General features: G+C 38.2%; 89 protein-coding genes, 8 pseudogenes and 1 riboswitch (2 of these 98 running past the window's edge). Of the genes and pseudogenes, 25 read left to right on the top strand and 72 right to left on the bottom strand.

From position 1 onward, the window contains the following. The 8 genes and pseudogenes from pxpB to JCM9152_RS00975 all read right to left on the bottom strand — a co-directional run. Window positions 1–469 carry the 5' portion of a 5-oxoprolinase subunit PxpB gene (gene pxpB / locus JCM9152_RS01010; protein WP_035339876.1) on the bottom strand. 245 nt of this gene lie to the left of the window's left edge, so the window shows 469 of its 714 coding nt (coding positions 1–469); the start codon lies at window positions 467–469; its stop codon lies off the left edge, out of view. Between the two features lie 274 nt (window positions 470–743). Further along, window positions 744–1,555, bottom strand: a pseudogene (locus tag JCM9152_RS01005) (uroporphyrinogen-III synthase). Window positions 1,556–1,805: 250 nt separating this feature from the next. Continuing rightward, a complete protein-coding gene (gene nirD, locus JCM9152_RS01000) occupies window positions 1,806–2,129 on the bottom strand; it encodes a nitrite reductase small subunit NirD (protein ID WP_035339874.1) in 324 nt (107 codons plus the stop codon). A 14-nt stretch (window positions 2,130–2,143) separates the two neighbouring features. Beyond that, window positions 2,144–4,570, bottom strand: a complete 2,427-nt coding sequence (gene nirB / locus JCM9152_RS00995) for a nitrite reductase large subunit NirB (protein ID WP_035339872.1) — start codon at window positions 4,568–4,570, stop codon at window positions 2,144–2,146. Window positions 4,571–4,597: 27 nt separating this feature from the next. Then, a complete protein-coding gene (gene cobA, locus JCM9152_RS00990; RefSeq protein WP_052015436.1) occupies window positions 4,598–6,082 on the bottom strand; it encodes a uroporphyrinogen-III C-methyltransferase in 1,485 nt (494 codons plus the stop codon). A 208-nt stretch (window positions 6,083–6,290) separates the two neighbouring features. After that, window positions 6,291–8,424, bottom strand: a pseudogene (gene nasC / locus JCM9152_RS00985) (assimilatory nitrate reductase catalytic subunit NasC). 34 nt (window positions 8,425–8,458) lie between these two features. Beyond that, on the bottom strand, window positions 8,459–10,777 hold the full coding sequence (gene nirB / locus JCM9152_RS00980; RefSeq protein WP_035339870.1) for a nitrite reductase large subunit NirB: 2,319 nt from the start codon (window positions 10,775–10,777) through the stop codon (window positions 8,459–8,461). 93 nt (window positions 10,778–10,870) lie between these two features. Beyond that, entirely contained in the window at window positions 10,871–12,046 is a 1,176-nt protein-coding gene (locus JCM9152_RS00975) for an MFS transporter (RefSeq protein ID WP_035339868.1), read from the bottom strand. A 241-nt stretch (window positions 12,047–12,287) separates the two neighbouring features. On the opposite strand from JCM9152_RS00975, the gene JCM9152_RS00970 reads away from it, so the two are divergent. The 4 genes from JCM9152_RS00970 to JCM9152_RS00960 are packed head-to-tail and all read left to right on the top strand — an operon-like array spanning window position 12,288 to window position 14,150. Next, window positions 12,288–12,923 carry a hypothetical protein gene (locus JCM9152_RS00970; protein WP_035339866.1) on the top strand — a complete coding sequence of 212 codons (636 nt, stop codon included), beginning with the start codon at window positions 12,288–12,290 and terminating at the stop codon, window positions 12,921–12,923. Beyond that, the gene (locus JCM9152_RS22240; protein ID WP_148296409.1) at window positions 12,893–13,081 is read left to right on the top strand and encodes a hypothetical protein; all 189 of its coding nucleotides are present in this window, start codon (window positions 12,893–12,895) and stop codon (window positions 13,079–13,081) included. Before JCM9152_RS00970 ends, JCM9152_RS22240 begins: the two co-directional genes overlap by 31 nt. A 3-nt stretch (window positions 13,082–13,084) precedes the next feature. Next, window positions 13,085–13,471 (top strand): GntR family transcriptional regulator, encoded by a 387-nt coding sequence (locus JCM9152_RS00965; RefSeq protein ID WP_035339864.1) that lies wholly within the window; start codon window positions 13,085–13,087, stop codon window positions 13,469–13,471. Further along, window positions 13,464–14,150 carry an ATP-binding cassette domain-containing protein gene (locus JCM9152_RS00960; protein WP_035339862.1) on the top strand — a complete coding sequence of 229 codons (687 nt, stop codon included), beginning with the start codon at window positions 13,464–13,466 and terminating at the stop codon, window positions 14,148–14,150. Before JCM9152_RS00965 ends, JCM9152_RS00960 begins: the two co-directional genes overlap by 8 nt. Before the next feature lie 95 nt (window positions 14,151–14,245). Here the strand turns inward: JCM9152_RS00960 and JCM9152_RS00955 are convergent, their stop codons facing one another. The 3 genes from JCM9152_RS00955 to JCM9152_RS00950 form a co-directional block, all read right to left on the bottom strand. Further along, complete coding sequence (locus JCM9152_RS00955) at window positions 14,246–14,815, bottom strand: nitroreductase family protein (RefSeq protein WP_035339861.1); 570 nt, start codon at window positions 14,813–14,815, stop codon at window positions 14,246–14,248. Window positions 14,816–14,888: 73 nt separating this feature from the next. Continuing rightward, a complete protein-coding gene (locus JCM9152_RS23890; protein WP_369384505.1) occupies window positions 14,889–15,035 on the bottom strand; it encodes a hypothetical protein in 147 nt (48 codons plus the stop codon). 320 nt (window positions 15,036–15,355) lie between these two features. Further along, window positions 15,356–17,143 (bottom strand): methyl-accepting chemotaxis protein, encoded by a 1,788-nt coding sequence (locus JCM9152_RS00950; RefSeq protein WP_035339859.1) that lies wholly within the window; start codon window positions 17,141–17,143, stop codon window positions 15,356–15,358. A gap of 184 nt (window positions 17,144–17,327) precedes the next feature. Between JCM9152_RS00950 and JCM9152_RS00945 the strand changes: the two genes are divergently transcribed. Further along, on the top strand, window positions 17,328–18,470 hold the full coding sequence (locus tag JCM9152_RS00945) for a sensor histidine kinase (RefSeq protein WP_035339857.1): 1,143 nt from the start codon (window positions 17,328–17,330) through the stop codon (window positions 18,468–18,470). Window positions 18,471–19,108: 638 nt separating this feature from the next. Here the strand turns inward: JCM9152_RS00945 and mgtE are convergent. Then, on the bottom strand, window positions 19,109–20,470 hold the full coding sequence (mgtE, locus tag JCM9152_RS00935; protein WP_035339853.1) for a magnesium transporter: 1,362 nt from the start codon (window positions 20,468–20,470) through the stop codon (window positions 19,109–19,111). Window positions 20,471–20,739: 269 nt separating this feature from the next. Beyond that, window positions 20,740–20,909: riboswitch (M-box (ykoK) riboswitch) on the bottom strand. A 634-nt stretch (window positions 20,910–21,543) separates the two neighbouring features. Between mgtE and JCM9152_RS00930 the strand changes: the two genes are divergently transcribed. Further along, entirely contained in the window at window positions 21,544–23,103 is a 1,560-nt protein-coding gene (locus JCM9152_RS00930; RefSeq protein WP_035339851.1) for a Vga family ABC-F type ribosomal protection protein, read from the top strand. A gap of 831 nt (window positions 23,104–23,934) precedes the next feature. On the opposite strand, the gene JCM9152_RS00920 is transcribed toward JCM9152_RS00930, so the two are convergent. From JCM9152_RS00920 to JCM9152_RS00900, 5 genes are all read right to left on the bottom strand, one after another. Further along, window positions 23,935–24,393, bottom strand: a complete 459-nt coding sequence (locus JCM9152_RS00920; RefSeq protein WP_035339847.1) for a low molecular weight protein-tyrosine-phosphatase — start codon at window positions 24,391–24,393, stop codon at window positions 23,935–23,937. Between the two features lie 23 nt (window positions 24,394–24,416). Then, entirely contained in the window at window positions 24,417–25,331 is a 915-nt protein-coding gene (gene htpX, locus JCM9152_RS00915; RefSeq protein ID WP_035339845.1) for a protease HtpX, read from the bottom strand. A gap of 62 nt (window positions 25,332–25,393) precedes the next feature. Continuing rightward, the gene (locus JCM9152_RS00910) at window positions 25,394–26,053 is read right to left on the bottom strand and encodes a YdeI/OmpD-associated family protein (protein ID WP_035339974.1); all 660 of its coding nucleotides are present in this window, start codon (window positions 26,051–26,053) and stop codon (window positions 25,394–25,396) included. A 73-nt stretch (window positions 26,054–26,126) separates the two neighbouring features. Further along, window positions 26,127–26,843, bottom strand: a complete 717-nt coding sequence (locus JCM9152_RS00905) for a polysaccharide deacetylase family protein (protein WP_035339972.1) — start codon at window positions 26,841–26,843, stop codon at window positions 26,127–26,129. Continuing rightward, entirely contained in the window at window positions 26,843–27,556 is a 714-nt protein-coding gene (locus JCM9152_RS00900) for a MerR family transcriptional regulator (protein WP_035339843.1), read from the bottom strand. The genes JCM9152_RS00905 and JCM9152_RS00900 overlap by 1 nt, the downstream gene beginning before the upstream one ends. Before the next feature lie 140 nt (window positions 27,557–27,696). On the opposite strand from JCM9152_RS00900, the gene uvrA reads away from it, so the two are divergent. Together uvrA and JCM9152_RS00890 are read left to right on the top strand one after the other, a co-directional pair. After that, window positions 27,697–30,159 (top strand): excinuclease ABC subunit UvrA, encoded by a 2,463-nt coding sequence (gene uvrA / locus JCM9152_RS00895; protein ID WP_035339841.1) that lies wholly within the window; start codon window positions 27,697–27,699, stop codon window positions 30,157–30,159. A gap of 54 nt (window positions 30,160–30,213) precedes the next feature. Next, a pseudogene (locus JCM9152_RS00890) lies at window positions 30,214–31,952 on the top strand (ABC transporter ATP-binding protein). 334 nt (window positions 31,953–32,286) lie between these two features. Here JCM9152_RS00890 and JCM9152_RS00885 read toward each other — a convergent pair. The 7 genes and pseudogenes from JCM9152_RS00885 to JCM9152_RS00855 form a co-directional block, all read right to left on the bottom strand. Next, the gene (locus JCM9152_RS00885; RefSeq protein WP_035339839.1) at window positions 32,287–33,855 is read right to left on the bottom strand and encodes a bifunctional metallophosphatase/5'-nucleotidase; all 1,569 of its coding nucleotides are present in this window, start codon (window positions 33,853–33,855) and stop codon (window positions 32,287–32,289) included. A gap of 298 nt (window positions 33,856–34,153) precedes the next feature. After that, window positions 34,154–34,306 (bottom strand): annotated as a pseudogene (locus JCM9152_RS00880) (PhnE/PtxC family ABC transporter permease); the annotation flags it as partial. 181 nt (window positions 34,307–34,487) lie between these two features. Next, complete coding sequence (gene pelA, locus JCM9152_RS21170; RefSeq protein ID WP_052015435.1) at window positions 34,488–36,896, bottom strand: pectate lyase; 2,409 nt, start codon at window positions 36,894–36,896, stop codon at window positions 34,488–34,490. Between the two features lie 101 nt (window positions 36,897–36,997). Further along, entirely contained in the window at window positions 36,998–37,852 is an 855-nt protein-coding gene (locus JCM9152_RS00870; protein ID WP_035339835.1) for an AraC family transcriptional regulator, read from the bottom strand. 184 nt (window positions 37,853–38,036) lie between these two features. Next, window positions 38,037–38,507, bottom strand: a complete 471-nt coding sequence (locus tag JCM9152_RS00865) for a DUF4188 domain-containing protein (protein ID WP_035339833.1) — start codon at window positions 38,505–38,507, stop codon at window positions 38,037–38,039. 16 nt (window positions 38,508–38,523) lie between these two features. Further along, on the bottom strand, window positions 38,524–39,075 hold the full coding sequence (locus JCM9152_RS00860; protein ID WP_035339831.1) for a PadR family transcriptional regulator: 552 nt from the start codon (window positions 39,073–39,075) through the stop codon (window positions 38,524–38,526). Window positions 39,076–39,419: 344 nt separating this feature from the next. Continuing rightward, window positions 39,420–41,078, bottom strand: a complete 1,659-nt coding sequence (locus JCM9152_RS00855; protein WP_369384502.1) for an SLC13 family permease — start codon at window positions 41,076–41,078, stop codon at window positions 39,420–39,422. Window positions 41,079–41,528: 450 nt separating this feature from the next. Here JCM9152_RS00855 and JCM9152_RS21680 point away from each other — a divergent pair, with 450 nt between their 5' ends. The 5 genes from JCM9152_RS21680 to JCM9152_RS00835 all read left to right on the top strand — a co-directional run bounded on the left by JCM9152_RS21680 (window position 41,529) and on the right by JCM9152_RS00835 (window position 45,766). Next, on the top strand, window positions 41,529–41,696 hold the full coding sequence (locus JCM9152_RS21680; RefSeq protein ID WP_081727845.1) for a YezD family protein: 168 nt from the start codon (window positions 41,529–41,531) through the stop codon (window positions 41,694–41,696). A 113-nt stretch (window positions 41,697–41,809) separates the two neighbouring features. Then, window positions 41,810–42,880 carry a sulfate ABC transporter substrate-binding protein gene (locus JCM9152_RS00850; RefSeq protein WP_035339829.1) on the top strand — a complete coding sequence of 357 codons (1,071 nt, stop codon included), beginning with the start codon at window positions 41,810–41,812 and terminating at the stop codon, window positions 42,878–42,880. Window positions 42,881–42,974: 94 nt separating this feature from the next. Continuing rightward, a complete protein-coding gene (gene cysT / locus JCM9152_RS00845) occupies window positions 42,975–43,814 on the top strand; it encodes a sulfate ABC transporter permease subunit CysT (protein WP_035339827.1) in 840 nt (279 codons plus the stop codon). 15 nt (window positions 43,815–43,829) lie between these two features. Beyond that, window positions 43,830–44,693, top strand: a complete 864-nt coding sequence (gene cysW, locus JCM9152_RS00840; protein ID WP_035339825.1) for a sulfate ABC transporter permease subunit CysW — start codon at window positions 43,830–43,832, stop codon at window positions 44,691–44,693. After that, window positions 44,693–45,766 carry a sulfate/molybdate ABC transporter ATP-binding protein gene (locus JCM9152_RS00835; RefSeq protein ID WP_035339823.1) on the top strand — a complete coding sequence of 358 codons (1,074 nt, stop codon included), beginning with the start codon at window positions 44,693–44,695 and terminating at the stop codon, window positions 45,764–45,766. The genes cysW and JCM9152_RS00835 overlap by 1 nt, the downstream gene beginning before the upstream one ends. A 121-nt stretch (window positions 45,767–45,887) precedes the next feature. Here JCM9152_RS00835 and JCM9152_RS00830 read toward each other — a convergent pair whose 3' ends face one another. From JCM9152_RS00830 to JCM9152_RS00785, 9 genes and pseudogenes are all read right to left on the bottom strand, one after another. Next, entirely contained in the window at window positions 45,888–47,222 is a 1,335-nt protein-coding gene (locus tag JCM9152_RS00830) for a glycoside hydrolase family 30 protein (protein WP_035339821.1), read from the bottom strand. Continuing rightward, window positions 47,219–49,189 (bottom strand): beta-galactosidase, encoded by a 1,971-nt coding sequence (locus tag JCM9152_RS00825; protein ID WP_052015450.1) that lies wholly within the window; start codon window positions 49,187–49,189, stop codon window positions 47,219–47,221. Before JCM9152_RS00825 ends, JCM9152_RS00830 begins: the two co-directional genes overlap by 4 nt. 65 nt (window positions 49,190–49,254) lie before the next feature. Beyond that, the gene (locus tag JCM9152_RS00820) at window positions 49,255–50,082 is read right to left on the bottom strand and encodes a carbohydrate ABC transporter permease (protein ID WP_035339817.1); all 828 of its coding nucleotides are present in this window, start codon (window positions 50,080–50,082) and stop codon (window positions 49,255–49,257) included. After that, window positions 50,079–50,969, bottom strand: coding sequence for a carbohydrate ABC transporter permease (locus JCM9152_RS00815; protein ID WP_035339966.1), 891 nt, complete (start codon window positions 50,967–50,969; stop codon window positions 50,079–50,081). Before JCM9152_RS00815 ends, JCM9152_RS00820 begins: the two co-directional genes overlap by 4 nt. Window positions 50,970–51,106: 137 nt before the next feature. Then, the gene (locus JCM9152_RS00810) at window positions 51,107–52,405 is read right to left on the bottom strand and encodes an ABC transporter substrate-binding protein (protein ID WP_035339815.1); all 1,299 of its coding nucleotides are present in this window, start codon (window positions 52,403–52,405) and stop codon (window positions 51,107–51,109) included. Between the two features lie 945 nt (window positions 52,406–53,350). Continuing rightward, entirely contained in the window at window positions 53,351–54,412 is a 1,062-nt protein-coding gene (locus JCM9152_RS00800) for a response regulator transcription factor (protein ID WP_035339811.1), read from the bottom strand. Window positions 54,413–54,430: 18 nt separating this feature from the next. Continuing rightward, window positions 54,431–55,282: a sensor histidine kinase gene (locus JCM9152_RS00795; RefSeq protein ID WP_035339810.1), complete on the bottom strand. Its 852-nt coding sequence runs from the start codon at window positions 55,280–55,282 to the stop codon at window positions 54,431–54,433. Next, window positions 55,279–56,181 carry a cache domain-containing protein gene (locus tag JCM9152_RS00790; RefSeq protein ID WP_148296408.1) on the bottom strand — a complete coding sequence of 301 codons (903 nt, stop codon included), beginning with the start codon at window positions 56,179–56,181 and terminating at the stop codon, window positions 55,279–55,281. Before JCM9152_RS00790 ends, JCM9152_RS00795 begins: the two co-directional genes overlap by 4 nt. Before the next feature lie 311 nt (window positions 56,182–56,492). Further along, window positions 56,493–58,785, bottom strand: a pseudogene (locus JCM9152_RS00785) (glycoside hydrolase family 3 C-terminal domain-containing protein). A gap of 134 nt (window positions 58,786–58,919) precedes the next feature. On the opposite strand from JCM9152_RS00785, the gene JCM9152_RS00780 reads away from it, so the two are divergent. Next, entirely contained in the window at window positions 58,920–60,137 is a 1,218-nt protein-coding gene (locus JCM9152_RS00780) for a helix-turn-helix domain-containing protein (protein WP_052015434.1), read from the top strand. Between the two features lie 74 nt (window positions 60,138–60,211). Here the strand turns inward: JCM9152_RS00780 and JCM9152_RS23605 are convergent, their stop codons facing one another. The 9 genes from JCM9152_RS23605 to JCM9152_RS00735 form a co-directional block, all read right to left on the bottom strand. Next, window positions 60,212–60,574 carry an ROK family protein gene (locus tag JCM9152_RS23605; RefSeq protein ID WP_268870703.1) on the bottom strand — a complete coding sequence of 121 codons (363 nt, stop codon included), beginning with the start codon at window positions 60,572–60,574 and terminating at the stop codon, window positions 60,212–60,214. A gap of 23 nt (window positions 60,575–60,597) precedes the next feature. Beyond that, the gene (locus JCM9152_RS23600) at window positions 60,598–61,386 is read right to left on the bottom strand and encodes an ROK family transcriptional regulator (protein ID WP_035339803.1); all 789 of its coding nucleotides are present in this window, start codon (window positions 61,384–61,386) and stop codon (window positions 60,598–60,600) included. A gap of 142 nt (window positions 61,387–61,528) precedes the next feature. Then, window positions 61,529–63,238 (bottom strand): SulP family inorganic anion transporter, encoded by a 1,710-nt coding sequence (locus JCM9152_RS00765; RefSeq protein WP_035339801.1) that lies wholly within the window; start codon window positions 63,236–63,238, stop codon window positions 61,529–61,531. Window positions 63,239–63,632: 394 nt separating this feature from the next. Continuing rightward, complete coding sequence (locus tag JCM9152_RS00760; RefSeq protein WP_035339799.1) at window positions 63,633–65,213, bottom strand: response regulator transcription factor; 1,581 nt, start codon at window positions 65,211–65,213, stop codon at window positions 63,633–63,635. Beyond that, a complete protein-coding gene (locus tag JCM9152_RS00755) occupies window positions 65,210–66,988 on the bottom strand; it encodes a cache domain-containing sensor histidine kinase (protein WP_035339797.1) in 1,779 nt (592 codons plus the stop codon). Before JCM9152_RS00755 ends, JCM9152_RS00760 begins: the two co-directional genes overlap by 4 nt. Then, a complete protein-coding gene (locus JCM9152_RS00750) occupies window positions 66,978–68,024 on the bottom strand; it encodes an autoinducer 2 ABC transporter substrate-binding protein (protein WP_035339795.1) in 1,047 nt (348 codons plus the stop codon). Before JCM9152_RS00750 ends, JCM9152_RS00755 begins: the two co-directional genes overlap by 11 nt. Window positions 68,025–68,330: 306 nt before the next feature. Continuing rightward, a complete protein-coding gene (locus JCM9152_RS00745; protein ID WP_081727841.1) occupies window positions 68,331–69,323 on the bottom strand; it encodes an ABC transporter permease in 993 nt (330 codons plus the stop codon). After that, window positions 69,320–70,825, bottom strand: coding sequence for a sugar ABC transporter ATP-binding protein (locus JCM9152_RS00740; RefSeq protein WP_035339793.1), 1,506 nt, complete (start codon window positions 70,823–70,825; stop codon window positions 69,320–69,322). Before JCM9152_RS00740 ends, JCM9152_RS00745 begins: the two co-directional genes overlap by 4 nt. Window positions 70,826–70,895: 70 nt before the next feature. Then, entirely contained in the window at window positions 70,896–71,897 is a 1,002-nt protein-coding gene (locus tag JCM9152_RS00735) for a sugar ABC transporter substrate-binding protein (protein WP_035339791.1), read from the bottom strand. A gap of 491 nt (window positions 71,898–72,388) precedes the next feature. Between JCM9152_RS00735 and JCM9152_RS00730 the strand changes: the two genes are divergently transcribed. The 8 genes from JCM9152_RS00730 to JCM9152_RS00700 all read left to right on the top strand — a co-directional run bounded on the left by JCM9152_RS00730 (window position 72,389) and on the right by JCM9152_RS00700 (window position 81,596). Then, entirely contained in the window at window positions 72,389–73,495 is a 1,107-nt protein-coding gene (locus JCM9152_RS00730; protein WP_035339789.1) for a HAMP domain-containing protein, read from the top strand. After that, on the top strand, window positions 73,489–74,184 hold the full coding sequence (locus JCM9152_RS00725) for a sensor histidine kinase (protein ID WP_052015433.1): 696 nt from the start codon (window positions 73,489–73,491) through the stop codon (window positions 74,182–74,184). Before JCM9152_RS00730 ends, JCM9152_RS00725 begins: the two co-directional genes overlap by 7 nt. Continuing rightward, window positions 74,181–75,656 carry a response regulator transcription factor gene (locus tag JCM9152_RS00720; RefSeq protein WP_035339787.1) on the top strand — a complete coding sequence of 492 codons (1,476 nt, stop codon included), beginning with the start codon at window positions 74,181–74,183 and terminating at the stop codon, window positions 75,654–75,656. The genes JCM9152_RS00725 and JCM9152_RS00720 overlap by 4 nt, the downstream gene beginning before the upstream one ends. A 124-nt stretch (window positions 75,657–75,780) precedes the next feature. Continuing rightward, on the top strand, window positions 75,781–77,112 hold the full coding sequence (locus tag JCM9152_RS00715; protein WP_035339785.1) for an ABC transporter substrate-binding protein: 1,332 nt from the start codon (window positions 75,781–75,783) through the stop codon (window positions 77,110–77,112). An 85-nt stretch (window positions 77,113–77,197) separates the two neighbouring features. After that, entirely contained in the window at window positions 77,198–78,058 is an 861-nt protein-coding gene (locus JCM9152_RS00710; RefSeq protein WP_035339783.1) for a carbohydrate ABC transporter permease, read from the top strand. Continuing rightward, window positions 78,058–78,918 carry a carbohydrate ABC transporter permease gene (locus tag JCM9152_RS00705; RefSeq protein WP_052015448.1) on the top strand — a complete coding sequence of 287 codons (861 nt, stop codon included), beginning with the start codon at window positions 78,058–78,060 and terminating at the stop codon, window positions 78,916–78,918. Before JCM9152_RS00710 ends, JCM9152_RS00705 begins: the two co-directional genes overlap by 1 nt. Before the next feature lie 27 nt (window positions 78,919–78,945). Further along, window positions 78,946–79,404 (top strand): glycoside hydrolase family 78 protein, encoded by a 459-nt coding sequence (locus JCM9152_RS23040; RefSeq protein WP_235715584.1) that lies wholly within the window; start codon window positions 78,946–78,948, stop codon window positions 79,402–79,404. Continuing rightward, complete coding sequence (locus JCM9152_RS00700) at window positions 79,296–81,596, top strand: alpha-L-rhamnosidase (protein ID WP_235715587.1); 2,301 nt, start codon at window positions 79,296–79,298, stop codon at window positions 81,594–81,596. The genes JCM9152_RS23040 and JCM9152_RS00700 overlap by 109 nt, the downstream gene beginning before the upstream one ends. A 140-nt stretch (window positions 81,597–81,736) precedes the next feature. Here the strand turns inward: JCM9152_RS00700 and JCM9152_RS00695 are convergent, their stop codons facing one another. The 3 genes and pseudogenes from JCM9152_RS00695 to JCM9152_RS00685 all read right to left on the bottom strand — a co-directional run bounded on the left by JCM9152_RS00695 (window position 81,737) and on the right by JCM9152_RS00685 (window position 87,583). Continuing rightward, window positions 81,737–85,123 carry an alpha-L-rhamnosidase gene (locus JCM9152_RS00695; protein WP_148296407.1) on the bottom strand — a complete coding sequence of 1,129 codons (3,387 nt, stop codon included), beginning with the start codon at window positions 85,121–85,123 and terminating at the stop codon, window positions 81,737–81,739. Between the two features lie 388 nt (window positions 85,124–85,511). Continuing rightward, window positions 85,512–86,530, bottom strand: a pseudogene (locus JCM9152_RS00690) (FecCD family ABC transporter permease). Next, a pseudogene (locus JCM9152_RS00685) lies at window positions 86,530–87,583 on the bottom strand (FecCD family ABC transporter permease). The pseudogenes JCM9152_RS00690 and JCM9152_RS00685 overlap by 1 nt, the downstream one beginning before the upstream one ends. A 157-nt stretch (window positions 87,584–87,740) precedes the next feature. On the opposite strand from JCM9152_RS00685, the gene JCM9152_RS00680 reads away from it, so the two are divergent. Next, window positions 87,741–88,724 carry an ABC transporter substrate-binding protein gene (locus JCM9152_RS00680; RefSeq protein WP_035339782.1) on the top strand — a complete coding sequence of 328 codons (984 nt, stop codon included), beginning with the start codon at window positions 87,741–87,743 and terminating at the stop codon, window positions 88,722–88,724. A gap of 51 nt (window positions 88,725–88,775) precedes the next feature. On the opposite strand, the gene JCM9152_RS00675 is transcribed toward JCM9152_RS00680, so the two are convergent. From JCM9152_RS00675 to JCM9152_RS00615, 13 genes are all read right to left on the bottom strand, one after another. Beyond that, the gene (locus tag JCM9152_RS00675; RefSeq protein ID WP_035339780.1) at window positions 88,776–89,273 is read right to left on the bottom strand and encodes a hypothetical protein; all 498 of its coding nucleotides are present in this window, start codon (window positions 89,271–89,273) and stop codon (window positions 88,776–88,778) included. A 515-nt stretch (window positions 89,274–89,788) separates the two neighbouring features. Next, complete coding sequence (locus tag JCM9152_RS00670) at window positions 89,789–90,343, bottom strand: ATP-binding cassette domain-containing protein (protein ID WP_035339778.1); 555 nt, start codon at window positions 90,341–90,343, stop codon at window positions 89,789–89,791. After that, window positions 90,316–90,654, bottom strand: a complete 339-nt coding sequence (locus JCM9152_RS00665) for an ATP-binding cassette domain-containing protein (protein ID WP_158318420.1) — start codon at window positions 90,652–90,654, stop codon at window positions 90,316–90,318. The genes JCM9152_RS00670 and JCM9152_RS00665 overlap by 28 nt, the downstream gene beginning before the upstream one ends. Window positions 90,655–90,666: 12 nt before the next feature. Further along, window positions 90,667–91,050, bottom strand: coding sequence for a GntR family transcriptional regulator (locus tag JCM9152_RS00660; RefSeq protein ID WP_035339774.1), 384 nt, complete (start codon window positions 91,048–91,050; stop codon window positions 90,667–90,669). Between the two features lie 12 nt (window positions 91,051–91,062). Further along, complete coding sequence (locus JCM9152_RS00655) at window positions 91,063–91,803, bottom strand: hypothetical protein (protein ID WP_035339772.1); 741 nt, start codon at window positions 91,801–91,803, stop codon at window positions 91,063–91,065. A gap of 11 nt (window positions 91,804–91,814) precedes the next feature. Then, a complete protein-coding gene (locus JCM9152_RS00650) occupies window positions 91,815–92,291 on the bottom strand; it encodes a small multi-drug export protein (protein ID WP_235715583.1) in 477 nt (158 codons plus the stop codon). Between the two features lie 166 nt (window positions 92,292–92,457). Then, window positions 92,458–92,862: a hypothetical protein gene (locus tag JCM9152_RS00645; RefSeq protein WP_035339770.1), complete on the bottom strand. Its 405-nt coding sequence runs from the start codon at window positions 92,860–92,862 to the stop codon at window positions 92,458–92,460. A gap of 870 nt (window positions 92,863–93,732) precedes the next feature. Beyond that, complete coding sequence (locus JCM9152_RS00640; RefSeq protein WP_035339768.1) at window positions 93,733–94,089, bottom strand: MmcQ/YjbR family DNA-binding protein; 357 nt, start codon at window positions 94,087–94,089, stop codon at window positions 93,733–93,735. 139 nt (window positions 94,090–94,228) lie between these two features. Continuing rightward, the gene (locus JCM9152_RS23885) at window positions 94,229–94,360 is read right to left on the bottom strand and encodes an AraC family transcriptional regulator (protein ID WP_081727837.1); all 132 of its coding nucleotides are present in this window, start codon (window positions 94,358–94,360) and stop codon (window positions 94,229–94,231) included. Between the two features lie 35 nt (window positions 94,361–94,395). Then, complete coding sequence (locus JCM9152_RS00635) at window positions 94,396–95,019, bottom strand: DUF6597 domain-containing transcriptional factor (RefSeq protein ID WP_035339766.1); 624 nt, start codon at window positions 95,017–95,019, stop codon at window positions 94,396–94,398. A 71-nt stretch (window positions 95,020–95,090) separates the two neighbouring features. Further along, window positions 95,091–95,840 carry a DUF418 domain-containing protein gene (locus tag JCM9152_RS00630; RefSeq protein WP_035339764.1) on the bottom strand — a complete coding sequence of 250 codons (750 nt, stop codon included), beginning with the start codon at window positions 95,838–95,840 and terminating at the stop codon, window positions 95,091–95,093. Between the two features lie 17 nt (window positions 95,841–95,857). After that, the gene (locus tag JCM9152_RS00620; RefSeq protein ID WP_052015432.1) at window positions 95,858–97,342 is read right to left on the bottom strand and encodes a saccharopine dehydrogenase NADP-binding domain-containing protein; all 1,485 of its coding nucleotides are present in this window, start codon (window positions 97,340–97,342) and stop codon (window positions 95,858–95,860) included. A gap of 2 nt (window positions 97,343–97,344) precedes the next feature. Beyond that, window positions 97,345–98,037: a class I SAM-dependent methyltransferase gene (locus JCM9152_RS00615; RefSeq protein ID WP_035339760.1), complete on the bottom strand. Its 693-nt coding sequence runs from the start codon at window positions 98,035–98,037 to the stop codon at window positions 97,345–97,347. 266 nt (window positions 98,038–98,303) lie between these two features. Between JCM9152_RS00615 and JCM9152_RS00610 the strand changes: the two genes are divergently transcribed. Then, complete coding sequence (locus JCM9152_RS00610) at window positions 98,304–99,380, top strand: helix-turn-helix transcriptional regulator (RefSeq protein ID WP_052015431.1); 1,077 nt, start codon at window positions 98,304–98,306, stop codon at window positions 99,378–99,380. Window positions 99,381–99,508: 128 nt separating this feature from the next. On the opposite strand, the gene JCM9152_RS00605 is transcribed toward JCM9152_RS00610, so the two are convergent. The 12 genes and pseudogenes from JCM9152_RS00605 to JCM9152_RS00555 form a co-directional block, all read right to left on the bottom strand. Beyond that, window positions 99,509–100,012, bottom strand: coding sequence for a CBO0543 family protein (locus JCM9152_RS00605; protein WP_035339757.1), 504 nt, complete (start codon window positions 100,010–100,012; stop codon window positions 99,509–99,511). 170 nt (window positions 100,013–100,182) lie between these two features. Further along, entirely contained in the window at window positions 100,183–102,444 is a 2,262-nt protein-coding gene (locus JCM9152_RS00600; protein WP_052015430.1) for a GH32 C-terminal domain-containing protein, read from the bottom strand. A gap of 101 nt (window positions 102,445–102,545) precedes the next feature. Then, window positions 102,546–103,127, bottom strand: a complete 582-nt coding sequence (locus JCM9152_RS23035; RefSeq protein ID WP_235715582.1) for a type 2 periplasmic-binding domain-containing protein — start codon at window positions 103,125–103,127, stop codon at window positions 102,546–102,548. Then, complete coding sequence (locus JCM9152_RS23030; RefSeq protein ID WP_235715581.1) at window positions 103,121–104,149, bottom strand: extracellular solute-binding protein; 1,029 nt, start codon at window positions 104,147–104,149, stop codon at window positions 103,121–103,123. The genes JCM9152_RS23035 and JCM9152_RS23030 overlap by 7 nt, the downstream gene beginning before the upstream one ends. A gap of 122 nt (window positions 104,150–104,271) precedes the next feature. After that, window positions 104,272–104,874 carry a YesL family protein gene (locus JCM9152_RS00590; RefSeq protein WP_035339754.1) on the bottom strand — a complete coding sequence of 201 codons (603 nt, stop codon included), beginning with the start codon at window positions 104,872–104,874 and terminating at the stop codon, window positions 104,272–104,274. 32 nt (window positions 104,875–104,906) lie between these two features. Beyond that, window positions 104,907–105,803: a carbohydrate ABC transporter permease gene (locus JCM9152_RS00585; RefSeq protein WP_035339948.1), complete on the bottom strand. Its 897-nt coding sequence runs from the start codon at window positions 105,801–105,803 to the stop codon at window positions 104,907–104,909. A gap of 15 nt (window positions 105,804–105,818) precedes the next feature. Then, a pseudogene (locus JCM9152_RS00580) lies at window positions 105,819–106,777 on the bottom strand (ABC transporter permease). A 41-nt stretch (window positions 106,778–106,818) separates the two neighbouring features. Continuing rightward, window positions 106,819–108,342, bottom strand: coding sequence for a glycoside hydrolase family 32 protein (locus tag JCM9152_RS00575; protein ID WP_052015429.1), 1,524 nt, complete (start codon window positions 108,340–108,342; stop codon window positions 106,819–106,821). A gap of 1 nt (window position 108,343) precedes the next feature. Continuing rightward, window positions 108,344–109,333 (bottom strand): PfkB family carbohydrate kinase, encoded by a 990-nt coding sequence (locus JCM9152_RS00570; protein WP_035339751.1) that lies wholly within the window; start codon window positions 109,331–109,333, stop codon window positions 108,344–108,346. A 75-nt stretch (window positions 109,334–109,408) separates the two neighbouring features. Further along, window positions 109,409–110,410, bottom strand: coding sequence for a LacI family DNA-binding transcriptional regulator (locus tag JCM9152_RS00565; RefSeq protein ID WP_035339749.1), 1,002 nt, complete (start codon window positions 110,408–110,410; stop codon window positions 109,409–109,411). Window positions 110,411–110,592: 182 nt separating this feature from the next. Further along, window positions 110,593–111,498: a DMT family transporter gene (locus JCM9152_RS00560; protein ID WP_052015427.1), complete on the bottom strand. Its 906-nt coding sequence runs from the start codon at window positions 111,496–111,498 to the stop codon at window positions 110,593–110,595. Between the two features lie 10 nt (window positions 111,499–111,508). Then, entirely contained in the window at window positions 111,509–112,471 is a 963-nt protein-coding gene (locus tag JCM9152_RS00555) for a proline dehydrogenase family protein (RefSeq protein ID WP_035339746.1), read from the bottom strand. 120 nt (window positions 112,472–112,591) lie between these two features. Between JCM9152_RS00555 and pdxR the strand changes: the two genes are divergently transcribed. Next, entirely contained in the window at window positions 112,592–114,004 is a 1,413-nt protein-coding gene (gene pdxR / locus JCM9152_RS00550; protein ID WP_035339744.1) for a MocR-like pyridoxine biosynthesis transcription factor PdxR, read from the top strand. 59 nt (window positions 114,005–114,063) lie between these two features. On the opposite strand, the gene JCM9152_RS00545 is transcribed toward pdxR, so the two are convergent. Beyond that, the gene (locus JCM9152_RS00545) at window positions 114,064–114,678 is read right to left on the bottom strand and encodes a response regulator transcription factor (RefSeq protein ID WP_035339742.1); all 615 of its coding nucleotides are present in this window, start codon (window positions 114,676–114,678) and stop codon (window positions 114,064–114,066) included. After that, window positions 114,659–115,343 carry the 3' portion of a sensor histidine kinase gene (locus JCM9152_RS00540; RefSeq protein ID WP_035339739.1) on the bottom strand. Its footprint extends 431 nt past the window's final position, so the window shows 685 of its 1,116 coding nt (coding positions 432–1,116); the start codon falls outside the window, past its right edge; the stop codon is at window positions 114,659–114,661. Before JCM9152_RS00540 ends, JCM9152_RS00545 begins: the two co-directional genes overlap by 20 nt.

The following is a 115,343-nucleotide window of genomic DNA, read 5'->3' as shown; positions in this document are numbered from 1 at the left end:
TGACAAGCCTTTGATCTAGCTCTCCTAAATATGGAAAACCCGGTGTGAAGCCGATCATATAAACCGTATATATTCGATCTGAATGAAGCGAGATCACTTCAGCAGGTGTCAGCTTATGATACTCCGCTAATGTAATTAAATCTGGTCCAGATTCTCCACCATAAACGACTGGGATTTTGACTAACCCCCCCTTTGCTTGTTGACTTAATTTCCCCTGTAAACATCGCTTTATTTCTTGAATTATAAAGTCCAATGGGCTTTCTAATACGACCATCAAAGGATTTACATAAACCATAACACATGTATACGACGGTACAACTTCGATAAGCCACTCAAAGTGACTGGCTTCTAATAACGATGTTACCGCTTTCGCTTTTGCGTGAGTCTCTTGATTTAATGTCGATCCTAACTTAATTAAAACGGCTGACTCATGTACTTTTGTAATTGATGTGTATAACGAGGCTTTCATTCCCTTCCCCTTCCCATTATTACAAATAAAGAAAAACTGCACAGCAGTCTTTTTTTATAGCGGCGCGTGGAGCCGTTACAGCGGTTTTCAGTTTTTCTGAAAGTGGGGTTCTTTCAGAAAAACGTGTAACGAGCGAGGACAACGACTCCTTCGAATCCGCCTACTTCCTCCGATGAAACGTTTGAAAATAATCTTAGAAGCTCTTACATCTCCTAAAACACTAGAAAAGACAAGGGTACCGGAAAAATTTTCTTTAAAACTTTTCCGGTGTCCTTTAACCCATTTTTTCCACATATCGAGATACTTCTAAAATCATTGCACCCATTCTTTCCAATTCTGGATATACAATACGGGTTACGCCTTCCTCTTCCAAAGCTTCAGCCGTCACTTTTCCGACCGCAACTGCGATGACCTTATCATTTAATGTCTCTACAAGCCATTTTGCGTACTGATTTTCAGACAAATAATGAAAGAAAGAGCGAACTTGGATCGCAGATGTAAAACAAATTGCATCTACCTCCCTTGCTTAAGTTCTGCTATCAATTGATCCATTGTCTTCTTTTCGGGTGGAACATGTTGATAAGGTAGTACTTCAATAACAGTAGCACCTCCTTTTTGCAGGAACGCAATTAAACTTGGAACATTTTCTCCATGTAGTTGGACAAGCACTCGCTTACCAGCAAACGAGATTCCTTTTAATTGCTCAATGAGTCCAGCAACCGTTCCGTCTTCATCTTTCACATCAGGCTTCAACCCTAGTTTCGATAAAACAGCAAACGTTTTGTAGCCTCTTGCTGCCACATTTGCCTTATTAAGCTGAGTTAAAAAGTCTTCCTTTAATGACAGTTCTTCTGCAATATTTATTAATGCTTGTGTACCTATACCCGTTGTGAAAATTGCCCAATCAAACCCATTTTGAATGGTTTCTTTTAAGATAGGCTTCACTTCACCGTCAGCCTGAAAAACCGTTCCCTGTAATGAACGTACAAGAGGGATTCCACCTTGCTTTTCTACTAGTACACTCATTTCTTCTGTTTTCCGCGAAGCAGCCAATACGATCTTCTTGCCTGATAAGCCCTTTTTCAATGAAATCACCCTCTCCAATTGCTATTGATCCTATTATAACCTAAAGCATATAGCAACTTTAACGAATTTAATTAAACGTTTATTTAATTGCAATTATTTTAGCGGAAGTGCTCCGCTCCCCTCCAAGTAGTCACTTTAAAATCCGAAATATACCTTTTCATAGCTCCTCCATCCTTAATACACTCAATTACGTTTTTTTAATAGAAAAAGCACTCAAAAAGGCAAATAACCTCTTTGAGCACTTATAAACTTACACATTTATAAAAACAGCATCATCTTTAATTTCAACATCATAGCGTTTCACACAGCCTTCATCAGGTGCTTGAACGCGTCCATCCTTCATATTGATCTTCCAATCATGCAATGGACAGAATACATGTTCACCACTTACAATCCCTTCTGACAATGGCCCTCCCTTATGTGGACAGCTGTTTTGAATGGCATAAACATCTCCATTTTTTTGCTTAAATAATGCGATTTCTTCATCCGCTACCTTTACTCGTTTCCCTACTCCGATCGATAGATCAGAAACATAAGCAACCTGTACTTTTTTTGCGCTTTTTGTTTGACTCATTTTAGGTTCCTCCATTATTGAACAATTTCAACATTACTCGTTTTAAACTCTGACTGCTTCTCCTCTTGCTCAACGATTTCCTTCCAAGGGTCAGACAATTGAGAAAGGGCAACTTCCATACGCTCAATTAATACTTGACGACCTTCATCATCCTCTAAGATAACCTTCTTCATATGATCCAAACCAACACGCTCAACAAAGTGTGAAGTACGTTCTAGGTAACGTGCATTTTCACGGTAATATTGCATGAAAGCACTAATAATATCGATGATTTCTTCCTTCGTTTTCACTTTACAGAATAAGTCTCCTGCACGAAGGTCAACCCCTCCATTACCAGCTACATACAGTTCCCATCCACCATCTACACCAACTATACCAAAATCTTTAATTCCTGACTCTGCGCAGTTACGCGGACAAGCAGATACGGCCATTTTAACTTTATGAGGAGTATTAATGTACTCAAACTTCTTTTCTAACTCTTGGCCGAGCCCAATTGAATCTTGTGTACCAAATCGGCAGAATTGAGACCCGACACACGTTTTTACTGTTCGTAGTGCTTTGGCATAGGCCGAGCCGGACTTCATTCCAAGATCTTTCCACACTTTTGGTAAGTTATCTTTTTCAACACCGACTAAATCAATACGCTGACCACCTGTTACTTTAAGCAACGGCACTTCATATTTATCAGCAACATCAGCAATTTTCCTTAATTGCTCAGCGTTTGTGACTCCACCATACATTCTCGGGACAACTGTAAATGTACCATTATGATTAATGTTGGCATGGGCACGCTCATTAATAAATCTTGAGGTTGGGTCATCGGCATTATTAATCGGATCAACCATCTTCAAATAATAGTTAATAGCAGGACGACATTTCGAACATCCCTCATCTGACTTCCAGCCAAGAACATTCATTACTTCACGTGGATGCGACAAGCCTAACTCACGAATTTGTGCAACCACTTCCTCATGAGTATGATCCGTACATCCACACATCGGTTCCTTCGTATCACCTACTTCTTCACCCGTCGTTAAGGAAATAAGGTCAGCAACAAGCGGCTTACACCCACCACATGAACGACCAGCATTCGTACATTGCTTCACCTCTTCAACAGTTGACAAGCCTTGTTCTTTAATAGCTGAACAAATGTCTCCTTTAGAAACACCATTACATCCACAAATGGTCTCACTATCTGCCATAGCAACTACTGGACTTTCCGTGGAGCCTCCGCCATTTTCAGAAGGCAAAATGGCCACTTTACTCATACCCGAAATATCTTGCTCTGTTCGAATCATATCGAGAATTCTTGGAGAATCTGAAGTATCGCCAAATAAGACAGCACCAATGACCTTGTTATCCTGTACAACTACTTTCTTGTAAATCCCTTCAAATTCATCGTGTACACGGATTGCTTTTGTATTCTCACCATCTTGAAAATTCCCCGCTGAAAATACATTTACACCTGATACCTTTAACTGTGTGTATACGATAGAACCTTGATAGCCTGGTTTATTTTTCACTTCATTTGTACATAAGTGTTCTGCTAACACTTTGCCTTGTTCGTACAAAGGAGCTACTAAACCATATGCAATTCCTCTATGCTGCGCACATTCACCAACAGCGTATACATTCTCGATATTGGTTTCCATATAATCATTAACCATGATCGCTCGCTCTGTTTTCAAACCGCTTTTTTGTGCTAATTCTATGTTTGGCTTAATTCCAACAGCCATCACAACTAAATCAGCCTGAATGCTCGTACCATCTTTGAACTTTAACCCTGTCACGCGGTCTTTCCCAAGAATTTTTTCCGTTTGCGCTTTAAGTAAAAAGTTCATCCCCTGACTCTCAAGCTCTTCTTGAAGCATTTTTCCAGCTTGATTATCTAGCTGACGCTCCATTAATGTATCAGCAATATGAATAACATCAACTTCCATATTTAAATTCAATAAGCCACGCGCTGCCTCTAAACCGAGGAGACCTCCACCAATAACCGCTGCCTTCTTATAATTTTTAGACGTTTCAATCATCGTTTCACAGTCTTTAATATTACGGAACGCAATAACTCCTTCTTTATCTGCACCTGGAAGAGGTAACATAAAAGGATTCGAGCCAGTCGCAAAAATAAGCTTATCATAAGGGGTTTCAACGCCTTTTTCGCTATAAACAACTTGCTTTTTCGTATCTACCTTTACAATCGGGTCTCCGGTGTGTAAAGTGACATCATTTTCCTTGTACCAATCATAATCATTTAAAACAATATCATTTACATCCGCATCTCCCTGCAAAACCGATGAAAGCAAAATACGATTATAGTTAGGATGTGGCTCTTCACCAAACACCGTCATATCATAGCGATTAGAATCCTTCTTAATGATTTCCTCTAGTGTTCGTATCCCCGCCATACCATTTCCGATCAATACGAGTTTCTCTCTCACAAAAAATCGCTCCTATCTTGAATTAAATTAGCTTTCTATTGCTACTACAGGAAGTGAGACTTTTGACCGCGCAAAAAGCAATTCTTCGCTTCCTATTTTCTCTTTATACATATAAGCTGGCACTATTCCCATTGATTGAAGTGTCTCTCCCACTTGCTCCTCACAAATAATGGTACAATTTGCCGCTAGTAATGATGGTCTCATTTGTATTTCTTTCAAAAGATTCAAAAAGTTTGTCGCATGACTTTTATTTGTTAAAATAATCGTATTTACATGCTGTTCCTCCATCATTCTTTGCATCATTTGCTTCTCACGAACTGTTACCATTTCATCGATTTGAATAAACTGTCCGCTCCCTCTAAATCCGCCTAAAGAAGTTAATTCACTCTCACTCCCAACCACAATTGGCGAATACAACTCGGATAAGCGCTGAACCTTTTTTGCTATGAAGCCTGCTTTTTTTAACTCCTCTTTTGTTTGATCATCCATACAATAGAATTCAGCTAATATTCGTCGCATATCAATCTCTCTATCATGTAACGACTGAATAAAAGCTACAACACTAGAGCTAGACAAGAAGGTTAGTTTCTCCGTTGCTGACAGTTCCAATATCGTATCCATTTGGCTAACTGTTAGCCTTTTCTTTATCGATAATGGCTTGCTATATATGTCTGCTCCAAGTCGTCTCCATTCTTGCAATGTAAGAGATTCATTAGATTGATCTTCTTTTGGGATGAAAACACTTACACCTGATAAGGGACGATTTTCAAACCATTGAAGCTTCCTCCTTAGCGTAGCTACATCACCAACCATAATAATGGCGGGATTTGTTACTTTAGCTGCTCTTACTTCTTGAACAATCGTCGTTAAGGTCCCTTCAATCGTTCGCTGTCTGCTATACGTACCCCATTGAATGATAAGAACCGAAGTTTCTCGCTTCATTCCATGCGCTTGCAATTGTTCAACAATCGATGTTAAATGTTTGACCCCCATATAAAACACTATGGTATCAACACCGCTCGCTAATGCCTTCCAATTCACTTGAGGTTGACCATCACGCGCTTTACTATGACCAGATACAACAGCAAATGACCTCGAATGCTCTCGATGTGTAATCGTTGCTCCCGCATATGCTGGCACGGCAATTCCTGCAGTTATCCCAGGAATGATTTCAAAGCTAATTCCGTGCTTGGAAAGAGACTCTGCTTCTTCTCCGACTCTTCCAAATACAGAGGGGTCACCACCTTTTAAGCGCACTACTGTTTTCCCTTTACGAGCATGGATAAGTAATTCTTTATGGATATCTTCTTGTCTGAGAAGGTGCTGACAAGGTTGCTTCCCACAATAGACCAATTTAGCATCTGATTTCGTTTCCATTAAAAGAATCGGATTTACTAATCGATCAAAGATAATCACATCCGCTTCCCTTAATACACGTCTCCCTTTTATTGTGAGCAGCTCTGGATCTCCTGGTCCTGCTCCAACAAAATAAACGATCCCTCGCTGTTGCAAAATCTGTCGCCCCCTTTCTCTTAATCATTAGTTTAAAGCAATCTTGAAAATACATGTTAGTTTGTGTCAGATATCCTAACAAGAAAAAAGAAAAGACGCCTTCACGTCTTTTCTTACCTTCATTCCGTTCAAACCCTTGCTTATTTTTGTCGTAAATTAACAATGAATCTGAGAAAATTTCCTTATTTTTCAGAGATTTATACAATCATCAAGTAACCATCGATATACGAACTGCTGCAATTTTAAACCCTGGCATACGACAGGTCGGATCTAACTCATCCGAAATAAGATCATTAATATTTTGCGAATCAGCCCAATGAAATGGAACAAAGACCGTGTCCAAACGAACATCTGTAGAGAAACGACTACGAACAACAATCTCTCCACGCTCTGATCGAATTTCCACTAATCTTCCTTCCTCAATTCCATACTTTCTTGCCGTTTCTGGATGAATTTGAATGTGAGATTCAATATCTCTTGCTGCTAAGGATGAGCTCCGTCTCGTTTGAACACCTGTTAAATAATGAGCGACAACACGCCCAGTAGTAAGGTGCAAAGGAAATTCGATACTAGTCGACTCCTTCTTTCGTGCAGGTGTATTTGAAACTGCCATTAGTTTCGCCTTTGTATCTTGATGGTAGAACTTCTCTTCGAATAACCGTTCTGTTCCCGGATGATCTGTCTCTGGACATGGCCAAAAGACTCCATCCCCATCTCTAAGTCGTTCATACGTAATTCCATAGTAATCAGCAATTCCACCCCGACTTGCCATTCTTAACTCATCAAATATTTGTTCCGCAGAATGAAAGGCAAAATACTTCTCTTTCCCTAACACGCCTGCAATCTCACAAAGAATTTCCCAATCATGCTTTGTTTCTCCAGCTTTTCCTTAGAGGCAGGCCTCAGCATGACACGCCCTTCTACATTAGTCATCGTACCTTCATTCTCTAAATAAGAAGTCGTTGGTAAAATCAAATCAGCGAGCTTTCCAGACTCGGAGATAAACATATCAACCGAAACAATAAATGATAGTTTTTCTAACGCCTCTTTTACATACGTTGCATTCGGATTAGAAACAATCGGGTTTGAACCCATAATAAACATTGCTTTAATCTCACCCTCATGTACCTTTTCCATCATTTCATACGCTGACACACCTTTACGTGGTAGATCTTCCTCATTAATCCCCCAAACATCAGCTATATATTGACGATGCTCCTTATTTTCAATAGAACGATAACCTGGTAGTTGATCTGCCTTCTGCCCATGCTCTCGTCCACCTTGTCCATTACCTTGTCCTGTTATCGCACCATAGCCACAGCCTTGTTCCCCTATATTACCTGTAACCAACAATAGATTTAGGAAATTGCGAACAGCCATATAACCATCCGTTTGTTGTTCGACACCTCGAGCAGTAAACACCATCGCTCGTTCTGCTTTACCAAAAGTCAACGCTACCTTCTCTAACTGTTCAACAGACACATCTGTCAGAGTCGATATCGATTCAATATCCATTGACTGAACATGATCCTTCACCTCGTCAAACCCAGTCGTTCGTTCAGACAAAAAGGTTTCGTCTGCATAGCCTTGCTCTATGATTAATTTTAATAAACCATTTGCTAATGCTGCATCTGTTCCAGCTTCAATTGAATATGCCAATCTGCCATTTTAGATGTTTCTGTTACGCGCGGATCAATAACAATTATTTTCGTACCATTCTCTTTCGCACGTTCAAAATAGGGCATAATAGTCGGCTGGCATTCAGCTATATTCGTACCTGCTAAAATAATACAATCTGTTTGTTCAATTTCATCCAATCGAGTCGTTAATCCTCGATCAATCCCAAATGCTTGATTAGCAGCCGAAGCTGCTGCTGACATACAAAAGCGCCCATTATAATCAATATACTTTGTTCTTAAAGCTACTCGAGCAAATTTACCTAACAAATAAGCTACTTCATTCGTTAAGGATCCCCCACCATATACCGAGACAGCATCAGTCCCAAACTTTTCTTGAATATTTGTGAATTTCTCTTTTATAACAGAAAGAGCAAATTCCCATGATACAGGAACGAATTGCCCATCTACTTTGAATAAAGGCTGTTTCACCCGTTCACGGTGAACGGCATGCTGATAAGCATGAATCCCTTTCACACATAATCTCCCTTCAGAAGTTGGGTTATCTAATGCAATCGTTTTATACTGAGTGCGGCTCGGTCCCTTTTGCTCAATGACTCTCATTTTACATTGCATACTACAATAAGGGCATTGCGCATCATAGAAATGTTCATCCTGTACATCTTTCTGTTGAGCACGTGAATACTTTACTAATCGTTCTGCCAAATGTCTCACATCCTTCTACAAGCTTGTTCCACATTTATTTATTCATAACGTGATTACTTTTATCCCATTCATTTTCTGTAGACTGTGTAAAATCATTTAATAATTGATCGCGCAAATCATCTTCATAAATCAACTCTCTAATATGAATGAGACCAATCCGGTTAAGCCAGCTGTTAAGCTCTTCTAAATAGCTCGCTGTCTCTCTATAGTATTGAATAAGTGCAATCACATAGGAATTCACATCTTCTCGATTAACAATTGAAATTAATGTATCATGAATATACATTTCCCATCCGCGACTCATACGAACAAGAGTTAACCCTTTTTCAACAGTCGAGTTCTTGTCAAAATCATTAGCAACTGTTATATAAACATGCTGTGGTGCAAATCTATGATCAATCACACTATCTAGCGCTTCTGCCAATTGATACATATCATTCACATATAGTTGCTTTAGATTTTGTTTTACTATAGACGTTCTTACATGATGAATCCAAAAGTCCGATGCATACTTCCGTTCTATGTTCAATCGATCCATAACGGATAGAACATCTGTCTCTTCTACATCGATCAATGTTAACTGCTGATTTTCTGTTACAGCTAAATGCGGTTGATTATACTCTTTCATTATTAAAGTTAACTCTTGGAGGTACTCCCCAGTTAAAAGTACTCCTTTTATTGGTAATGTTAGTGTGAAACGTCCATCATCCTGCTTTTGTACTCCAACCAACTCGTCTAAATCTCCCGTTAGTTCCGTGCGTTGATAGATCATACGTAAATAATAACGCAGAGCCTTTATACATCCTTCACAACCATCTCTCACCCAATTAAGCTTATTACGTACTTCATCTATTGTCGTTAACCGTTCATGCACAATATGATCGACTACCTCATTTTCTGTTAACGACGTACACGCACAGAAAGGTTCTTCAACAATCGTTTCATTAAATTGATCACTTTGAATATACGATAGCATCTCAGCTACCATTGGCTTACATCCACCACAAGAGCCAGATGCCTTTGTACAGGCCTTTATCTCGTCAACTGTAGAACAGTCGTGCTTTTGAACAGCTTCAATGATAGTCCCTTTCGAAACATTATTACAATTACAAATCGTTTGCGACATAGGCATTTCAGCTAGGTGATCTTCCGTCTGAGGGTGCGCATTCATTAGAATCTCTTTCACCATTTCACGCTTTTCACCTTTTGCAATCATTTCCATTAATTGCGTGCCCTCTTTTGTATCACCGTACAACACAGCACCAACTGCACAATCATCCTGGAATACAACCTTTTTGTATATAGACTCGGTCTCATCTAACATCATGATACTTTCCGTATCATCACTATCATGAAACTGCCCGACAGAGAAAACGTCGACGCCAGATATTTTCAATTGTGTAGACAATATCGTTCCTTGATAGCCACGTGTTGGTTGTTCACATAAATGCTTCGCCAACACAACTCCTTGCTCGTATAAAGGCTTTACAAGTCCATATACGAAGCCCCGGTGCTCAACACATTCACCGACCGCATAGATGTCTGGATCACTCGTTTGCATATAGTCATTCACGATAATAGCGCGATTCATTTCTAATCCAGACTCTTTCGCTAGAGTGATATTAGGTCTTACCCCAACCGCCATAACAACAAGGTCTGTTCTAACAGATGAACCATCTTTGAATTCAATTCCCTTCACTCGTTTACGGCCTAGTAATCTCTCAGACTGCTTTTCAAGTAAAAAATTCATCCCTTGGTGCTCTAACTCTTCTTGCAATAGTTTCGCAGCCTTTTCATCAAGCTGGCGCTCCATTAAATAAGGACCTAAATGGACAACATCCACTTCCATCCCTAAATGTAAAAGTCCTTTTGCTGCTTCTAAACCTAATAATCCACCACCAATGACCGTTGCTTTTTTATATGATTTTGCAGACGACACCATTTTTTCACAATCTTCAACCGTTCGAAATGCCATAACACCTTCCAAATCAATACCCGGTAGAGGAATCATAAATGGCGATGACCCTGTCGCGATAACTACTTTATCGTACAGAACTTTTCGCCCACTATCTGTTTCTACTGTTTTTCCTTGGCGATTCAACCGTTTTACCGTTTCTCCCACATACAATGTAATACCATTTTCCTTATACCAATCGATATCATTTATCATAATATCTTTCATGTTCGTTCCACCTTGAAGAACAGAAGAAAGCATAATTCGATTGTAATTTCCGTGTGGCTCACTACCTATAATCGTTATATCAAATGCACTTGCTGCATATTTCAATATTTCTTCGGCACAACGTACGCCAGCCATTCCATTTCCTATGATGACAAGCTTTTGAGTTTTCATAACAAACCTCCAGCTATTATTCATGTTACTTTTTATTATCGCACGTACTTTTCTTCTTGCCTGTATGTATGTCATAAGATATGACATACATTCTTAAGCACGGCGAAGCACTTGCTTCTTTATAGCAATAGGGTAAATATGAACAAGTAAACAGCCTATAGCAAACAGACTCATTAACCAAAACCCAGTCGCATAGCTCCCTGTCATTTCCAAAAAAAATCCCATGACAATCGGAGGAAAAAAGCCTCCAACTCCTCCAACCGCACTAACCACACCCGTAACAGCACCTGTATGCTTCGGAGAAACGCCAGGTACTAGCTTAAAGACTGCTCCATTACCTGAACCTAGCAATAGTGCCATGATTCCACAAGCTACACTAAAGAGTACTAAGTTCATAAGACTGAAAGCTAGTATAATAGCCATCGTTATAATACCAACGAATAGAAACGTCAACACTTGATTCGCTCCAAAACGATCTGCCAAATATCCACCTAATGGCCGGATTAATGTCGCAATGATGACAAATCCAGCTACAAACCAACCAGCTACAACAGGTGAAAGCTGATACATATCTTGAAACAGTGTAGGCAAATAAAAGCCAAATGCAACAAAACCACCGAACGTTAAGAAATAATAAGCAGATAAAATCCACGTATCTTTAAATTGTAGTACAGAAAGAGATTGCATTAACGATTGCGACTTCTGATTTGAATCGGCATCCTCTGTCATAAACCAGAAAATAATGGTCATCAAACTAAGAACAGCAGCCAAGATCCAAAACATCCAACTCATGCCAACGAGATAGACAACAGATGGAATGAATAATGCAGCCATCGCCGTTCCTAAATTCCCAATCCCAATAATACCTAAGGCAAGACCTTGTTGCTCCTTCGGGAAAAACTTTGTTACATATGTGATTGCAATCGTAAAGGTTGTTCCGGTCATCCCTATTAAGAAAGCCCAAAAAAGAAGCGCTGCATAAGATTGAGCAAAACCTGCTGCAATTAACGGAATAACCGCAAATGCCATGATAACAGCATAAACCTTTCTTGCCCCTAACCGGTCAGCAACAATTCCAATTGGAATACGCATAACCGACCCTAGAATAATCGGTGTTACAATAAGGAAACTTTTCTCTGTTTCTGATAAACCATATTGTTCCTGAACCATATTCGCAATTGGTGAAAATACCGACCATACTGTAAATGAAACAATCATTGCGACCGTAGCAAATATCAAAGCTGATGCCTGCTTTTTGTTGAAGTTCATCCTCTTCTCCCACACCTTTTTTGATCTCTTTTTCGTGCATAGACGTTCTTAAATGATAGATCATCCCTATTTGTTCAACTACAACTTTGTCAGAATAACTAACAGTGTTTTAAATTAAACTTTTCAATATAAAAAACCAAAACCACTTTAAAAAACATCAAGTCAGAGAATTTTTGTTGACTCCACCTTTGTATTAGTGTACTATATAATTAATACACTAACACAAAAGGAGGCGTCACTTATGAACGCTTGGTTTCACTTAGTAAAAAAAGAGCTCCATAATGGGGCAATAGCATTTTTTTCGTTATTAATAGGATTTCTCGTTGTAGGAGGAATGGTCTTTTACTTCAGCTCTAGGGCTGATGTCGGGGCAGAAGGGTTAACGATATTTACTACTGCAGCTATTATGATGCACGTTTTCTACCTTATATACTATCTATTTGTGAGCCTACACAACGAACGGAAGAAATTGCACTTATGGTTACACAATCCTCTTCCTAGTTACTCGCTTTTACTGGCGAAAGTAACGGCTGGTCTCATTTCTATGAGTGCAAGCTTAACCGTTGTTTTTATCACGTTTCTCATTTCGTCACAATATGCAGAGTACTTTCACGATCAATTATCACTATTAAACCTAACTGACCTTAGTCTTTTCGGTGGTGTTCACATTATTTTATTTTCCCTATCCTTTGCTGTTTGGTTTTTGCTATATGCCATGGTGCATTTTGCTATCCGCTCTCGTTTAAATGGATTTCTTAGTTTTGTATGTACCGCTGCTTTCGTCTTTCTCACTTTACGAGCTTATAGCTGGTTCGCACAGACTAATTTTTATGAAACATTAACAATGTGGGGGGCCTTCTCCCTCCAGAAATCGTAACGGGATTAGATTTTGAATTAACGCAAAATCAAGTTGATTTAAGTATGGAAGGCTCTCCTTTTACGTTATTTATCGGTAGCTACCTATTTGAAACGATCGTTAGCATCGCTATCTTCTTACTAGCCTGTTGGTTGCTAGAACGCAAAGTCGAGGTGTAAACAATGACAACTGAATTTGAATCATCTAAGCCTATTTATAGCCAGTTAGCAGACCGAATCAACCGTCAAATTTTACGAGGAGATATACAACCAGGGGATAAACTACCTTCTGTTAGAGAAACAGCCATTCAATCGAATGTAAATCCAAATACGGTACAACGAACGTATCGAGAGTTAGAGGGGTTGAAAATTGTGGAGACGAGACGAGGTCAAGGTACATTTGTAACGGAAAATGAAACGATTTTACATGAAATGCGAGAACGCTTGAAGCTAGAGGAAATTTCTGCATTTGTAAAAGGAATGCAGGAGATGGGCTATACAAACGCTGAGATCGAAAATGGCTTGCATGCATTTTTAGCTGAACTAGACGGGGGAATACGAAATGATTAAATTTGATCGTGTTACAAAAAAATTCTTATCGAAAACAGCATTAAAAAATATCGACTTGGAATTAAAGCAAGGAAAAATCATTGGCCTTATCGGCGAAAATGGCAGTGGGAAGTCAACAACACTTAAGCTCATTGCAGGTCTTAATCAACCGACAAAAGGAAACGTATTTGTTCACGGGCAACGAGCTAACCACCGCATCGCGAAATATGTGTCCTACTTGTCTGAGCTTGATGAATATTATGGCTTTTATAACGTTGGGCAAACCATTGATTTTTATGCCACGCAGTTTTCTGACTTTAATCGAGAAAAGGCAGAGAAAATTCGTCATTTTATGAATTTGGACCGCCAAGCTAAATTGAAGCATTTATCAAAAGGAAACCGTGGTCGTCTAAAAATTGTTTTAACATTAGCTCGTGAAGTCCCAATTATTTTAATGGATGAACCCCTTTCTGGCCTTGATCCGATGGTGCGTGATTCAATAGTAAAAGGTTTAATTTCTTATATTGACTTAGACAAACAAATTGTTATTATAACTACTCATGAAATCAAAGAAATTGAAACGATTCTTGATGAGGTCATTGCCATTAAAGCTGGAGAAATTATCGGTCACCACAATGTTGAAGATTTAAAATACAAGGAAAATAAAAGTATTGTTGAATGGATGACTTCTATATACTAGCTTCTGCGGGATGCTCGCGGCAACAGCTGGAAGGGCACTGAAAAAGTGTCAACTTTTTCAGTGCCCTTCACAAACTTTGTTCATTGGGGCTTACCTTACGACAGCCATTCTGTATATTTCTTATAATCACATTTTGGCTTCTCCTTCGGCTCCATAGCTGGATATCCTACATAAATAAACCCGATCATATCACCCTTTTCACTTAAGCGGAAGAAAGACTTCACCTTATCATGATAACAAACTGGGCCCGTACGCCAAACCGCACCAAGACCGGCTGAATGAAGAGTAAGTAGCATATTTTGTACAGCAGCATCGACAGCAGCATATTCTTCTTGAACAATCACATTCTTTTTATCAGAAGGTTCTACAGCAACTGCAATAATTATAGGAGCTCTTAAGGGCTTTTCTTTTTCTCTTTCAAGCTTCAGCTGATCGGTTGCTGATAACGGTTCTTTCATTTCTGATTGGGCAATTTTAGCAAGTACATCACCGAAACGCTTCCTTGCATCCCCTTCTAGAACAAAGAAACGCCACGGTTCGGTCCGATAGTGATTCGGTGCATATGTCGCCGCATCTAGCGCCTCTTCAATTAATTTCTGTGGTACAGGATCCTGCTTAACAATTCCAATACTTCTTCTTGTTTCAATCGCTTTCTTTAAATCCATCGTCTCATCCTTTCCTCGATTCCACTCTCTCTCTCTTTTAATATATGGTCTATATTCACATTAGCATTCACTTCTAATAATCGTTCAACAAACTCACCCTGCCTTTGTGGAAATACGTATACAAAATCATAATTATTGTAACCATCTCAATTCGATCCATCGATAATGCCGGAGCTGAATGTAAAGAGTTCGACTTTTGCAAAGACTGAATATCTTTAATTTTAATTTTTTTAAGAACGGACCATATTTAATGAAAAGATACTCATCCTTAATCGTATAAACAGTCGTAGTCCAAAGCCAAATGAACAACCAATGCAATCGGATATAAAATCATAATCATAATGACATTAAACTCAATCAAAGGAGGGACGAGACAAATAATAATTGTCACTAAAAAGAGAATAGCTATCCATGTATCTTATGACGAAAAGTGCATGTTACTTCACCTTTTTTCATCTACTTTACATTCATTTTATCATAGATGAAAACTATATTCTCTTACAGGTGCTTAAGTTTAAGCCTACATTCATTACTTATTTTTTATAATTTGAATCGATTCATTTGCTCTTTTAAATCATTTGCTAATTTCGCTAACTCATCAGCACTTCTTGTTACTTCTTCCATTGCCCCACTTGATTGTTCTGCCGATGCTGATACTTCTTCAATTCCAGCGGCTGATTGTTCAGAGATAGCTGCAATATCTTCAATAAATGTTCCAACTTCATTGCTATTCTCCGTTAATAGGTGCAGCTTCTCCGCTATTGCTTCCATTTTCGCAACCATTTGAGTAATCGATTCATTCATTTGCTTAAATGTCCCATTCGTCCGCTCTATTTCCGTTGTTCCTTCATTCACGGTTTGATAACCATCTTCTAAAGCACGAGCAACATCGTTTGATTCAAGTTGTACAGTACTAACAATAGACGTTATATCCTCAACTGAACCAGTTACTTGTTCAGCCAACTTACGAACTTCATCTGCTACAACCGCAAAGCCTTTCCCTTGCTCACCTGCACGTGCAGCCTCAATTGCCGCATTCAAAGCTAATAAATTTGTTTGCTCAGACACATCTTTTATAACTTGAACCAATGTTGATATTTCCTGAGATTTCTCATCCAACCCTCTAACCTTTTTAACAGCATCACTTACAACACGATCAATTTGTTTCATTTGTTCAACTGTACGTGACATATACAGACTTCCTTCTTCCGTCAGTTTTCGAACAATATGAGAGTGATGAGTAACTTCTTCCCCATCTTTCGTCGCTTCATGAATATCTTGATTAAATTGACTCATTCTTTCTACGACATCTGTAGCACTACTCGCTTGACGTTCGACTCCGCTTGATAATTCTTCAATTGTCGCTGCGATCTGCTCACTACCTTCTTTTACTTCTACCGCAAATTGTGTAAGTTGTTTGCTTTGTGTATCAACATGATTGGTTGCACCTTTTACACCATCAACAATTAATGTGAGGTCAGATTGCATATTGTTAACAGATTGGGATAGCTCCGCTAATTCATCATTTCCGTTGGAGGCTAGCTTCTCTCCAGTCAAATCTCCCTCTGCAATTTTCCCCATTTGTTCATTCACACGGGTAATCGTACTAACAAAACGGTTTAAAAAGAAAACCATGCATGCTAGTCCAATCATAATAGCTACAACAGTCGTTATAATAGTTGAGCGTAAGATATCATGTCTAATCATCGTTGCTAGCTGCGACATATCAAAATCCATCCCCGCTACGCCAATAACTGTACCTGAAGAATCACGAATTGTATTAGCAAGCGTAATCGTAGACTGGCCACTTGCTGTATCAATATATGGCTCAGTCCAAATAATAGACCCACTATTCACTATCGCGTCTATATACCAATCTCTTTCCCTAGGATCATACTGACTTAAATCGACATCCTCAGATGGAATATTATCCAAATACATTTCACCTAATTCCGTTCCAACATACAAATTAATTAAAAATGGATGCTCTAATGAAATTTCGGATAAAAGTTGCTCGTAAAATATCGTTTTACTTGGATCATTGCTATTAGGTAAATTAGCATGGTGCCCTTCATTCTCACTATCGACTTCTATTGTAGGCACCTGCATTTCTTCCATATTTGAAATATCGGTTAATAAACTCTCATACTCTTTGAATATGTCCGAAAATTCAGAATTCACCTCTTCCAAATCATCCTTTTCAATAACAGCACGCTCTAATACATTCGTTTTTTGATAAGAAAGGATTCCTACTATTAGAAGAGGAATCAATAATAATAAACTCATAAACAAAAACATTTTAACCTTGATTGATCGTAACTTCTTCACTTACTTACTACCCCCTACTTTGATGTCAATGATAACTATTAGTTACTAAGGCGTAGGCATAGTTTATCATATTTTTGCTTTTTTGTAGATATTCTTTATATTCTGACTTTTCTCTTGTCACTTTAGTAGGAACATTCTACAATAAAGGATGTTCACTATACTTAACTATAAAAGGATGTCGATTATGTCTCAAAAGCAAGCTAAAATCGTCAGCATTGTGTTATACACCGCACTTACTTTTTCAACATTTGGCTTATTGATGGATAACCAAGACTCTATCATGTTACTAAGTACCCTCTGTTTTGGATTTATCCTGATTCATTATATTCGATATTCTTTGCTTCGATTCTCTTATATATCGTTTAAAAACCTAACATTAGTTGCTATCCAATGGGCTCTTGCTTTCTTCATACAAAGCATAGACGGTACGTTCCTCCCGCAAATCTTTTTCTTTGTTTTATTGTCAGAAGCTGCCTTTTCATCTAAACGAACATTTAGTATCCCTTTCTCACTGATCTGTTACTTTGGTTTCGTAGCAGGAGTGACCATCCATTATCAGTTTCCACCTTTTTATGAAATTAGCTTTGTGATCCCTCGATCTTTAGAATACGGACTTTTTTGGGGATTTAGTTATATTTCTAGAACAGCTCTACTCCAAAGAAATGAATTAAAGCAATCTTATGAAAAGTTAAAAGAAAGTGCGATTAAGTTAGAAGAGAATGCGTTAGTTGAGGAAAGAATGCGTTTATCTAGGGAAATGCACGATACAATTGGACATACTCTTGTGACAGCGTCAGTCGGTCTCGAAAAAAGCAAGCAGCTTTTTCAATATCATCATCATGATGATGCGTTCAAGCAGCTCGATCATGTACACAATCATATTAAAATAAGCTTAGATGATGTTAGACGCGCTATTCACACCCTACATGTGCGTAAATCCTTTATTGACTTTGAGCAAAGCTTACAAAACCTTATTAAAGAAACAAAAAAGAATGCTGGCGTTCATATTGACGTTCACATTGATCCGATGCCACATTTAACACCTGAACAAGAACGAACCATCTATCGCGCCTTACAGGAAGGCATAACAAACGGAATTCGTCATGGTCAAAGTACCATTTTTAATTTTCAACTAACGATTGACTCTGATACCATTACATTTCGTTTAGAGGATAACGGTACATGCCCAGAGAAAATTCAATTTGGATTTGGTTTAACAGCAATGGCCGACCGTGTAGCGAGCATTAACGGAAGAATGACTGTAAAGCAAACTGAAAACAAACATGCTCTCCTTCTGCTAACGTTACCCCTTTTAACCGAAGAATAAGGGACCCATCGCGCTATGGAAAGTCACCACACTAAATGTGGGAAAAGCATAGTGGGTATTGGCAAACTTAAGAAAAAAGCGATATCGCCTTTTTTGAAGAGCATCGCGGGAAGAAGTGATAATCATTTTTCTTTTATGGATGTGATGGCAACGATTCGACCTACACCTTCTTTCCTCTGCCCACTGGAGAAAACACCAGGAGCACACAAACACAAAGGGAATCCTCATTCCGCTAATCTTGGAAAACCCGCTTCTTGAGAATAAAACGGAATCCTCATTCCGCTATTTGAGCTAAACAAGAACCAAAAAAGGAATAAAACCCGAAATAGAGGAATGAGGAGACCGCAACGGCAATAAAAAGTGTAATACAGAGTGAATAGAGGAACGAGGAACACACGTTGCACGATTTGATCTCTCAAAGCATGAAAAAGCGCATGTCAATAAGGAATCCCTTGCCACTATTACAGCCGAAATGTCGAATAAAGGAATGAGGAACCACATACAGCACATGACCTATCTATGACTTTTCGCTGTCCATCGGATAGATAAAATTTTAGAGCCGATTAATAAATTTTGATTATACAAGGAGAATGACGACTCCACATGTACTTTAATGAAAAGACGCTATCACGTGTTTCTTATAAATATTGTAGTAAAGCTGTAGCGATTGAAAAGTAAATAAGTAGACCTAGAATATCATTAACTGTTGTAATAAATGGTCCTGAAGCGATAGCTGGATCTAGCTTTAACTTATTGATAATAAGCGGAACAGTGGATCCGATAACGGTCGCAATACTTAGCGTACAAAAGATCGAAAAACCGACAATGAGTGCCAACACCAAATGCTGATGCATAATGGTGACAGTAATACTAAGTACAAGCATACAGATTAGCCCCAACATGATTCCAGTTCCAAACTCTCGCCTTATCATTTTAGCAATTGTTCCTTTTTTTATCGTTCCTAGCGCAAGCCCTCGAACAGCAACTGCTAATGATTGTGTCCCTGTATTACCAGCCGAGTCCATAATTAATGGAATAAATGCCGCTAACAGCACAATCTTCTCTAACGTATCCTCAAACTGTCCAATCACTTCCGCTGTAATCAATCCAAAGAACATTAACATAATGATCCATGGAGAACGTTTTTTCGCGGCTGTTATCGCACTTACATTAACATCCGTTGCCCCTTTAGCTGCCGAAATTTCACCTAAATCCTCCGTAGCCTCTTCCTCAAGAATATCCATGACATCGTCAACGGTAACAATCCCTAGCAAACGCCCCTGAGAAGAAACAACTGGGGCAGCTAGAAAATCATATTTCTTAATCATTTTTGCCACTTCTTCCTGTCCCATTTCGACAGGTACAGAAACAACCCTTGTACTCATCACAGCCTCAACCTTTTCATTGGCTGGAGCGGTAATCAAATCTCGTAGCGACAACACCCCTACTAACTTACCTAACTTATCAACGACATATAAATAATAAATCGTTTCAGCATCAGGACCTTGTTCACGTAGCTTTTCAATAACAGTAGCTGCCACATCCATTGATGATATACTAATAAACTCCTTCGTCATAACTGCCCCGGCTGTCTTCGGGGTATATGAAAGAAGTTCACGTACCTCTTGAGCTTCCTCCGCTTCCATCTGCTCTAAAATAGCGTTCGCTTCTACATCATCTAACCGAGATAAGAACATTGCCACATCATCAGCAAACATCTTATCAAACATTGATGTGAAATAGCGTTCATCCAATTCTGAAGCGATCTCCTCTTGAATGTCAAACTCAAGACCTTCAAAAATTTCACCAAAGTCAGCCGGTGACAAGTACGCGTATACCCGTTGACGATTGAATTGGTCTAGTTTTAGAAAAATTTCAACTTGATCCGTTCGGTGTAATTCTAAAAAACGCTCTCGAAACAAGGTCAATTCTTCATTTTCAAGTAAATCTAATATCTCTTTCTCATATTGCGCACGGTTTGTTGAATCTAATCGTACCATCGTCTACCTCCTCTTTATAGAGGGGATTCCTAATTAGGCTATGTGGAATGAACCCCTCCATATTTCTATTGTCTTTCATTGAACAACTCTCACTCGATTCTGGTTCGGGACTCAGATCCATTCCACATCACCTCCATTTCCATGTACCTATATTGAACTTATAATGTGTAAAACATCAAAAAGCACCTTCACGAATGAAGGTGCTAACAACGTCAAAATAATGAACAAACAAATACCTATAGCGGTATATTGTTACATCCAACTATTTCACTCTTCCTCCATTCGTAGAGCTTTAGCACTGTGCGGCATAGGAATTAGAATTCCAGCTACATTAAAAATCACCTTATGTCGATGATTCCTGTTGACCCATTGGCGTCTTTGGACATTTTTGGGCAGCAGCATATCTCCAGCACAGGAGCCTCACCTAACGAGGTATTCAATTTTCCCCTATGAATGATAACAGACTAAAATTGAAACTGTCAAACTCTTTTATTTAGTAGACAAGAAGGCTCCTCATTTTTTGAATATTAGGCAATTTTCTAATCTGGATGAATGGCTGTTTACATATTCTATGTTCCATTCACTTGAATTGTGAGAATCATATAAAAGTAAACAATGATGCCACTCATATCGCCCACCCTATGGCAGTTGAAGATATGAAATTAGTGATTCAGATTGTTTGTCAAAAAAATAAATAAATTTGACAAATTGATCCCTCCACTGTAAGATATAAGAAAATTAACGACTAAACAAGAAAGGGTGACCCGGATAGATGAAGTTCTAATCCTATTTTTGAATGTAGAATGGCTGAGTTTACGTATACTTTCATTAAAAACGACTATCGTTTTTTTAATGCATTAGTACGTGCTCTTCAATTCTTTGATTCAGAATAGGATTAGAATGAAAACAGGCCTCTAAATGGATCTGTTTCTTCTTTTTTCGGCATGTACCTTTTTGCCTCCTATTCTGATCTTGTCAGATAGGAGGCTTTTTCATGTCTCCTACCATAAAGAAACGGCACTGAAAAAGTTTGGTTTTTAACTTTTTTCGGTGCCCTCAGGAGCTGAATAAATATGCTATTACTTGAAGGACATCAAATCGTCATTGAAGTACAAGGAAATACGTTGTTAAAGGTAGGGAAATTAGCGATTCATCAACAGGATCGAATTGGATTAATCGGAAAGAATGGCAGTGGGAAATCAACCTTGCTACACATTCTTGCTCATAAACAGATGCCTACTAAAGGAACCGTTAACTCTGACGTTACAACGTTTCTTCTTCCTCAGCTTAAAGACATGGTTGATGGTAAAAGTGGTGGAGAAATGACTCAAACCTATATTCAACAAGCCATACAAGAAGCGCCAACTATTCTTTTGGCAGATGAACCAACTACTCACTTAGACAGAGAACATATTGAATGGCTTGAGCAGAAGCTACGAAATTGGGCAGGAGCGTTTGTCATCGTTTCCCATGATCGTGCGTTCCTCGATCAATTATGTACGACCATATGGGAAATTGAAGATACTACTCTTAACATGTATAACGGAAACTATTCGTCATATATCGAACAAAAGGAGCATCATAAATCTCATCATTACGAGGAATACGATAAGTATATGAAAGAAAAGAATAAGCTTGAACGTGCCATCGCAGCCAAAGAAAAGCGTGCTGCAAAAGCGACGAAGAAGCCAAAAAATGTCAGTCCGTCAGAGGCCAAAATAACCGGTGCAAAACCGTATTTCGCCAAAAAACAAAAAAAGCTTCAGCAAACGGCTAAAGCTCTTAAAACACGGTTAGAAAAGATTGAAGAAATTGAAAAACCTAAAGATGTGACCGAACTAAAAATGGAAATACCAAACCAAGAAGCCTTCCACGGGCGGATGATCATTCGAGTTGAACAGCTAGAAGGACAAATTAATAACCGTCCTTTATGGAGCAAGCAATCGTTCTTTGTTTACGGTGGAGAGAAAGTAGCGATCATCGGGAAAAATGGAAGTGGTAAAACAACCTTACTTAATCAGTTGATTTCACCAAATAAAGAAGTATCCATTTCACCAGCTGTAATCGTCGGTTATTTAAGCCAGCATCTTTCCCTTCTACAAACAAAGCAAAGTATTTTAATGAACGTGAAGGAAACCTCAAAACAGAGTGAAACACTCATTCGAACCGTTTTAGCAAGACTTCACTTTCCAGGACAGGACGTTCATAAGCCTGTTCATGTATTAAGTGGAGGTGAACGAGTCAAAGTAGCCCTTGCTAAGTTATTTGTCAGTCATTGCAATACGTTGATTTTAGATGAACCGACTACATTTCTTGATATCGAAGCCGTTAAAGCATTAGAAGCTCTATTACAAGAATATGAAGGAACCGTTCTATTCGTTTCTCATGACCGCCAATTTATTCAGAGCGTTGCTACAAAAGTGATTGAGATTAACCAGAAACAGCTTCATGTCTTTGCCGGAACGTATGAGGAATATCAAGCTCACAAAGAAAGACCTGTACAAAACAGCGATGATCGGAAATTAATCATTGAAACACGTATAACAGAGATCTTAAGCTTACTAAGTATAAACCCTTCTGAACAGTTAGAAGAAGAATTTCAACAATTGTTAGCTGAAAAGAAAAAGTTGTAAGAGAAGCTGTGTAGTTGGTAGAAAAGTTTTCAGGTTGGATAAACGTGTTATTCTTTCACATATGGGCCCGATGGCACTAGCGAATTTACTTAAACAGCAAGCTTTTTACAAATTTTATCTAAATCCCAAACAAAACAATAAGAAACACGCGATAGGGTCTTTTCTTATTTTTTTGCGCGGAGCCGTAACAACGCTTTTACTTTTTATGACAGTGAGTGTAGCGATTCGACCTAACCTTCCTTATCTCTGTCCACTGGAGAGAGCATCAGGAACGCACAAAAACAAAGGGAATCCTCCTGCCCCTAAATTAGGAAATCCGGCTTCCTGAGAAGAAAAAGGACTCCTTATTCCGCTATTTGAGCTAAACAAGTACAAAAGGTGGAATAAAATCCAATATAGAGGAATGAGGAGACCGTAACGACAGTAAAAAGGGACATACAGAGTGAATAGGGGAACGAGGATCACATGTCAAACGAGGTCACTTGCCTCGGCGTTGTACTCCGCTCTTTCATCTTTCGGAGCGTGACAGAGCGCACGCCAATAGAGAATCCTCCTGCCCCTAATTAGAGAAAATAACGTAGCATAAGGTAGAAAAGGAATCCCCCTGCCGCTATTGCATTAAAACACAAGAAATAGAGGCATAGAAGGAACCACATACATCACACGATCTATCTATGACCCTCCTTTCACTGTCCTTCGAAGAGATTAGAAATTGGAATCCAGTTATAAATTCTAATTATAGAAGAAAAACCACTATAGCACTTTATCTTCTATAACATAAAAAACCAGCCATTGAAAAGGAGTTCCTTTCTCAATGGCTGGTTCTTCACTTTAAATGGTCTTTTTGATTTCCTTCAATAGTGCTTGACATCCATCTAACACGAGATTATACGTCTCCTGAAAATCATTTGTGTAATAGGAATCTGGCACATCCTTCTTATGCTCTGTCAAATCGAGTAACCGAATAACCGTCACACCCTCTGGCTCGCCTATCACTGGCTTCATATTTGCCAGATTGCTTTCATCCATTGCGACAATATAATCAAATGCTATTGCATCTTCTTTTTGCAATTGTCTGGCTTTCATACCTTCAGAAGAAATCTTATATTCTGCTAATTTGGCTAATGTCCCTTTGTGTGGTCGTTTCCCAACATGCCACGACCCTGTACCTGCAGAATCAATACTAATTTGGTCACTTAAACCTTCTTGCTCAACTAAATGGCGAAATACAGCTTCCGCCATTGGTGAACGACAAATATTGCCTAAGCAAACAAATAACACATGAATCATTCTTACTCACCTCTTCATTATGCCTATCTTTGTTCTAAACGAGCAATTCGATCATTTAAATCAGGGTGAGAGGAGAACAATTTCATCACATTACCTTTTCCGCTAATTTTCATTGTCTGAACAGCTGAATCATCCGTATGATCATTCACATTTGCACGTTCAATATGCTGCTGTAATGAACGTAATGCATGAGCCATTTTATCTCTTCCTGCTAGGTCAGCTCCACCTTGATCTGCATGATATTCGCGGTATCGTGAATATGCATTAACAACCAAACTTCCAAGAATCGAGAACAAGATTTGAAAAATAATAATCGCCGCAAACCGAACAATCCACTGTAGTTCAGAACGAACTAGGCGCGAAACCAAAATCGCCGCAATCCGTGAGAAGAACACAACAAACGTGTTAATCACACCTTGCAGTAGCGTCATCGTGACCATATCGCCATTCACAACGTGAGCGACCTCATGGGCAATAACCCCTTCAACCGCGTCATCATCCATCACATTCAGCAAGCCTGAAGATACAGCGACTAACGACCTTTTCTTTGATGGACCTGTAGCAAAAGCATTCACTTCTGGAGATTGATAAATACCTACCTCTGGCATATGAACTAAACCTGCCGCTCGTGACAATCTATGTACCTTCTCGACAACCGCTCGCTCTTGGGCAGTCAGGCTTCCATCTGGATCAAGCACCTTCACCCTCATCATCTTCTTCGCAACAAAGCGTGACATCGCAAGTGAGATAAATGACCCTGTGAACCCTACCAATATACTAAATACCATTAATGATACATAATTAATTCCTAACCCACCACTACCATCTTCAAAAGAACCACTAATTCCCGTATATCTCGTAATTAACGACCAAACAATAACAATCGTTGTCATGACAAGAATATTCGTAATAATAAACAATAATACTCGTTTCCCCACTGCCTTCTCCTCCTAAGTAATTAGAATCTGTTCATATTGTAACATGATTTCTATTAACAATCTTATGACTTCTTAGCCTGCTTATATAAGTCAATAGACCTAAATCCATTCGCTAAACATTCAACCATTTGTTCTTTTCTCTTTTCTCTCGTCTTTTCTTGTTTAGCAGAAAAAATATACCTTGCCCAATCACGTCGATAACCCGGTGTTAAGCCTTGATAAAATGCGAGCTCCCTTGGATGACTGCTTAATAGCTTCTCGACTTCCCCAACTAATCCTTCATAATCGGCTACTTTTTGGCTCGCCGCAGAAGATTTCCGACTTGTTTTCTTCACTTGTATTCGTCTTATTTCAATGACTGTAAAAACATCATCCATACGAACCATACGTGAAAACTTCAAATCAGTCCCTGAAATATACCCGTCCTCCTGAACCTTCATAGCAGGGAAGATCGAATCGCGATGAATATACATATCATAACGCTTATTCCCTTTTTTCGGATACGCAAAAAAGAGTGAACCACCCTCCTTAATATAATTATTGTTCACTACTTTATTCGTTACATCGATCATTTCGTCTAATGAAAAGACATATGCAAATACCGCCTCATGCTTCTCTTTCAAATGTTTCGATTGCCCTTCTAGCAACTTGTAATCATCTGGCTCATTTAAGACAATAACCTCTTGAAAGCGATCAAATTTCAATTTTTCCACAATGCTCATCATCGATTACCTAGCCTTCCTTTTGAATTTCTTACATTTGCTCTCAGCAGTGACGAATGATGGCTACCGTCTCTTACTTCTCATACTTCAACAGTTCTGAAACCGTTTGAAATGTATAACCTAATTCCTCTAATTCTGTCACAATTCCTTCTACAGCTTTCAATGATTCAATTCTACTCTCATACATGACATGGAGCAAAATAATGGAGCCAGGTTCGATTTGTTTAACAACATGTTCAATAATAAGCTCCGTATCTTTTGCCACATCTGGGTAAGATTCAGGCTCAATGTTCCACATAATGGTTTTACGATCATTCTTAGATAAGTAATATGGAAGAAATACGAATTTCTTTCCATAAGGAGGACGAAAATGGATGTCACCCTCATAGCCAATCGAGCGAATAAGCTGATCCGTTTGCTCAATTTCATTTTTTATAAATGACGGAGATTTGAATACCATTCGCGGATGAGAATATGAGTGATTCCCTACCTCATGCCCTTCCTCTACTATTCTCTCTGCCGCTGCAAAATCTTGCTCAATTTCTAACCCTGTCAAATAAAAAGTCGCTTTGACCCCTTTCTCATTTAAAATAGCTAAAATTTCATCCGTAAACACCCCTGGCCCATCATCAAACGTCAAAGCAACGACTTTGTCATCTGTGTCCACTTTAGGAACAATATCTCCGAATAACTGAACACTTCTAGCACTAGAAAATTCATTTAAGCTATAACCTACTCCCACCATAACAAGTAAACTCACAATGAGAACCACTATGCTCTTTCTTTTCATCATTGCTCCTTCCCCCCTTTTCGATCTATTATTTCACATAATTGATATAAAAAGCCCATTCCTCTAAGCTGTTCCTTAATAATATAATCTAAATAAACTAAAGACTCCTTCGTTTTTTTAATCGCTTCAGCAATATTATTTTGATCCATCTCCTCTAATACTTCTCGTACTGTTTCTAATGATTTCACGGCTGTCTGTAGCGACCTAATAACAAGGAGTTTACGGAGATCTGATGCATCATAAATCCTATAACCATTTTCACCATCTCTCTTTGGTTTGATCAGCCCTTTCTTCTCCCAATGCCTTAATGTTGAATCTGGAACACCAATTTGCTCAGCAGCTTCTCCAATTGTATACATTTTTTTCTTAAAAGCAGGAACATTTTCACCACCTTCATCTCTTTCCAGTATAGCAAGAGCTTGCTCGGCTTTCTTTTTATGATTATGCATGTCCACTTGAACGTTATTGACAATCCATAATGCCTTCGTGAAGTTCCCTTCTTGAATAAGTGGCATCACGTCTCTAACAACATTCATCCCAAATCCTGTATTCATTGCCCGAATACATTCAAAATAGGCAACATGTTCGTCTGTGTACTCTCGATACCCATTTGAAGCTCGCTTTACTTTTGGTACAAGCCCCCATGCTTCATAATGACGAAGTGCACTTGTACTGATCTTTAAGCGTCGTGCTACTTCAATCGGCTTTACCATCTCATCACTCCTATCCTTATTGTAGAACCTTAAAGCTACATGACGGATCAATATTAATTATATCATGAAAATCTCTTGAAACTTTAGCACTTGCATTAATGTTATAAAATAAAGTGGTAATAACAAAAGGAGGGAATCATTTGAAAGATTCAATCATTATTCAAAGAGCACGAGAGCATAACTTAAAGAACATTTCACTGCAAATCCCCAAAAATCAATTAGTTGTACTAACTGGTCCTTCTGGATCAGGAAAATCAACACTTGCACTAGACACTCTACAAAGAGAATGTCAGCGTCAATACATGGAATCGATGGGCATGACAACAGACTCTGTTAGTAAACCAAAAGTCGACTCTATTACAGGACTCTCACCATCTATTAGTATTAATCAACATGTCACAAACCGTAACCCAAGATCCACTGTCGGAACGATCACAGATATGTATACCTATTTACGTGTGCTTTATGAAAAAATAGGTGAAAGATATTGCCCCAATTGCGAAAATACCATACATCCAACTATCGACAAAGAGGTGTTTGAAGGTCATCAATTCAAGCAATATCAAACTTGTCCCCACTGCCAACATCGCTTTGAAAAATTAACACGTAGTCATTTCTCATTTAATAAACCAGAAGGAGCATGTCTCTCATGTGATGGACTTGGACATGTCGCAGAATTGCAAACTAGCCTAGTTTTTAATGATAATCAAACAATTCAAGAAGATGGTGTGACCATTTGGAAAGGACAATTACGTGATTATCAAATAAGCATTTTACAAGCAGCCGCCCGCTATTATGAGATTGATATTGATTTAACCCTTCCATTGAAACAATGGAACACCCTTCAAAAGGATTTGCTCTATTACGGTGTAGAAAGTACGGCTTTTATGGCTCATTTCCCGGATAAACAACCACCTAAGACAGTAGGCCAAGGAAAATTCGAAGGGGTACTTACAAGTATTTGGAGGAGATATAAGGAAAAAGGCGGACAATCAGGTGAAGCACAGCTATTTTATACAAAAACATGTCCCACTTGTAATGGGGGGCGCTTAAAATCAGAAGCACGAAAAGTAAAGGTGTGCGGACAATCTATTACAGCTTTAGCTAACCGCTCTCTTGAAGAGGTGCTTCAATGGTTAAATGAGCTTAAGCAATCACTTTCGACTGCGCACTATGACTTCGCAGAAACGATTATCCATGATTTCAAAACTAAATTAACAAGAGTGATGAAGGTTGGTTTAGGATATTTATCCTTAGATCGCCAAACCATTACGTTATCTGGAGGCGAGGCACAACGTCTACGCTTAGCGACGATTCTCGGATCAGGTTTAACTGGGGTCTTATACATTTTAGATGAGCCAACTGCTGGTCTCCATCCAAAAGATACAGATGGACTCATTACGATAATGAAGCAGCTACGAGATCTAGGAAACACCGTTCTCTTAATCGAGCACGATTGTGATGTTATGAGAAGCGCTGACCATATTATCGATATCGGACCAGGCGCTGGAAGGTTTGGCGGAACGATTGTTGGACAAGGTAGTCCAACTGAAATTATTAATCAACCATCGTCGATTACAGGTCCATACCTTAAACATACGATTCAACCATCTGATCGAAGTCAATACAGACAAGGTGACGGTCATTATCTTACTATCCACCATGCCACTAAACATAATTTAAAAAACATTACCGCCAAATTCCCACTCCAATGCTTCATTGCTGTAACGGGAGTATCTGGCTCAGGGAAATCCAGCCTAGTATTTGACATCCTTTCGTCCATTTCAACAAAAGAATCAACAGGTTACGAAAGAATCACCGGCCTTGAACATATTAAGAATTTGGTTACAGTTAGCCAAGCACCACTTACAAGAATGCAACGTTCGAACGTTGCAACATATACAGATGTCTTTTCATTTATTCGTCAAGTCTATGCTGCCCTTCCTCTCGCAAAAGAATATGAACTCAAACCAAAAGATTTCTCTTTTAACACTGTTGGAGGAAGATGTGAGCATTGCCAAGGCCTTGGTTTTGTAACGACAAATATGCACTTCTTACCTGATGTAGAAGTGACTTGCCCTGCCTGCAAAGGAAAAAGATTTAAAGACCAAATTTTAAGCGTTACATTTAAAGGCTATTCGATATCCGAGTTATTAGATATGTCTATTACCGATACTCAATCTCTCTTTCAAGACCATAAAAAAATAGCACCTATCATTAATCTTCTATGCGAAATTGGACTCGGATATTTAAACTGGGGACAATCTGTAACAACATTATCTGGAGGGGAGGGTCAAAGATTAAAGCTGGCAAAAGAATTATATAAACAGAAAACCGGTCATACATTGTATATACTCGATGAGCCAACAACCGGATTACATCAAAGTGATATTAAGCAGTTACTTCTCCTCCTAAATCGACTTGTTGATGCAGGAAACACCGTAATCGTTGTCGAACATACTGTCGAAGTCATCCGACAAGCAGATTGGATTATCGACATGGGTCCTGAAGGTAGAGAACGTGGCGGAGAAATTGTTGTACAAGGTACACCTAAACAGGTCGCACACACACTTCAATCCTATACAGGTCATTATTTAAAATAGAGCCATAAGAAGTAATGAACATAATCTTATCTTTAATAATAAAGGAGCCCCTAAATGGAAAACGAACAAAACAACAGCCTCAAACCATTTTTCTCATTAATCTTTTCAACGAATATCCCTAAGCTAGCCTTAACGATTGGCTTAGTTGGGAGTCTTATTACAACATTAGTCGGTCTTTCGATTCCGTTATTAACTCGCGAAATGGTCGATGGCTTCTCAGCCGAAGCCCTTAACCTTACTTTGATTGGGATCATTGCTCTTGTTTTCATCATACAAGCCGTCATTGACGGCTTCTCCACATACTTACTTGCCTATGTCGGGCAGAAAATTGTCGCTTCTCTACGGCAAAGAATGTGGTTTAAGCTTCTACGCCTCCCTGTCCGCTATTTTGATAAAAAAACAAGTGGAGAAACGGTTAGTCGGGTTGTCAACGACACAGGTATCGTGAAAGATTTGATTTCTCAACATTTCCCTCAATTTGTAACTGGGATTATTACGATCATTGGTGCCGTGATTATTCTATTCATCATGGATTGGAAAATGACATTACTTATGCTTATTTCCGTTCCAATTACGATTAGCATTATGGTTCCACTAGGTAGTCGAATGGCGAAGATTTCTAGAGGGTTACAAGATGAAACAGCTACCTTCACAGGAGGTGTTCAACAAACATTAAGTGAGATTCGTTTAATGAAAGCATCCAATGCAGAGCAGATAGAAGAAAAGAAAGGCATGTCCGGAATTGAAAAATTATTAAAATACGGTCTACGAGAAGCACGTATCTTTGCTCTTATTGCTCCATTTATGTATTTAGTTGTCATGATCGTCATAGTTGTGATCATTGGATATGGTGGCATTCGTGTAGCAGATGGATCAATGACTACAGGCTCACTTGTTGCCTTCCTTCTTTATCTATTTCAAATTATTTTCCCTATCACATCCTTTACGATGTTCTTCACACAGCTCCAAAAAGCAAAAGGGGCAACAGAGCGGATTGTAGACATTCTTGACATCGAGGAAGAAGAAGGACAAGATATCGGAATCGAAATGGATATTACAAACGAACCGATCTCTGTCGAAGATGTATCGTTTTCTTATACGGAGGAAGAGCCTGTTTTACATCACGTTTCATTCCGAGTAGAGCCAGGGCAAATGATCGCCTTTGCCGGACCGAGTGGTGGTGGAAAAACAACGATGTTCGGCCTCCTCGAACGGTTTTATGAGCCGAATACAGGAGTAATTAAAATTGGAGATACACCTATACAACAGCTTTCCATGAAATCATGGCGAAGTCAAATTGGTTACGTATCACAGGACAGTCCAATGATGGCTGGGACCATTCGTGAAAACCTTTGCTATGGTTTAGAGCATATGGAAGAAATTGATGATAACAGGCTTTGGGAAGTAGCAAAAATGGCCTTCGCTGATGAGTTTATCAAGCAATTCCCAGACCAGTTAGAAACAGAGGTAGGAGAAAGAGGAATAAAGCTATCAGGGGGACAACGGCAACGAATCGCAATCGCACGGGCTTTTTTACGTGATCCAAAAATTTTAATGATGGATGAAGCAACAGCGAGTTAGATAGTCAATCAGAGGGGATCGTTCAGCAAGCTCTCATACGACTTATGGAAGGGAGAACAACATTTGTTATTGCCCACCGGTTATCAACCATCGTCAATGCCGATCAAATTATCTTTATTGAAAAAGGGGAAATCACAGGTATTGGCAATCACCAGGAGTTGGTCACTTCTCATACACTATATCGAGAATTCGCAGAGCAGCAGCTGACATAACGGTGAACAAGGTGTAGCACATGGTCTCATTGATCACGAGCTCCATTCGGTTCCTCATTCCTCTATTCACGCTCTGTCTCGTCTTTTTAAATTGTTACGGTTCCTCATTCCTCTATATTAGTTTTTTACTCAACTTGCCCTCATTTTGCTGGAATAGCGGAATGAGGATTCCCTTTCCTTCTTTGGCATTGATCTTATCAGTTTTTAGAGGAATGAGAATGACCTATTGGCTTTCTATATACTGTGCCAAGGATCGACAAGGACGAAGATATCAATCCTTAGCACAGACACCATTTGAATCTCTTTTTTGCACAGCTTCTTACTTTTCACTACTTTAATAAATCACCTTCCAATTCTGATCGGCTTCAACAAATAATTTCTGCTCTCTTTTCAGGTCTTCCACAAGTAGCTCTACCATATCCTGATGATAGTCTTTGACGATTTTATCCTTTCCAAACATATGATATCCTCCTGAACCACTTGCGCGATAACTGCTTGTAACAACTTCGTAAACTCCATTATTCAACGGCTCTCCACCCATCGATAAGTCTACCACTCGCTCACCAATCGGACGTCGCAAATCAATTGTATACTCAATCCCCTCCCACATGTCATAGTTATAGCTTAATAGACGTGGCCTCTCCCAATCTGAGTTAATATACACTTGTCCATCAGCATCAACCATTAAAAAAGAAGCTGATACTTCTAACGCTTGACGAAGATCCTCTCTTGTTAATTGAACAACAGCAAGTGAGTTAGGATACGGGTAAAGCGCATGAACATCACGACGACTAACCGCTTTATCAATAACGAGTGTATCTGGACGTAGCAAAGAAGTACAAGCAATAGCTGCGCCTGTATGCTTCATCATTGTTCGATTAATCCATTCAATAAAAGGGTGCTCCTGAAGCCATACATCATGTATTGGATCTTCTATTGCTACTCTATGAGAAACTGTGGCCATTTTCTCATCTAACCATTCATCAACTTCTAATTCGATTGACTTTAACATACTCGTAATCGTATCATCAGGCATATACAAATTCATCGGAAGTAACTCTGCAATAACCTTTTGAATACGAACTTCATTTTCTTTTTTTCTAACAGTCAAGGCCACTTTGCCAACAAATTCAGCCTGAGTTCCCGGTTGTATCACCGCTTTCTTTCCCTCTGTTACAACTGCATACTGTAAATGCTGGTGTCCCGTCAACAGCACATCGACACCTTCAAGAGCTTGAAGCTCGTTTGCTTGGTTTTCACCCGTATGTTCAGAAATCTTTTTATTCGTTACCGGATCATATTCAAAGCCTCCATGATAAGAAACAATAACAATATCACATTGCTCCTCCTCTTTTAAAAAGCGAACCCATTCCCTCCCTTTATCTACGGGATCAAGAAAATCAAAGGCTGCGATATGACGATCCGCTTCCCAATGAGGAATATACTTTGTCGTTAATCCTAATACTGCAACCTTCACATCATCAAACTTTTTTATCATATAAGGCTGCCCAAAATAAGGTTCATTCGTCCCTTTTTTCACAATGTTAGCAGATAGCCAAGGAAAGGAAGATTGAGATACGACTTTGTCTAGCCTTTCTTTCCCATAATTAAACTCATGATTTCCTAGCACAGCTGCATCATACTGTAAATAATCAAGTACTTGTACGATCGGATTCAGCGCTTCCGTTTCAGTCATGGCATAATGAGCAAAGGGAGTCCCTTGAATTAAATCTCCATTATCAATTAACAATACATGTTTATTCAAATTTCGTTCAGCTTGAATATATGTAGCAGCTTTCGCCATACCTTTCTGGTCATCTTTCGTTTTGTCTACATAGTTAACAGCAGACATTTTCCCATGTACGTCTGATGTTGCTAAGATAACAATTTCTATTTCTTTCATCACTCAATCACCCTTTCAACATTTAACCATTTACAAGCTTAGCTCTCATACGATTTGAAAACCACTCGACCATTAAGATGAGAATGACGAGTCCTATTAATATAGACCCTACCTCTGACCGAGGCCACTGAAAAAGTGCTATTTTCACTTTTTCAGTGGCCTTTAAGTAATGTGCGTAGCCGTTGCTCGATTTTGAAGGAAAGCCTTGTTATGAGTGGTTTTTTCATAGCAAGGCGCGCGACGAGCGGAGCCATTACTCTTCTTTGAGTTACTAGAAAGGACTTTTTCAGTGCTCTCCCTCTGACCAACGATAACTATTCATCGCGAATATCAGAGGAGCGCCAATCCCACCCGCACCAACTAAACCAAGTACAGCTGCATCACGTAAATTCATATCGAAACGATCAATCATAACAGAGAGAAAAATCGAAAATAATTGCGGGATGATTCCATTGAATTTTATAGCCATCATACAAATCAACTATTAACGTGCTATTAAGAAGAGTTTAAGTTTATGTAAATCAACGGTTTCACATATAAAAATTTGCTCATAATAAAATCATTCGATCTCCATCAAACCCTAAATAGAAAATGCACCGCCATTCATTTGCGATGCATTTTCCATCATTTAATTAATCACCTTGAATACGATTAGTCGTTTTCACAATCGAATCAAGAGCAAGTGATCGATTTAGATGATCCTTTGATTGATCACGAAAAACCCGAGCATAAACCTTATTTTCATAATAACCTGTTGTTTGTGCAACCTCTAATAGTTGCTGTGGCCAAGTCCCCGCCCACGAATAGCCTAATCTTCTTTCCTCTTCAATTTCTTCTAAATTATGTTTAATTACTCCATCTCTACCGGAGAATATCGGGAAGTCTGTTCCGATTTGATAAAAACGATACCAAACTGTACTCCCTGGATGATCTAAAAAGTAGGGATATGTCCGATTATCATAACGAGTATCCAAGATTTTCACTTGATCAAAATACGACAGAGCACTACTTACCGCCGTTTGAATCTCTTCAGTTTGCTCAGGTCTAGCCATTAGCCAACGTATCACGGGTATGGACTCGCTCGCCGTTATCGAAGGATGCTCATAACTTCGTCCATGCTGCGGTTCATACGTAAAAGGATCATGTTGCTGTCCCCATGCTGTCAACTGTCCATCTACTTCAATTTGTGCTTTCAGAATATAATCTAATGCTAAATCAATAGAAGACCCCACCTCTTGAATGAACTCATCATTCACTATATCTGTATGAAAAGGGGCTTCTCTATTTACCACTTCATCAAACAATTCAAGCACATTAGTCATAGCGGCGTCATTGAACGTCACATAATTTGAATACCAAACTGAGCTAGATTCATCAGCACCTCTTTGTGGATAAACTTGCCTTATTCCGCCAGATGGATATTGCAGCTTAAATAAAAATTCAAAGCCTTGATCTACACTCTCCTTAAAGCGCGGGTCACCTGTCATATTATAAGCAGCTGCAACAGTTCTTATTTCATTAATCGTTGCATCATTATCAATCGTTCCTAGCTCGACACCATTAGAAACCCATTCTGATCGTGATTCAACCCCATCCCATTCTCTCGTATAAATATGCGGGAAGTTCTTCGTCCATCCTCCATGCTCCATTTGCCAAGTAATCAAATTATTAGCCTGATCTACAATATCTTGGTTATAGGAATCATCCGGAATGTGTTCAATCGCTGCAACCTTAGCATCATTCGTTAACGCATTCTCCAATTCATACACTAAAACAGTATAGCCTAGTTGGTTCACACCAACACTAGCTTTCGTCACTTCAAGCTTACTCAACTGTGGATTTAATGTAGCCCAAGCCCCTGCTCCATATACCACTTCAATGTCGTATGGGCTTATTTCCTCAAAGAAACCATTTAACGTTACTACTATTGTCGTTGGGCTTAATGCATCCACGTTTATAATATGAACCTCTTGATCACCTACTTGAGAATATTGTTGGACCTTCTCAATGAGCCGTTGTAAATGATGAAAGGTAAGAGGCTTATTAGGGTTAAACGTTTTACTTGTATGTGGCTCTAATAACTCATTCGCAATGACTGCACCAATAGCACCTTTCACTAATTCATCTTGTCCATTCAAATCACGATATTGGTTCGCTATCTCCACATCCCCATCTAACTGTAAAGCACTAGCAACAACTAGCGCCACCTCCGCTCTCGTAATAGGCTTATTTACATTGATTGAATTCAAGCCCTCTAAATATCCAGCCTTATGTGCAGCTTGCAGTACATAGAGATACCACTCATCTTCCTCGATCCCCCAATCTTCTGAAAAAGAGTACGAATCAATCCCTTTAAATTTCACTTCATTCGTATAGCCAAAAAGGGAGTTAATCGATGCATAAAACTGGAGCTGCTTTACAGGTTGATTTGATTGATATGATTGTTCAGTAAGCAATAGTCCTTCCTGTTGCCAATGTTTAATATGATCTTCATTAATACGCTCTTCCAATGAAACGACTGGATAGCTAGGATCATCTGGTTGTTCCCCTCCATCATAACCTTCAACCACTTTTAAAACATCAATATTAGGTCCTCCCTCTGGTCCTACACCAGTGAGTCGGATTGTATGCACTCCCTCTGCCAATTCCACTACCGCTTCAGAAGTCCCCCATTCATTCCAAGCTCCCGTAGATTCAAAGGCTAATTCAGCTTCTATTACTTCATCATTTACTCGTACTTCACCAGGCCGATTTAAGAAGGCGCCATGCGCATAACGAAATTGTAGCGTGTACAACCCGGCAGTAGCAATCTCCACATCCCACTCGACATAGCCTCCAGGTACGTTGGGTGTAAACTGAATAAAAGCAGTTCCAGTGTACCCTTGGTGATTATCGTTCAAAATAAAGCCTTCACCTTTTGCCTCCTCTGCATGATAGATTGCTTCCTCTGCATTTACAGGAAATACTACCATCAACATTAAAAAAACGAGCATAAATACAGCTAAACTTAAACGTATTGCACCTTTTATTCGATTTACCATAAAGAGCAGCTCCTTTCAGTTTTTATTCAACTCAATTGTAAACGTTTTCATTTTGCAAATGTTGATTGAAGGAGCCTCTATTCTTTACATATATTGTTCTACTAACCTTTTATCCTATGTTTATCACGATAAGTTGATGGTGAGATTCCTAAATGCTGCTTAAAAACTCGACAAAAATGAGCATGGTTAGAGTACCCTACCTTTTTACTAATGGTATTTATGTATTCATCGGTTTCGATAAGAAGTCTCTTAGCCTCATTTACCCTAACTGCATTAATATATTGGACTACTGTACAACCTGTCCATCTTCTAAATTGGCGACATAAATGCTGCTCACTAATATGAAATTCTTTAGCTAATTGTTGTAATGGAAGGTCTTTTTCAAGTTGATCATATATATATTTCATAACTCTACTAATAAGTACTTCTGAAGGCTGATTATGATAAATATTTGAGGAACTATCACTTTGTTTTTCATATAATCTTTTACTTAAAATAAGTAATTGAATAAGCAAAGCTTGAATATACAAAGAGGATTCACATTGTCGTTCGTTGTACTCATATAGTAAAATTTCTACTATTTGACTAAACCTCATCGTATCTTGATCGTTTAATGTGACAACGGTTGGGCTTTTACTAAAAAGAATGTCAATGAGGTACAATGCATGCTGAGGAATAAATGACTCTCTAAAATTCATGACAATTCGATAATAGTTATGGTTATTAAGTGTGGCCGTTTTATGGGCAATATTACGATTAATAAAGACTAAACTTTGTTCTTTAATCGGATAATGAATATTGTGTACTATATAAGCTCTTTCACCCTTAATAAGAAAGTAAATCTCAAAATCATCGTGCAAATGATACGTTCTCATTTCTCCCTTTGAAGATCCGTCAGGCTCAGAGTGAATATAAAAAGAATGCTCCCTTTGTGAAAAATTAATATTTTTGACCATCAGTAGCCTCCTTTAAATGCTATAATCATACCTACTATAAGTATACCACTTGTCATTTCACTATTGACTTTAATTCTACTATATTATAGCTCTCAGGATTACACGCGACCTAACATAAAAAATGCCTCATTAGGAAACATCCTTAATGAGACATCGTAGTCAAATAAATTGTACAATTCTTAGTTCATCTCCTCAGCCTTTGCTCCGCTGTATCCAGCTTAGAATCAACTGAAATATGAAATGTCGCATTTGCCAAACCAAATCTCGGCATATTGACGTAGATAGCTTCCGAGCTTCCTTTTGGCACTACATACGTTTCATGATAGAAGCCAACTGCAGAGTTATTCCGAGCCCTTTTATTAAATGATTTCCATGCTGGGAGATGGAGATCTCCTCTTGCATATGTGAATAAATCCTTCTCTGAACGCCAATATTGCAATAAATATGTCGTACGCAAGCCTGAAAAGCTTTCCATCGACAAACACCCTAACTCTTTATTTTTTGCCAATTCTCTCATCATGGGAGGCATTGCTAAAAACACTGGTAGCCACTTATGTACTGCCCACCATTGATTGACTCTCATCCCAATCATAAATACAACAATGTCCTCTTGATTATCAGCGGTAAAACGTCCCGGATAAATTGATTTCCCCACGGATAACTCCTCCTCGTCAATTTTTTGATAACATACGAATCGTTTCTTCACACCATTCAATGACAGCATTTGTCGTCCTTTTTCCATAATCAAGTGTAATTAGCCAATATCGTTCATCCTCAAGCCCAGTTGAATAGCTTTGAATCATCTTTTCAATCGTTTGATACACAGCCAGACGTTCTTTTTGTAAATGTAAATACGAATTTAGTTGTTCAATGGAACAGTCCTTTTCCACATTACGACTGAAGAAAAGTTTAAGAAGCAATTCATTTTTCTCTACAGGAATGCTCACAATCGGCCTTTGTAACCAGTCACGTAGCTCTTCTTGCCCCTTTTCAGTAATAGAATATTCTTTCTTCTCACGCTTATTTCCATCATCAACGACGTCTGACATTTCTGCTAATCCTTCATCTACCAATACCTTTAGCGTCGGATAAATTTGACCGTAGCTTACTTTCCAAAAATAATTCAAACTCGTATCAATCATCTTTTTCATCGAGTAACCTGAACGACAATGTGTCGTCAGCAACCCTAAAATAACGTACTTCGTATAATTCTCTTTTGACATACACTCACCTATCTTTTTGATATATCTTTTAGATATATCATACTTCACTCTGAACATCATCGCAACTATTTCTTTTTGATTCCGTTTAAATATCTTTCTTTACACACTGTACATACCTAAAATGGAGGCCTTTTAAGTTATACTCGACTCTTGCTCCATTAAAGCAAAAGGCTCTTATCCTTTTTTGTAAAAGAACAAGAGCCTTCGATAATCCAATCAGCTTTAATTTTAAATAACCCATACAAAGTAAGAGATCAGCACGGTCACAACCATATAGAGAAGGTTTAATGGAACCCCGATCTTTAAAAAATCTGAAAAGCGATAGCCTCCTGGACCATAGATAATTAAATTCGTTTGATATCCAATCGCGTCGCAAAACTAGCCGATGCCGCTAATGCAATTACAACAAAAAATGCTATCGGATCAACAGCTAATTGATTGGCTATAGCTAATGCAATCGGAAACATCAAAACAGCTGCTGCATTATTCGTAATAATCTCTGTAAATAATGTCGTTAGAAAATAAACAACTAATAAGGCTCCAATCACTCCAGCACCTTTAGTCAATTGAACAAATTGACCCGCTATCAATTCAGCTGCTCCCGTTTGCTCTATAGCTATACCTATCCCGATTGCGCACGCAATTAAAATAAGGACATCAAACTGAACGTACTTCTTAACCCCTTCAACCGTAATAGCTTTCGTTAAGAACAATCCAATAACCGCTAGCAGAGCCGCCTGGAACATCGATAATATATTAAATGCTGCCAGTACAACCATGCTTATCAATGTCACTATAGCGATGATTGACTTTTTTCTATCGACAATACCAGGTTCTTTAATTTGAGAAATCAAATAAAAATCTCTCGTGTTGTTCCCCCTATTGAGAAAATCTTTATTTGCCACCAACAGTAATGTATCACCTGGCTTTAAAACAATATCACCGACCTTACTATGAATCCTCTCATCATTCCGATGAACGGCCACAACTCCCGCACCGTACATCTTTCGAAACTTACTTTGCTTAATCGTCTTCTTTAATAGCGAGGATTGATGAGAAACAACCGCTTCAACTAAAAAAGCATTCCCATCTTGAAGGTCTTCTAATTTAATTTTCGATCCCGCATCAATACGCAATCCTTTAATATTTTGTAATTCGACTATCGTCGATAACACCCCTGTGAAGATCAATCGATCATGAGCCTGTAATATGAAATAAGATGGAACAGATCCCTTCTTCTCACCATTACGAATAATCGAAACTAAATATAAACCATTTAAATTTCTAAGCCCCGCATCCTCTACCGTTTTACCAATAATCGGAGAATTCTCTTCAATGACAACCTCAGATAAATATTCTCGTGAGCTTTCCGTAAAGGCTTCTTCTGATGTTTTTCTAGATGGCAATAGCTTATATCCAATTGTCATCATATATAGCATTCCTATTAAACAAGCTGGTAATCCGACAATGGCTAATTGGAACATCGAAAAACCACCCAAGCCCTGCTCAAGCATAAAGCCATGTATCACCAAATTCGTGGATGTTCCAATTAATGTTAACGTCCCGCCAAAAATAGCAGCAAACGAAAGAGGCATTAGAAATTTAGATGGTGAAATCCCTTTTTCCTTACACCAATCCCTTACAACTGGTGTAAACATGACAACAATTGGAGTGTTGTTTAAAAAAGCTGACAATCCAGATATCGGAATCATCATCTTCAACATCGATTTCTTTTGCTGCTTACCATCACCTAACGCCTTTGTAATAAAACTATTCAAAATACCACTTTGCTGCACAGCTCCCGCAACAAAGAAGAGTAGCGCTACCGTTAGCATTCCTTCGTTCGAAAAGCCTCTTAAAGCATCGCCTACTGGCAAAGTGCCTGTTAGAATTATTGTCGCTAATGCACAAAAAACAATAAAAGCAGGACTACTAACTTCCTTCACTAAACAAACAAGCATAACTACAACAATAAAAATAACTAAGCCAATTTCAAATGTCATCATATATCTCCTAATATAATAATAGTGGTTTATCAAACATATTATCCATACAATTCACATATGTCAACTATGTTTTAAACCCTTAATTTCAAAGCCCATTTTATATTTTTTTACTAAAACCTACTTGACATATAGGAATAATATAATTAATATAACGCTTAACACTTAGTTTTGCCGATCGGAAAAACCGAAGGCACCTAAACAGTTCAACAAAAAAGGAGGGACATACAGCCTCAAAACTCATTACTCACATGCATTTAATAAATTTCAAACGACTGAATTTCGAATAACTCATGTTTACTTGAGGATAAGAGCTATTTTTTCATTATAATCGAGGTCATTGATCACCATCTTCATTTGTGTATTCATTCAACTACTACCAAACATAAATCCAATCTTCGCCTCAAATGTTTTTTTATTATTCGATCATTAACAGAGGAGGAATGAATCATGGGCTTTCATGACCCTGAAAAAATTGAAGAAATTAAGAAAGCAATTGAAAAGATTAAATTCGGATCTGTTCTCATTACCATTCATGAAGAACAAATTACTCAAATTGACGCAACCGAAAAGGTACGATTTGCACAAAATAAAAAGCGACACCCAAAAAATAAATAATGAGTCTAACGGACAACCGAGGACTTCTCATTCACAAGATATGCTTATTTCATTTGCTTTGTGAAGGAGGAGCTTTTTTATTTCCTAACTATATTAGAAGGAGTGTTCATTCTATGAAAAATTCTATTCGCTTTTTAGTAAAGTCACTTATTACTACGACCGTTATCATTTCTCTTTCCGCATGCAATTCACAAGCTGACGAATCATCGCCATCTCTAGATGGCCCTTCAGCTAATGATACCGACCAGTCAAATTCATTGGAAATATTAAACGTTTCTTATGACCCAACGAGGGAATTTTATCAAGATTTCAATGAAGAATTTTCTCAATATTGGGAAGAACAAACAGGAGAAACAGTCACCATTCAACAGTCTCATGGAGGTTCAGGTAGTCAAGCACGTTCAATTATTGATGGGCTCGAAGCAGATGTGACAACACTTGCACTTGCATATGATATTGACATCTTACATGAATCACGAAATTTAATCCCCGAAAACTGGCAAGAGCGTTTACCTGACAATTCAACTCCTTACACATCAACCATAGTCTTTTTAGTTAGAAGCGGTAACCCACTAAATATCCAAGACTGGGATGATTTATTACAAGAAGGTGTCGAAGTCATTACTCCTAATCCGAAAACCTCAGGTGGAGCACGCTGGAATTATTTAGCTGCATGGGGGTATGCTCTTGAACAATATGGCACTGAAGAAGCCGCACAAGAGTACGTCACACAACTATTCAAGCAAGTACCAGTTTTAGATTCTGGAGCAAGGGGTTCCACAACTACTTTTGTTGAAAGAGGAATCGGCGATGTGTTCCTATCATGGGAGAATGAAGCTTTCCTTGCACTTCATGAATTAGGAGAAGATCAATTTGAAATTGTAGTTCCTTCTATAAGCATCCTTGCCGAACCCCCGGTTACCATCATTGATTCGATTGTGGATCAAAAAGGGACTAGAGAGGTAGCAGAGGCTTACTTGGAATATTTATATAGCGATATCGGACAACAGCTAGCTGCTGAGCATTATTATCGTCCTAGAAATGAAGAAATACTAGCCGAACATAGTGAACTCTTTACAGAAATAAACCTCTTCAACATTGAAGAATTATTTGGGAGCTGGCAAGAAGCGCAGGATATACACTTTAGCGATGGCGGTATTTTTGATCAAATTTATCAACCTTAGTAGAGCTATATTAGTCTAAAAATAATGCGATGAACTAGGAGCTATCACACATATTCATCGCATTACACTCTACTTTAGAAAGGATTTCGTAATCATGAAAAGGTTTAAATCGATAAAATCCCATAGTATTCTTCCAGGCTTCGGTCTTTCATTAGGCTTTACAATGATGTATTTAGGACTATTAGTCTTATTGCCTTTATCGATGGTTTTTATTCATACAACGTCGATGGGATGGGATAGCTTTTGGCAAACGGTGACAGACCCTAGAGTAGTGGCCTCTTATCGCCTCAGCTTCGGAGCTGCATTTGTTGCAGCTTGCATAAATGCTATATTTGGTCTTCTAGTCGCTTGGGTTCTTGTACGTTATAACTTCAAAGGAAAACGAATCATCGATGGTCTAGTCGATCTTCCTTTCGCTCTACCTACAGCCGTTGCTGGGATCTCACTCACTGCACTCTATGCTTCCACAGGATGGGTGGGACAGTATTTAGACATTTTAGGAATCCGTGTTGCCTTCACTCCACTAGGTGTTATTGTCGCCTTAACATTCATAGGACTACCTTTCGTAGTTAGAATGGTTCAACCTGTACTGCAAAGTATTGATAAGGAATTAGAAGAAGCCTCTGCAAGCTTAGGAGCTAATCGGCTTCACACATTCACTAAAGTAATTATACCTATTGTATTACCAGCCTTATTAACAGGGTTTGCATTAGCATTCGCAAGGGCATTAGGCGAATATGGTTCAGTTGTCTTCATTTCTGGAAATATACCTATGTCCACAGAAATTACTCCATTACTGATCATGACAAAGCTTGAACAATTTGATTATACAGGGGCGACCGCTTTAGCAGCTGTTATGTTAGTTGTTTCATTTGTGATGCTCCTGATTATTAATATTCTTCAATGGTGGACACAACGTAGACAACTATCTTAAAAGGAGGATTGTAGAATGGCACAATTAGCAACTGAAAATTCAAAGTCTACACAAAAATCAACAAATGAATCACCTTTAGTGCGTTATACGCTCATCGGAGTCGCTTTAACCTTCTTAACTTTTTTCTTATTGCTTCCTTTATTCGCTATCTTCTTTCGCGCTTTTGAACAGGGTCTCTCCGTTTACTGGGCATCTATTACTGAACCAGACGCTCTTTCTGCTATCAAACTTACACTTATAGTCGTTCTAATAGCCGTCCCATTAAATACACTATTTGGGATCGCCGCTGCTTGGTGTATAGGAAAGTTTCATTTTAAAGGAAGAAACCTACTTACTACATTAATTGATTTACCATTTTCAGTTTCTCCTGTTATTGCAGGGCTAGTATTTGTTTTATTGTTTAGTGCTCATGGTGTATTTGGTCCTTGGCTTATGGATCACGGCATCCGTATTATCTTTTCCGTTCCAGGTATTATCCTAGCCACTATGTTTGTAACTGTTCCTTTTGTCGCCCGCGAACTTATACCCGTCATGCAATCACAAGGAACAGCAGAGGAAGAAGCATCTCTTACACTTGGAGCAAATGGTTGGAAAACTTTTTGGCATGTGACAATACCTAATATAAAATGGGCTCTCTTATATGGTGTCATACTCTGTAATGCGAGAACAATCGGAGAATTCGGGGCTGTCTCGGTTGTTTCAGGGCATATTCGGGGACTAACCAATACAATGCCTCTTCATGTTGAAATTTTGTACAATGAATATCAATTTACCGCTGCGTTTGCAGTTGCGTCACTTATGTCTATTTTAGCTATTATTACACTAATCTTAAAGAATTTCATTGAGTGGAAAAGTGCAGAAACTAGGGGGATTTCGTGATGTCTATTAAAATAAATAATATATCAAAATCATTCGGAAACTTTCAAGCTCTTACAAATATAAACTTAGAGATCAACTCTGGCGAACTAGTTGCTTTGCTAGGTCCTTCAGGATCAGGAAAAACATCTTTATTACGTATCATTGCCGGCCTGGAAGAAGCTGATGCTGGCAATATTTATTTCAATAATGTCATTATGAATGACATTAATGCTGTATCTAGAAAAGTCGGCTTTGTATTTCAACATTATGCTTTATTTAATCATATGTCAGTTAAGGATAATATCTCATACGGATTAAGAGTGAGACCCTTTAAAGAACGACCAAAAAAACAAGAAATTAACGATAAAGTAAAAGAACTTCTTTCATTAGTTCGACTCGAGGGGCTGGAAAACCGCTACCCGATGCAGCTTTCTGGCGGACAGCGCCAACGAGTCGCTTTGGCACGCGCATTAGCAGTTGAACCTAAAGTGTTATTACTTGATGAACCATTTGGCGCGCTAGACGCTAAGGTCAGAAAGGATTTAAGAAGATGGTTGCGTAAACTTCATGACGAGGTTCATGTTACGAGTGTTTTTGTTACACACGATCAAGAAGAAGCTCTAGATGTTTCAGATCGAATCGTCGTTATGAACAATGGAGAAATTGAGCAAATCGGGACCCCAAATGAAGTTTATGAAGAGCCTAAAACACCGTTTGTTTATAATTTTCTTGGCAATGTGAATGTCTTTAAAGGAAGATTCAATAACGGTATGCTACATGTTAAAAACCAGCAAATAGCTGCAACTCATTATGGAGAAAGATCAGAAAATGAAGAGGCCGTAGCTTTCGCTAGACCGCACCAAATGGCTGTATATAAAAACCACGAAAAAGGATCCATACTAGCCACGATTTATCATATCCATTCCGTCGGTCCAATTGTATTCCTTGAATTGAGGTGGAATGAAACAGATGACCTTCTACAGGTCGAACTACCTAGAGAACAATTTAACGAATTATCCTTGTCTAAAGGGGACATAGTCTATGTGCTCCCACAGAATATTAAATTGTTTTCTCCTGAAGAATATTCTATATAAAACGTTATTCAAAAAAAAGTAGCTTTTCCTTTTTGAACACTAGCATTAATCGACTAAGAGTCCGTTGAAAAAGGACAAAACCTTTTTTCAACGGACTCTATTAAGCCAAACTTCTTCACCTTTATTTTCCATTTAGAACGAGAGAATTAAACGACTCCGCTTCCAAGTTAAAGGAATACTGTTGACCATTATGCTCAATCACCACTTCTCGTTCTTCTTTAAACGGGTTTTGAATCACTACGATGAGCGCCCCATCCGTATTCTCGAACACGAGCGAATTCCCTGTCCATGAACCAGTTGTCTCGATCAGTTGTGCATCAGGACGAACAAAATGAGAAAAATGCTTCATCACAAAATATTCAGGGTTCTGAGTTACTTGTTGCCGTTCCTTCTCGATTGTTAGCATCGAGTTTTGCTCCCATCCCCATGTACTACGCCCTTTCGGCTGAAGAACCATATTCCAATAGATATAACTATTAACTCCATTTGTGAAGTAGTGCTGATAAAGGTTAAAGATATATTTTGCGTAAGCCCACGTATTCGTACCATCACCGCATTCATTTTCCGTTTGCATGTAACGAAGCTCGGGATAGCTCAAGACCGTCCGTTGAATTCCATATTTCCCCGCCCATTGATAACCAACACCACTGACATATTTATATGCTTCTGGATCACTTAATACTGTATGAGCATACGCATCGTGATCTTGTGCTTTTCCTTTCAGCCACTCATCCCAAGGCTCAGGAGCATTGATTGTCCCTAGCCAAATTTCAGTCTCAATGTGATGCTGTTCAAAAGCCGGCCCTAAGTAATCACGAATAAATTCTCGCAATTGCTCACCTGTCCATACACAAGACGGAAACTTCTGATCAGCAACGACTTCATTTTGTACGTGAATTTGATGAATTGTAATGCCTTCTTGCTTATACGCTTCGATAAATTTCACAAAATAGAGAGCATACGCTTCTAGCACCTCTTTTTCCCATCGTAACGTCCCGTAATTATAAGCCTTTGGTGTCTTCATCCAAGTTGGTGGGCTCCAAGGAGAAGCAAATAACGTTAAATTTGGATTGAGACGAAGCGCTTCTTTAATATAAGGGATTAAATACTTTCGATCTCGCTCAATCGAAAAGTGCTCCATCTCATAATCATCGTCATGTTCATTTAAACTGTACCATTCTAATGCATAATCACTCGCTCCAATCGGTAGACGGCAAACAGAGAATTTACAATCGCCATCAGGATGAAACAAATGATAGAGCACCTGTTCACGATCTTCTTCACTTAAGAAAGAAAGAGCCTCATAGCCTAACTCATTGAAGCAACCACCAAATCCTTCAACGAGCTGACGATCTGTTGAAGTAATCATCAAACTCGACTGTTTCTCTTGACTGGTTACTACCTTAACGTCTTTCTCGTTCCATCGTTGTGATTCGGTTGATGATATCCATCTCATAAGCTACTCTCCTCCAATACACAAAATCCCCAACGGTCAAGCTTCACTTCATCCCCTCGTACCCATTCATCTCCTGATAATAAATCAGTTCCATGAGCATACGGATACGTAAATGAAACAGCTGTATCTGAATAATTAAAATAGTAACGAATCGTATTATCTCCATCATTCTTTCCTGACTTCGTAATGAGTGGGAATGAAAGGTCTTGATCACTTCCCCATAATTCAGCCTTCTTCACAGCCTGCTCTAATACCGCCTTCATCGCCTTCGAGCTAATGAAGCAGCCGATATATGTCGCAATCCCTTGTCCATACTGATTCTGTGTGATCGCAGCATACTTCCCCCAATGAGGATGGTCATAGTAGGCAAGAACATCAGCAGTCGTTGGCGTTAACAGCTCCATCCATGTATCTACTTGATTATGTTCTACCCCAACGTTAAACGGGTCATCCTTTAATGTTACTTTTTTCGGCTCGACAAATTGACTATAGGTAACGCCACATACCTCATCGATCATTCCAGGCTGTGTTGTCGTACGAACCTTAACATGTTCATCGGTAAAACCACTCTTAAACGTATATACGACGTGTCCCCCTTGCTCAACAAAGCGATTCAAACGCTTTAAGCATTCATCAGATGCTGAATAGAGCGCAGGTACAACAATTAATCGGTACTGATCAAGATTTTTTGTTTTAGGATGAATGAAGTCACAGCCTATATTCATGTTATATAACTCGTTATACATCAGTCGAACGACATCATTGTAGTTTTTCTCACTAGTGAAATGAAACGGAAACCATTCAAGAGACGTTAAAGCTTCATTACTGATAAGCATTGCGACATCATTTTTCTTGCTCAAATTAACGAGCTTAGATGATAGCTTCTTAAAATCTGCCCCAACAGTCTTAGCTTCTTCATAGGTCGGGTTCGACTTAAGATCATGACTTAATAACCCTTTCCAATACGTTTCGAATGAATTATGAATTGAGTGCCAATGCCAATAAGCAACCATGTTAGCTCCAGAGGCAAGATGACTAAACGCTTGAAGACGAAGCTGACCTGGATAGGGTGTCCAATTGATAAATGCCTGTGCTTGTGTTTCTAATACGAGATAATTGTCTTGCTTCAACGAACGAGCCATATCACCACCTAACGATATTTCTGCTCCAGTTAATTCATCCTGTGACGGGTGGTAAATGTCCACCCCCGCAATATCAAATGGTTTCGCTGCCTCGAAATGATCAACATCGGGTTGTACACCATACGAATACCCTCGCCATTCAAAATCAAAATTTTGCGTCACAAATTGATCCTCTCTTTTGTATTCATTAACGAGAGAAACTTGCCAGGCAAGAAAATCTGTTACAAGCGTTCGTTGAAACTTAGCAAACTCCGAACCGAGACTACCATTAATCGTCCCAACGACAGAAGGGAAATCCTCCCAGCTATTAATGCGATTGCTCCAATAATCTAGACCAAACTTTTTATTTACCTCTTCAAGTGAACCAAACTTCTCACGCATATATTTCACAAACTGAAGCTGAACATTAGGCCCCACCGTCCCGTAATGCTTCGTTTCATTATCGGTCTGATAACCTATCACTGCAGGGTGATCCTTCACACGGGAAATGAGCTTTCGAATGATTCTTTCGGCATAGAACAAATACGTCGGATTCGTAATATCCATGATTTGTCTTGCTCCATACTTCCCCTTCCCTTCCTTCGTTTCCGCTAATACATCCGGATGCTCTTTCACCATCCATGTCGGAACAGCATAAGTTGGCGTCCCAACAATGACGTCAATTCCAGCCTTATGCATGGCATCTAATACACGATCCACTGAGCTGAAATTGAAAACCCCGTTTTGCGGCTCATGTGTACTCCACGTCGATTCAGCAATGCGAACAACGGTAATACCCGCATCCTGCATCATTTTTATATCTTCAGCTAATCGATCATATGGCATATATTCATCATAATAAGCAACACCATAGTATAATTGATTCTTCACATTACCCCTCCTAACATCGCTTAGCCTTTAACAGCACCTTCAGCAATACCGTGTAAAATAAAGCGTTGGAACACTAGATAAAAAATAATTAATGGTAAAGCCGTTATAACTAAAGCTGATAAAATTTGTGGCCAATCATTGTTATATTCCCCAAACAGCATGTTGATCGCAAGAATTAACGTGTAGTTATTAACATTCGTTAACATTAACAACGGCAAGAGGAAATCATTCCACAGCCATAAAATATTTAAAATTGCAATCGTAACAAGGATCGGTGTAAGCATTGGGAATATAATTTTCATAAAGATTTGTATTTCATTGGCACCATCTATTTTCGCCGATTCCTCTAATTCTTTCGGAATCGTTTTCGTAAAACCATGACATAAGAAAATCGCCATATTAACACCTAAACCAATATAAATTAATCCAAGCCCATAAGGTGAGCCTTGAACACCGATATTATTCGCTACTTGAGTTAACGTGATCATAATCGAATGAAATGGGATAAGCATCGATGCAATAAAAACAAGAAAAAACAATGAGCTCAACTTGCTTTTTGTCCGTGCTAGCTTATAGCCAGCTAATGAACCACAAACAATGATGCCGAGCAAACCAATCGTTGTTACAATAACGGTATTCCACATACTACTAAAGAAATTAACCTGTTGCATCGCATTTATATAGTTATCAAAGTTTAAAGATGTTGGTAATGCCAATACATTTGAAAAAATTTCACTTTGTGTTTTAAATGAATTAACAACAGCCAAATAAATCGGGAATAATGTCAAAGCGCCAAACAAAACTAGGATAATTGTATTTAAGGAAGCTGCCACTCTACTTGTTCTCATGACTCAATTTCCCTCCTCTTCATAACCGAAACTTGAATAACTGTAATGACTAATACGATAAAGAATAAAATCATCGCTTTTGCACTCGCGTAACCAAACCGATAGTTTCCAGAAAACGCCTCGTGGTATATATTCAAGGCAATAACTTGTGTACTCCTACCTGGACCACCACCTGTCAAAGCAAACACAACATCAAAGATTCTGAATGCTTCATTAAGTGTGAGGAATAAACAAATCGTAATTGCATGCATAATCATTGGTAATGTAACATTTCTAAAACTTTGAAACGCTGATGCCCCATCAATGACCGCTGCTTCCTTCAAATGCTTTGGAACACCTTGTAATGCTGCAATATAAATAATCATCATGTAACCAATTCCACGCCATAACGACACAATTAAGATCGAATAAAAAGCAGTCTGGGGATTTCCAAGCCACTCTTGGTCGAGAAATGTGAGAATCGCCCACTCAGATAATTGCGGTAGAACCGTCACAAAAATGAAATACCACATAAACGCACTAATGATTAAACTTACCATATTTGGCATAAAAAAGACCGTTCGGAATAACCCTTTACCTCGTGATCTTGATTCAATCATAACGGCTAAGAAAAGGGCAACCACATTTTGAACGATCAATATAACAACTGTTAACTTTAACGTAAACCATAATGAATTTAAGAAATCAGGATCATTCCGAAGAGCTTCTACATAATTACTTATACCAACAAAATTCGAGCTTCTTGATAGACCGTTCCAATCGGTTAAACTGTAGTAGGCTCCACCTATTGCAGGTATAAGTAAAAAGGTAATGTAAAATAACAGCGCAGGCGCTAAAAATAAGAAAAGCGATAAAGTACCTTTATTCTTTCCTTTCGCTAACCGCATCCATTTATCTCTAAACTTTGGATCATTCACCTGATTTACTCCACTGTTTAATTGAGCCATTTTCCCCACCTCTTTACTTATTATGAAAGGAGATGACTCAAGAGAGCCTTTCGCTCTCAAGAGTCATATGAAACAAATTAATCATCGCTATTTACTTGATTGGCTTGTTGCCAAGCACGATCAAGCGCTTGGATTACTCCATCTTGATCTAAGCTTCCTGCTAAATAGCTTTGCAGCGCACTTTCGGATTCCGTTTTAACCGCTTGTGGAATCGCTGGATCTTGATAAGCACGTCCGTCGACAATATACTCATTTGCTTCAATTAACCATGGGAATGGATCAAAGTCATGCGAATGAGCCACTTGATTAAACATTAAGTCTTGGAACAACTGAGATGAATCGTCCTCATCTAAAATATAGTTGAGTAAATCTTTCGCTACTCGCTTATTTTCGCTTAAGCTTGAAACCGCCAATGATGTCGTTGTTGATGAGTTAATCATTGTCGCCTCAGGATTTTCATTAATTGGTAACGGCGCTACGCCAAAGTTAACTGATTCATTGGCAGAAAGAATGGATTCTGCAAACCACGGACCTTGAACCCACATCGCCGCCTCACCATTAGCAAACATCGCACTTCCTTGATCACCATCAATTTCAAATCCTCGAGACGTCGTATGTGCAGCAACAAGATCGATTACCTCAAAGAAGCCATCTAGCTCAGCAAATGAGCCTTCATCATTATTCATTCTTTCCATAAAGTCTTCGTTCTCTGTCTCCATTAATGCTCCTGTAATAAGTGGTAAGAATAGCTGCGGAATCCAGCCTTCATTGTAAGATGCAATAAATGGAGTAATGTCATTCTCTTCAAGAACTTGAATCACTTCTTCCATTTCAGAAAGGGTTTCAGGTAATTCAAGACCAAGCTCTTCAAACATATCGATGTTATACAAATAACCCCAAGATAAGGTTTCTAACGGCAGCGCCACGACTTCCCCATTATGTGTCACCGCTTCTCGTGTAGCATCAAGAAGATTCTCAACAAACGGCTCATCTGATAAATCTTCTAGGTAGCCTGCTCGATTGTACACTGGTATATCATTAACCGCATGAACAACAAAGATGTCAGGGCTATCACTTGTTGCTAGACGCGTTTGTAAAATTTGCGTCGCTTGATCGGCAGCAGGAAATTCTAATTGATAGGTTACTTCTACCCCTGTTTCTTCTAAATATTTTTCAGAAAACTGATTAAAGTAATTTTCATATTGTTCTCTGAAGCGAGGTTGCGGAATAAACACTCTTAGTTCAACAGAATCACCCTCTTGAAGCTCATTTTCATTCGGCTCTGTCGTCTCTCCCGCCGAATCCGTGTCATTACCACCACAAGCAACTAGCACAAACATCATCAAGATACTAACCATCAATAATAGCTTTTTCATTTTGAAACCCCCTTGTTATTTTTAAGTTATTTTTGAATACGCTTTCATTATATAAAGGTTCTTTCTTTTTAAAATTAGAGAATGTTAATATATTTTATTGCACTTTTTTAAACCGCTTACATAGAAAAAGCCACCTAGCGTTGCGCAGAGCCATTACAACGCTTTTAAGTTTGTATGAAAGTGGTGTTCTTTCATACAAACGCGTAACGAGCAAAGCCAACGCCTTCCTCGATTCTTCTCTATCTGGGAAAATAGAGGAATAAGGAACCGCATACAAGCGGTCATGCCTCCTCCTGTCTTTTCACTGGACAAAAGGGAATCCTTATTCCTCTATTTCGAAAAAGCCTCGCTTCCTGAGAAGAAAAAGGAACCCTCATTCCGCAATTCAAGTTAAATAAGGCCAAAGGGAGACATAAAACCGAAATAGAGGCATGAGGAGACCATAACGACAGTAAAAAAAGAAATACAGAATGAATAGAGGAACGAGGAACACATGTCGAACGAAGTCACCTGACTCGTCGGCGCACTCCGCTCTTTCGTGAGGTCACCGGAAAAATTGGGTTTTAACTTATTGGTGCCCTTTAAGCAATGAGCAAACCGGTACCTGTTTTAAAAAGCTTGATACGAGTGAAGCCATCGTTAAAAAGGCACTGAAAAAGTCGATTTGTACTTTTTTTCAGTGCCTTCCTCTTTCGTCTCTCGGAGCATGAAAGAGCGCACACCAATAGGGAATCCTCTTGACCCTAATTGAAAAAAGCGCAGCACAGGGTAGGGAATCCCCTCTGCCGCTATTTAAGCAAAAACACAAGAAATGAAGTATAAAAGCCGAAATAGAGGAATAAGGAATCTGATTGTGTCAGAAGAAACCACAGTAGCGGTCTTTTCTTAAAAGCGTTGCGCGGAGACGTTACAAGGATTCGAAAAACTTTCAACTTTTCCCGCCACTCACACTTGCCCTGGTGTCACACCATGATATTTCTTGAATACTCGATAGAAATAGGACACATCCTCATACCCAACCATTTCTGCAACATTTTTTATTTTAATTTTTTCATCTACGATTAGCACCTTCGCTTTTTCCATCCGTAATTGCATAATATACTCAGTGACATTCACACCAAATTCCTTTTTAAATGCTTTACTTAAATACTCCTTGCTCACATAGAACTGCTGTGAAAGCTGCCCTAATGAAATCGTTGAATGACTATAATTGACATCAATATACTCCTTCACCTCTTCAAGTTTAAACTTGCCTGTCACACCTTTTGCCCTTTGAATATACTCAAATAAGTGTTGATACACTTTAATGTACTCATTGAACAAATCTTCTATCGACATTTGCGGATTGTACAACGAAAGCTCCTCTTGAACAAATTGACTAGAATTTAAATTATTACGATAGATTTGATCTTCAGCAATGAACAGAAATTCATTGTAAAGTTTTAAATTAATGCTTTGATCAATTGGTTTACACGTCGCTATAATCTCTTTATATAACTGGTTAAAACTTCTCGTTAATTCATAATGATCACGTTCTTGGAATGCTTTATGAATACGCACCTTAAATTGATTCAAAAGTGGCAATAATTGAATATTAATTAACTTGCCATGATCTAGTTTCTTCATTCTTTCTTCATCCAAACGTTGAATGCAGCGACCTAAGGCAGCGTGAAGATCATCAGAATCAACAGGCTTCAACAAATATTCCACAACATTAGAACGAATAGCCTGCTGCAAATAAGAGAATTGATCATAACCACTTAACACAACTGAAGCAATTTGAGGATGTTTCTCATGGATAAAACGTAATAGTTGGACACCATCAACACCAGGCATATTCATATCCGTAATCACAATGTCTACTTGTTCCTTTTGAATAAAATCAGCCGCTTCCTGACCGTTTGCTGTTTCTCCTACAACATGTAATCCTAATTCATCCCAACGTCCTAACCTTTTAATCATTTGTAACGCTGATTTTTCATCATCGACAAGTAATACACGTAACATGCTAATCCCTCCAATCATTTATTTCGGAATCCGTATTGTAATAGATGTCCCAATATCCTCTGAACTTTCTATTTCCACTCCAAACTCTTGTCCAAAAAGTAACTTAATCCTTGAATCAACATTTGTGACACCGATGCTATCTTGCTGATCTAGCGGTCTTTGATTACTATTCCGCAGTCGTTCCTTTACCTGCTGTAATTTTTCCTCATTTAATCCCTTTCCGTTATCTGTAATCATAATCTCTACTTCATCAAAGACAACCTGCACACTTATATCCAATACCCAATGATCCACGCTCGATGCAAAGCCATGTACAAAGGCATTTTCCACAATCGGCTGTAAAGTTAACACCGGCAGCTCAGCCTCCTCAGCTTCTTCATCGACGTACACTTCAACTGTTAGTTTGCCAACAAAGCGTCGTTTTTGAATCGCTAAATAGTGCTGTAAATAGTTCACTTCTTCGGATATCGTCACTAACGTTTTTTGCTGTTTCACAACATAACGAAACATGCGACTTAACGCTTGAATAATTTCATATACTTGTTCACCTTTATTGGCAAATGCCCGGTCACCAATAAGTTGCAGCGTATTATAGAGAAAGTGCGGATTTACTTTTGATTGTAAAGCAATTAATTGGGCATCCTTCTTTTCAATTTCACTCTTGTATTCCTGATCAATTAATTGCTTAATGCGATTAATCATATAAGAATAACTTCGCTCTAATCGGCCTACTTCATCTGTTCGGTTCGACAACCTTGTTGTCGTTTGGAAATTCTCCTTCTCTACCTGCTCCATCTCATTAGCAAGCTTTCGAATCGGCTTTGTAATCGTACTTGAGAAAATCAACGTAAAAACAAAGGCGAAAATCATGCAATGAGCGCTACGAAAAGACCGATACGAACAATCTGCATCGAACTAGCGAACACAATTGATTTCGGGAATACTTTAACAATATACATATTGCCATTATTAATCTCATCAAAGAATACATACGAATCATCAAGCGTTAAATAGGACCTGTGTTCTTCTGATTTTTTTATAGCTTCTTGAACATCTTGAAAAAGATGACGATCAATGGACTGTTCGTGATAAGGCTGATGCAATAGCTCACCTTCCTCACCCATTAAAAACACGGCACTCTCTTCTTCTGTTTTCAACATATCCATGTTTTCTTGAATAATGTCCCATTCAACATCAATGATAATACTACCGATGCTCTGTCTTGTTTCAAACTGATTAATGCTCCTCATAAAGGAGAAGGTTTGATCGCGATAATGATTCATAAATTGATAATGGGGAGTAGGTTCAATAGAAGGCCATGTTAGCAATGAACGCTCTTGATCACCAATGCTAATAATTTGTGGTGCCTCATCTGCAAACAACGTAATCGACCTTATACGCTCTCTGTTCGTATAATGGAGAGAATAGAGTGTACTTTCTATCGTCAAAGTAGCTCCATGCCTTCTGTATGAATCTTCATGTGACAGCTCTTTAAATTGAGTAATAAAATGACCATCCATAACTAATGAATGCATGACTCGATCAATTGCATCAAATTTCTCCGTAATAATAGAGCTTGCTTGCTGTACACCGGACGTATTCGTCGTAAAAATCTCATCAACCATATTTTTCGTCGAATAGTACGTAGCCCATGTTGTCACAATGACAATCGGTAACGTGACCAAGATCATCACGGCAATGATTAATTTATAATACAAACGACTATTAATATATATATAAAGGGCTCTAAGCCACTTCTTTGGACTCATGTGGGACTCACCTTCTTCATGCCGGAATGCTCCTATCATACCATAAATGCCTTCTACCATTTTCAAACGAAAAAACAGAGGTGTTCGTACGTTATAACTTGTACGAACACCCATTATGATCATTTCTTTTCGAAAAGAAGAACTTAGAAATTTTTAAGAAGTTGAACAAAGGAAGGTGTAAGTGAATTCTCAGGTGGCATCGGCTTCGTTCGTTACGTTTCCTGAAAGAACCCCACTTTCAGAAAAACTTAAAACCTTGTAACAACTACGCACGATACAGTTAAGAAAAGACGTTAACGTGCTTTACTTATTTAACCATTAGTGACTGCCTCATTTAACTGGCTAATCATCGCTTGAAGCCTCTCTTCTGTTAGCTGTCCATTACTAAAGTTCGACAGAGCTCGTAACGGCATGTATCTCATCATCGCCGCCATCATTTCAGCATATCCCCCTCTTCTTCTGCCGCTGCACTCGCGAATGGACTATCCCTCTGCGCCTCAGCTAACAGCTGCTTCGCGAGTGGTGCTACTTTCGGATTATCTAACAAATCACCAACGATCGTATTTCGGTGAACGTTAAATGGCTTCTCTTTTGTTGACTCCACCGTAATCGTTTCAGTTAACACGATATCATTAGAATTTTTTCCGATTAGAATCGTAAAATCACCGCTTTCCACATGCCAATCCGCCAACTCTGTATCATAGTAAGCAAACGAACGTTTATTTAGCGTAAACTCTACTGTTTTTTCTTCACCTGGTTGTAAGTCAACCTTCACAAAGCCTTTAAGCTCTTTTTCAGGACGACTTATTCGACTTGCGACATCCTTAACATATAGTTGCACAACTTCTTTTCCTGCGACACTACCTGTATTCTTCACCTGAACCGTACATATCACAGAATCTGTATCACTTATCTTCTTTTGGCTAACGGTTAAATTTTGATAGTCGAATGTTGTATAGCTTAAACCAAAACCAAATGGGAACAGTGGCTTAACCTTTTTTGTATCATAATAACGATATCCGACATAAATCCCTTCACGATACTCTACGCGATCACCATCTCCCGGGAAGTAAAGGTAAGATGGGTTGTCGCTTAGTCTTTCTGGGAAAGTTTCCGCTAATTTACCACTTGGATTTACATCACCGAATAACAAATCAGCAATAGCTCCTCCAAGTGCTTGACCGCCTAGGTAGGCTTCAAGCAGCCCCCTCACCTTCCCTAACCATGGCATTTCAATCGGAGCACCGTTACTTAAAACCGCAACAATATTTTCATTTACTGTCGCAACCTCTTCAATTAAACGCTGATGATTCTCTGGTATATTTAAATGCTGGCGATCGTAGCTTCTGATTCATAGCGGTCAGGAAGGCCGACGAATAGAATCACTGTATCTGCTTCTGCCGCTACACGCTTTGCGTCCTTAATTAATTGTTCATCAATCGTATCTTGATCACGATGATACCCTTGAGCATACGTTACCGTTGCCCCTTCACTAACGGTTTTCTCTACCTCTTCAACAATATCTTCTAGCTTCGTCGGATTAATATGTGAGCTTCCTCCTCCTTGGTAACGCGGAGCTTTGGCAAACTCACCGATAACCGCAATCTTGCCTTCTTTTTTCAATGGAAGGAATTGACCTTCATTCTTTAATAAAACCATACTTTCACGCGCTGCCTCACGAGCTAATTGATGATGCTCCTCCTGATCATACGATGCACTCTCTTTCTTCTCCTCAACCGATTTGAGGATAATTCGAACGATGCGTTCTACAGCAGCATTCAACTTTTCTTCCGATAAACGTCCTTCCTTCACAGCAGCAATAACCTTATTCTCGCCAATCCCTTGACTAGCTGGCATTTCAAGCTCAAGGCCATTTTTCACAGCTTCATCACGCTCATTAACAGCTCCCCAATCGGAGACGACAAAGCCTTCAAAGCCCCATTCTTCCTTCAATATATCTTGTAAAAGCGTTTTACTTTCTGAAGCAAATTCACCATTCACCTTATTATAAGCACACATCACCGTCCACGGTTGTGATTGCTTAACAGCCCCTTCAAAGCTCGCCAAATAAATTTCACGCAACGTTCTCTCATCAATAATCGCATCTGTCGACATTCTCCGGTGTTCCTGATTATTCGCAGCAAAGTGCTTAAGGGACGTTCCTATCCCTTGACTTTGCACACCTTTAATATGATTTGCAGCCATTTCAGACGAAAGATAAGGATCTTCTGAGAAATATTCAAAATTGCGTCCACATAACGGTGATCGTTTAATATTTGCACCAGGTCCTAACAACACAGCGACATCCTCAGCTTGACACTCTTCACCTAAAGCAATACCAACTCGTTCAATCAAACTCCGATTCCAAGAGCTCGCCATTCCAGCAGCTGAAGGAAAGCACGTTGCTGGTACACTATCATGCAAGCCTAAATGATCAGCCCCTAACCTTTGCTTACGTAAGCCATGCGGGCCGTCTGTCACCATAACCGATGGAATTCCTAATCGTTCTACCCCTTTCAAATGCCAAAAATCAAGACCAGAGCAAAGCCCTGCCTTTTCTTCTAATGTCATTTGACTAACTAGCTCTCTCGCCTTATCTGTCATCATAACTACCTCCTTCATCGAAATGAAACCGTTTTCTCTTTTCATTATAAAAAAGATATAGCAACTTTTATGGTATCTTGTTAATATTTATGGTATTTTATTAACAACATTTCACTTAAGGGGGAGGCATTCCTTTGCAACCTATTACTATCCAGCCAAAGCCGTTACTCAATCTTATTTACGATACAATTAAAGCTCCAGTTACGTATTGGGATTCACGAGGCAATACAGCCTATACTCACCTTTCACGTCATACGACTCAGACATTACAGCTAGCTGCAACGCTTCAATCTATTCATGCTAAAACCGTCGAATCCCCTTCTATTCACCTAACGAATACGAGTCTCCCCATTCACTTTCTCTCTATCCCACTACAGGAGGGCTCCTCTTCAATCGGAACGATTATTATCGGCCCTATTTTGTTCTCTCCCCTTCAAAAAGAAGAGCTTCACGCGTATTTAAATGAATCACATAACAACTATGATCACGAGCCGTTCCTCAACATCGTCGGAAGCATTCCAATCATTCAGCAAACGGATCTAATCAATTTCGGAAGACTTGTCTATTACCTTTTGTATGCGAAAGAAGTCGATGCCACTGACATTATCGAAGGGCAGCTCTCGGTTCCATTTCTAAATGCAGCGACACAACCACATATCGAGTTATTTAAAAGACGGCAAGATTCCCATTATCACCATGACCTGCTCTATGAAAAGGAAATTCTTCATGCTATTAAAGAAGGAAATAAAGAGCTGTTCTTAGAAAAGGCAGGAACTCCACCTTCTTCTGGACACTTCGGTATCTTATCGAAGAAAAGCTATTTAAGAGGAAGAAAAAACTTAGCCATCAGCTTTGTTACCCTTGCGACACGGGCGGCAATTGAAGGGGGATTACCTACGGAACTAGCATATACACTAAGCGACCTTTTCATTCAAACAATTGAGGAAATCACTGAGCCACACAAGGTCGATACCTATCGACTTGAAGCAGGGCTACAATTTATTGAACATGTCTCGACTAACAGGAAATTAAACTATTCTCGTTATGTCAATCAATGCTTAAATTATATCTTTACCCATCTCTATGAAAATATTTCCTTAAGCAAGCTCGCTACAATTACCGGTACTAGTACTGTCTACCTCTCTTCTTTATTTAAAAAAGAGGTAGGTATGTCACTTTCTCGCTATATTCAGCAAGAACGTGTTGAAGAGGCAAAGAAGCTTATTACTCTAACCGAGCATTCTCTCTCTGACATTTGTGTGATGCTAAATTTTCATGATCAAAGCTACTTTACGAAGGTTTTTAAAAAGATTACTGGAATGACGCCGAAGCAGTACCGGGATCGTACGTGAGAGGGATAGTTCATAGTAAACCTATCTACTGAACAACAAGTTCTTTAAAGATAGGTTTTGTATGGACTCATTTTCTAACCTCGCTCAACAAAAAACCCCTGAAACAGCTCTACCGCGGCTCCAATTGCAACGGCTTCCCTTCCTAACTTTCCCTTACCAATATGTAAATCTGTTAAATGACTAGCATAAATATGCTCCTTAGCCACAGCAATGACTCTATTCAAATAACGTTTATTCTGTTCTATTAGTTTCCCTTGCAGCAATACGACATCAGGATGAAGAACATTCACCATGTTCGCAATCGCTAATCCATAATAGTAAGCCGCCTCATGAGCAACTACTTCCACAGTCGGCTCTCCGTTTTGAAGGGCATCAATCAAATCCTCTGGTGATGTAAATGCTAATGATGGATTCATTTGTTGCACTAGTTCAAACATAGCTCCAAATGAGCTATACGCATTTAAACAGCCTTTCTTTCCACACGTACACATCCTCCTCCAGGGTGGACAATCATATGTCCATAAGAGCTAGCATCTCCTTGCTTACTATTCAAAGAAGATCCTGCTTGGATTATCCCACAACGGATCCCATACCCACTTATACAATACAATAAATTCTTATTAGAGTATTCCTGTATCTTGTATTCAGCAATCGCGGCAGTATTCGCTCCATTATTTAAGATAATTGGAACATTAAACTCTTGTTCTATTTTTTCAACAATCGAAACCTCTTCCCAGCCAAACGAGCGAAATGATTCCGGACGAATCATTTTTCCTTTTTCTCGATCGACCGGCCCGATTGCTCCTACTCCAACCCCAACTATATCATTATCATTTAATTGATGGTTTGCCATCATTTGCTTCATGTGATTCATGATACGAGACATCATCTCATCTGGTGTATACTTCTTCGTAACAGGGAACACTTTCTTATCAATCACAGCAAATTCCAAATTTAACAACAAGACTTGCACACTTCTCGCAATCTCGATTCCAATAATATAACCCGAAAGAGGATTAATCTTATACAAAACAGGCGGCCGACCACCTTTGGAAGGCCCTATCCCTCCTGATTGAATCCATCCATTTCTTTCTAAATCATGAATCATTCGTGTTAAAGTCGTTTGTGGGACAGCAAATGCATCTAATAAATCACCCTTAGATACTAGTCTTTTTCGGTGAATAAGTTCATACAGTGCTTTTTTATTCGCATTTTTTTTCGAATGATCGAGTAAGAATTCCCTAAACAAAGTAACACCTCATTTCCAAAACTAACCTTAGTATACCATAGTGAACCGATCAACATTATATGATAAGAAAAACGCGACAGCGTCTTTTCTTCTTCCAAACAAAAAGCTTCGATCTTGATAAATTTCAAAATCGAAGCCGTGTTTAGATGATATAATCTTGAACCCATTCCTTTGAGCTACTTATATAATTGAATGCAGGATCGAAATAAGATCGCAGCCCTTTTTCACGTAGTAGCTGTTCTAATGTAAGATGATTGCACTGCTCACTATACTTCTCCTTCCACCCTACCTTATTTACCGTGTCCCTTATAGAGCCCTTCATATTAGAAAAGAGCATCGTAATCTGCTGTTTTCTAAAGTATTCAATAACCTCTTCTAATCGTTGTATCGAGACAGAATCGATGTCATTGACACCACTCATATCTAGAATGAGCCACTCTGCTTCCTCTAGATCATTCAACCGTTTTAATTTCTCGTCTAAAAAAGCAACGTTAGCAAAGTGCAGACTAGAATCAATGCGAAGAACCCGAACTTTTTTAGCTGTAATCGCTTCTGGATATCGGCTAATATCACGAAATGTCTTTTCTCTTTCTACATAGCCTAATTGTACAATTTCTGGCTTAGCACTTTTTCTTATAATAAGAAGCAATGTAAAGATCGCTCCAACGATAATTCCCCACTGTATGCCAATAAATAATGTGGTAATAAAAGTCGTGACCCAAATCCATCCTTCAAACCGTTTCACTCGAAACAATCGCTTCATTTCAGGAATATCTACAAGTTTATAAACAGCTACGATAATAATAGCCGCAAGAGCCGCATTGGGAATATAATAAAATGCAGACGTAAAAAACGCCACCGTAATGAGTACAAATATTCCTGTCATAATAGCGGTCAATTGAGTCGCACCACCAGCCTGATGATTAACGGCTGTTCTTGAGAAACTTCCATTGACAGGAAAAGAAGAAAAAAACGATCCGACAATATTTGATAGACCGAGTGCCGTAAACTCTCGATTTGGATTAATTTCATAATTTTCCTTTTTCGCAATCGCCTTTCCAATTGATAATGATTCCATAAAGCCTAATAAGGCAATTGTAAGTGCCATTGGAGTTAGCATCATGACGGTTTCAATCGTCAATTCCGGCACAAAAAAGCCAGGAAATCCACTTGGAACATCACCTATCACTTGAAGCTGACGTTCCTCTAAACGAAACGAAGCCACGACTATTGTTGAAAGGAAAACAGCGACTAAAGCATTTGGCAGCTTAGGAGTAAATTTCTTTACTATTATAAGAAGAAGAATACTCCCTAAACCAACAGCTAGCGTAAGTAGGTGAATCTCATTTATCCGACTAAACACTTGGAAAAGAAGTAAATGCACTTGCAAATAATTGCCCGTATCCATCCCTAATAAATGATTTAATTGACTAATTCCAATCACAATTGCCGCCGCTGACGTATACCCATTAAGCACCGAATAAGGAATAAATTTCACAATAAAGCCCCACTTGAATAAACCGAACAAAAGCTGTAGCACTCCGACCATAAAAGCCAACACGATGGCATAGGTAATATAAGCTGACGAACCTGGATCGGCATAGACAGATACTCCTGAAAAAACGAGCAATGACGTAATCGCTACAGGCCCTATTGACAAATGTTTAGATGAACCAACAAGTGCATAGACAAATAAAGGAACCGTTGCAGCATACAAACCCATTACTGGCGGAAGTCCAGCAAGCATTGCATATGCCATTCCTTGTGGAATGAGCATCACAAACAATGTTAAAGCCGCTATTATATCTCGCTTAAATAGTATTGGATCATATTCTCTTAATGAGTTTTTCACGCCAGCACCTCCTAACCAATTCAGCTCATACCTAGTTTACCACACTTTTAACCAAAATGGTCAAAACTTTTCGCGTAATTGTTTTGGTGTACTACGAAAGGAATCCTCTTTCCTCTAATTCAGGGAAAACTCATTTCCTAATATGAAAATGTAATCCTCATTACGCTATTTGAACTAAACAAGGACAAAAGAAGGGATAAAACCCGAAATAAAGGAATGAGGAGACCTTAACGACTGTAAAATAGCGACATACAGCGTGAATAGAGGAAGGAGGAACCGCATGCGACATTTGACCATACCTCTTCCTTGATGAAACTGCCCAGCTAAGTGAAACCATCCACCTTTTTGTAGAAAAAGAGTGTTTGAAAGGTCAACCTTCCAAACACTCAACATCTCACATATTCTTTTGCAACTCACGGTACTTAGAAGGCACTTCCCCCATATATTGCTTAAATAAACGACTAAAGTATTTCGTATCCTTATAGCCAACCTCAGTCGCAATATCATAGACTCTTTTATCGGTTTGAATTAATAATTGCTTCGCCTTCATCATTTTTCGCTTCGTTACAAAGTCTAATATCGTTTCCCCTGTTTCATTCTTAAACACTTCACAAAAGTAGTTCGGATTCATGTGGATTTGCTCTGCTACTTTTGAAATCGTTATATTCTCATGCAAATGATCGATAATCCATTCCTTCGCCCTTTCTATCGGGCTTGATTCATTCTCGTTCATTGATTTAGCATTAATAATGGCTCTCGTCCAATTCAGTACAATTGACTTCAACTCTGTGAAATTCGATGCCGTTTTTACCTGATATAAGACATCCTCAAGAGGACTTGACTTCAGTTCATAGTTCGAGACTAATTGGTTATAAACGGTTGTTATATAAAATTGCACAACCTTCGTCACAACATGGGCTGATTCGCATTGTTGTAAATTCACAAATAATCGCGCTAGCATTTTATCAATTTGTACTAGATCGACTTTTTCAATCGTTACAGACAAGTGCTGTACCATTTGATAGAGATCATTCGGTATGAAGCTTTCTTCGTTTGGGGTATGGAGCGATTCCAACGTACCAGGTGAGAATATTCGATTGCCGCCTAATACTAAACGCATTTGAATGAGTGAAAGGAGCTGATCCCGTATAACAGGAATTAAAGATAACTCCTCAAAAGAATCACTTAAAGCAACAGAAAGCGCCCCTTGTCTCTGTAACAATTGATGGAGTTGATTCATATATGTCTTGCTACTTTCAGATTTCCCTTTCTCCATCAATAATACCCAGTAGCTACAACGCTCCCCCCGCCACCACCAAAACTTTGAATGTTCAAGCTGTGATACTCTCATGTGATCTAGCTCTTTTTCAATGGCTTCGAGTTTCTTTCCCTGCTCCTCATTATCCTCATGCTTATTCAATTGATGATCATCCATACTTATATAAGCCAATGTATATGCTCCACTTGGAAACTGTTTCAGCCATTGTAACAGAGATAAATCCGTTTCCTTTATCCATATTAATTCACTGAGCTGCTGTATTTGTCGTGAATACATGAATTGATCATCTAATTCAAGCTGCTCCTTCATCTCCACAACTTTTCCCTTCAGCCTTTCTAACTGGTCAGAAAATGTCTTTCGATTGATCGGCTTCAACATATAATCAACAGCACCTTGACGGATTGCATTCTGTAGAAAATTAAAATCATCAAATCCGCTTATAATAACAGGTAAAAAAACATATTGCTCCTTCTTTAAGGATTCTATTAACTGTAATCCATCCATTTTAGGCATTTTTATATCAGTAATAAGAACATCAAAGCTTAAGTTGCTTGAGCAGATTCCATCAAAAGCCTTCTGACCATCAGCATAGCTTCCAACCACCGACCACTCATTTTGATTTTGTTCAACAAGACGTTCTATCCCTCTTCGAATCCTTGCTTCATCCTCAACAACGATGACGTTAATACGATTCATTCTACAGAACCTCCTTCTCCCAAATATCTCATGATAGGGAGCCGTATGATGATCTCAGTACCTCCTCCTACTTCACTATGAATTCGCAGGCCATATGACTCCCCATACATCATCACAATACGCGCATGGACATTTTTCAGACCAAAGCTCGAGTCCTTCTTTAACATTAATTCAGCCTTTAATTGTTTCTCTAATTCGATTAATTTTTCAGGTGCTATTCCAGGGCCATTATCTCGAACTAGACATACAATCTCATCGTCTACTTTTTCAACGGAGACATGAACCATCGCTTCTTCTTTATCCTCGATTGTATATTTGACAGCGTTCTCAACAATTGGTTGCAAAATAAATTTCGGGGTGAAGTATTGTTGGCCATCTATGTTCTGTTCAATTGAAAAGGAAAGTCGATCTTCAAATCGATATTTTTGGATTGTGAGAAAGTCTCTAATATGATCGACCTCTGTCGCAATTAAAACCGCTTCATCTTTGTTACTCAATGAATAACGTAGCATTTTCCCTAAAATAGACACGACCTCAACAACCGTTTCCTTATCATCCTCCTCGACCATCATACTAATCGTTTCTAGCGTGTTATACATAAAATGCGGATTGATTTGAAATTGTAACGCATACAGTTCCGCTTCTTTTTGCCTAAGTGCCGTTTGATAATTGCTCCTAATTAATTCTTTTATTCTCGTAACCATTGAATGAAAGCTCCTCGTTAATACAGCTACTTCATCTTGAGACTTTGGATGTTTTGGTATATCAATGTCAAAATCGCCTCTTTCTACAGCACCCATTAATAGGCTTAAGCGATGAATCGGTCTTGAAACGTTCCATGCTAATAAAATGGAAATGATAACAAATACAACTACAAAAGCAATGAAAATGATAATCGTCATATTACGTACAAAGTCTGTCCGATCTGTTAAATGTTTTGCTGGAATACTATGAGTAAGAATCCACTGATGTTCATCTGACGTACTTACACTAATGACTTTGTTATCATCGTTCGTTAAAGTCTTAAAGCTTCCATGCTGTACAGGTAATTGTTCTACATCATTGAACCTCTCACCTATCCGACTCTGATCAGAATGGTATAAAATACGATAATCTTGATCCATCAACCAAATATCGCCGCCATCACGCATTTCCTCCACGACTTGATCAATAAATTGCAGATCTAGAGCTATAAACATCGTTCCTAAGCTCTTTTGATTATCAAAATCAATAATTTCTCTTTCTATTAATAAAAAAGGAATATCTCCTTCAAAACGCAAATCTGTTTCAAAAAAGGGTGTCACTTGATGTTGACCGTAGCTTGGTACATGCTCCAATTGCGCTTCACTTACAATGTCCACACGTGAATGATGAAAAAGACGATTATTCGATTGAATAAAAACAGCAATAATATCGTAATGAATCCCACTCAAATAAGCATTAGACAAGTACGTATTCATTTCAAATTTATCTCGCAATAACGTCGATTGATTAGGATATTCTTCATTTCGTAAAATGGACATAACGGACGATGAGCTATATAACAGTTCATTCAGTTTTTGCAGTTCCATAATTTGTTTATCTATATTCATATTTGCTTGCTTTAATAGTTGTGGGAAAAATTCTCCTGCCTGTGCTTCAATTGATTTTGTGTAATGGTGATAGGAGATAAACCCTAAGAATGCCATTGGTATAACCGTCAATATGATATACGTAATAATTAGTTTTGACGCAAACCTCGACTTATGGAAATTAGAAAATAGTTTAGAAATCATACTGATCCACATTGTCCTTTGTAAAGTCTATCGGCTCTCCCATAATGACCGTATCACCATCAAAACGTATGCGACCAACATTCACAATATTTTGTAAATCTGTCGGTAACTCTTCTTCTAATAATTGATGAGCAAGACTAATCGTTAAATATCCGAGTTTTTTCGGACTCCACAACGTGGTCATTTGTGCCGAACCATCAAGCAAATATTGACGCATTTCTACCGGTGACGATAAACCAACAACATGAATATCTCCACTCAACCCTAAATCACTTACTGCCTGAGCGGCTGCTGGTGGCCCCACCGATGACGTACCAATAACCCCTCTAAGATTCGGATTCTCTTCAATTAATGAAACAGCTTCTTCATACGCTTTCACTGGATCATCATCTGTTGTCACAATGTCAATCAAATTCATATTCGGGTAGAACTCCTCATGTTGAACTTGAATCCAATTTAACCATTCCCGAATATTAGCCGAGCCAGTAGAGCCTCCAAGAATAGCAAAATCTCCTGATTCATTTATCGTCCATGCCATTGTGTCCATTAAATGACGCCCTAACGTCTCAGGGTTGACCATGTTAATAAAAAACGTACGCAAATGAGAAGAAGTATCCGAATCCCATGTGATAACCTCAATCCCTTTTTTGTGCGCCTCCACTATGACATCCTGTATACCATCAGGATCAATAACCGAAATCGCTAATAAGTCCACACCTTCATCTATTAACTCACGAATAATTTCGATTTGCATCCTCGAGTCAACAATAACAGGCCCTCGATAAATCAATTCCACTCCTAAATCTGCAGCTGCCTCTGCCGCACCCATTTCTACACTATTAAAATAATGAATATCTACCTGCTTAGGGACCATTGCGACACGATAGGTTTCTCTCTTTTCCTCTTCCATAAGATCAAGAGGCTCTTGATCTGAACTATAAAGAATGACATACCCTTCATCTTGAGTCATTTGACGATATAAGATAACGCTTACAAACAAAATAGAAACAAGGGCTATTACTTTTAGTTTCAACATGGACTCACCTCAATCTAGTTTGAAAGCTACTATTATCATACAACCTGCCCTACTCGCTGACAAATTCAAATGATGTGATAAAAGGGATCCTTTTCCTTTTAAATGAAAAGAAAGCAACAAGTAAGAAGCACACTGAAAAAGTGCGTTTTTTACTTGTTCAGTGTGCTTTAAGTAATGAGCGTAGCCGTTGCCTGATTTCGAAAGCATTGCGATGAGTGGCGCGCAACGAGTGGAGCCATTACTCTTCTTTGAGTGACAGCTGTCTCCAAGTAAGTCCCTTGCTTACCTACCTGTTGCTTTGTTCATTTATTTTTTCTTCTTATTAAAAATCCGGTCTGCTCCAACAGCAATAATTAAGACTGAACCAACAATAACCATTTGATAGAATTCCCCGACATTCAAAATAACTAGCCCATTGGATAGCACACCCATAATTAAGACACCGAGAATAACCCCAATTAACTTACCTTGACCACCGAAAATACTCACACCACCAAGCACAACCGCTGTTACTACGTCTAACTCAAATCCTTGTAGCGCATTTGGTTGCCCCGAATTTAAGCGCCCAAGTAAGATTAAACCTGCAATAGAACAGAAAAAACCCGACATCATATAAACCATTAATTGAATTTTGTTCGTATTAATCCCCGATAAATGGGCCGCTTCTTCATTCCCGCCTAGAGCATAAATATGTCGACCAATATACGTTTTATATAGAAGAATGTACACAAGAATAAAGACGAGCACCATCATAATAACCGGGACTGGAATCCCCATCACAAATCCCGTACCGAACCAACGGATGCTTTCAGGGAAACCAAAGACAGGATATCCATCCGTAATAACAAACGTAACACCTCGTACGATCGTTAACATCCCTAACGTGGTAATCAACGCCGGAATCCCAACTTTAGTAATAATTAATCCGTTAATAAGCCCTACTAACACTCCGATAGATATCCCTATTAAAATAGCAATAAACGGATTAACACCAGCAGCAATAAGCATCCCCATCGATACACTTGTTAGTGCCACATTTGACGCTACTGATAGATCTATTCCACCAATCAATAGCACCATAGCCATCCCGGCAGCAATAATTCCAAGCATCGCTACTTGTCTCGTTATGTTAATAAAGTTCCCCGTTGTAAAAAAGCTCGTTGACATCACTGAAAAGAAAATAATCAATCCAATAAGAACAAGAAATAAAATGATTTCTTGATTTAATTTAAACAGCTGCTTATTTGATTTTGCTTCATTTGTCGGTGTAGGATTGTTTTCATTTGTGATTATTTTCATGATTTCACCTCATTATTAAACTCTAAACCTGCTGCTAATTGTAAGATTTTCTCTTGCGTTGCTTCTTCTTGTGAGAGGATCCCAGCCATTTTTCCTTCACACATGACCGCTATTCGATCCGATAGATTTAGTAATTCTGGCATTTCAGAAGAGATCATAATAATGGACTTCCCTTCACTTAACAATTGATTCATTAAATTATAAATTTCTTGCTTAGCACCAATGTCGACCCCTCTTGTCGGTTCATCAAAGATAAGTAGATCCACATTCGTTGCTAATGTTTTCGCGATGACTAGCTTCTGTTGATTCCCACCAGATAACTGTCCTGCCAGTTGTCCATTATAATATTTAATGCGAAGCTTCTCTTTGTAATTAGCTGTCACGTGTTTTTCCTTTTTCCCATCAAGAAATAACCCCTTTGCAAACTTCTTAACCGATGGCAGAATAATATTTTTGACACAGTCTTGATCTAATACTAACCCTTCTTGCTTACGGTCCTCTGGAATCAACCCAATCCCTAACTTAATCGCATGTTCTGGCGACTTAACGTTTTCAACCTTTTCTCCATCAATCGTAAAGGAACCACCTGTAATCGGATAAACACCAAATAACGTTTTCGCTAATTCCGTACGACCAGATCCAAGCAGACCCGCTACCCCAAACACTTCTCCTTTTCTTAGCTCAAAGGACACATTTGAAATTTTATCCTCTGAGCTAAGATTCTCCACTTTGAGGATGATATCGTCTTGTGCAACAGATGTTTTCGTAGACATTTCTAGCTCGCGTCCAACCATTAGCTGAATCAATTTATCATGATCTAATTCATCAATCGATTTTGTGGCGATATATTCTCCATCCCGTAAGACCGTTATACGATCTGAAATCTCAAACATCTCATCGAACTTATGCGAAATATAAATGATCGCAACACCTTCATTTTTTAATTGCTCGATTAATTGAAATAGCTTTTTCACTTCTTCTTCCGTTAAAGCTGCTGTAGGCTCATCCATGATCAAAACGTTCACTTCTTGTGAAATCGACTTCGCAATCTCTACCAACTGTTGTTCTGCTACTCCTAAATCTTTCACAGTCGTTTTCGGAGAAAAATGAGCACCAATCCTTTTTAACGCAAGCTTTGTCGTCTCAACGTTCTTCTGCTTCTGAACAAATAAACCACGTCGATACTCTTTTCCAAGCATAATGTTCTCTTCTACTGTTAAATGCGGAACTAAATTAAACTCTTGATAAATAATTCCGATTCCTTTATCAGCTGAAACTTTAGGAGAAAATTCTTCAATGACCGTTCCACCAATTTTCACTGTGCCTTCTGTCGGTGAAATCGCCCCTGCTAAAATTTTCATCAATGTTGATTTTCCCGCTCCATTCTCACCGGCAATCGTATGAACCTCGCCCTCTTGGATACTCATCGTCACTCCACTTAATGCTGTCGTTCCTGGATACCTCTTCACAATATTTTTGACTTCAATCACTCGTTTTGTCATCTGTATGATCACCTCTTGATTCAATAAAAAGGCTGAGGGAACCCTTGATCTGGATTCCCCACCTTTGGTCTTACTCTTGATCAAACTGTGCAATGTTTGAATCATTAACACCTTTTACTTCAATTTCAACTTCTGCATCAAAGTCTTCGCCATTTATAAGCGCCATCGCAATATCTACTAGAGATTCACCTGTTGCAAACGGCTGTTGATCAACAGTAAATTTATAAATTCCACCTTCACGAATTGCTTCTACCGCTTCAGGAACCGCATCAATTCCACCAACTGCAAACACGTCACTATCCTTACCTGCACCAACAGCTGCATTATACGCTCCTAACGCTCCACCATCATTAATTCCAAACACACCAATCATATCTGGATTCGCTTGTAAGAACCCTTCTGTCACATCGTAACCACTATTCGGATCTCCGGCTTGTTGATCGCCGACAACCTCGACATCTGGTGCATGTTCATGAATTCCATCAATAATTCCTTGCTTACGTTGAATAACCTGCTCAATTTGGTCGAAGTTCAAGATCCCGACTCCACCTTGTCCTTCATGTGTTTCTAAAATCCATTCACCAGCTTGGATACCTAAAGCCCAACCCATAGAATACTCATCTGCTCCTACCCACGCATCCGCATTATCTAGCTTTGTCGTATGAGCAATTACTGGGATACCAGCATCCTTCGCATCTTGTATCGCTTCATTAATAACTTCTTGGTCCGTCGCTGTTACGATAATCGCGTCTACACCCTGTGAAATGAAGTTTTGAATCGCATCAACCTGCGAGTTCACATCATCTCTTGGGTCATTTACGTTAACTGTATAACCATGCTCACCCGCTAAATCAGCTACCGCTTCTGTTAACTGAACAAAGAACGGATTTCCTAAATCAAGAACGGACATACCGATTACGCCACCCTCACTGGTTGTTCCTTCATCCGTTACTTCTTCGCCACCAGTGCTATTTTCATCCTCAACAGGTTCTGTACTTGCATCATCATTCTCTCCACATGCTACTAAGATCATCATCAGTGCAAGTGAAACAATCATCCATAACTTCTTCATCGGTCTTCTCCCCTTTTTCATTTTCGTTCATTTGATCTTTACTCAGAGCAAGAACCCTCTTACTACCACATGAACGTATACGCTTTCATTTGTAAATAAATGAGCTCTCTGCTTCAGATCATTTATTTAATGTCATTGTATTGCTTATGTAAGCGCTTGAAAACGAGTCATTCTTCAGTTAGGGTAGACAATATTCAGGTGTTAGCCAAAACCACAACTGCGATACTCTCTTTTAAACTTAGTAGTAACTCCACTATTTACACTGTATAACCACGGGCGTTTAATAAAAAATTTGTTTCCCAGCCTGTTAATAGATTATAATCAAGTCTTAATAAAGGAGCTTTAATGGAATACCTTATAGTTCTATCTACCACGATATGAAACCGCTATTATATAACGTCACGTTAGAAGTTATAATTTGAGGATTTTCTTAAACAACGTGAAGTGGAGTTATAAACAAATTTACGTTTCACATAATAAGGGGTGACCTAATGAAAAGCTTCTTTCATAAATTAACGATAAAAAATAAAATTTTTATTACTTTTGCCTTTACATACGTTATTGTCATTACTGTTATTGGTGTGTTGATGTATGTAACAAATGTTAATGAGATGAAAAACCAAACACAGTCCATGTCGAAAGTTTTGACAACTCAGTTTTCTCGAACAATTGATATGTATTTTGAAGATATCGAACGCCTGTCTATGGCCATTTTTACCGACTCTACTATTCAAACAACTTTGTCAAATTATGAAGAAAGTATCCTTTATAATGACATTACTATACGAAATGTTTTATACCCTCGATTATTCACTTTCGTATATCCACATGATTGGGTCGTAGGTGTTGAGTTATATACAAATACCGGTACAGTATTTGATTATAGAAATCACCGTAATTTGTCAATTCGATATGACACTCAACCACACGAATGGATGCTTCAATTAAATGAAATGGATAAGATTGATTTTACGTTATTACCAACAACCACCCCTTCTCCACCAGATGAAGGGGTAGAGCATATTGTCTCACTCGTGAGACATGTGTATGAAATTCCGCAACGTAACAAGATCGGTTCCATTAAAATTGATATTGATTTAACCGTTTTTGAGGAATTGTTAGAAATTGAAAATGTAGAAGAATTAGAAGAACATATGCGTGTTATAGTTGTTGATGACGATATGAATGTGATCTATGATCAAAATAATCAACTAATAGGACAACAATCTCAAGAATTAGCAACAGCCATTAACAGTAGTCAACATTTAAATGATGGCGTCATCAACTGGCAATCATCGCGCTTCCTTTATACAGATAACTATTCTGATTTTACAAATTGGAATATGCTCGTTTTAATTGAAAACGATTTTATCGTTTTTGAACAAAAGCAAATCTTATTTTTCGTAGTTATAACAGGTGTTATAACAATTACAATCATTGCCTTAATTTCTTATTATTTATCCTATGGAATCACACGTCCTTTTGCCAAACTAATGAATAAAATGAAACGAGTGGAACGAGGAAATCTATCCGCTCATATGAAAGAAACCCAAAACCCTGAAATCGATGTTTTAGTAAGGTTTATAACAATATGTTAAATAGTATTCACAAACTTATTTCGGAAGTTTACGAATCAAGTATTACAGAAAAGAATGCAAAAATATCCGCCCTTCAATCACAAATTAATCCACATTTTCTTTACAATACATTGAATATTATGAAGTCCATTAGTCGTGTGAAAGGTGTGGAGGAAGTAGCAGAGATTTCAGAGGCATTATCAGATCTATTTAAATATTCAATGAAAGATTTAGACAAAGAAGTGACCTTGCTCGAAGAAATTAACCATATAGAGAATTATATGCGCATCCAGCAGCACCGCTTCCGAAACCGTTATCGTCTCCAAGTCAATATGACGGAACAAGTTAAACAAGCAAGTATACCGAAGTTAATGATTCAGCCATTAGTTGAAAATGCTGTAAACCATGGATTGAAAGATATTCAAGAAAATGGTCTCGTCACGATAACAGCCTTCCAAAAAGAACAAACCATATATATTACTGTTATTGATAATGGAGCTGGTATCTCAGAAGATAAATTACAACTTTTAAATAGACAACTTAATCGAAAGATCATTGAAACAAATGATTCAGGCGTTGGGTTAACAAACGTATCTCAACGATTACGTCTCATGTACGGGGCTCGCTATCAACTACAAGTAGTGAGCAAAGAAAATGAAGGTACAAAAGTAACGATTCAATTACCATTTAATAGGAAAGGATCAAAATGATGAATATTTTTATTATAGAAGATGAATACTGGGCTTTAGCAGAACTACAAACATTATTAAAAGCATATGAATCAAATCACTCCATCTCTTATTTTGAAAATGCACTCTCTGCTGTTGACGCATTAAAAAAAGAAAAACCAGACTTAGTCATAACAGACATTACAATGCCAGGGATGAGTGGCCTTGATTTTGTCAGCCACGTAAAGAAAATCGACGACCAAATTGAATGTGTCCTCTTAACTGTTCATGACACATTTGACTATGCGAAAAGCGGGATCAAGCTAGGTGTTGCAGACTATATATTAAAGCCGATAAGAAAAGAGTTATTATTTGAAACGATCGATAGAGTTTTAGTGAAAATCCAAGAAAAACAAAAAGATGAAGAAAACAAACAAGAATGGTCGATTCGAAATTTACTTTTTAAATCATCTGAACATGTTGATGAAGAAGATCAACATTTAGAACGGCAATCTTTGACCATCATTTATTTATTGTCTAAAAATTGGAAAACACCTCCAAATATTGATCAGCAATTGCTCAAAAGTAAAGTAGAATCTTTTATAAATAGAAATGACTACTATTTATCAATAGATGAACGTAGAAAGTTGATCATTCTAAATCACTTTCAAGAAGATCACTCCCTACGTTCATTATATAAAGAACTGGCTTCCTTTTCACAGATCCATATGGCTATATACAATAAATCTGAAAAAGAAACATTAAATCACGGTTTCCTGAAAGTGCATCAAATGTTGGAACAACATAAGCATTTTGGCCATTCGAGCTTTGTAAATGAACAAAATCAACAAGAAGATCCATCATTAACTCCTGTATGGGATATTGTTCGTTTATTGGAAAAGCAATTAAAAGCTGGTCAGTTTGGCTCAGCTGAACAGCAAATTCAACAATTAATGAGTAAAATAACACTCTTAAAGATTTCACAGCAACAACTGTTTCAATTTTTAATTGATATGTATTATGCATTAGCCCTTAATTTAGAAAAAGCGATGAATATTAAAATTCAATTTGATGTTGACCTTCAGCTTGACAGTCTAAATCGCCTTTCTACATATGCCGAGTTGGAAAAGTGGATAACGAATATGCTACGTAACATTGAATCATACATTCATATTGATGATAGTGCGCCAAAGCATCTTATTCCTAAAATTAAAAAATGGATTGAATACGATTATGCCAATAGTATTACATTTCAACAATTTGCAGAAGATCATCATGTCAGTTTAAGCTATTTATCACAAGAATTCAAAAGACAAACAAATTGTACATTTTCTGAATACTTATCTCAAGTACGCATTGAGAAAGCAAAAGAATTATTTGAAAGTGGATTAACACGTACAGCTGAGGTCGGAGAATTAGTTGGTTATCATGACCCTAAACATTTTAGAGAGGTATTTAAAAAAATGACCGGAATGACTCCTAAATTGTATAAGGAGCATATAAAAAGTAAGTGATGCGCACGAATCGGATGGGAGGGATTTGTAAAAATCCCCCCCTGTTTTTGTGAAATAGATAGGTTTTTTATCGTTGTAAGCGCTTTTAAAATAAAGGTGTAAGAAAAAATAAGGGGGTAAGAAAATGACTTTATTAAAAAATCAGTGGTTGTTAGGTGTAGCAGTCTTATTACTATTATCTATGGCAGCGTGTGGTGACAATGATTCAGACACAGGTGCTTCAGGTGATAATGACAGTGAAACAGAATCAAATGAACCCGTGACACTTTCACTTTTAGTTGGTAATCAAACCGTATTAGATGGGATTGAAGCTGTAGCAGCAGAAATTGAAGAGTTATACAATATTAAAACCGATATTGAATTAAGACCAGGTGGATCAGAAGGTGATAACCTTGTCAAAACGAGGTTAGCAACTGGCGATATGACAGATTTACTTGCCTATAATTCCGGCTCACTCTTTAAAGCATTAAATCCAGAAGAATACTTCGTAGATCTATCTGGTGAAGAATTCACTCATAATTTAGAAGATGTATATACCGAAGCTGTTTCGGTAGGAGATGCTATTTATGGTATCCCGTCAACAAGTGCTGCAGCAGGGGGATTGCTCTATAACAGAGCCGTTTATGAAGAGTTAGGCTTAGAAGTTCCGACAACTTGGGATGAATTTTTAGAAAATAACGATATCATTAGCGAAGCCGGTATTACACCTGTAATAGCATCTTATCGTGATACATGGACATCTCAGCTCTTATTTTTAGCAGATTATTACAACATTCATTCAGTAGATCCTGATTTTGCAAACAATTTTACAAATAATGAAGCTAAAATTGCAGACACTCCACTTGCATTAAGAAGCTTTGAGAAGTTACAAGAATTATTACAGCGAGGGCATTTTAATAATGAGCAATCTTCGACAGGTTACGAGGATGCACTAGCTATGCTAGCCAATGGTGAAGCTGCACATTATCCAATGCATACATTTCCTTTAGCTGAGATTAGAAATACTTTTCCAGATGAAATTGAAAATATAGGTTTCTTCGGACTACCTGGAGACGATCCTGATAATCATGGTATTACGTTATGGTTACCAGATGGAATCTATGTTAATAAAGATTCAGAGCATGCGGAAGAAGCAAAGCAATGGATTGAATATTTCGTATCTGAAGAAGGTTTAACAACGTATATGTCTGTTATGCAAGCTGATGGTCCTTACATGGTGTCAGGTGTTGATTTACCTGAAGATTCATACGAGGCGGTAAAAGAAATGGTTCCCTACATTGATGAAGGGAAAGCAGCACCTGCACTTGAATTTATTTCCCCTCTTAAAGGGCCAAATTTAGAACAAATTACAGTAGAAGTTGGATTAGGGATGGTAACACCTGAAGAAGCTGCCACAAATTATGATCGTGATGTCGAAAGACAAGCACAACAGTTAAATTTAGAAGGTTGGGAATAAGGTTTTTTGATTAAATATAGAATAAGCCCTGTTATATTGCTTTTTTAACAGGGCTTTTCTATTAAGAAATAAGGGGGAGAGAACAATGAAAATAAATAAAGTATATAGCTATGCTTTGTTAATTCCTGCTGGTCTTATATATGCTTTATTATTTTTATACCCAACTGCTGTGTCTTTTTTCTTTAGTTTCACACGATGGACATTAACAGATTGGGAATGGATTGGCCTAACAAATTTTAGAATGTTTTTTGAAGAATCTTCTCTAATGATCGGTTTCAAAAATACATTTGTCTTTGCTTTTTTAACAGCAGGATTAAAGGTCGTATTCGGATTGCTTTTTGCTGTATTTTTAACATCACAAATAAAAACGAAACGACTCATCCGTTCCACTGTATTTTTCCCAGTTTTAGTAAGTACTATTGCAGTCGGTATCGCATTTAGTGTGTTAATGCATCCATCGCAAGGGTTAATTAATCAATCTCTTGCCTTTATAGGGATTAATGGCCCGGATTGGTTAGGGAATCCAAATTTAGCTATCTATTCTGTTGCATTAGTTGATGTTTGGAAAGGAGTAGGCATAGCTACGGTTATTTTCATTGCTGGGATGATGTCAATTCCGAAAGATTATTATGAAGCACATCAAGTAGATGGAGGAAATAAAGTAAATGCTTTTTGGCATATTACTTTACCCCTTTCAAGACCAGCCATAAATGCCGTAATTATTTTGGCTTTAATTGGTGGACTTCGTACATTCGATCTTGTTTGGGCCATGACCGGTGGGGGACCTGGATTTAGTTCTGACTTAATTGCTTCGATTATCTACAAACAATATCAAGCAGGGTTCTATGGCCTTTCAACGGCTGGGAACGTCATTCTATTCCTAATGGTTGCTGTCATCGTCTATCCAATCTTTAGGTATTTAAATAGAAAAGAGGTGAACCTATGATGCGACAATCAAAGTTAAACAATGGTAAGAGAAAGCGAAATATAGTTCAAATCATTGTTGAATCATCTCTCGTGCTAATATGTGCTTGCGTGTTTATCATTCCATTTTATTTTATTATTGTGAATGCGATGAAAACGAGATCCGAAGCGGCTCAACTATCGATTGCATGGCCTTCAGAATTTCGTATCATTGAAAATATTCAAGAAGTATTAGCCGCTAGAGATGGGATGTTGCTCTTAGCATTCTTCAATAGTACGGTCATTACAGTGACTTCTATTTTCATTTTGCTAATCATTTGTTCGATGGCTGGTTTTGTTTTACACCGTCGCAAGGGAAGATTAGTGAGTATCATCGGCTCAACCTTTTTAGCAGGGCTAATGATTCCACCTGCTGTCGTCCCTACTATTTGGGTATTAGAACAATTTCATCTATTCAAAACATTTCCAGGTATTATTTTGGTCATGGTTGCAATTTCCATTCCATTTTCTATTATTTTATACACAGGCTTTATTGCTACAATTCCCAAAGATATTGATGAAGCTGCGATTATTGATGGATGTGGTGGTTTTAGATTGTTCTTTAACATTATTTTTCCGATGTTAATGCCTATTCATTCCACCGTTATTATCTTAAATGCTGTACAAATCTTTAATGATTTCGTTCATCCGTTGTATTTTTTCCCAGGCTCAGAAAATGCAACTGTACAATTAACGTTATATAACTTTATGAGTATGTATAATACAGACTGGAATTTGCTATTTGCTAATGTGTTACTAATTACAATACCTCCTTTCATCTTGTTTTTAATCTTTAGCGAGAAGATTGTTGCAGGTATGACTTCTGGAGCAGTGAAAGGGTAATGACAGTATTAAAGGAGGAAAAAATTTATGATACAAGTTTACGATGTAAGGTGTGAGTACCTAAAAAATCCAGTAGGTCTCGATGTCCTAGAACCGAGAATTAGTTGGAAACTAACATCTGAAGAGAGACATGTTCGACAAATGAGCTATCAGCTACAAATAGCAGCTGATGATGACTTCTCGTCCATTATATGGGATTCAAATGAGGTTATTTCTGATAAAAACCTCCATATTACTTTAACCGACATTCAACTAGTGTCAAGGAAACGCTATTATGTTCGTGTTAGAGTAACCGATCAAAAATCGAATATGTCTTCCTGGTCCGACATTGCTTATTTCGAGATGGGCTTATTAACTGCAAATGAATGGCAGGCGAATTGGATCATCCCCCCATTACAATTAACGGAGAGCCTTGTCCTGAATTTAAGAAAACATTTCATGTATCAAAGAAAGTCACTCGAGCTCGCCTATATGCAACAGCATTAGGTTTATATGAATTAAAATTAAATGGTGAAAGAGTTGGCGATGATTATTTCACTCCAGGTTGGACTCATTATGAATCAAGGTTACAATACCAAACATACGATGTGACTGATAAGTTAGTTGCAGGAGAAATAGAATGGACGGCATTATTAGGAAATGGTTGGTATAAAGGAAACCTTGGCTGGGTAGGTGCTCGTGATATTTTTGGCGATCGGTTAGCATTGTTAGCCCAGCTTCATATTGAATATACAGACGGCTCTGAGGAAATGATCGGAACTAATAATTCTTGGCAAGTTACAGCAAGCGCTCTACAAATGTCTGAAATCTACCACGGTGAAACGTTTGATGCTACAGCGACAACAAGTGATTGGCAAGTAGTTGAAACAATTGATCACCCTAAAGATATTTTAGTTGCCCAGGAGAACGAACCTGTGCGAAAAATTGAAACGGTACGACCTCAAAAATTAATTCAAACACCCAATGGTGAAGTTGTCATTGATTTTGGGCAAAATTTAGTCGGTTGGGTTGCTTTTGATATTGAAGGTGAAGCCGGTCAAAAACTTGTCATTAAACATGCTGAAATATTAGATGGGGACGGTAATTTTTATATCGACAACTTAAGAACAGCAAAACAAACAAATACATTTATTATAAAGGGTGACGACAAAGAATCCTTTGAACCACATTTTACATTCCAAGGTTTTCGCTATGTACAATTAATCGGTTTTCATGATAACCAATTAGATTTAACTAATTTCCGTGCTGTTGTTTTACATTCTGATATGGAATTTACAGGAGACTTCACATGTTCCGACCCTTTAGTAAACCAGTTGCAAAGTAATATTAGATGGGGATTAAAGGGCAATTTCTTAGATGTACCTACAGACTGTCCACAACGTGATGAACGATTAGGCTGGACAGGTGATGCACAAATGTTTATACGAACGGCCAGTTACTTAGCCAATGTAGCTCCATTTTTCAAAAAGTGGTTACGTGATTTAAAAGCTGAGCAACTAGAAGATGGTAGTATCCCATTTGTGGTTCCAAATGTTCTTATTGAGGATATGAAAGAGCCTGAAGATACGACTACTCACAAACCTTATGGATCAGCTGCATGGGGAGATGCAACCGTTATTTGTCCATGGACGTTATATATCGCTTATGGTGATGAAAGAATTCTCGCTGAGCAGTATGATAGTATGAAAGCTTGGGTTGAATATATTAAATCACAAGGTACAAACGCTTATTTATGGAATACAGGATTCCACTTTGGCGATTGGTTAGCATTAGATGCGAAGCCTGATAGTTATATTGGGGCAACAGATCGCCCTTATATCGCAACTGCCTTCTTTGCTTATTCAACATCGCTAGTTCGAAAAGCGGCTAAAATACTTGGCAAAGATGAAGATTACCACTATTTTTCTAGTCTTGAAGATCATATTATTAAAGCGTTTACAAATGAATATGTCACGCCAAATGGTAGACTAGCTGTTCCGACGCAGACGGCACAGTTGTTAGCATTAATGTTTGACTTAGTGGATAACAAAGGAAAAGAACGCGCCGTTTGCAAGCTACAAGAATTGTTAGAAGAAAGCGATCATCATTTAACAACTGGATTTGTCGGTACTCCTTACCTCAATCATGTGTTAACAGAAAATGGTATGAATGACGCTGCTTATAAACTATTGTTCCAACAAGATTATCCTTCTTGGCTATATCAAGTCACTAAAGGGGCCACAACCATTTGGGAGCATTGGGATGGAATTAAAGAAGACGGTTCGTTTTGGAGCACAAATATGAACTCATTTAATCACTATGCATATGGTGCAATTGGTGATTGGTTATATCGTAAAGTAGCCGGCCTTGAACTTGATGAACAAATACCTGGATTTAAGAAATTTATGATTAAGCCTTACACCGGTGATGGGCTAGACTATGTCGAAGCAAAATTAGAGTCAATGTATGGTCAGATTCGCAGTGCATGGAAAAAAACAAACACTGGCATAGAATTAGAAGTTACGATTCCAGTCAATACGACAGCAAGCATTCATCTATTAAATGTAGACCGTGACCATATAAAAATAGACCAACAAAATCCAGAAAATATAGAAGGAGTGCTTTTAGTAACTAATCAAGGAAAAGACACCGTGGTCACAGTTGGTTCTGGAACCTATGAAATAGTAACGAGCCTATAACTTAACGTTTTCAAACGGTACCCTTAGAAACATAGTGTAATAATAAAAGTGGCACTCACCCAATGAATTAAGGTGTGTGCCACTTTTTCATTTACAAAATTATCCCCGACCTCTTTTAGTCATGCAATGTCTCTTTCATTTTACCAAAAGACCTCAAGTGATCGTGCACCAATTAACAAATGAGCTTTTACAGTCTCAGATAGTTCGTCTTTATTATTTAAATGTTTTAAGAAGTTATTCAAGTGATGCTCTGCTTGTTTATATGCACCTCGATTAAGATGGTGCTGTACTTGATTTAAGCTGTTTGTTAATTGTCTTGAAAGTGGTTTTGTTACTTCACTAGAGTCAATATAGCTTTCTAGTAATCCTTTCAACAATTCAATAGATTTAATTTCCTCACCGTTAATGACAGAATGGAATTCATAGCTACCTGATTGAAGTTCAAATACAGCTCTTCCATCCTCAAATTTAATGAATTCTACACCTTCTGCATTCGATGCTAACACATCTCCTTCAAGCACCATGTTTTCTGAAACGGCTTCTAGATAAAGAGTAGCTGTCGTATTTGCTGGAACTGTTGTTTTATAAATAACCGTATTCCCTTGATTTGTCCATTCGCTTTCTATTGTTCCATATACCGAGTCATATGAACCTTTCACCCAATCAATTCGGTTATAGGTATCTACAGTTGGCTTCAGAATAGTATGTTTAAATCCTGGGTTGCTTGGGTCATTAGAAATCCCAAGCATATCACTGTACATCCATTCACCAATAGCACCGTATGCAAAATGGTTAAAGGAATTCATACTGGCTGGTCCAAATCCATCTTCTACGGAGTAAGAATTCCACCTTTCCCATATAGTTGTTGCTCCGCTCTTGACTGAATATAACCATGAAGGCATTTCATCCTGTAGAAGGAGAGTATACGCTAGGTCAGAATGTCCAACTTCACTTAACACAGGTCCTAAAACATTTATTCCTAAGAATCCAACAGATAAAGTATTTTCCGCAAATTCCACTCTAGCACTATCTGGATTAGCAGCCTTGTATTCATCGGTATTTTGTATATTAGCTACCAATAAATCAACCATCTGTTGCTTTTGTTCTTCATTTTCATAAAGCCCTAGTTTCAATGCCCATAACAAAGACGTTTGAGCATTGTCCTCACCAGGGTTCGATAAGTTTCCAGTTGTTCTACTACCTGCTAACAATGTTAAATTTCCTTCATCTATAACAATATAGTTTTCGATAAAGGCTACCTTAATATTTTCAAATAATGTCTTATATTTTTCAACATCTTCTGAATAACCAAGAACTTCTGCCATCTCAGCCATAAGCATAGCATCATATGCGTAGAAAGCATCACTAAGTAAATAGTGATTAGATCCCGACATGGCACTAACATCAGGTCTTTGGAATGACAACCAATCCCCATACGTACTGCCCGGCCCTCGATAAGTATCGCCTGTCATTGAATATAACAAATCCATGTACTCTTCCATACTTTCGTATGCTCTTTCAATTAACGTCGTATCTCCTGTCATTTGCCAATGAGTCCATGGAACAATAACTCCTGCATCTGACCAACCAGAGTCTGGTGATGTATTCCTACTGTAACGAGAACGTGGAACTGTTACTGGATATGAACCATTGTCGTATTGGGCATTAATCATATTATCAGTAAAGTGTTCCATGAAGTTAATAGTATCCATGTTGTAGAACCCCGTTTTTGCAAATAATTGTACATCTCCTAACCAACCTGCACGCTCATTCCTTTGTGGGCAGTCCATAGGTATCCACAAATAATTACCACGTTGACCCCATTCAATATTACTAATTAGTTGATTCACATCTTGATCAGATGTCACTAATGAACCCGTAACATCAACAGCAGAGGTAGCAACTTTACCTGTTAAATTCCCAATTTCAACAGAAGCTCCTTCCGTTAAAACCGTTACTTCTACATATCTAAAACCATAAAAAGAAAGAGAAGTTTGGTAAGATTCGCCTTCCTCATCACCGTTTAATGTATAATAGGCGCTTGCTTGAGCTCCCCTAAGGTTAGCAACATAGATTGAGCCTTCTGGTCCGTCAGCCCCATTACTATCATCATTTAACATTTCAGCGAATCGTATTCTAATCTCTGTACCTTCTTCTCCGTTCACATTAATATTAGGGACACCTACCATATTTTGTCCAAGATCATATATGACCGTTTCACCCTCTGTAATAGATGGTGCAAACTCTTTAGCTCGTTCTGGATCGCTCTCTGATTTCTCCGGAACAATGTCAATTTCTCCTCTTTCATTTCTACTAGACTCTTGATTAACAATAGAATCATACGTAGTAACTGAAATTGGATATTGATCAAGTTCATCTACAATTTGTGCTGTTTTTCCATTATAAGACGTAACGATAGCGTTCGGAAATTGTTCTGTATAGCCATGCTCTTTTACATCATCCCACTCAGAATCATCAAATCCAGTTTCATTCCACCCATTAATTTCTTTCGTTGCATCGTAAATTTCACCGTCGTAAATATCATCCAATATATAGGGACTATCATTTGTTCCTTTCCATCCAGAAGTTGTATCTGTTACGATACTTTCAGTTGATCCATCTGTATACGTAATTAGCATTTTAGCAAATAGGGCCAGGTCATTACCTGAATTACTATAATAAGGTGCTCCACCTGAGGAAATCCTACTGTTATACCAACCATTCCCTAGCATCGCCCCAATAGTAACATTTTCCTCACCTTCTAAATAATGTGTCACATCATAGGTCATATAATTAATTTCTTTATCATAGGAAGTCCACCCTGGTGCCAACAGTTCATAGGATGTATCTCCTTCTTCAGTTAAAACTCCTAACTTTTCACCATTTATATATGCGTCATAAACACCTAATGCAGTAATATACAAACGTGCACTTTCTACCTCTCCATTTAATGATGCTTCCTTACGTAGCATAGGTGCTCCATTTTCTTCAGTTGCATCTAAAGCAATCCATTGGGCACCATCCCAGCCTTCTACTCCATCCGTGCTCAATAGGCCCGTCTCAAAGAAGGAGTCCTCTGATGATTCAATCATGTCTCCATCTTTATCCCATACCGCAACTTTCCAATAATAGCGTGTCGAAGCTTGAAACGCGTCTCCTTCATATTGAACGGCAACCGACTCATTCGACTCGACTTTTCCACTATCCCAAACATCTGCACTTTCAGGAGTTAAGTTATCAGTGCTCGTAGCTACTAATATCCTATACGCTGTTTGCTGTTGTCCACGAACTCCTGAAGCTATCTCCCAACTAAAGCGGGGATTCTCTATATCCATTCCGATAGGGTTGTTCTGGTATTCAACCCTTAAATTATTTATATATGTCTGATTGCTTGCTGCCATCACACTTGATGAATCATTAGATTGGATTGATAATCCCGTATTAAAAACTGATGCAGGAATCACCAATAAAAAAGTAGTAACAATGATCAAACAACGCTTGAGTAACTTGGATCGACGATTACTCATCATGTTCCTCCTTTTATTTCGCTTTTTTCGCTTCCATTCCTAATAACAACCTCCTTCCTCAACTAAAAGGAAACGCTTTCATAAAATTATCATTTTTTATCATTATTTTTAAGGAGACAATTCTCAGATTAGTAGGATATTCTTCATTAACTATCATTTTTTATAGAAATATAGCTGACTATTAATAGACCTATGTGAAAATAATATATTTTTTCTACAAAAAAAACTGTCAGGGAATACAATTTGGGTAAAAAGAAAGGCAGAGGAAATAATTGTCATCATCACCTCTGCCTTTGTCTTCAATTATCTCTTACAGTTATTCACACTAAAGCTTTGCACTTTCAGTAAAACACTCATTAAAACTCTGTATACATGAAGAAATAACTTCCTAATCCACCTTAATCAACAAATAAATAAAATAAGGGGCTCCTAAAGCCGATACAACCAGCCCAACTGGTATTTCAGAAGGCGCTAGAGCATTACGTCCTATCGTATCAGCCACTAATAAAAGCAGAGCTCCCATTAGTGCCGTTGTCGGGATGAGAACATGATACTTCTGTCCGACAAGCCTACGAGCTAAATGCGGTGCGACAAGACCTAAGAAAGAAATTCCACCACCAACCGCTACGCAAGAGCCCGCTAAAGCGACAGAAAGAATTAATAGTATTCTTCTTTCCTTTTCAACATCAGCCCGAGTCCCGTTGCCACTTGATCCCCTAATGATAGAACATTCAAGTATCGTGCTTTGTAAATAACGATTGGTATTAAAATGAGAATCCAAGGTAAAATCGTTAATACAAACGTCCAATTCGCTCCCCAAATACTGCCTGAAAGCCAAATCGTTGCTTGCATAAAGTCTTGTGGGTTCATCTTTAATTGAACAATAAGAAGTGCCGCACCAAATGCCGCATTTACACCAATTCCGACAAGAATGAGTCTAACAGTTGTTACGCCTTGTTTCCAGGCAAGGGTGTAAATGAGAAACGCTGCTAACAATCCACCGAGTAAAGCTGCAATCGGCATCACAAAAATGGAAAACGTACCTAGTCCTGAAACAGAGCCTTGAAAAAAGAAAATAAAAAGAACAACAGCTAACCCTGCACCAGCATTAATTCCTAGAATCCCTGGGTCCGCTAAACCGTTCTGTGATACACCTTGTAAGATAGCACCTGCCACACCTAAACCTGCACCAATAAGCAGAGCAATAACCATTCTTGGCAAGCGAAATTCGAACAATACGAGCTGATTATTTTCAGTACCTGATCCGAATAATGTTTTGATCACATCAACCGGTCCTATTTTAATGTAACCTAAGTTCAAACTAACAAAAAAGCAAATCACTATGAAACATATTAGAAGAATCATAATAAGAGCAGGTCTCTTTTCTTTCATATGATTTCTCTTCATTACATCCCCCTCCCTTCACGTCGAGCGAGGTAAAAGAAAAAAGGCACACCAATGAGCGCCGTAATCGCTCCTACTGGTGTTTCAAAAGGTGGATTCACCATGCGCGCTCCTAAATCTGCAAGTACTAAAAGCAAAGCCCCTAATAAAGCTGAGCAAGGAATAATCCAGCGATAATCAACTCCTACTAAGAAACGAGTGATGTGTGGGATGACTAGTCCTATAAATCCAATTGTCCCAGCAACTGACACCGCTGCACCGGTTAAAAGTAAAACAACAATTGTCCCCAACACTTTTACTAGTCTCGTTCGTTGTCCTAACCCCTTTGCTACATCTTCGCCTAAACTTAAAACCGTTATCGAACGTGATAGAATAATTGCAAGAGTAATACCAACGAGCGCAACCGGAATGAGGAGTTGAACACTGAACCAGCGCACACCAGCAACCCCACCGGCATACCAAAAGCTAATATCCTGGGCAACATGGAAATGAATCGCAATCATAGAGGAGATCGAGCTTAATAGCGCCGATACAGCTGCACCAGCTAATGCTAGCTTAACAGGTGTTAGCCCACTTCTTGAGAGGCTTCCAATTGTAAAAACAAGCCCAGCCCCCAACTGCTCCAATAAACGACCAAATCATTAAACCGAGATAGGAAGTCGCTGGGAAAAAAGCAAACGCAATGGCAATCATAAATGCAGAACCAGCTGTTACCCCCATAATACTTGGAGAGGCTAACGGATTCCGTGTCATCCCTTGCATAATAGCACCAGAAACAGCTAAAAAAGCTCCAACTAATCCAGCTGCTATTGCTCGTGGCAATCGTAATTCTTGAATAATCTGGTGCTCCGTCAAATCAGGATTAAACTGAAAAACCCCTGTCCAAACCGTTTTCAAATCAATACTAGCCGCACCGAATGATATTGATACAGCTATACCAAAAACGAGAGCAATGGCACCAACTATTAATATACATACAGCGAAGACAGGTCGAGTCTTTAAATTCTTAACTTCTTCACTTGGGGAAAGCTCCGATTTACGATCCTTTATTTCCATCTTGACGCATCCTTTATATAAGTTTATGATAATGAGAATTATTTTCAATATTTAAAGTATAGTAATTTACATCTATAAAATCAACAACAGCTTGTAAATATATGAAAATAAAATAAAGAGTTGAATAGGATCATTTGGATAGAGGGGGAATCATACAATGAGCAAGAAACACAGAATTACATCACTATTAGCTATGTTATCTTTATTCATCATGCTTTCAGCGTGTAGTGAAGCTAATGAACAACAGGCTTCTGAGGAAGAACCGACATCGGATGCAGATCAAGAAACTTCAGCAAACGACTATGTATTAACAGATGCGCTTGGAAATGAGGTGGACATACCTGCTAACCCCGAACGCATTATTGCTTCTTACTTAGAAGATCATCTCGTGGCTTTAGGGGTAACACCTATTGCACAATGGTCTATCCATGATGGTGAAGGAGTACAGAATTACTTACAAGACTATTTAACAGAGGTTGAACCTATTCCTTTTGATTTACCTTTTGAAGCCGTAACAAGCTTCGCTCCTGATTTACTAATTATGAGTTCAGCCGATTTAGTATCTGAAGGGAAATATGAGCAGTATGCTAGAATTGCACCTACCTATGTTGTCGCGGAGGCAACAAATGACAACTGGCGCGAAACACTTACTCAACTTGGGGACGTGTTGAATCGTGAGGAAGAAGCTACAGCAACATTAGAAGCGTATGAAGAAAAGGCACAAAAAGCAGCAGAGCAATTATCTGATCAAATTGGAACAGATTCAGCAGCTGCACTTTGGCTCACAAACAGTCAATTTTTTATTGTGAGCAAACATGTATCAAGTGGCGCCGTCTTATATGATGATCTCAGGATTACCATTCCAGCAACAGTTGAGAAAGTTTCAGAATCGGCTACTGGAAACTGGTCGGCTATTTCATTAGAAGAATTAGTAGAGCTTGATGCTGATCATCTGTTTTTAATTAATAGTGATAGTAGCGATGGTTCTGAAATGCTCGACGATCCATTATGGCAAAACATCCCTGCAGTCCAACAAAACCAAGTATACGAATTTTCACCTGATACAAGCTGGCTCTATTCAGGTCCAATCGCTAATGAGCAAATCATTGATGATGTATTATCTAGCTTGACTGTTGAATAATACAAAACCACCTCGTTCTACGTCGACGCAGAGAGGTGGTTTTTCTAAATCTTAATAGTCATAATACTCCCATTCAATTTCCATTCCCCAATCACCTGCAAGACCTTCCAATTGCTCTTTAAACTGGTCATCAATTTCTCTCGCTTCAAGAATCGTATCCATATATTGATCAGGATCCAAATCTAGTAACCATTGATACTCTGCATCTAGTTCGATTTGCAAAGATTGAGTATATAATTCGTGAATTTCTTGTAATCTTTCATTGTCAATTTGTTCGCCATATTCTTCAGACTCGACAACTAATTGCTCAAGAGTCGGAATAAATGTCTCTTCTGTGTATAGAACAATGTCCTCTTCAAATTCAGCCGTTTCGAAAAATTGTTCCGATTTCACATGTAAGTCAACATACTTATCCGTCATCACATTTGTATCCTCTAAATAATCTTCCATTAACCCAACATTCCCATTGATGGTATGGATGATTGAACATCCTGAAACTATCCCTAATACGATGACTGACGCGAAAACCATCATGACCTTTTTCAACATTTTTAATCATTACCTCCTGTATTTTACATTTTAACCTATAAAATTATAGAGGAATGTCGAAGTATTGGGAATAGACCGAATATCCTATTTTGAAGTACCTAGTATACATTGACGGGCCAGCTTCCATAATTTGCAGCTACCGTCCAATCAAAAATAAATCTAAATGGCATCCATTGAACATGGACAAACCCTTCTTTTGGGGCACACTAATGGAACCCATTGTTAAATGACGAACTATTATCAGATATATAATTAAGCCTTGTACTAACAATCTCCTCAGGTAAATGTCTAATTTTTTTTTTCGAAAATCAAAGATTATACAGATAATCAACTCGAAACAACCAAGTAATTGTATCATCGGGATACTATACATCTGCTTCAATTATTATTCTTCCTCTAGACTACTCTCCCTGCTACTAGATTAATTTTACCAAACACAAAATTCATATGAAGGTATTATTAAAAAGGCTCGCTTTCAAGAAGTTCATGACTTCATTTGAAAGCAAACCTTTTCTTTATGTCAAAACGGAGGATTCAAAATAATACTCCATCACTTCATCTAACTCTAATCGTTGTCTATGGGTCACTTGAACATCCTTTTCCCGAAGAATTTCTTCTAGATTAGGGAGGTGATCGGTCACAATTTGTAACGGTGCATAGCTAATCGATTTTACATTTGGATGGTCTTCGAGCTGTTTGGGCAATGAGGATATCCATATTCTCGCCCAGCGCTCTTGAAGTTCCTCCTTTTCAATGCGATCGTGTATCTGTCCTTTATTCATGAACCATATATAATCACTTAATTGCTTAATCTCATCCTGCTGATGAGTCGCAATCATAATACTCCTTGCACCGCTTTCCATATAATCCATTAAATCTTCCTTCATCTTTCGTTGTGAAATGAGATCTACACCAGAGGAAGGCTCATCAAGCAATAATAACGATGGGTGATGTGCAATCGCTAAGATAAAATCAATCTTTTTCTTCGTTCCTGTTGAACAATTACGATACTTTTCATTCACATTAATTTCATAGCGCTCTACTAACGATTCATACCACTCATAATCCAATTCGGGTACCAATGAGAGACAAACGATGTTAATTCTTTAATGGATAATTGTTCAAATACTTCGTACAACCCAATTCCCATATAGCCGACAGCCTGTTTGAAAGAAGTCTCCTTATATCTTACATTTTCATCATTCCATGTGATAACCCCTTGATCTTCATGAACCTGATTCATTAATATACGGAAAAATGTACTCTTTCCAGATCCGTTTGGACCGACTAAAGCGACAATTGTACCTTGCTCTATCTCGATATCAATAGGACCAAATGAGAAGGATTTATAGCTTTTCGTTAATTGATTCACCTTTAACATCATCTCACCACACTATCCTTTTTGATTCATAATTTCATCAAATGCTATTCGAATTTCTTCTCTCGTACTCCCCATTAACTCAGCTTGTTCAATGGCTTGCTGTAATGCCGAAAGAATAACTTCTTGCTTCGTATTTTGCTTCATACTATGATCTAATTCTTTTACAAACGTCCCTTTACCTTGAACGGTTTTAATAAACCCATCATTTTCGAGATTTTGATACGCTCTCCTCGTTGTAATGACACTACACGCCAATTCACTTGACAGTGCTCGAATGGAAGGAAGTAACGTATGAGCAGGTAGCTGCCCACTCACAATTAACGTTTTCACTTGCATTTCAATTTGATGATAGATCGGCTGCTTACTATCCTCTGATACAACGATTGGTAGCTTCATTACTCCAGCCTCCTACACATAGTCTCTCGTTAAGAGGCGTTTCTTCAAAATATGATAAAAGATCATGCAAGTGCTTCCCCCAACTAAAACGGAAATACTTGCAGCGAACCAGCCATAATCTTCAATTAAACGAAAGCTCCATTCAACAATACCAACATTGAATATTTTCTGGAACAAAATAATCAAGACAATATAAATTAAAAGGAAGACGAATGAAAACAAATATAGCATCTTCCCATTTGTCCCAAACTCAACAAACGTGTTAAAGCTCCCAAATAGTAACGAATATCCGAACCAGACAATGATAAAAATCAACCAATTCTCAACAGAAACATATTGAAATAACGGCTTTGCTATCCCGATTGTAAGCACAGAATAAAAGACGATCGACATCAACAATAACGTCAATAGCATAAACACGACTCGATTTAACGCAATGACACTAATCGGAATCGGTAATGCTCGATAAAAACCAATTCTTTTCCCAAAAGGGTCTTCTTTAATCGTTCGAAACGTTAAATAGGGACCAGACATAAACAATGTAGAAAAAGACGGCAAGATCCCTAGAAAAATAAGATCATGTATAAATTTGCTATAGATGATGTCTTCCCCACCATACACTTGTCTAGCAAACATATCAAAAAGCGGGATCGTAATTAAGCCGATAAAGGCTGCTGTTATCATTGTTAACAGAAATGACCCGCTATGAAATTTCAACTCTTTTTTAACGAGCCATATTGAATTCTTCCACATTACTCACCCTCCTATTCTGTAAAAAAGCGTTCAAGGAAAGGATTCTCAATGTTTAATATATCAATACCGAAAAGCGCTAGTATGGATAAAATAACACTCCAACCACAAATACTAATAAGCATCCAGATTGTTACAGCTTTTTTCGTGCCACCGAATACTAATCCCAAAAAAGCAACTAAGTGACTTCCAATCACAAATGGAGCCAGTAACGCAAAGCCTGGCAACCCATACTTTTGCCAAATCCTTTGTGCTTTTGCCGCTTTTTTACTCGATTGTTCTTCTCCTTTCTTCCTTTTGCGCCACTCTCTAATTTTATCAAAAAAGACGATCACAACTAAAACGGTCAGTACATTTCCAGCTATCGCGAGAATAACTGTAGGTGCAAACGCAAGCCCACCAAATACAGCAAATGGACTAATATAAATTGCTTCCATAAGCGGTGTTGCTGACAACAAAAAGACCAATACATACATCCATAATACATCCATCATTTCAATCACCTCAAGTGTTATAGTGTTTATATCAATATATACAGTATAACACCATTTGCCACATTGTCAACTACAATAATGGTCTCCCATGCAAATAAGCTTGTCAAAACCTCGTTACACGAGATTATTATTGACAAGCCTGAAGACTGTAATCATGCTAAAACTAAATAAATAAGTAACAAACAAAGACCGCAATAAGGACTGTATCTATAATCGCAAGATACAAAGCTATTTTAGACGTTTTCACTTTTTCTAACCGATTATGAAATAGACAATCATACAAGCTTATAATGAATAAAATGCATGTGATGATCGCAACAACTAAAGACTCTGTCACTAAGACTGCTATTATGTAAATAAACCATCTCCGAAAAAAATTGAAAGTAAAAATGAGAACAAATATTGAAAAAGAATGCGGATTTAAGTCTAATTCGTCTTCAGATTGAATACCTTTAAGTCCTTCTTTAATTTGTTTATGCTCTCTTAAGTAGTCGATATTGATCCACAATAGAATGAAACAATACGCGATAATAAACATCTCTTCATGATTTTGCACAAATTCAAGCAATCGTACTCCTCCTTCAACCACCTACTCAATCAATAACGACGCCTCTTCTTCATCATAGCACAATTACCAAAATAATGGATATTTCATTAAAGGTACAGTAAGAGTTATGCTCGAAAGACCGAATAAAGGCTCTGATTTGACTAGCAATGGCTCCACTCGTTGCTCGCGCTGTACGAGAAACTTACTCGTATCAAGTTCTTCAAACAGGCGTTTCGCACATTGCTAAAAGGGAATCGAAAAAATTAATAAGAAAAACGCGAATGCGTCTTTTCTTATTTTCATTGTGCAGAGCCGTTACAATGGTTTGAAGTTATTCTGAAAGCGGGGTTCTTTCAGAATGACGTGTAACATGCGAAGCTAATGCTCTCCTTTGAATATTCTAACACCCTCTTTGCAGTGTCCACCATATCTTCCTCGAATTTTATACATTTATAGCTTTTTAAGAAAAACGCTACAGCGTCTTTTTTTGTTCCGTTGTGCGGAGCCGTTAATAAGGTTTAGCTCATATATGCGTGCATCAAGCGTGAACGACAGCCTTTGCGAACCTACTTACACAGTACCCACCAACAAAGGTAATCCTCATTCCTCTAAATAAGAGAAAAAACGCTTCCTGAGAAGAAAATGTAGTTCTCCTTCCGCTATTTTGGCTTTTATGGCTCCTTTTGGACTCATTTTGCTTACATAGAGGAATGAGAAACCGTAACGATATGAAACCGGGAATATCGGGAGAAATAGAGGAATGAGGAACCGCATCGAGAAATTGGACTTTACATTCCTCTACTGCCATATTTATAAATTCTTTTCTTTAAACAAAAGCCACCGAAAAAGTTAAAATCGTACTTTTTCAGTGACCTTGAAACCCAACTTTTTTCAAGCTTTCAATTGTTCTTTTTTCTTCTTCGTTAACTTGGAGAAAACGAGTTCATAGGATTCCTCGATCATACGTTCCATCACATCTTTGGGTACATCACATTCTTCAAGGAGAACCGAATTCCAATGAGTCTTATTCACATAATATCCAGGAATGACGCTTTCGAACTCTAACCGGTACTGCTCTGCTCTCTCAGGCTTACATTTTAACGTGACAATTTGTTTCCCTTCACCATTAGTACCGATCATCGCAAAAATCTTCTCACCGACCAAATAGCGTATCGCACTCCACTCTTCCTTATAATCACGCTCAGCACCTACTTGCTTCTGACAGATTTCCTCAATATACGATTGCATACCCAATCAACTCCTATTTCTTCATTACGCTAGCATAAGCTGTTGCCTATCTTAGAGCATTCTTTAGATGTATAATTCAAGCTTATCCTCATCGTACCTACAACACTTCTCAATGTATTGTAAAAAAACGACATATAGTTTATATCTCTTGTATCATCCTCTTAGGAGTCTTTCCACTATATGTTTTAAAGTCCCGTATGAAATGGGATTGATCAACATACCCATACTGATATACAAGATCTGCTGCATCGCATGTGCGCGTAGCATACATACCTCGCCAAATTTTCTGGAAGCGAACAAGATTGATTATTTTTTTGGAGAGAGTCCAGTGTACATTCGAAATAAACGTTCCAGCTGTCGTTCCCCAATCGCACAATGTCTCGTTAAGTCCTTCTGAGCAATAGGACCATTCGACTGCAATATCAAGTCCATGCTATTAAGAAAGTCAGGGTGAAACTGTTTTCTTTCTTCTACTAGCCTGTTCAGTAATACATTTTCGATTAGCTTGATCTTCTGTGCAAGATTCGCACTTATAAAATATTCACTTCGAATCAATGATGTCAGCACAGGAAAGTACTCCTTAGAATCACCGATCATATTTTTAGTCGAAGTAAAATCTTCCTCAGAGAATAACCAACCACTCCACCCAAAAAAACGAATTCCTAACACGGCGCTCGCTAACTCCGTTGTCGTATCAAAATAAGTATCATTCATTCCAGAAAAGACCGATCGAACCCTATTTAGACCTTCATCCATATAGATCAAAATATCCAAACATAGATCAGGAATCACACGCGTTTGAGATTGAAGCCGTTGATCGAACCAAAAACAATGAATATACGGCTGTAGGATTGGATGAGGCTTATACTCTTCATAACCAGTTTGATGAGGTTTAGCCGTTAACGTTTGAAGCCTTTCTAGAAATTTCACGTCTACCTCCTGTTATCACCCTTTCCTACTCATTCGCCATTTTAAACTCAATTCCTACCTATCATTATCTCTTATGACAACTTATACGTATACTTCCGCCATAGCCATTCCATTGGCCCCGATTTATACCGTCTTAACCAGTATCGACTCATGAATACTTGAATCGTAAAAATGATCACAGCGAGTAAAAAAACACCCGCTGGCTCAATGGATCCAAATAAACCAAATCCATAGCTGTAAAAAAGTGTTGTACAGATCAACGTTTGAAGCAAATAGTTAGTAAAGGCCATCCTTCCAACAGGCTGCAAAAAAGCGACAATGACCCTAAATCGTTGTGATCTCATACACACATAGAGAGCACTTACATAGAAAAGAGCTAGTGCTGGCCCACTTACAGAATACCCGATATACTGAATCACATAATAAGGTGAGCTAATCGAATCGACATAAGATTGAGACCAAATAGACAATAGAGCAAAGGGAAATCCAATACAGAAGCTATAATTCCGAATTCGTTTTATCTTCCCTAGATGTTGCTTCGCATCGGCAATTAAACGGCTTTGCCATGCGTACATACCAAGTAGAAACAGCCCAAGAATGACAGGAGCCATTAGGATATAACCTTGATAAATCATGGCTATATCGACTAAGCGCTGCATAAAGATCTCCCAAGCTGATCCATTCGAATAAGCATATACAGCTTGATCATACATATCTCCAGCTACTTGGGGAAAGGAATCTCCTGAATCAAAACCTATTAACAATAAGAGAGACAGCAACACCAACGGCGTGATTAGTAATGCTCCCGACCAAACGAGCATTGTCCTATTTTTCTTTTTCAAATAAAAGGGTAGGAGAAAAGCGATGAGGCATATAATGTTAAAATATCTCCATACCAAAAAAAGAAGAGATGAATGAGTCCAACAACAAGAAGAAAACGAATCCTCCTTCTATAGATTAACTCTGCATGCACCTCTTTATTTTGGAGTCTTGAAAGGAACAGAGCAAACCCAACTCCAAACAAAAAGGAAAACAAACTAACAAATTTAAATTCAAATGCCACCGCCATAATGACCACAACAATCTCATTTAATAGACCCTCTGCCTTTGATAAACCTAGTATATCCACAAGCAAAGCTGGTGTAGAGAAATAGCTCATATTTACAACGAGTATGCCAAACAACGCTATTCCTCTGAGTACATCTAACTCTAATAAACGTTCCTTCTCCTTTGTTGGAGCTACTTTACTCTCCATCATACCCCTCCGTTTCTCGTTCCCAACGTACTGTAGGCTGTAGATCGTTATACACTTCATCCCAATGAAAAAGCTGTTCGATATGTAAAACACCAGATGGTATATGCCTTCATATAATTGCTTTGCGGCCATACTCGTTACGAAGGCTGTTATTTCTGCCTCTTCCTTACCATGGACAGCCGATTTCACGATCATCTTTTGACCATCTTTTCTTCCAATTACTTCCGTACAAACAGCAAAGTCAGATGAGCCCCATTGGAGCTTCTCAAATAACAATAGAAGGAGCGCTTCAGGAAATAGGTGAATCAACTTACTTACTTTTAGTAAATGGACCGCTTTAGTGACGAAGCGCGAATCAAAGCAAAGCCTTGTCGATACCGGTATTTCATGCCTCTTTCCAAGGACATGCTGATCAGCAAAATTAAATCGGTAGGCAATCCTTTTGCTCATTTGACTAATAAAATCAGTCGCTTTTCCATCGGTAAAGCCATGATAGCTCACAACTTCCCCCTTCTCACTCAACTTAAACGATTCCTTCGTTTGCTGTAATGTCCAACGAATGGCCTCCTTCCCATGCTCATCCCCTAATCCAAGCATGATAAAAAGGTTCATTTCCGCTAAAGTATCTAATCTCTCCGCAGCCCAAGTGGCTAACAGGTTCGATATACCAGGAGCTAAGCCAACGCTTAAAAGCGCTGTTGCTTCATGCTCTATTGCTACTTCATCCAACTTCTCTACTTGTTCAATAAAGGGGTATGAGGCTGTAATATCAATATACGTAATCCCATGCTTGAGACATTGCGCAACAAAATCGGTAGAAGTTTGCTCTACACACATAATGACAATTCGAACATCATGAAATAATACAGGGTCAGCCCCTTTGCTCACATCTATATACAAGGGAAGCACCTTTCCATTTGTTGATTGTGCGAACTCCTTCGCCTTCTTTTCATTTCTCCCTGCTGCATAAACGTTAGAAGGGAAATCATTAGCGAGCTGGCGACAAACCTTTTGACCAACATGACCATAGCCGCCAATGACAATGATTTTATCTCCAATTGCCTTCATTACTATTCTCGCCTCCTCTTAAAACATATATAGGCATCAATCAAATAAGAACGGAAATAGCAACCTACATCCTCAAACTGACAATTACGTAATAGTGCTAGAAGCTCCTTCTCTGTTATAAGGTCTGTCGTATCCCCAATAGAGTCGGCAAACTGCTCAAATTGAAGTTCCTCTATTCCCTGACTTATCATATGCTCTCTCCAAGCCGCCATTTGCACAGAAAAAACGCGACTAGTCGGATCACCATTTATCATCGCTAAGCAAAGTGGCGCACCTGCTCGGATGTAGGAGGCTAGCTTCTCCAAAAATTGACGCTTGTTAGCCTTTCCTTTCACAAAATGCAAAACAAGTAGACAAGTAACCCCATCATAAAGAGCACTTTCAGAAAATGATTCTAACGTTGTTAATCGATAACGAATTCGATCATTTGCCTTCTCCCGATCAGTACGTACTCTCGCTAGCTCTAGCATCGGTTGAGACGCATCAATCGCCGTGAACGACCAACCTTTCTCTTTAGACGCCATTGTAACAAGCTCTTCTCCTCCACCTGCTCCAATAACAAGTAGGTTCGCTTCACGTTTTGCGACTGCCTCCGTCATTAGCCGCGATGTTATATCATAGAGCAATGGATAGCCCGCAATTTTACGTCGAATCGATTGCTCATACTCATATACGCTTGGATCATTCCACTTCATATTTGAATCACTCCCCTTAACATTAAATCTGTAATGTCCTTTGCCTTAGTTACAGGAGGCCCATTTAAATAGACAAATCGATGCCCCCATCACACATGTAATTTCTTCAGGAATAATTCGCACCTCTAGTTAACCATTTCAATTTCTCCTTCCCGACCTTTCTTTTCTCATGTAAAATAGTAGTAATAATCATTATCAATTATAAAAAAAGTCGACATAAAAAAATATCCCACATAGTTGGGATATTAATTGGAAGGGGACTTATGATGAATATTGATCAACTAAAAAACAAGCTAACGACAGCCGATTTCCAGCAGCATTCTTATACATTCCGCCAATTTGTACTCAATGAATTAAAAGCGTGCATTTCTTTCACTGCTGCATGCTTCACGACAATCGATCCAGAAAGCCTCCTCTCAACTGGCGCTGTCATCGACAAGCCCATTGAGCCGATTCATTCATACATTCTTGAAAATGAACATAAAGGCTCTGATTATAATCACTATTTCCAATTAGTCGATTCACCACCTCACATGGCAACGTTACATGATGCAACTAACGGAAACCTAGCTCTTAGTTATCGTTACACATACATTTTAGCACCAGCTGGATATCACGATGAGCTACGTGCTGCATTAATAGACCAAGGAAAGTGTTGGGGATATGTAACCCTTTTTCGTTCCGAGCATCAACCCGTTTTTTCTAAAGAAGAACAACAGCTCATAAACAGCCTACTACCAATTTTAACAAAAACCGTGAAAAGGTTAACAATCCAATCATCCTTTTCACCGAGCACTCCCCAATCAGAACAGGCTATTATGATTCTTTCAGATACGTTTGAGCTACTTTCTGCCAATGAGGCTGCACACTCTTTATTAAGTTCATTACGTGAGCAGGAACAATTGGAAGGTGATTTACTTCCTCGTCCTATTGAAACACTATGCTCCAAAATAAAAGCAAGTTCCACCTCTAAAGGAGATCAGAAATATGAGCAACATTCAGTTAGTATCCCGACTGCACATGGTCAGTTACTCTCCCTTCATGTAACTCAACTAACAGGCGAGAAGTTTTCTAAGCAATATGCTGTTATTTCACAACAGACAAAGCCTTTTGAACGATTAAGCTATACGCTCCTATACTACGGTCTCACACAACGTGAAATTCAAATTGTCGAGCAAATCTTCAATGGCCATACAACGAAGGAAATTGCTAGCCGCTTATACATTTCGGTGCATACCGTACAGGATCACTTAAAATCAATTTTCGCCAAAATAAACGTCCATAGCCGTAGAGAATTACTATCCATACTCAATCAGAAAAATACGCCCGTTTCTAGCCAATAGCAATACGTTTTTGCTCAAATTTCTCTAGTCAGTACTGCCATTCTCGTTTCGGTGCACGTTCTTGCTACTCCCCTGCCAAATCTGCGACTTTTCCTTTCTAATACAGATTCTCATTTTACCAATACTCTTCAAGAACCCCCTACCTCAATCCCTCCGCCTCTCATCTTATTATCGAGCTTTCGTACAGTATAAATGAACAAGCGAACAAACCAAAACGTTAGCGTTAAAACGAAAATAGTATGCACAGACGTCCAGCCTTTATTAAATTCAACTAAATTTGTTCTTTTTTCAAGCCAATGCTCGATGCCCGCCATAGGAAGACTAAATAGAAACACACTAAAAAACGTCTTAATAGGTTTCATTTGGTAAGTAAATTGATTATACATGACGCATAGCATCGGAAAGATTAAATATAAGAAAGCAATATTCGAATCGAACCACTTTGGAAAAAGACGAATTGGATACTGGAGGAACTTCCTCTTAATAACAGGTCCATCCATTAACGTCGAAACGAGCGTTTTGAACAAATAAATAATTAACCAGTCTTTAAAATGATCTCTTTTCCGAAATAACAATACCCATCCAGACATACCGATTGCTGTGATAAGATACAGTAGACTTCGATCCTTCATTTAGAACCTCCATTCGTTACTTGATACTCTTTAGATGTTTTAAGATGGTTTTAAACTAGTTTTCTCTAAAATTCCACCGGTTATGTGCGCATTAAAAAAAGCGCGCTAAAGTAGTCTTTAACACGCCTAAACATCTATTTTTTATACTAACAATAATTCAGCTAAGAATATTACATGTATATACTTTTCATTTTCCAAACCTGAACCGACTCAATGATCTGACTCTCTTCCCCCATAATTGAAATTCCGGCAGCATCCTCTCTTGTTGGATATACTCTCGTCGTCAAGCTTTTAAGATCATTTATATATGCTTCTACCATTGATTTATCAAGAAATATGCGGAGTTGAATTGGTTGCTTTTGATTTATACCTACTTTGCCACCTTGGATACCAGTTGTCCACTCCTTCTTATCAAGTGTTGTCTTTGTTCGGTCAACGATTAATTGATCAACTACATGATCATAATATAGTAACGTTTCCTCTACGCGATCTTTTGATTGTCTAAAGTATAAACCAACGTGTTCGCTTGAAAGTTCTTTGATTCGAATGACGATTTCAAGCATTTCACCTTCGATAAATTGTAATGTTTCATTCGCATGCTCCAGAGTAATATCTTTCAAATCGACTAACTTAGATTCTCGAAGTGATTCCACTTCATCTATTGGTTTAAAACGGATGCGGTCGTCCTCTCCTAAGAAGACACTGATCGGTAGCCCACCATTATGAGCCCATCCCGATGCATATTCATATTCTAGTGGTCGTTCACCTTGGGCAATAGTAAATAAAATAATTCTCTTAGTAGTCGGATCAATCATTGCACTTGGTCCTGTAAAATGAAAGTCTCCTACATCGAACAAATGAGGTTCTTCAAAATCCGGGATGAATTGGCCACTTTGAAGATTCCATTCACCAACCCAATAATATACCTCTACATCCGCATCACCATCAACTGGACTAATAATAAATAAATGCTTCTCTTGTCCATGACTGTCTTGACCAAGTGGAAGAAGAATTGGAAGCTCCCATATTTTACCTAGATAAGGGAATTTCTCATAATCACTTATATAAAGAGGTCCTCGATGTTCCCAATGTAGTAAGTTCTTTGATTCGAATAATAACGCAGTACCGCCTCGGCCTTTTATTCCAGAGCCGACAAGCTGATACCATGTATCCCCTTCTTTCCAAACGAACGGATCGCGAAAGCCATCATCATCTAGTTCATACCCTTTAGGCTGGGATAAAATAGGACGACCATACTTTTCCCACTTTTCTAAATTAGAATTGCCGTTATCGTCTGTCGTACACCTAGCTAAACCAATCATTTGGTTAGGTATATATTGATGATTGCCAGCTGTAAAAAATAAAACAGGTAACCCATTATCATCATAATGAGCACACCCTGACCATACTCCATCAGGATCCAATGATTCCGATTCTGGAGAAAGGGCTATCGGCAAATCTTGCCAATGGATCATATCCTCACTAACCCAATGTCCCCAATGAATATTCCCCCAATAAGGCCCTTGTGGATTATGTTGATAAAAAAGATGAAACTTTCCTTTATAGAAAAACGGAGCATGCGGCTCATTCATCCAATGGCCCGGAGGTGACAGGTGATATTGGGGACGATGTCGATCTAATATAAATTCTTGTCGATCGATCACTAAATTCTCTACGTCAATTGAAGGTGGCTTGCCATCACGTTCGCCTAAATAGGCATGATAGGTAGCTAAAACTTCCTGTTCTGATAACGCTTTAGAAAATAGACATACTTCATCCAGCAATCCACAAAACATACCTAAAGCAAAGGTCTCTTCAATCATGTGAGGTTCATTTGGCTTACCTATCAATAAATCTTCACTTGCTAAAAGGAGAGACTGCCCAGCTTCAACTTTTTTAGCTCTTGACTTTTTTCCATTTTCATAAATGATCATTTCTCCGCTAGGCGCATGATAGGTTGCTACAACATAAGTCCATTTATTTTTAGCTAAGGTCGACTGATCCACCAGCAGTTCTTCCCAATTCTTCTCCAAGCCAAGTTGAAATGTAAGATAACCATATTGTTTTATACCTAATAGGAAGCCTCTTTTTTTGCTTTGATCATTTTGACTCATTAAAGCTGCTACATTATCATGATCTAGCCCGCCAAATGAATAAGGAGCCACCCACATCGAAACCGACAATTCCTCTTTATTTAATGACACGTGCTCTTTCTTTCTTTGAACATATGTGGAAAAACCATCGAACCATAAAGCCTTTCCTTTTATTCCTTTTCTTCGCTTTATATTTCTGCTCGGCTGAAAAAGTGCATCGTGAAAAACATAATGTATGGAATCTTTCGTTCCTCCAATTGTATCAATGGTAAACTTCCCTTCATCCTCAAAAGACCATTGTGCTATCAAGGTATTACTTAACTTTGTACTCATCTCCATCCTTTTCTACCTCCAATATCTTTACACTTAAGCAATGAGTGGGACTACAACCATCGAAGGTGTCAGAGGGTGATTCACCACCTCATGACATCTATCTAATATTATTCAATATTTGATTTAAATCGATCTAGCCCATCTTGATAAATTTCCATTAATTCATTTAACCCCATACGTTCAAGCTGTTCTAAATAACTATCCCATTCATCTTCAATGCCACCATTCAATAACCAAGATGCTTGCTTTTGATCTACGAAATCCATAATATCAACTTCAAGTCGATTAATTCGATCTAGCTCCTCTTCACTGAAAAAGATTTGTGGGAAATTTTCATCGACAAGATACGGTGCATACACTTCTTCAATATCTTGTAACCTCTGCTTCGCTCTAGGCTCCATATCAACCACTGTCCCAAAATCTTCTGCAAGGACAACTGTTGGTCCATTTGGTGCTACTTGTTGACGTAGCTCTCCCATTGAAACTCCTTCTTCTAATTCTTTGTTAATAAGCATTCCATTTTCATCTTCTTCATAAATGATTCCTATTGGCCCCCAACTTATTTGGGCAGACATTTTCGGATCATAAATTTGATCGACCCACCTCATCGTAATCTCTGGGTGTTCATTCGCAGCCGTAATCACAAAGGCCCCTCTGCCATATTCAGAATTATTTGAACGACCTACCATTTTATGACCATTCGGCCTTCTAAAGGGGGTAACAATACATAATCATCTGCATGCTCAGGCCCAACAATTTCTTCCGTTTCCCACCAAATATACGACCCTAATGAAGGTGGCTCAGTCTTTCCTTTCGCAAAATACTGACTAATATCTTGAATGTATGATTCGGAATCAATGAGCCCCTCTTCAACCCAACCATGATAATATTCAATCGCCTCTTTATATTCTGGTTGCACAGCAGTAAAGATTACTTCGCCATCACGAACAATTCGATGCTCTGTATTATCTGGTACTCCAAACGCCGCAAACATATCTCCAAAGTTTCCTGTCCAAAAATTATGCATATAACTTAAAGGAATAACATCGTCTTTCCCTGATTCATTCGGATCTTGATCTCTAAATGCTCTTAATACATCACCATATTCATCTAGCGTTGTTGGAACATCTAACTCTAATTTATCTAACCAAGCTTTATTTATCGATGTAAAATTGGGAACAGCCGCTAACCCCATCTCTTCTGCTCTCGGTAACGAATAAATGTGGCCGTCAGGAGCTGTAACCATACTTCTTAGTTCAGGTCGCTTCTCAAATATCTCCATTAAGTTAGGTGCGTATTCTTCAATTAAATCTTCTAATGGAATAATTTGACCCGATCTGCCGTACCGAACGATTTCATAATCGGTAAAATCCGCATTATAAAAAGCATCTGGTAGCTCATCACTTGCAAACATTAAATTTTTCCGTTCCTCATACCCTTCACCAGGTATATTATTCCATTCGATATGGACATTTGTCATCTCTTCTAACGTTTGAATGATTTCCATTTCATTATAATCAGGTGCTAATGGAGCTTTAGGAGAAACAAAATTCAATGTGATTTTCTCATCAACAACCGGAAGACCTTCTGCGTTAAAATGATCTCCATTTTCATTTACCTGTCCCTCATCCTCTCCACCAGAATCTTGAGAACACGCTACCATAGTAGCTAATAAACAAAACAAACAGATTATTGCAAATTTTTTACCCATTCTTATTCCTCCCCTTTTTTAATAAAGTACAGAATTAAAACACCCGTTTCTCTTGCCCATCACCTCCTTCAAAAAATAAATAATTAAGCCAATCACTCAAAGTTAATCGTTTACGTAAACGATTAACCAGAATATGATGCTCCTAATTGCTGAAAGGATTTATAACAAATAACATATATGAAGTAACTAAAAACACTTGTAAAAAACAACATTAAAACAGGAAAGTGATACAAAAGCATTCCCACAGCTAAAAGACTAGCTAAACCTATGATGGTATATTTCCATTGACTCGTTGCTATAAAAAATGCATTTTGAATTAACTTCAATACAGGAAGTTCAAAATGAACAAACACCGGGAAGAGATACAGACTTGTATAAAGAAATATAACGAACAACCCACCTATTATAAAAGTCATCAATAAGCTAATAATAGAAGTAGTTGGATTTAGCAAATGAAGATTAACAATCATGATATAGGTCAAGGGCAGCCAAATAGTAGCTAAGAGTATACTCGACTTGATATTTTTCTTGAAATGTTTGAGAAATGGCTTAATTACGCCCTCATCTTTTTTCATATGCCAGTCTCTAATGACAGCAAACATGGCAATCGTTCCCGTGAAAAAAGTAACAATCGGTAAACAAGTAAGTAGCCAAAGGAAGTTTAACAATATATAATTCATGCTCTTCTCTAATGTTTGATATAGACTTGAATTCAAAACAGTCATATAGCTAGCCTCCTCTGCTGTTATGAGGTTCATTATCCTTTTATTCCACCAATCATAACTCCTTGAACAAAATACTTTTGAATAAATGGATACACGATTAACAATGGCAAACTCCCTACAATAATTACGCCATATTTAATAAGATCAGCAATACGTTGCTGTGCCGCAACGGAATCAAGATCACTTACCATTGTAGCTGCGGCTTCATTTTGAATCAGAATATTCCTTAAGATTAGCTGAAGCGGGTATAAACTTTCATTATTCAAATACACGAGTGCATCAAAATAAGAATTCCAATGACCAACTGCGTAGAAAAGCACCATAACAGCAATAATAGGCTTAGACAATGGTAAGACAATTTTCAGGAAAAATTTCGTATTTGAACACCCATCTACTTTCGCTGCTTCAAGCATCTCATTGGGAATCGTTGCTTGAAAGAACGTTCTCGCAACAATGATGTTCCAAATCGCAACCGCTTTTGGAATGATCATAGCCCACATTGTGTTCACCATTCCTAAGTTTTGAACAATTAAATATGTTGGAATTAATCCCCCTGAAAAGAACATTGTAAAAACAAACATAATCATGAAGAAATTCCGACCATAAAAATCCTTCCTAGATAATGCATAAGCCGCTGTTAATGTTAACGAGACATTTAAAATTGTTCCAATTACTGTATAGATAATTGTATTTTTATAACCAATCCATATCTTCCCATCTTGAAATATTCTTGTATAGCCTTCGAACGTAACCTCCAAAGGGTATAACCACACATCGCCAGCAAAAATACGATCTGGATTACTTACAGAAGCAATTACGATGAAGTATAATGGATACAAAATGGCGAGCAGCATAATTGTTAATAATGAGATATTAATTACATCAAATATTTTATCTTCTTTTGTACGTTTTATTGTTGATAAATTCATCATTTCACCTCACCTTTACCATAATCCATTACCTGATAAACGCTTTGCCACTCTATTGACATACCATAATAAAAATAAGTTAATGACTGCATTAAATAATCCAATTGCTGCAGCAAAACTATACTGAGCTTGTTGAAGCCCTACTTTATATACATAAGTCGGTATGATTTCCGATGATGTTTGGTTTAACGGTGTCTGAAGTAAATAAGCTTTCTCAAATCCAATGTTCATAATATTTCCTACCGACAATACGAGTAGAATCATAGCAATTGGTAAAATAGCTGGAATATCAACGTGAATCACACGCTGTAACTTATTCGCTCCATCTACAATAGCCGCTTCATGAAGTTCAGGATTAACGCTGCCAGTGCTGCCAAATAAATAATTGCCGCCCAACCCGTCTCTTGCCAAACACTTGAACCTAAATATAGAGGCTTAAACCACGTGGGCTCTGTTAAAAATCGAATTTCATCCAGTCCAATTAGTGATAAAAAGTTGTTGATAAGGCCATTTCCTGAAAAGAAAACATAGACCATCCCAACTAAAACAACAACAGAAATAAAATGAGGCGCATAAATAACGGTTTGTACAAACTTTTTATATCGTTTAAATACAAGTTGATTTAACATAAGCGCCACAATGATTGGTAATGGAAAGGTAATTAACAGCTGAAGCGCACTTAATGAAAAAGTATTATAAATCAAATTCCAAAATTGATATGATTCAAAGAATCGAATAAAATGTTCAAAACCTACCCAAGGGCTACTTGTTATGCCAAATCCGGGAGTATAATCACGAAAGGCAATTTGCACTCCATACATTGGAACATAATGGAAGAGAACAAAATAAATAAATGTCGGTAAAAGAAACAAATACAATTCCCAATTTTGTTTAATTTGACTCCAACGACGATCATTTTTATTTGGCTCTACAGGTGGTATAGGTTTAGAAAGCTTTTGAATGACTGGTTTCATAATACCCTCCTTAATCTCCGTTCACTAAAGGTAGCATAGCTTCATTCATTTACCTTGGTTGCACCCTCACTTTCATCTTCCCAAACACTCTTTAATACATAGACCTCTAAGTTCAAAATCGTTACCTCGCCACCTTTAATATAAAAAGCCAGCTCCTGACTATCATCATCTGGGAATATCAAATCGGTTAGAACCACTTCCCCCTCTTGAAAAAATAATTCAATTGATGACTTATCGACGAAGATATGAAATTTTACTTTGTTCAAACCTTTCTCTATCGTTGCAACATGCTTTCCTTTAAATTGTTTACTAAATGAAACATCTCCAGATTTTTCACGATCGATAAACAGTTCATTTGTTAACAGATTATATCCGACAATAGTTCCTTGCTTATTCTTTGAAGACTTTCGCAATTCAAAGCCAAATTCTTCTGCAGAGAGATTTTCAACTTCAGCAATTAATTCAAAAACCTCTTCCTTCTGATCCTTTAATACGTTCATTTCACCGTTTACTACTCGATTGTTTATTTTGATTTTTTCTTGTCGTAACTGTTTCAATTCATGAATTGGATGTTGATGAAGTTTAAGATCTCCATTGGCTGTTTGTCTAAGCTCAACCTCACGAGGGATAGTCATTGCACTTCGCCAAGGGCTAGTCGGGACTTCATTTGCATATTCCCAATTACTCATCCACGCTAGCAAAATTCTTCTACCATCCTCAATTGGAATATCAGAAAATGATTGAGTAGCGTAAAAATCTTTACCGAAATCAAGCCATAATGTTTTTTCTGCTTCATTCACATTTTTAAATGTTGTGCCATCAAATTCCCCGACAAAATATTGCGCACCTGATCCCCCTGCTACAGCACCCGAACCTATGTCCACTTGCAAGATCCATTTTTGATTTAACAAATCTCCATTAACAGGCAATGAGAAAAGATCAGGGCATTCCCAAACACCACCATGAGCACCGTCAGATTCACCGAATTCACTAAGAAACGTCCAATTCTTTAAATTTGTTGATCCATAAAGCATTACTTTTTGACCAGCAGCTAATACCATAATCCAATTTTGAGTATCGTCATGCCAAAATACTTTTGGGTCTCGAAAATCTTTAATATGTTCGTTAGGGATAACAGGGTTATTTTCATATTTTGTCCAAGTTTGTCCTTCATCTAAGCTATAAGCAATACTTTGTGATTGTACGCCTTCATTTGAATGAGTAAAAATAGCAACTAACCCATCTCCTCCATTAAAAAAGCCAGATGTATCATGCCAATCTACTACTACACTCCCTGAAAAAATCATTCCTAATTCATCTGGTTCTAAAGCAATTGGACAGTGTTGCCACTTGACCATATCATTACTTTTAGCGTGTCCCCAATGCATAGGCCCCCACGTATTTCCTCCTGGATAATATTGATAAAATAAGTGATACTCCCCTTTATAAAAAACCAATCCATTAGGATCATTCATCCAATGCTTTCTAGGACTAAAATGGAATTGAGGACGATATTTTTCTCGATAATCTATTCTTGCTTCTACTAAACTATTAATGTCTGACATACTAACACTCCTTCACTATATCTTGTAACAGGCTATTTACATCTTCCTTACTTGGAAGCGCCGCAATTGCCCCTCTATTCATGGTCGTTAACGCCCCACATCCATTAGCAAACAGGACTATTTCTTTTAATAAGCGCTGTTGTCTAGTAACTTTTTCTAAAGAGATTGAATCATGCAATATTTCTGCTAATTTATAAAGAAATCCACCAACAAAAGCATCTCCTGCCCCTGTCGTATCTACTGTATGAACTTTTATTGATTGCACATGGTCAAAGCCGTATTTTGTATAAAACGAGCACCCTTTATTTCCTTTTGTGATCAGGACTAACTTAACTTCTCCTTTCATAACTTTCTTGACTGCCTCTTGCTCTTTTCGTTGATGTGTCAAAAAGTACAGTTCATCTTCACTTAACTTCACTATATTCACTTCAGAGAGCTGTTCCAAAATTTGTTCACGGGCTATTTGTTCACTTGGCCAGAGACCGAGTCGTATATTAGGATCAAAACTAATAATGGAATGTCGTTTTCGTGCATATTGTATGGCTTGTTTCGTTGCGCTTCTTATCGGTTCATCAATTAAGGATATAGAGCCAAAATGAAAAATCGGTGATGAGTAAAACCATTTTTCATTTATGTCTTTACGCTCTAACAACATATCGGCTGCTGGTTGACGATAAAACATAAAATCTCGTTCCCCATTTCTTTGCAGCGATACAAACGCAAGGGCCGTGTTTGCCTTATCTGTTTTTAATAGATAATGAGTATTTACACCGCTCTCAGACAAAACCTCCTCTACATACTCTCCGAAAGCATCTTTCCCTACCTTTCCTATAAAAAATGACTCTCCACCTAAACGTGCTATTGTAGCACTTACATTGGCAGGCGCACCGCCGGCAAACTTTCTAAACTCTGAAACTTCTTTTAACTTATAACCATTAACTGTCGGAACAAAATCAATCAACACTTCTCCTAGACATATGATTCTTGTCATTTCTACACCTCCTTTTATCGTAATCGATTACGTAAACGATTACGTAAAGCACCAAAGAAATCAATGTAAATGCATTTACACCGATTTTCTCGAAATAAACTCTGAAGGTAACAGCACTTGTTCTCCCTCATACTCTTTTCCGTTTTCTATACGTTCTAACAGAATTCGCACTGCTTCCTCCCCCATTTCAAATGATGGTTGTTTAATGACCGAAATAGGTGGTGACGTAATCTTCATCCAATCATAGTCATCAAACCCAATAATAGCGACATCATCTGGAACCTTTAGGTGATTTTCATTTAAATACCTTAATGCCCCCATCGTCATAACATTGTTTGCAACAAAAATTGCCGTTATCTTTTGATTTTCAACCAATTCCTCTGCAAACTTATATCCACTATCAAAGCAGGATTCCCCTTCTTTAATACATAAAGTGTCGATTGGTAAATCATTTTGTTCATATGCCTTTTTGTAGGCAGTTAATCTCTCGTCACTTGTTGATATTCCTAATTTTCCGGTTATAAACCCAATTTTCTTATGACCCTTCTTCATTAACAATGTAATAGCTTCTAATGTGCTATTATAACTATCTGCGATAACAAGATCTCCATTGTATCCAACAGGTTTGCGATCAATAAATACCACTGGATACTCACCATTAAAATGTTCAAGATAAGGCTCCATATTATCAGCTGTTGGTGCAATAATGAGTCCATCTATCAATTGTGAATTAAACAATTTAATTTGTTCAATTTCAGTTTGAATATTTTCATGAGAGTTACCCAAAATCAAATTATAGCCTTGTTGCTTTACAATCGTTTCAATTCCATTTGCAATGGACATAAAGAAAAAATTTGATGTATCTGTATATTGCATAGGGACTATTAAACCTATAATCATAGATTTTCGACTTCTTAAGCTTTTAGCAACTAAATTCGGTTTATAGTCTAGTTCTTTCATTGCTAAAAAAACTTTATCCTTCGTTTCATTTGCAACATAACGCGTTCCATTAATCACATGTGATACTGTTGCTGTTGATACTTTCGCTACTTTAGCAACATCTTTTATACTAGCCATCTCTTTCTTACTCCTTTGTCATCCACTTAGGTAAACGTTTACGTAATCGTTTACATGAATGATAATACGTAATCAAACGATTGTCAATATCTTTTTCACTGAGGGATAAGTCATTTAATGAAACCACTTTCCTTAGAGGGCACTGAAAAAGTGAAAATCGTACTTTTTCAGTACCCTTCTCCCTAGCCCCTATATGAATGATGTTCAATCTTTCGTTCCTGACCATAAGAAATCAAACATATCGCTAACAATACAAATACCATACCAACCAAATGACCAAAAGAAAACGGCTCTCGTAAAAAAGTAAACGATAATAGAGCTGCACTCAACGGGACAACTCCTGTTAGCACGCCAGCCTTGTTTGCCGGTATTTCCTTAACAGCCTGATACATTAATATAAAAGCAACTACTGTAACAAATAACCCATGATGCACGACAATCCCAATATTTAATAATGAAAGGTCTCTAAAAGAAAATAGTCGCAACTCATATATAGCAAACGGTAAAAATAAGATTGCCCCTATCGCACTAACAAAAGTCGTCATAACGAGTGGAGAATGCTTCTTTGCGCTAACCTTCCCTAACAAAACAAACAAAGCTTCACTAATGACCGCAAAAAAAATCAATCCATTGCCGATTAATGGTGCTACTCCCCCTCCAACTTGACTAACTCCTGCCGTTTGAATACAAGCAAGACCTATCACCGTTACCCCTATACCTATCAACACCTTTAATGATGGCTTTTCCCTTAAGATAAAAAACGCACATATTGCCGTAACGGCAGGAAGCGTACTCGTAATAATCCCACCTTCCAAAGCCGTCGTATATTTCAAACCATAAAGCATGCAAACACTAAACAAAAACACCCCTGTTAACGCTTGAAGAAACAGAATAAATAGTTCTTTCTTACATACTTTCGTAACTTCTTCATATATGAATAATAATGGTACTAAAATCACGGTAGCCACTACAAACCTTAATTCAGAAGCAACAAAAACAGGTACACTTTCAACAAGCACTTTATTTGTCACAACTGAACTTCCTGCAAGAAACATAGCTAGGATCATTTTAAAATATGCACGTCTCACTTTTCCTACCTCACTTAATAGGATTTCTTCGGTTAGAGGCAGAGTCGAGCATACTTGTTACAGCTCTATATATATTCGGTGGATATTCTGCTATGCGATGGCACAAATATAAATACCATTCTGTTCCATAGACAATATACACTTTTGTTGCCACACCTTGACTCTTAAGCTCCTTAAGCAAGTTCGGTTGAATACCATAAAGCATTTCACATTCAACACCTTTTTGATGAAGAATTCCTTGATTAAATAAACGTTTAATTAATTTCTCGTCATGAGTCGCAATCGATATTGGATGATAGACATTCGTTATAACTTTTACTAACTGAATATAACGGTCATCTAGCTCTTTAGATCGCGGTAAAGAGATTCCTTCGTCTTCTTGATAGGCTCCTTTTACGATTCTTATTTTCCCTGGATAATGGATCAACTCTTTTATATCTGCTTCAGATCGATGCAATTGAGCTTGCACTGTTATTCCTATATTTTGATATTCAACTACTAACTCCTTGTATACATCCAATATTACATCCGTTTTTGTCGCTTCTTCCATACTAATCATAATCATATGATCATAGCGTTTTGCTTCATTAAGAAGTTCACGCATATGCTTCAAGGTAAGCTGACGATTGACTAATAAACCAATATGGGATAAATCTAATGATAATGTCGCTCCCCTTGCCTTTCTTCCAATTGCTTGGATGCATGCGATACATTCATCCTTTGCATCGATACTCATCTTCTCATCTCTTATATTTTCACCAATGTATTCTAAAGAAATATCATACCCCTTCTTGAGAAGCTCCATTGCTTGTTGAATCGCTTCTTCTTTAGTATCCCCAGCTACAAACCTCTTTGCTACTTTTAATAATAATGAGTACCATTCGTCTGATTGAAGAACACTTGCTTTCTTCTCTTCATCTCGAGCCAATTTTTTAAAAGCACTTGCCATCTCTAATGCATCTTTTGAGAACATAACTTCCCCTTCTTTCGTTAAATGATTTACTATGTATCAGGCTACCATGGTAAACTGGTTTAAAATAGATCCACTAAGCCATCATTTCCACAGTACCAATTTAAGAATGGGGGGATTAAAATGCTATGGTTATCAATTGATCGACAATTAGAACGCCCTTTAACAGAACAGATTTATACACAAATTAAAAGGAGAATTTTACAAGCTGAGTTGAAAGCAAATGAACGGTTACCCTCGACGAGGCAATTAGCGCAGGATTTAAGTGTTTCGCGGAACGTTACAATTGAAGCATACGAAAGGTTGATGGCTGAAGGGTATATTGAGACACGACAAGGCTCAGGAACTTATGTTTCCTACGGTGCTCATTTTGAATTAAATCAACATATGAGCCTTTCCAACATAAACGAAGAGCGTTCACTTTCTGATGATCAAGATATTACTAATTTTCGTTCAGGGATTCCCGACTTACGCTTATTTCCAAGAGCCATATGGGCAAAGCTCACATACAATACCATTCATAACTGTGATTACAAGGCTCTAAGCTATAGCAATCCTGAAGGGCTCTTAGAATTAAGAGAACAATTAGCTAGCTATTTATTAAAGGTTAGAGGTGTACAATGCCATTCTAGTCAAATCGTCATTACCTCTGGAGCGACTCAAGCATTATCACTTGTTGCAAAACTCTTATTATCAAAGGGAGATCAAATCATTATGGAAGATCCGATTACAGAGGATATCCAATCGATCTTCTCTAGCAGTGGGGCGATCATCAAAGGAATTCCTGTTGATCATAATGGACTCCAAACAGATTTAATTAAACAAGACGAGCGATTAAAGGCGATTTTCGTAACACCTTCTCATCAATTTCCTTTAGGCAGTACTCTTCCGATTCAACGCCGAATCCATTTAATTCATATAGCAAGAGCGGCAAACTGTTACATAGTAGAAGATGATTATGATAGTGAATTTCGCCATGAAGGGGCTCCCATTAGTTCATTACAAGGACTTGATCCAACAAGAGTTATCTATATCGGCTCCTTTAGCAAAATATTATCCCCAGCTCTACGTATCGGTTATTTGGTTTTGCCGCAACCGTTCATCCAAAAATGCCGTGAATACAAATGGTTCTCAGACCTACATACACCATCCGTTGAACAGCTTACTTTAGCACGATTTATCGAAAAGGGGCATTTAGAACGTCATATCTTAAAGATGAAAAAGGTATATCAAAAAAGGCGCGATCTTCTTATACACTTACTGCACAAAACATTTCCGAACCAGCTATCTATAACAGGTCATTCCACTGGATTACATTTGATCGCAGAATGGCACGATCTACATTTTTCTAAAAAGATAATTGAAACGATTCGGACGAATGGGGTTTACCTTTATCCAGTTGAGGATCATTCGATAGAGAAAGGCCATCATACAAAGAAAGTAATCTTTGGCTACGGTCATCTTAACGAGGAGGAAATGAACGAAGGAATACGTCGTCTCTCTAAAATTTTGAACGAAATAGATCTCATTTCATAGGTGAGACAACTTGGGCTTGGGGGCATTGAAAAAGTTAAAACCAAATTTTCTCAGTGCCCTTATTTCTTATGCCGCAAATAAAAAATTGCCAGTTGTGTACGATCACGAAGCTCAAGCTTATCCAAAATGACTGACAATGTATTTCTTACCGTTCCAACACTTAAAAACAAATACTCAGCTATTTCTTTATTAGAGAGACCTTGTGCCACTCTTTCAGCCACCGCATTTTCTCTATCCGTTAGCAGTTCTAATCGATCTGCTCTTGGTTCAACTAGTTTCTGCACAACCGTTTCATCAAATACAGAGGAGCCAGACTGTAGTGCCCGAATTTGCTGCGTCATGTTCTTCTCAGCGGTCGACTTGATTAAATAGCCATTCGCCCCCGCTTGAAGCGCAAGTCGAATATTCGGCTCATCTTGAAACGTCGTTAGCATCATAATGAGGATACGAGGGAAATCCTTCTTAATCTGTTTCGTACTTTCGATCCCATCCATAACAGGCATACGAATGTCCATTAAAATAAGATCAGGCTTCTCATCTCTTTCCTTGCAAAAATTTAGTGCTTCTTGACCATTTCCAGCAGTACCAATAACAACAAAATCATCTTCAAGCTCCAACATCAATTTCAGACTTTGACAGACAAGAGGGTCATCATCAACGATGACGATCTTCATTTAACTCACCTCTCCCTTCATTAATCGGAAACACACATACAACTAAATAACCATCAGCAATACTTACAGTAATACTGCCTCCAGCCGCTCTCGCTCTTGCCTTTAAATGCCTTAATCCCGTCCCTTTATCTGCTTGGGGCGAGACGACTCCATTATCTTGAACACTTAATCGAACAATCATTTCTGTTACATCTAAATGAATGATCACCTTAGTTGCATCACTATGACGCGCAATATTCGTCAGAACTTCCTTCATACAAGGTTCAAGTAAACTCCAAATATGAACAGGCACGACATTCATATTCCCTGATTTGTTAAACTCCACCTCAACCTCATTTCCTAAATAATTGTTCGCAATAAACGCCAGTTGTTCCGCTCCTAATCTCGCTACAGGTGTCAAGTCATGAACAGTTTCACGTAATGTCGTGGTGCTTCTTTCAATCCTCTCTTGAACCTGATCTAATATCGCCTCTTTCTCACGTCCTTTTTCAAGCCTTCTGTATGTTTGCAAGCCAAGAACCGCACCCGTTAAGTCATGACCGAGATGATCGTGTAAATCACGAGCAATGCGATACCTTTCTGAGACCTCAGCCATTTGTACAGCTTGACTATTGGCCTCTAGTAATTCTGCCTTCACCTTCTCTAATTCATAACGAGCCAGACGC

Source organism: Halalkalibacter hemicellulosilyticusJCM 9152 (assembly GCF_000513115.1).
In the GTDB taxonomy this organism is placed as follows: domain Bacteria; phylum Bacillota; class Bacilli; order Bacillales; family Bacillaceae_D; genus Halalkalibacter; species Halalkalibacter hemicellulosilyticus.
Note: the sequence above shows the minus strand (reverse complement) of the source record. Positions and strands in the feature narration are given on the sequence as shown.

What these genes read in the sequence shown, in the direction of transcription:
- JCM9152_RS00650 (WP_235715583.1), bottom strand. Translation starts at nt 92,291, where the DNA reads ATGGATGTATTATGGATGTATGTATTGGTCTTTTTGTTGTCAGCAACA.
- JCM9152_RS00825 (WP_052015450.1), bottom strand. Translation starts at nt 49,189, where the DNA reads ATGCCATATGATCGATTAGCTGAAGATATAAAAATGATGCAGGATGCG.
- JCM9152_RS00630 (WP_035339764.1), bottom strand. Translation starts at nt 95,840, where the DNA reads ATGCTCGTTTGGTCGGGAGCATTACTAATCACGCCGTTGGTGTTGCTG.
- JCM9152_RS00885 (WP_035339839.1), bottom strand. Translation starts at nt 33,855, where the DNA reads ATGAAAGAAATAGAAATTGTTATCTTAGCAACATCAGACGTACATGGG.
- JCM9152_RS00605 (WP_035339757.1), bottom strand. Translation starts at nt 100,012, where the DNA reads ATGAAGGATCGAAGTCTACTGTATCTTATCACAGCAATCGGTATGTCT.
- JCM9152_RS00740 (WP_035339793.1), bottom strand. Translation starts at nt 70,825, where the DNA reads ATGACAAAACGAGTGATTGAAGTCAAAAATATTGTGAAGAGGTATCCA.
- JCM9152_RS00965 (WP_035339864.1), top strand. Translation starts at nt 13,085, where the DNA reads ATGACAACTGAATTTGAATCATCTAAGCCTATTTATAGCCAGTTAGCA.
- JCM9152_RS23035 (WP_235715582.1), bottom strand. Translation starts at nt 103,127, where the DNA reads ATGGTAGGTCGTTCAAATAATTCTGAATATGGCAGAGGGGCCTTTGTG.
- cysT (WP_035339827.1), top strand. Translation starts at nt 42,975, where the DNA reads ATGAAAAGGTTTAAATCGATAAAATCCCATAGTATTCTTCCAGGCTTC.
- JCM9152_RS00870 (WP_035339835.1), bottom strand. Translation starts at nt 37,852, where the DNA reads ATGGTCAAAAATATTAATTTTTCACAAAGGGAGCATTCTTTTTATATT.
- JCM9152_RS00585 (WP_035339948.1), bottom strand. Translation starts at nt 105,803, where the DNA reads ATGAATTTATCAACAATAAAACGTACAAAAGAAGATAAAATATTTGAT.
- JCM9152_RS00955 (WP_035339861.1), bottom strand. Translation starts at nt 14,815, where the DNA reads ATGGATTTAAAGAAAGCGATTGAAACAAGAAGAAGTATTGGAATTGTT.
- JCM9152_RS00730 (WP_035339789.1), top strand. Translation starts at nt 72,389, where the DNA reads ATGAAAAGCTTCTTTCATAAATTAACGATAAAAAATAAAATTTTTATT.
- JCM9152_RS00665 (WP_158318420.1), bottom strand. Translation starts at nt 90,654, where the DNA reads ATGTTAAAGGTGAATCAATTAACGAAAAGCTATAAATCCTTCTCATTT.
- JCM9152_RS00655 (WP_035339772.1), bottom strand. Translation starts at nt 91,803, where the DNA reads ATGTGGAAGAATTCAATATGGCTCGTTAAAAAAGAGTTGAAATTTCAT.
- JCM9152_RS00720 (WP_035339787.1), top strand. Translation starts at nt 74,181, where the DNA reads ATGATGAATATTTTTATTATAGAAGATGAATACTGGGCTTTAGCAGAA.
- JCM9152_RS23605 (WP_268870703.1), bottom strand. Translation starts at nt 60,574, where the DNA reads ATGTTTGAACTAGTGCAACAAATGAATCCATCATTAGCATTTACATCA.
- JCM9152_RS00975 (WP_035339868.1), bottom strand. Translation starts at nt 12,046, where the DNA reads ATGAACTTCAACAAAAAGCAGGCATCAGCTTTGATATTTGCTACGGTC.
- JCM9152_RS00835 (WP_035339823.1), top strand. Translation starts at nt 44,693, where the DNA reads ATGTCTATTAAAATAAATAATATATCAAAATCATTCGGAAACTTTCAA.
- JCM9152_RS00750 (WP_035339795.1), bottom strand. Translation starts at nt 68,024, where the DNA reads ATGTTGAAACTAAAAGTAATAGCCCTTGTTTCTATTTTGTTTGTAAGC.
- JCM9152_RS00660 (WP_035339774.1), bottom strand. Translation starts at nt 91,050, where the DNA reads ATGAAGCTACCAATCGTTGTATCAGAGGATAGTAAGCAGCCGATCTAT.
- JCM9152_RS00760 (WP_035339799.1), bottom strand. Translation starts at nt 65,213, where the DNA reads ATGAATCGTATTAACGTCATCGTTGTTGAGGATGAAGCAAGGATTCGA.
- pdxR (WP_035339744.1), top strand. Translation starts at nt 112,592, where the DNA reads ATGCTATGGTTATCAATTGATCGACAATTAGAACGCCCTTTAACAGAA.
- JCM9152_RS00855 (WP_369384502.1), bottom strand. Translation starts at nt 41,078, where the DNA reads ATGACATTTGAAATTGGCTTAGTTATTTTTATTGTTGTAGTTATGCTT.
- JCM9152_RS00815 (WP_035339966.1), bottom strand. Translation starts at nt 50,969, where the DNA reads ATGCGGTTAGCGAAAGGAAAGAATAAAGGTACTTTATCGCTTTTCTTA.
- nirD (WP_035339874.1), bottom strand. Translation starts at nt 2,129, where the DNA reads ATGAGTCAAACAAAAAGCGCAAAAAAAGTACAGGTTGCTTATGTTTCT.
- JCM9152_RS00715 (WP_035339785.1), top strand. Translation starts at nt 75,781, where the DNA reads ATGACTTTATTAAAAAATCAGTGGTTGTTAGGTGTAGCAGTCTTATTA.
- JCM9152_RS00830 (WP_035339821.1), bottom strand. Translation starts at nt 47,222, where the DNA reads ATGAGATGGATATCATCAACCGAATCACAACGATGGAACGAGAAAGAC.
- JCM9152_RS00850 (WP_035339829.1), top strand. Translation starts at nt 41,810, where the DNA reads ATGAAAAATTCTATTCGCTTTTTAGTAAAGTCACTTATTACTACGACC.
- mgtE (WP_035339853.1), bottom strand. Translation starts at nt 20,470, where the DNA reads ATGGTACGATTAGATTCAACAAACCGTGCGCAATATGAGAAAGAGATA.
- JCM9152_RS00960 (WP_035339862.1), top strand. Translation starts at nt 13,464, where the DNA reads ATGATTAAATTTGATCGTGTTACAAAAAAATTCTTATCGAAAACAGCA.
- JCM9152_RS00555 (WP_035339746.1), bottom strand. Translation starts at nt 112,471, where the DNA reads ATGTTCTCAAAAGATGCATTAGAGATGGCAAGTGCTTTTAAAAAATTG.
- pelA (WP_052015435.1), bottom strand. Translation starts at nt 36,896, where the DNA reads ATGGTAAATCGAATAAAAGGTGCAATACGTTTAAGTTTAGCTGTATTT.
- JCM9152_RS00695 (WP_148296407.1), bottom strand. Translation starts at nt 85,123, where the DNA reads ATGAGTAATCGTCGATCCAAGTTACTCAAGCGTTGTTTGATCATTGTT.
- JCM9152_RS23030 (WP_235715581.1), bottom strand. Translation starts at nt 104,149, where the DNA reads ATGGGTAAAAAATTTGCAATAATCTGTTTGTTTTGTTTATTAGCTACT.
- JCM9152_RS00900 (WP_035339843.1), bottom strand. Translation starts at nt 27,556, where the DNA reads ATGGTAAAGCCGATTGAAGTAGCACGACGCTTAAAGATCAGTACAAGT.
- JCM9152_RS00640 (WP_035339768.1), bottom strand. Translation starts at nt 94,089, where the DNA reads ATGCAATCGTATATTGAGGAAATCTGTCAGAAGCAAGTAGGTGCTGAG.
- JCM9152_RS00970 (WP_035339866.1), top strand. Translation starts at nt 12,288, where the DNA reads ATGAACGCTTGGTTTCACTTAGTAAAAAAAGAGCTCCATAATGGGGCA.
- JCM9152_RS00735 (WP_035339791.1), bottom strand. Translation starts at nt 71,897, where the DNA reads ATGAAGAAGTTATGGATGATTGTTTCACTTGCACTGATGATGATCTTA.
- JCM9152_RS00755 (WP_035339797.1), bottom strand. Translation starts at nt 66,988, where the DNA reads ATGATTTCTAAACTATTTTCTAATTTCCATAAGTCGAGGTTTGCGTCA.
- JCM9152_RS00705 (WP_052015448.1), top strand. Translation starts at nt 78,058, where the DNA reads ATGCGACAATCAAAGTTAAACAATGGTAAGAGAAAGCGAAATATAGTT.
- JCM9152_RS00945 (WP_035339857.1), top strand. Translation starts at nt 17,328, where the DNA reads ATGTCTCAAAAGCAAGCTAAAATCGTCAGCATTGTGTTATACACCGCA.
- JCM9152_RS00590 (WP_035339754.1), bottom strand. Translation starts at nt 104,874, where the DNA reads ATGACTGTTTTGAATTCAAGTCTATATCAAACATTAGAGAAGAGCATG.
- cysW (WP_035339825.1), top strand. Translation starts at nt 43,830, where the DNA reads ATGGCACAATTAGCAACTGAAAATTCAAAGTCTACACAAAAATCAACA.
- JCM9152_RS00795 (WP_035339810.1), bottom strand. Translation starts at nt 55,282, where the DNA reads ATGATTTTCGCCTTTGTTTTTACGTTGATTTTCTCAAGTACGATTACA.
- JCM9152_RS00930 (WP_035339851.1), top strand. Translation starts at nt 21,544, where the DNA reads ATGCTATTACTTGAAGGACATCAAATCGTCATTGAAGTACAAGGAAAT.
- JCM9152_RS00575 (WP_052015429.1), bottom strand. Translation starts at nt 108,342, where the DNA reads ATGTCAGACATTAATAGTTTAGTAGAAGCAAGAATAGATTATCGAGAA.
- JCM9152_RS00820 (WP_035339817.1), bottom strand. Translation starts at nt 50,082, where the DNA reads ATGAGAACAAGTAGAGTGGCAGCTTCCTTAAATACAATTATCCTAGTT.
- JCM9152_RS00860 (WP_035339831.1), bottom strand. Translation starts at nt 39,075, where the DNA reads ATGTCAAAAGAGAATTATACGAAGTACGTTATTTTAGGGTTGCTGACG.
- JCM9152_RS00745 (WP_081727841.1), bottom strand. Translation starts at nt 69,323, where the DNA reads ATGAAAATAATCACAAATGAAAACAATCCTACACCGACAAATGAAGCA.
- JCM9152_RS00905 (WP_035339972.1), bottom strand. Translation starts at nt 26,843, where the DNA reads ATGAAAAGAAAGAGCATAGTGGTTCTCATTGTGAGTTTACTTGTTATG.
- JCM9152_RS00725 (WP_052015433.1), top strand. Translation starts at nt 73,489, where the DNA reads ATGTTAAATAGTATTCACAAACTTATTTCGGAAGTTTACGAATCAAGT.
- JCM9152_RS00610 (WP_052015431.1), top strand. Translation starts at nt 98,304, where the DNA reads ATGAATATTGATCAACTAAAAAACAAGCTAACGACAGCCGATTTCCAG.
- JCM9152_RS21680 (WP_081727845.1), top strand. Translation starts at nt 41,529, where the DNA reads ATGGGCTTTCATGACCCTGAAAAAATTGAAGAAATTAAGAAAGCAATT.
- JCM9152_RS00710 (WP_035339783.1), top strand. Translation starts at nt 77,198, where the DNA reads ATGAAAATAAATAAAGTATATAGCTATGCTTTGTTAATTCCTGCTGGT.
- JCM9152_RS00570 (WP_035339751.1), bottom strand. Translation starts at nt 109,333, where the DNA reads ATGACAAGAATCATATGTCTAGGAGAAGTGTTGATTGATTTTGTTCCG.
- JCM9152_RS23885 (WP_081727837.1), bottom strand. Translation starts at nt 94,360, where the DNA reads ATGTATGCTACGCGCACATGCGATGCAGCAGATCTTGTATATCAGTAT.
- nirB (WP_035339870.1), bottom strand. Translation starts at nt 10,777, where the DNA reads ATGAAAACTCAAAAGCTTGTCATCATAGGAAATGGAATGGCTGGCGTA.
- JCM9152_RS00920 (WP_035339847.1), bottom strand. Translation starts at nt 24,393, where the DNA reads ATGATTCATGTGTTATTTGTTTGCTTAGGCAATATTTGTCGTTCACCA.
- JCM9152_RS00675 (WP_035339780.1), bottom strand. Translation starts at nt 89,273, where the DNA reads ATGTTGAAAAAGGTCATGATGGTTTTCGCGTCAGTCATCGTATTAGGG.
- JCM9152_RS00620 (WP_052015432.1), bottom strand. Translation starts at nt 97,342, where the DNA reads ATGAAGGCAATTGGAGATAAAATCATTGTCATTGGCGGCTATGGTCAT.
- JCM9152_RS00615 (WP_035339760.1), bottom strand. Translation starts at nt 98,037, where the DNA reads ATGAAGTGGAATGATCCAAGCGTATATGAGTATGAGCAATCGATTCGA.
- JCM9152_RS00790 (WP_148296408.1), bottom strand. Translation starts at nt 56,181, where the DNA reads ATGAGTCCAAAGAAGTGGCTTAGAGCCCTTTATATATATATTAATAGT.
- JCM9152_RS00800 (WP_035339811.1), bottom strand. Translation starts at nt 54,412, where the DNA reads ATGTTACGTGTATTACTTGTCGATGATGAAAAATCAGCGTTACAAATG.
- JCM9152_RS00600 (WP_052015430.1), bottom strand. Translation starts at nt 102,444, where the DNA reads ATGGAGATGAGTACAAAGTTAAGTAATACCTTGATAGCACAATGGTCT.
- JCM9152_RS00545 (WP_035339742.1), bottom strand. Translation starts at nt 114,678, where the DNA reads ATGAAGATCGTCATCGTTGATGATGACCCTCTTGTCTGTCAAAGTCTG.
- JCM9152_RS00910 (WP_035339974.1), bottom strand. Translation starts at nt 26,053, where the DNA reads ATGAGCATTGTGGAAAAATTGAAATTTGATCGCTTTCAAGAGGTTATT.
- JCM9152_RS00565 (WP_035339749.1), bottom strand. Translation starts at nt 110,410, where the DNA reads ATGGCTAGTATAAAAGATGTTGCTAAAGTAGCGAAAGTATCAACAGCA.
- JCM9152_RS23040 (WP_235715584.1), top strand. Translation starts at nt 78,946, where the DNA reads ATGATACAAGTTTACGATGTAAGGTGTGAGTACCTAAAAAATCCAGTA.
- JCM9152_RS00680 (WP_035339782.1), top strand. Translation starts at nt 87,741, where the DNA reads ATGAGCAAGAAACACAGAATTACATCACTATTAGCTATGTTATCTTTA.
- JCM9152_RS00810 (WP_035339815.1), bottom strand. Translation starts at nt 52,405, where the DNA reads ATGAAAAAGCTATTATTGATGGTTAGTATCTTGATGATGTTTGTGCTA.